This is a genomic window from Arcanobacterium hippocoleae, from assembly GCF_040360365.1.
GTDB lineage: Bacteria > Actinomycetota > Actinomycetes > Actinomycetales > Actinomycetaceae > Arcanobacterium_A > Arcanobacterium_A hippocoleae_A.
On the sequence record NZ_CP136412.1, the window covers coordinates 2074293 to 2189635 of the forward strand.

The 115343-nt window shown below is 48.4% G+C and carries 97 protein-coding genes, 4 tRNA genes and 9 pseudogenes (2 of these 110 cut by a window edge); 74 read left to right on the forward strand and 36 right to left on the reverse strand.

The features are described from left to right. The 7 genes from RQN30_RS10720 to RQN30_RS10750 form a co-directional block, all read left to right on the forward strand. On the forward strand, positions 1–742 hold the 3' portion of the coding sequence (locus RQN30_RS10720) for a hypothetical protein (RefSeq protein ID WP_353060470.1). Its footprint begins 86 nt before the window's first position; the window shows 742 of its 828 coding nt (coding positions 87–828); the start codon falls outside the window, past its left edge; it ends in the stop codon at positions 740–742. 152 nt (positions 743–894) lie between these two features. After that, complete coding sequence (locus RQN30_RS10725; RefSeq protein WP_353060471.1) at positions 895–1512, forward strand: hypothetical protein; 618 nt, start codon at positions 895–897, stop codon at positions 1510–1512. 19 nt (positions 1513–1531) lie between these two features. Next, positions 1532–2059, forward strand: coding sequence for a hypothetical protein (locus RQN30_RS10730; RefSeq protein WP_353060472.1), 528 nt, complete (start codon positions 1532–1534; stop codon positions 2057–2059). 28 nt (positions 2060–2087) lie between these two features. Further along, complete coding sequence (locus RQN30_RS10735) at positions 2088–2396, forward strand: N-acetylmuramoyl-L-alanine amidase (protein ID WP_353060473.1); 309 nt, start codon at positions 2088–2090, stop codon at positions 2394–2396. Between the two features lie 131 nt (positions 2397–2527). Then, positions 2528–2836, forward strand: a complete 309-nt coding sequence (locus RQN30_RS10740) for a hypothetical protein (RefSeq protein WP_353061843.1) — start codon at positions 2528–2530, stop codon at positions 2834–2836. A 71-nt stretch (positions 2837–2907) separates the two neighbouring features. Continuing rightward, positions 2908–3141 (forward strand): hypothetical protein, encoded by a 234-nt coding sequence (locus tag RQN30_RS10745; RefSeq protein ID WP_353060474.1) that lies wholly within the window; start codon positions 2908–2910, stop codon positions 3139–3141. A 13-nt stretch (positions 3142–3154) separates the two neighbouring features. Next, positions 3155–3433 carry a hypothetical protein gene (locus RQN30_RS10750; RefSeq protein ID WP_353060475.1) on the forward strand — a complete coding sequence of 93 codons (279 nt, stop codon included), beginning with the start codon at positions 3155–3157 and terminating at the stop codon, positions 3431–3433. A gap of 473 nt (positions 3434–3906) precedes the next feature. On the opposite strand, the gene RQN30_RS10755 is transcribed toward RQN30_RS10750, so the two are convergent. Next, positions 3907–4584 carry a tyrosine-type recombinase/integrase gene (locus tag RQN30_RS10755; RefSeq protein ID WP_353060476.1) on the reverse strand — a complete coding sequence of 226 codons (678 nt, stop codon included), beginning with the start codon at positions 4582–4584 and terminating at the stop codon, positions 3907–3909. Between the two features lie 1181 nt (positions 4585–5765). Between RQN30_RS10755 and RQN30_RS10760 the strand changes: the two genes are divergently transcribed. From RQN30_RS10760 to RQN30_RS10815, 12 genes and pseudogenes are all read left to right on the forward strand, one after another. After that, a complete protein-coding gene (locus RQN30_RS10760) occupies positions 5766–7022 on the forward strand; it encodes a dihydroorotase (RefSeq protein ID WP_353060477.1) in 1257 nt (418 codons plus the stop codon). A gap of 117 nt (positions 7023–7139) precedes the next feature. Then, positions 7140–9077, forward strand: coding sequence for a carbamoyl-phosphate synthase large subunit (carB, locus tag RQN30_RS10765; protein WP_353060478.1), 1938 nt, complete (start codon positions 7140–7142; stop codon positions 9075–9077). Continuing rightward, positions 9074–10342, forward strand: a complete 1269-nt coding sequence (locus RQN30_RS10770) for an ATP-binding protein (protein WP_353060479.1) — start codon at positions 9074–9076, stop codon at positions 10340–10342. Before carB ends, RQN30_RS10770 begins: the two co-directional genes overlap by 4 nt. 106 nt (positions 10343–10448) lie before the next feature. Next, the gene (locus RQN30_RS10775) at positions 10449–11330 is read left to right on the forward strand and encodes a dihydroorotate dehydrogenase electron transfer subunit (protein ID WP_353060480.1); all 882 of its coding nucleotides are present in this window, start codon (positions 10449–10451) and stop codon (positions 11328–11330) included. After that, on the forward strand, positions 11327–12277 hold the full coding sequence (locus RQN30_RS10780; protein ID WP_353060481.1) for a dihydroorotate dehydrogenase: 951 nt from the start codon (positions 11327–11329) through the stop codon (positions 12275–12277). Before RQN30_RS10775 ends, RQN30_RS10780 begins: the two co-directional genes overlap by 4 nt. A 63-nt stretch (positions 12278–12340) precedes the next feature. Next, positions 12341–13059 (forward strand): annotated as a pseudogene (gene pyrF / locus RQN30_RS10785) (orotidine-5'-phosphate decarboxylase). Between the two features lie 190 nt (positions 13060–13249). Then, the gene (gene pyrE, locus RQN30_RS10790; protein WP_353060482.1) at positions 13250–13903 is read left to right on the forward strand and encodes an orotate phosphoribosyltransferase; all 654 of its coding nucleotides are present in this window, start codon (positions 13250–13252) and stop codon (positions 13901–13903) included. Between the two features lie 92 nt (positions 13904–13995). Beyond that, complete coding sequence (pyrB, locus tag RQN30_RS10795; RefSeq protein ID WP_353060483.1) at positions 13996–15087, forward strand: aspartate carbamoyltransferase; 1092 nt, start codon at positions 13996–13998, stop codon at positions 15085–15087. A gap of 568 nt (positions 15088–15655) precedes the next feature. Continuing rightward, entirely contained in the window at positions 15656–16066 is a 411-nt protein-coding gene (locus tag RQN30_RS10800; RefSeq protein WP_353060484.1) for an ABC transporter ATP-binding protein, read from the forward strand. Between the two features lie 89 nt (positions 16067–16155). Then, positions 16156–16410 carry a hypothetical protein gene (locus RQN30_RS10805; RefSeq protein ID WP_353060485.1) on the forward strand — a complete coding sequence of 85 codons (255 nt, stop codon included), beginning with the start codon at positions 16156–16158 and terminating at the stop codon, positions 16408–16410. A 14-nt stretch (positions 16411–16424) separates the two neighbouring features. Further along, positions 16425–17441 (forward strand): ABC transporter permease, encoded by a 1017-nt coding sequence (locus tag RQN30_RS10810; RefSeq protein ID WP_353060486.1) that lies wholly within the window; start codon positions 16425–16427, stop codon positions 17439–17441. After that, the gene (locus tag RQN30_RS10815) at positions 17353–18960 is read left to right on the forward strand and encodes an FtsX-like permease family protein (protein WP_353060487.1); all 1608 of its coding nucleotides are present in this window, start codon (positions 17353–17355) and stop codon (positions 18958–18960) included. Before RQN30_RS10810 ends, RQN30_RS10815 begins: the two co-directional genes overlap by 89 nt. 37 nt (positions 18961–18997) lie before the next feature. Here the strand turns inward: RQN30_RS10815 and RQN30_RS10820 are convergent, their stop codons facing one another. From RQN30_RS10820 to RQN30_RS10830, 3 genes are all read right to left on the reverse strand, one after another. Next, positions 18998–19744: a hypothetical protein gene (locus RQN30_RS10820; RefSeq protein WP_353060488.1), complete on the reverse strand. Its 747-nt coding sequence runs from the start codon at positions 19742–19744 to the stop codon at positions 18998–19000. Between the two features lie 35 nt (positions 19745–19779). After that, positions 19780–20772, reverse strand: coding sequence for a choice-of-anchor M domain-containing protein (locus RQN30_RS10825; RefSeq protein ID WP_353060489.1), 993 nt, complete (start codon positions 20770–20772; stop codon positions 19780–19782). A gap of 125 nt (positions 20773–20897) precedes the next feature. Then, on the reverse strand, positions 20898–21860 hold the full coding sequence (locus tag RQN30_RS10830) for a choice-of-anchor M domain-containing protein (RefSeq protein ID WP_353060490.1): 963 nt from the start codon (positions 21858–21860) through the stop codon (positions 20898–20900). Between the two features lie 512 nt (positions 21861–22372). On the opposite strand from RQN30_RS10830, the gene RQN30_RS10835 reads away from it, so the two are divergent. Continuing rightward, complete coding sequence (locus RQN30_RS10835; RefSeq protein ID WP_353060491.1) at positions 22373–23137, forward strand: ABC transporter permease; 765 nt, start codon at positions 22373–22375, stop codon at positions 23135–23137. A gap of 24 nt (positions 23138–23161) precedes the next feature. On the opposite strand, the gene RQN30_RS10840 is transcribed toward RQN30_RS10835, so the two are convergent. The 4 genes from RQN30_RS10840 to RQN30_RS10855 all read right to left on the reverse strand — a co-directional run bounded on the left by RQN30_RS10840 (position 23162) and on the right by RQN30_RS10855 (position 25971). Next, a complete protein-coding gene (locus RQN30_RS10840; RefSeq protein ID WP_353060492.1) occupies positions 23162–24418 on the reverse strand; it encodes a nucleoside hydrolase in 1257 nt (418 codons plus the stop codon). A gap of 65 nt (positions 24419–24483) precedes the next feature. Next, positions 24484–24882 (reverse strand): substrate-binding domain-containing protein, encoded by a 399-nt coding sequence (locus tag RQN30_RS10845; RefSeq protein ID WP_353060493.1) that lies wholly within the window; start codon positions 24880–24882, stop codon positions 24484–24486. Beyond that, entirely contained in the window at positions 24879–25475 is a 597-nt protein-coding gene (locus RQN30_RS10850) for an ABC transporter substrate-binding protein (RefSeq protein ID WP_353060494.1), read from the reverse strand. The genes RQN30_RS10845 and RQN30_RS10850 overlap by 4 nt, the downstream gene beginning before the upstream one ends. A gap of 423 nt (positions 25476–25898) precedes the next feature. Further along, positions 25899–25971 (reverse strand) — tRNA-Arg (locus RQN30_RS10855). Between the two features lie 484 nt (positions 25972–26455). Between RQN30_RS10855 and RQN30_RS10860 the strand changes: the two genes are divergently transcribed. The 5 genes and pseudogenes from RQN30_RS10860 to RQN30_RS10880 all read left to right on the forward strand — a co-directional run bounded on the left by RQN30_RS10860 (position 26456) and on the right by RQN30_RS10880 (position 32831). Further along, a complete protein-coding gene (locus RQN30_RS10860; RefSeq protein WP_353060495.1) occupies positions 26456–28015 on the forward strand; it encodes a GTPase in 1560 nt (519 codons plus the stop codon). 109 nt (positions 28016–28124) lie between these two features. Next, positions 28125–29591 (forward strand): GTPase, encoded by a 1467-nt coding sequence (locus RQN30_RS10865; protein ID WP_353060496.1) that lies wholly within the window; start codon positions 28125–28127, stop codon positions 29589–29591. A gap of 248 nt (positions 29592–29839) precedes the next feature. Then, positions 29840–30475 (forward strand): single-stranded DNA-binding protein, encoded by a 636-nt coding sequence (locus RQN30_RS10870; protein ID WP_353060497.1) that lies wholly within the window; start codon positions 29840–29842, stop codon positions 30473–30475. A gap of 315 nt (positions 30476–30790) precedes the next feature. After that, positions 30791–32472: pseudogene (gene ettA, locus RQN30_RS10875) on the forward strand (energy-dependent translational throttle protein EttA). A 137-nt stretch (positions 32473–32609) separates the two neighbouring features. Further along, positions 32610–32831: a hypothetical protein gene (locus RQN30_RS10880; protein ID WP_353060498.1), complete on the forward strand. Its 222-nt coding sequence runs from the start codon at positions 32610–32612 to the stop codon at positions 32829–32831. A gap of 112 nt (positions 32832–32943) precedes the next feature. Here RQN30_RS10880 and RQN30_RS10885 read toward each other — a convergent pair whose 3' ends face one another. Together RQN30_RS10885 and RQN30_RS10890 are read right to left on the reverse strand one after the other, a co-directional pair. Next, positions 32944–33528, reverse strand: coding sequence for a YagU family protein (locus RQN30_RS10885; protein ID WP_353060499.1), 585 nt, complete (start codon positions 33526–33528; stop codon positions 32944–32946). 195 nt (positions 33529–33723) lie between these two features. After that, on the reverse strand, positions 33724–34632 hold the full coding sequence (locus RQN30_RS10890) for an acyl-CoA thioesterase (protein WP_353060500.1): 909 nt from the start codon (positions 34630–34632) through the stop codon (positions 33724–33726). Between the two features lie 392 nt (positions 34633–35024). Here RQN30_RS10890 and malQ point away from each other — a divergent pair. Together malQ and RQN30_RS10905 are read left to right on the forward strand one after the other, a co-directional pair. Then, positions 35025–37164, forward strand: a pseudogene (gene malQ / locus RQN30_RS12630) (4-alpha-glucanotransferase). Positions 37165–37279: 115 nt separating this feature from the next. Continuing rightward, positions 37280–37561 (forward strand): PTS sugar transporter subunit IIB, encoded by a 282-nt coding sequence (locus tag RQN30_RS10905; RefSeq protein ID WP_353060502.1) that lies wholly within the window; start codon positions 37280–37282, stop codon positions 37559–37561. A gap of 212 nt (positions 37562–37773) precedes the next feature. Here the strand turns inward: RQN30_RS10905 and pepN are convergent, their stop codons facing one another. Together pepN and RQN30_RS10915 are read right to left on the reverse strand one after the other, a co-directional pair. Then, a complete protein-coding gene (gene pepN / locus RQN30_RS10910; RefSeq protein WP_353060503.1) occupies positions 37774–40338 on the reverse strand; it encodes an aminopeptidase N in 2565 nt (854 codons plus the stop codon). 197 nt (positions 40339–40535) lie between these two features. Next, positions 40536–42578, reverse strand: coding sequence for a M13 family metallopeptidase (locus RQN30_RS10915; RefSeq protein WP_353060504.1), 2043 nt, complete (start codon positions 42576–42578; stop codon positions 40536–40538). Between the two features lie 63 nt (positions 42579–42641). Between RQN30_RS10915 and RQN30_RS10920 the strand changes: the two genes are divergently transcribed. The 3 genes from RQN30_RS10920 to RQN30_RS10930 all read left to right on the forward strand — a co-directional run bounded on the left by RQN30_RS10920 (position 42642) and on the right by RQN30_RS10930 (position 48380). Next, positions 42642–43094 carry a ribose-5-phosphate isomerase gene (locus tag RQN30_RS10920; RefSeq protein WP_353061845.1) on the forward strand — a complete coding sequence of 151 codons (453 nt, stop codon included), beginning with the start codon at positions 42642–42644 and terminating at the stop codon, positions 43092–43094. A 166-nt stretch (positions 43095–43260) separates the two neighbouring features. Then, complete coding sequence (locus tag RQN30_RS10925) at positions 43261–43443, forward strand: hypothetical protein (RefSeq protein WP_353060505.1); 183 nt, start codon at positions 43261–43263, stop codon at positions 43441–43443. A 698-nt stretch (positions 43444–44141) separates the two neighbouring features. Beyond that, positions 44142–48380, forward strand: a complete 4239-nt coding sequence (locus RQN30_RS10930) for an LPXTG cell wall anchor domain-containing protein (protein WP_353060506.1) — start codon at positions 44142–44144, stop codon at positions 48378–48380. Positions 48381–48762: 382 nt separating this feature from the next. Here RQN30_RS10930 and epsC read toward each other — a convergent pair. Beyond that, positions 48763–49324 (reverse strand): annotated as a pseudogene (epsC, locus tag RQN30_RS10935) (serine O-acetyltransferase EpsC). On the opposite strand from epsC, the gene RQN30_RS10940 reads away from it, so the two are divergent. Then, complete coding sequence (locus tag RQN30_RS10940; protein ID WP_353061862.1) at positions 49240–49422, forward strand: hypothetical protein; 183 nt, start codon at positions 49240–49242, stop codon at positions 49420–49422. The pseudogene epsC and the gene RQN30_RS10940 sit on opposite strands and share 85 nt — an antisense overlap. Positions 49423–49664: 242 nt before the next feature. Here RQN30_RS10940 and cysK read toward each other — a convergent pair. Together cysK and RQN30_RS10950 are read right to left on the reverse strand one after the other, a co-directional pair. Continuing rightward, positions 49665–50599 (reverse strand): annotated as a pseudogene (gene cysK, locus RQN30_RS10945) (cysteine synthase A). Positions 50600–51314: 715 nt separating this feature from the next. After that, a complete protein-coding gene (locus RQN30_RS10950) occupies positions 51315–51962 on the reverse strand; it encodes a YigZ family protein (protein WP_353060507.1) in 648 nt (215 codons plus the stop codon). 417 nt (positions 51963–52379) lie between these two features. Between RQN30_RS10950 and RQN30_RS10955 the strand changes: the two genes are divergently transcribed. Then, on the forward strand, positions 52380–52688 hold the full coding sequence (locus tag RQN30_RS10955) for a hypothetical protein (protein WP_353060508.1): 309 nt from the start codon (positions 52380–52382) through the stop codon (positions 52686–52688). A 426-nt stretch (positions 52689–53114) separates the two neighbouring features. After that, on the forward strand, positions 53115–53276 hold the full coding sequence (rpmF, locus tag RQN30_RS10960) for a 50S ribosomal protein L32 (protein ID WP_353060509.1): 162 nt from the start codon (positions 53115–53117) through the stop codon (positions 53274–53276). A 698-nt stretch (positions 53277–53974) separates the two neighbouring features. On the opposite strand, the gene RQN30_RS10965 is transcribed toward rpmF, so the two are convergent. The 4 genes from RQN30_RS10965 to RQN30_RS10980 all read right to left on the reverse strand — a co-directional run bounded on the left by RQN30_RS10965 (position 53975) and on the right by RQN30_RS10980 (position 57567). Beyond that, positions 53975–55618, reverse strand: coding sequence for an amino acid ABC transporter ATP-binding/permease protein (locus RQN30_RS10965; protein ID WP_353060510.1), 1644 nt, complete (start codon positions 55616–55618; stop codon positions 53975–53977). A gap of 112 nt (positions 55619–55730) precedes the next feature. Then, the gene (locus RQN30_RS10970) at positions 55731–56354 is read right to left on the reverse strand and encodes an ATP-binding cassette domain-containing protein (protein WP_353061846.1); all 624 of its coding nucleotides are present in this window, start codon (positions 56352–56354) and stop codon (positions 55731–55733) included. Then, entirely contained in the window at positions 56288–56482 is a 195-nt protein-coding gene (locus RQN30_RS10975; protein ID WP_353060511.1) for a hypothetical protein, read from the reverse strand. The genes RQN30_RS10970 and RQN30_RS10975 overlap by 67 nt, the downstream gene beginning before the upstream one ends. Beyond that, the gene (locus tag RQN30_RS10980; protein ID WP_353060512.1) at positions 56470–57567 is read right to left on the reverse strand and encodes an ABC transporter transmembrane domain-containing protein; all 1098 of its coding nucleotides are present in this window, start codon (positions 57565–57567) and stop codon (positions 56470–56472) included. The genes RQN30_RS10975 and RQN30_RS10980 overlap by 13 nt, the downstream gene beginning before the upstream one ends. A 270-nt stretch (positions 57568–57837) precedes the next feature. Between RQN30_RS10980 and putP the strand changes: the two are divergent. Further along, positions 57838–59408: pseudogene (putP, locus tag RQN30_RS10985) on the forward strand (sodium/proline symporter PutP). A 386-nt stretch (positions 59409–59794) separates the two neighbouring features. Further along, complete coding sequence (locus tag RQN30_RS10990) at positions 59795–63274, forward strand: proline dehydrogenase family protein (RefSeq protein WP_353060513.1); 3480 nt, start codon at positions 59795–59797, stop codon at positions 63272–63274. A 77-nt stretch (positions 63275–63351) separates the two neighbouring features. Here the strand turns inward: RQN30_RS10990 and RQN30_RS10995 are convergent, their stop codons facing one another. The 5 genes from RQN30_RS10995 to RQN30_RS11015 form a co-directional block, all read right to left on the reverse strand. Beyond that, positions 63352–64365 carry an aspartate-semialdehyde dehydrogenase gene (locus RQN30_RS10995; RefSeq protein ID WP_353060514.1) on the reverse strand — a complete coding sequence of 338 codons (1014 nt, stop codon included), beginning with the start codon at positions 64363–64365 and terminating at the stop codon, positions 63352–63354. A gap of 145 nt (positions 64366–64510) precedes the next feature. Then, positions 64511–64702 carry an ACT domain-containing protein gene (locus RQN30_RS11000; protein WP_491608674.1) on the reverse strand — a complete coding sequence of 64 codons (192 nt, stop codon included), beginning with the start codon at positions 64700–64702 and terminating at the stop codon, positions 64511–64513. Positions 64703–64725: 23 nt separating this feature from the next. After that, on the reverse strand, positions 64726–65820 hold the full coding sequence (locus tag RQN30_RS11005) for an aspartate kinase (protein WP_353060516.1): 1095 nt from the start codon (positions 65818–65820) through the stop codon (positions 64726–64728). A gap of 121 nt (positions 65821–65941) precedes the next feature. Next, positions 65942–66829 carry a homoserine dehydrogenase gene (locus tag RQN30_RS11010; RefSeq protein ID WP_353060517.1) on the reverse strand — a complete coding sequence of 296 codons (888 nt, stop codon included), beginning with the start codon at positions 66827–66829 and terminating at the stop codon, positions 65942–65944. 29 nt (positions 66830–66858) lie between these two features. Next, positions 66859–67077, reverse strand: coding sequence for a hypothetical protein (locus tag RQN30_RS11015; protein WP_353060518.1), 219 nt, complete (start codon positions 67075–67077; stop codon positions 66859–66861). A 260-nt stretch (positions 67078–67337) separates the two neighbouring features. Here RQN30_RS11015 and RQN30_RS11020 point away from each other — a divergent pair, with 260 nt between their 5' ends. The 6 genes from RQN30_RS11020 to RQN30_RS11045 all read left to right on the forward strand — a co-directional run bounded on the left by RQN30_RS11020 (position 67338) and on the right by RQN30_RS11045 (position 74046). After that, a complete protein-coding gene (locus tag RQN30_RS11020; protein WP_353060519.1) occupies positions 67338–67904 on the forward strand; it encodes a PALP domain-containing protein in 567 nt (188 codons plus the stop codon). Then, positions 67898–68926 carry a PALP domain-containing protein gene (locus RQN30_RS11025; RefSeq protein ID WP_353060520.1) on the forward strand — a complete coding sequence of 343 codons (1029 nt, stop codon included), beginning with the start codon at positions 67898–67900 and terminating at the stop codon, positions 68924–68926. Before RQN30_RS11020 ends, RQN30_RS11025 begins: the two co-directional genes overlap by 7 nt. Before the next feature lie 23 nt (positions 68927–68949). Continuing rightward, the gene (gene thrB / locus RQN30_RS11030; protein WP_353060521.1) at positions 68950–69873 is read left to right on the forward strand and encodes a homoserine kinase; all 924 of its coding nucleotides are present in this window, start codon (positions 68950–68952) and stop codon (positions 69871–69873) included. An 870-nt stretch (positions 69874–70743) separates the two neighbouring features. Next, the gene (locus RQN30_RS11035) at positions 70744–73152 is read left to right on the forward strand and encodes a hypothetical protein (protein WP_353060522.1); all 2409 of its coding nucleotides are present in this window, start codon (positions 70744–70746) and stop codon (positions 73150–73152) included. A 260-nt stretch (positions 73153–73412) separates the two neighbouring features. Continuing rightward, positions 73413–73541, forward strand: coding sequence for a hypothetical protein (locus RQN30_RS11040; protein ID WP_353060523.1), 129 nt, complete (start codon positions 73413–73415; stop codon positions 73539–73541). Between the two features lie 94 nt (positions 73542–73635). Then, positions 73636–74046, forward strand: a complete 411-nt coding sequence (locus RQN30_RS11045) for a hypothetical protein (protein ID WP_353060524.1) — start codon at positions 73636–73638, stop codon at positions 74044–74046. Positions 74047–74150: 104 nt separating this feature from the next. On the opposite strand, the gene RQN30_RS11050 is transcribed toward RQN30_RS11045, so the two are convergent. Together RQN30_RS11050 and RQN30_RS11055 are read right to left on the reverse strand one after the other, a co-directional pair. Continuing rightward, positions 74151–74411: a Txe/YoeB family addiction module toxin gene (locus RQN30_RS11050; RefSeq protein WP_353060525.1), complete on the reverse strand. Its 261-nt coding sequence runs from the start codon at positions 74409–74411 to the stop codon at positions 74151–74153. 3 nt (positions 74412–74414) lie between these two features. After that, positions 74415–74669, reverse strand: a complete 255-nt coding sequence (locus RQN30_RS11055) for a type II toxin-antitoxin system Phd/YefM family antitoxin (protein ID WP_353060526.1) — start codon at positions 74667–74669, stop codon at positions 74415–74417. A 510-nt stretch (positions 74670–75179) separates the two neighbouring features. Here RQN30_RS11055 and RQN30_RS11060 point away from each other — a divergent pair. The 6 genes from RQN30_RS11060 (at position 75180) to RQN30_RS11085 (ending at position 80385) form a co-directional block, all read left to right on the forward strand. Then, entirely contained in the window at positions 75180–75656 is a 477-nt protein-coding gene (locus RQN30_RS11060) for a DUF2975 domain-containing protein (RefSeq protein WP_353060527.1), read from the forward strand. A gap of 5 nt (positions 75657–75661) precedes the next feature. Further along, positions 75662–75871 carry a helix-turn-helix domain-containing protein gene (locus RQN30_RS11065; protein WP_434533521.1) on the forward strand — a complete coding sequence of 70 codons (210 nt, stop codon included), beginning with the start codon at positions 75662–75664 and terminating at the stop codon, positions 75869–75871. Positions 75872–76168: 297 nt separating this feature from the next. Beyond that, positions 76169–76537: a hypothetical protein gene (locus RQN30_RS11070; protein WP_353060529.1), complete on the forward strand. Its 369-nt coding sequence runs from the start codon at positions 76169–76171 to the stop codon at positions 76535–76537. A 42-nt stretch (positions 76538–76579) separates the two neighbouring features. Continuing rightward, entirely contained in the window at positions 76580–76954 is a 375-nt protein-coding gene (locus RQN30_RS11075; RefSeq protein WP_353060530.1) for a hypothetical protein, read from the forward strand. A gap of 340 nt (positions 76955–77294) precedes the next feature. Next, entirely contained in the window at positions 77295–78269 is a 975-nt protein-coding gene (locus RQN30_RS11080; RefSeq protein WP_309954713.1) for a lactate/malate family dehydrogenase, read from the forward strand. A gap of 373 nt (positions 78270–78642) precedes the next feature. Next, a complete protein-coding gene (locus tag RQN30_RS11085) occupies positions 78643–80385 on the forward strand; it encodes a hypothetical protein (protein ID WP_353060531.1) in 1743 nt (580 codons plus the stop codon). 120 nt (positions 80386–80505) lie between these two features. Here the strand turns inward: RQN30_RS11085 and RQN30_RS11090 are convergent, their stop codons facing one another. The 3 genes from RQN30_RS11090 to RQN30_RS11100 all read right to left on the reverse strand — a co-directional run bounded on the left by RQN30_RS11090 (position 80506) and on the right by RQN30_RS11100 (position 83483). Continuing rightward, positions 80506–81630 (reverse strand): ABC transporter permease, encoded by a 1125-nt coding sequence (locus tag RQN30_RS11090; protein WP_353060532.1) that lies wholly within the window; start codon positions 81628–81630, stop codon positions 80506–80508. 148 nt (positions 81631–81778) lie between these two features. Then, entirely contained in the window at positions 81779–82705 is a 927-nt protein-coding gene (locus RQN30_RS11095) for an ABC transporter permease (RefSeq protein WP_353060533.1), read from the reverse strand. A gap of 10 nt (positions 82706–82715) precedes the next feature. Continuing rightward, entirely contained in the window at positions 82716–83483 is a 768-nt protein-coding gene (locus tag RQN30_RS11100) for an ABC transporter ATP-binding protein (protein ID WP_353060534.1), read from the reverse strand. 103 nt (positions 83484–83586) lie between these two features. Here RQN30_RS11100 and RQN30_RS11105 point away from each other — a divergent pair, with 103 nt between their 5' ends. Continuing rightward, the gene (locus tag RQN30_RS11105) at positions 83587–84162 is read left to right on the forward strand and encodes a TetR/AcrR family transcriptional regulator (protein WP_353060535.1); all 576 of its coding nucleotides are present in this window, start codon (positions 83587–83589) and stop codon (positions 84160–84162) included. Between the two features lie 455 nt (positions 84163–84617). Here RQN30_RS11105 and RQN30_RS11110 read toward each other — a convergent pair whose 3' ends face one another. The 3 genes from RQN30_RS11110 to RQN30_RS11120 are packed head-to-tail and all read right to left on the reverse strand — an operon-like array spanning position 84618 to position 85799. Then, positions 84618–85034, reverse strand: a complete 417-nt coding sequence (locus tag RQN30_RS11110; RefSeq protein WP_353060536.1) for a hypothetical protein — start codon at positions 85032–85034, stop codon at positions 84618–84620. Then, positions 85021–85350, reverse strand: a complete 330-nt coding sequence (locus RQN30_RS11115; RefSeq protein ID WP_353060537.1) for an amidase domain-containing protein — start codon at positions 85348–85350, stop codon at positions 85021–85023. Before RQN30_RS11115 ends, RQN30_RS11110 begins: the two co-directional genes overlap by 14 nt. Beyond that, positions 85278–85799, reverse strand: coding sequence for a hypothetical protein (locus tag RQN30_RS11120; RefSeq protein WP_353060538.1), 522 nt, complete (start codon positions 85797–85799; stop codon positions 85278–85280). The genes RQN30_RS11115 and RQN30_RS11120 overlap by 73 nt, the downstream gene beginning before the upstream one ends. Positions 85800–85874: 75 nt before the next feature. Between RQN30_RS11120 and RQN30_RS11125 the strand changes: the two genes are divergently transcribed. Continuing rightward, positions 85875–86138, forward strand: coding sequence for a hypothetical protein (locus tag RQN30_RS11125; protein WP_353060539.1), 264 nt, complete (start codon positions 85875–85877; stop codon positions 86136–86138). Between the two features lie 2135 nt (positions 86139–88273). On the opposite strand, the gene RQN30_RS11130 is transcribed toward RQN30_RS11125, so the two are convergent. Next, positions 88274–89626, reverse strand: coding sequence for an amidase (locus RQN30_RS11130; protein ID WP_353060540.1), 1353 nt, complete (start codon positions 89624–89626; stop codon positions 88274–88276). Between the two features lie 251 nt (positions 89627–89877). Between RQN30_RS11130 and RQN30_RS11135 the strand changes: the two genes are divergently transcribed. From RQN30_RS11135 to RQN30_RS11160, 6 genes and pseudogenes are all read left to right on the forward strand, one after another. Beyond that, the gene (locus tag RQN30_RS11135) at positions 89878–90903 is read left to right on the forward strand and encodes an ABC transporter ATP-binding protein (RefSeq protein ID WP_353060541.1); all 1026 of its coding nucleotides are present in this window, start codon (positions 89878–89880) and stop codon (positions 90901–90903) included. Between the two features lie 14 nt (positions 90904–90917). Then, the gene (locus tag RQN30_RS11140; protein WP_353061847.1) at positions 90918–91664 is read left to right on the forward strand and encodes an ABC transporter permease; all 747 of its coding nucleotides are present in this window, start codon (positions 90918–90920) and stop codon (positions 91662–91664) included. A 1-nt stretch (position 91665) separates the two neighbouring features. Then, positions 91666–92457: an ABC transporter gene (locus RQN30_RS11145; RefSeq protein WP_353060542.1), complete on the forward strand. Its 792-nt coding sequence runs from the start codon at positions 91666–91668 to the stop codon at positions 92455–92457. Positions 92458–92836: 379 nt separating this feature from the next. Further along, the gene (phoA, locus tag RQN30_RS11150; RefSeq protein WP_353060543.1) at positions 92837–95869 is read left to right on the forward strand and encodes an alkaline phosphatase; all 3033 of its coding nucleotides are present in this window, start codon (positions 92837–92839) and stop codon (positions 95867–95869) included. 105 nt (positions 95870–95974) lie between these two features. After that, a complete protein-coding gene (locus RQN30_RS11155) occupies positions 95975–96781 on the forward strand; it encodes a TIGR03943 family putative permease subunit (RefSeq protein ID WP_353060544.1) in 807 nt (268 codons plus the stop codon). 152 nt (positions 96782–96933) lie between these two features. Continuing rightward, a pseudogene (locus RQN30_RS11160) lies at positions 96934–97807 on the forward strand (permease). A gap of 110 nt (positions 97808–97917) precedes the next feature. Here the strand turns inward: RQN30_RS11160 and RQN30_RS11165 are convergent. After that, positions 97918–97990, reverse strand: a tRNA-Val gene (locus RQN30_RS11165). A gap of 311 nt (positions 97991–98301) precedes the next feature. Here RQN30_RS11165 and RQN30_RS11170 point away from each other — a divergent pair. The 3 genes and pseudogenes from RQN30_RS11170 to RQN30_RS11180 form a co-directional block, all read left to right on the forward strand. Further along, positions 98302–98811, forward strand: a complete 510-nt coding sequence (locus RQN30_RS11170; RefSeq protein ID WP_353060545.1) for a hypothetical protein — start codon at positions 98302–98304, stop codon at positions 98809–98811. Between the two features lie 424 nt (positions 98812–99235). Continuing rightward, on the forward strand, positions 99236–99508 hold the full coding sequence (locus RQN30_RS11175; protein WP_353060546.1) for a type II toxin-antitoxin system RelB/DinJ family antitoxin: 273 nt from the start codon (positions 99236–99238) through the stop codon (positions 99506–99508). A 191-nt stretch (positions 99509–99699) separates the two neighbouring features. Then, a pseudogene (locus RQN30_RS11180) lies at positions 99700–99810 on the forward strand (type II toxin-antitoxin system YafQ family toxin); the annotation flags it as partial. A gap of 94 nt (positions 99811–99904) precedes the next feature. Here the strand turns inward: RQN30_RS11180 and RQN30_RS11185 are convergent. Beyond that, positions 99905–100246, reverse strand: a complete 342-nt coding sequence (locus RQN30_RS11185; protein WP_353060547.1) for a hypothetical protein — start codon at positions 100244–100246, stop codon at positions 99905–99907. Between the two features lie 81 nt (positions 100247–100327). Here RQN30_RS11185 and RQN30_RS11190 point away from each other — a divergent pair, with 81 nt between their 5' ends. The 4 genes from RQN30_RS11190 to RQN30_RS11205 all read left to right on the forward strand — a co-directional run bounded on the left by RQN30_RS11190 (position 100328) and on the right by RQN30_RS11205 (position 103322). Next, entirely contained in the window at positions 100328–100546 is a 219-nt protein-coding gene (locus RQN30_RS11190; protein ID WP_353060548.1) for a hypothetical protein, read from the forward strand. 132 nt (positions 100547–100678) lie between these two features. Next, the gene (locus tag RQN30_RS11195) at positions 100679–100927 is read left to right on the forward strand and encodes a CopG family transcriptional regulator (RefSeq protein WP_353060549.1); all 249 of its coding nucleotides are present in this window, start codon (positions 100679–100681) and stop codon (positions 100925–100927) included. 150 nt (positions 100928–101077) lie between these two features. Beyond that, positions 101078–101479, forward strand: coding sequence for a hypothetical protein (locus tag RQN30_RS11200; protein WP_353060550.1), 402 nt, complete (start codon positions 101078–101080; stop codon positions 101477–101479). 118 nt (positions 101480–101597) lie between these two features. Then, a complete protein-coding gene (locus RQN30_RS11205; RefSeq protein ID WP_353060551.1) occupies positions 101598–103322 on the forward strand; it encodes an AAA family ATPase in 1725 nt (574 codons plus the stop codon). Between the two features lie 305 nt (positions 103323–103627). On the opposite strand, the gene RQN30_RS11210 is transcribed toward RQN30_RS11205, so the two are convergent. Beyond that, positions 103628–103701, reverse strand: a tRNA-Gly gene (locus RQN30_RS11210). A gap of 178 nt (positions 103702–103879) precedes the next feature. Here RQN30_RS11210 and RQN30_RS11215 point away from each other — a divergent pair. The 12 genes and pseudogenes from RQN30_RS11215 to RQN30_RS11260 all read left to right on the forward strand — a co-directional run. Then, positions 103880–103953: transfer RNA gene (locus tag RQN30_RS11215), tRNA-Pro, on the forward strand. A gap of 541 nt (positions 103954–104494) precedes the next feature. After that, positions 104495–105126 (forward strand): annotated as a pseudogene (locus RQN30_RS12635) (phosphoenolpyruvate carboxykinase (GTP)); the annotation flags it as partial. 93 nt (positions 105127–105219) lie between these two features. Continuing rightward, complete coding sequence (locus tag RQN30_RS12640; protein ID WP_491608731.1) at positions 105220–105588, forward strand: phosphoenolpyruvate carboxykinase domain-containing protein; 369 nt, start codon at positions 105220–105222, stop codon at positions 105586–105588. Further along, a complete protein-coding gene (locus tag RQN30_RS12645) occupies positions 105552–106337 on the forward strand; it encodes a phosphoenolpyruvate carboxykinase domain-containing protein (RefSeq protein ID WP_491608675.1) in 786 nt (261 codons plus the stop codon). Before RQN30_RS12640 ends, RQN30_RS12645 begins: the two co-directional genes overlap by 37 nt. Before the next feature lie 66 nt (positions 106338–106403). Next, positions 106404–106571, forward strand: coding sequence for a hypothetical protein (locus tag RQN30_RS11225; protein ID WP_353060552.1), 168 nt, complete (start codon positions 106404–106406; stop codon positions 106569–106571). A gap of 248 nt (positions 106572–106819) precedes the next feature. Beyond that, a complete protein-coding gene (locus RQN30_RS11230; protein ID WP_353060553.1) occupies positions 106820–107758 on the forward strand; it encodes a metal ABC transporter substrate-binding protein in 939 nt (312 codons plus the stop codon). A gap of 150 nt (positions 107759–107908) precedes the next feature. Continuing rightward, positions 107909–108385: an ATP-binding cassette domain-containing protein gene (locus RQN30_RS11235; RefSeq protein WP_353060554.1), complete on the forward strand. Its 477-nt coding sequence runs from the start codon at positions 107909–107911 to the stop codon at positions 108383–108385. After that, on the forward strand, positions 108292–108654 hold the full coding sequence (locus RQN30_RS11240) for a metal ABC transporter ATP-binding protein (RefSeq protein ID WP_353060555.1): 363 nt from the start codon (positions 108292–108294) through the stop codon (positions 108652–108654). Before RQN30_RS11235 ends, RQN30_RS11240 begins: the two co-directional genes overlap by 94 nt. Further along, positions 108651–109019 (forward strand): metal ABC transporter permease, encoded by a 369-nt coding sequence (locus RQN30_RS11245; RefSeq protein ID WP_353060556.1) that lies wholly within the window; start codon positions 108651–108653, stop codon positions 109017–109019. The genes RQN30_RS11240 and RQN30_RS11245 overlap by 4 nt, the downstream gene beginning before the upstream one ends. Next, positions 109019–109684: a metal ABC transporter permease gene (locus tag RQN30_RS11250; RefSeq protein ID WP_353060557.1), complete on the forward strand. Its 666-nt coding sequence runs from the start codon at positions 109019–109021 to the stop codon at positions 109682–109684. The genes RQN30_RS11245 and RQN30_RS11250 overlap by 1 nt, the downstream gene beginning before the upstream one ends. Then, positions 109684–110565, forward strand: coding sequence for a metal ABC transporter permease (locus RQN30_RS11255; protein ID WP_353060558.1), 882 nt, complete (start codon positions 109684–109686; stop codon positions 110563–110565). The genes RQN30_RS11250 and RQN30_RS11255 overlap by 1 nt, the downstream gene beginning before the upstream one ends. 573 nt (positions 110566–111138) lie before the next feature. Then, positions 111139–115343: the 5' portion of an endo-alpha-N-acetylgalactosaminidase family protein gene (locus RQN30_RS11260; RefSeq protein WP_353060559.1), read on the forward strand. Its footprint extends 1036 nt past the window's final position; 4205 of the gene's 5241 nt are visible here — the first part of the coding sequence; it begins with the start codon at positions 111139–111141; its stop codon lies beyond the right edge, outside the window.

Here is a 115343-nt window from a genome sequence, read left to right on the forward strand (position 1 = left end):
ATTCCCATACTCTAGCCAAACCCGCATCGCGCTAGAGATACAAAACCTTGATCCTGCACGTGAATATGAGATAGAAATCAGCTTTACCCAAGCACGATACGCTTCAAGTGGGAAAGCGTATATTCGGGTACAAAACCAGCTTTATAATTTCGGGTATGGTCAAACCCTAGCAGGAACATCCCGCCGTTTCACGCTAGACTTAGCAGCGCCTTTAACAGTCGAAATCCAAAGCGAGACGGATTACTCAAGCCGGTGTGGCGCACGAATATTTCTCTACTCTACAGGGTCTATGCAAGGAACAAACCGGGTATGCTTACTTGCACACACCCCGCGCCCTGAATACGGGCAAGCCGTGCTTGGCAAAGCAGTCCTTGGAGCTTTCAACCTGCCAGACCAAACCCGCACAAGTGAATGGTTCACTCTTGGGCAAACCCGGCTCGGGTATGGGATTCTATCTGAGAAGAAGAGTTTAAATACGTGGAAAAATATTTCCAATCCTGCAACGGATATTGAATACACCCGCGGGGTAGCCTTTAACGGATTTACCTGCCAAGGACAAATCGGCACACTCACCGCCCGTATCTACAACGCGCTAGACCCGCGCGCATCAAACCTAATCCACGGCACCCCAATAAAACTTATTGACAGCGCTACAAGGCGCACGCTTTTCACAGGCAAAATTTCAAAAACAATCTCGACACAAGAAAAAACGGCACCTATAGCATTGAGATTACCGCGCTAGACCGCGTAAACGAGCTATCTAGCGTCCGCAAATACCAGACCACACGCCTAACCCAAACACATTATAGTCTTGCGCTTGAGGAAATACTTAAAGGCTACCCGCTAAATATCACACCAGAAACCGGCAACGGGACACACCTGGTTATCGGTTCAATGGTAAAAGAAGCCTCACTCACCGAATATTTAGACATTCTCTGTGCTACTGCAAACCTTGACTGGTTTATTAGCGCGGATGGAATAATCACGATCTTACCCCAGCGCCAGACAAGCCCGAAAGCACATTTGACTACTGAAAAACACGCCCGTGCAGTGAAAATAGCGTTAATGGAAGCAGAAGCAGTAATTGATACCTCAACATTTATTACCACGCTAGAAGCAACCAATCATGAAGCCCAGCGTGGACAAGACGGGAAAATGACAGATACCACACAGACCGTGCGAGCCGAAAACCAAACGCTCGCCATCTCTTATGGGCAAAGCGTGACAAGTATCGATACTTGCGCATACTCTCCAGAAGCGCTTAAAGACCTGCTAGAACAGCGGATTAAAACATATGAGCCAAAACAGCTAATTAGAAAATGTGCGATTACGCCTTGGAATCATAGGGAAAACATCCATGATGACCAAACATTAAGCAACCTACTATCACTAGAAATTCTCGACCCCGTACTAACCACATACCGGGCATATACAGACACAAACAACATAGGCATAATCCATCACCAAATCACGCCTGATTCTTGGCGTATCGAGCTAGAACTAATCTACTAAAAAAAGGGGACAAATAATAATGCATGTATTTAAAGACGGTGAAACCCTCACCGCTCAAAACCTGAACACCGCTTTACAAGAAGCCGATGACGAAATAAGTAAAATCGTAGCACCTCTCCGCTCGGGAACCGCAGGAGTTTTTGGCTCATTTAAACGCAGCAATGAAATATCAGGATTCTACACTAGCAGCTGGTATCAAACTAGCGGGCTTTCACCAGTATCTTCCCTTACTGGTGTTTCGCTTAATCAAGGGCGTAATATCCGCATCCAGAAAACTGGCTGGTACCGCGTGAGCGCTAGCGGGAAATTCTATAACTCTTATAAAAATCAGGGTATCGGCATATCCCTTTATATCAATAATTCCCAGCGTACAGATTACGAAATCACGGGCGCCCAAACATGGGACTACGTCACATTGCAAGGGTCTTGGTACCTACAACTCGAAGCAGGACAAGAACTAGGACTCGGGTATATGGCGCAATCCTCAAACACCCGCGTAGTCGGCTCGATAACTCTCACTATAGAAGGCATCACCCAATTCTCATAAAACACACATAGGAAAGGAAAAAATTAGGATGAGCTATGCATATATTACAAAACATTCTTCACCGAATTTTTGGAAAGGACGCCCCCAAGGAGCGCCTAATCACATCACCATACATCATTGGGGAGACCCTGCAGCCGGTGCCACATTCCAAGGCGTAATCAACTATCTCTGCCGGGAAAACGGCAGCACCAGCGCACACTACGTTGCAGAATCCGGACGTGTAGCGTGCATCGTAGACCCCGACAACCGCGCATGGCACGCCCGGAATCTTTCTAATCCGCGTGGTATCGGAATCGAATGTAACCCCGCTGTAGCATCCAAGACCGCGAAACCGTAGCGGAACTAATCGCAGATTTACGTAAAACCTACGGTAATCTGCCCTTATACCCTCACAAAAAATTCGTTAATACTTCCTGCCCGGGAATATGGGAGAGATATCTTACATGGCTAGACACCCGCGCAAACCAAATCCTAAACGGCACCGCACCCGCACCCGCGCCCGCTGCTTTCGATGTAGAGCAGGCAGCCCGCGCCGTTATCGCCGGGAAATACGGCAACGGGGAGCAGCGTAAAGCCGTGCTCGGAGCGAATTACGCAGCCGTGCAAGCCCGCGTGAATCAAATCCTAAACGGCAGCGCGCCCGCTGCTTTCGATATTGAGCAGGCAGCCCGCGCCGTTATCGCCGGGAAATACGGCAACGGGCAGGCACGTAAATCCGCGCTCGGGGCGAATTACGCAGCCGTGCAAGCCCGCGTGAATCAAATCCTAGGAGCATAAATGGCAATGTGGGACACCCTCACTAAAGCAGCCGTAATCCTAGGACTAGTCACCCTAGCCAAAAATTCGGTGTGCGTGGACACTGGAGCCAGCTCTTAGCAGTCATTCTCGGCATATTTATCGAGATTCTTGAGCTATATGCAACCTACGCCACATATGATGCCCTCACCCCGCAGCTCTTAATCAGCACCAGCTGGCAAGGGCTAATCGCAGGACTCACCGCAGCCGGTCTATGGGACATAACCGGACGCGCAACCAGCAGTGCGCCTACAAGACGCGGCAGACACCACGAACCAGAAGAATAAAGGAGGAAAATAAATGCAGATAATCGAAGCCCTACGTGCACTAGGAGGATTCGCAGGAATCGCAGCACTACTAGCGGTCTTACCACAGCTAGCGAGTATCAAGCGCAATACCGCGAAAACCGCCGTGCAAGTAGAAAATCACGAAAGCGGACTGAAAAGCCAAATCAGTAGGCTAGAAGCCAATATCGACAGCGACCGTGAATCAGCCATCATGCTCAGAAAAGAAGTCATCAAACGCTTAGACGGACACGACCGAGAATTTAGAGACATCAAAGACATACTCAAAAACTAGAATTCCTCACGTAAAAAGTGATATACCCCTCAAAAATACACTAACCATACTACACCGTAACGGTGTAGTATGGTTAGTGTCGAAAGGGTGAAACCAATCGACAAAAATTGAATAGAGAGGAGGTGCAAAAAATGGTTTTAACACTAGACCCAAACTTAACAATAATTCTAGTAATTATTGCCATTAGCTACTTTAAAAGTAAAAGCTAAGTAGCTGCACGGTTTCCTTAAGTTCCAGCTTAGGGAAACCCTCTCTAATTAACTTAATATAACACGCGGAGGAAACAATGACAACCACTTACCTATCTCGCAAAGACTTCGCGCAAAGAATCGGAGTGAATGAGGGGACTCTTTCGCGCTATAATCTCCCTGAGCCGGATGTCGTAATCGGGACTAGTGCCCGCCCGGTAAGAGGGTGGACTGCTGAAACCATAGATAAATGGAATGAATCCCGTCCCGGCTCAGGTAACCGAACTAAGCGACAGCATTAACAGCTTCCCTTAGCCGATTCTGCTCAATAGCCACATAAAGCTGCGTAGTAGACGGCGACGAATGCCCTAGCAGCTTTTGAGTAAGCAACAAATCACCCGTAGCGTTATGTACACGTGTGGCGAAGCGGTGGCGCAAAGAGTGCATCGACACGCCCTCAGGAAGTAGGTTAGAAATCCTTTTTCCAACATAAGCTGCAGATAAATGCCCGTCGTCATTGCCGGGAAATAAATATTCTTTACCGCGTGCCCAGTATTTTACGCTTGTACCTAGGTGTGCAGAAAGCGGAATTATCCGCTCTTTATCGCCTTTCCCGTGTACTATCAGTGAAAGTCCGGTCAAATCTTCGACGATATCGCGGGAATGAATTCTGCACACTTCTCCGCGTCTCAAACCGGCTTCAGCAGCAAGGCGTAGCATTAGCCTTTCGCGTTCTGGGGCTGATTTCAAAGCCATATAATACGGGATGTCTGGGCATGGGTGTGGTAAAGGTGGCTTCGGCTTGATTTTCAAAAGCGTTTCAGCAGGATTGTCTTTTCTGATACCTTTTGCGTACAGCCAGCTGTACCAGCCTCGCAGCGTGGAGCGTAAAGACCGCTTATATTCGCGTGAAAGCTCCACTCGCCCAATATATTTCTCGAGGTCTGCAGTGGTGGCAGTCAATAAATTAAATTTTCCTTGCATCCTGATAAGGTGTGCCCGCCGCATTTTCACAGTCTCGCTACTATGCCCACCAGCTCGCAAATGTGTCAAATAGTCGTGAATTAAATTAGATATATACATTAAGCTATGCTACTTTTTCGCGGCTGAAAATATCCACCACTTCACACGGCTCAGCATTTTCTTCGACGCTTTGACCTGCGAAAACATTTAACCAGAGGGTTCTGGGTTCGAGTCCCAGGCGGTGTACAGAATCGGGAACGGCACTCGGCTTCGGCTGGGTGTCGTTTCTTGTATCCAGTCTAGACGATGTAACCGGTGCGGGCTAGGCGCCAAAATGTGGGGGCTAATACCCAAAAGTGTTGCTTATGACGGCGTGTCGTTAATATTCGATCCATCCGTTTCTGGAAATGCGCTTGGGTTAATCGACATCCGGTCCATCCGTTTCTGGAAAATGTGGGAGAGAACATATTTGATCGCAGTGGGTGTGCGTTGTTTTCAGTAATAATAATACATTTCACCGCGTCTCACTATCTGAATCTATTGTCTCCAGAATATGGTGCAGGGTTGGCGGGATCTCCATAATGCTGCTAGAGTTGCTTCAGCTCAAAACGGAAATCGAAAGTGTGAAGCATAAATCCAGTTAAATCTGTGGGCGGTTGTGTTTTCACACCGTCTTAAAAGTTTGAACACAAAGGAGAGATGAGATGCGAAACATCCGCAGCCGCTGTGATGTTCCGGTGCTGTTTCATCATTGCTTATTCTCCGATTTTTCATTTCAGGATTTTTCTTACCGGACACAGAGCTTTGAATCAAATCTTTTTCCTGCCGCTTTTCTCTTTGCTGGCGGATCATGGATTCCGGAGAGCTCTTGGAAGCTTGATTTTATCTGTGATTCCATTTTTAATCACACTGCTTTTTCTCAGATAACGGCAGATTATTATTCCGATCCTTTCCGAATTTATTTTGGGATTGGCGAAGTTCTTAATCTTCATATTTTTATTTCAGCCTTGGTTTTTCAGACCAAGGCTTTTTTGTACCTGAAATCTGTACTATTGCAGCCTGAATTCTTGCAATTTAATCTTTCACAGCTAGATTTTTTGCAATTTAATCTTCCGCGGTTAAGTCTTCCGCAGCTTAATCAGCCTAATCGTCGCAGTATAAATTGGAAGGAAGTGGCATAATTGGCGCTAATTCAAAATCTCACTCAATTCTCGCATTGCGTGGAAGCCGGAACCAATCCCGAAATTAAAAAGCTTCTGACGGAGATTCGCTCTGCCCAGGAAACCGGCAAAATCTCGCAAAATGTCGCAGTGTTTCCAGGTTTTTGTGATGTACACGTACATTTGCGTGAACCGGGGCAAACCTATAAAGAAACAATTGCGACGGGCACAGCAGCCTGTGCTCGTGGCGGTTTTACTACTGTCGGAGCTATGCCGAACTTAGATCCAGTGCCTGATTCGCTTGAAACACTTGCATTAGAACAAGCAGCAATTAAAGCAAACGCGCTGATTGAAACAATTCCATACGCTGCAGTCACGAAGAAAGAGGAAGGGGCAGAGCTTTCAGATATTACGGCTCTTGCTCCATACGTGATTGGTTTTTCTGACGACGGGCATGGAGTGGATCGGGGCGCGCTGATGCGCCAGGCTTTACGGCTTCTTGCCGATGAAGAAAGTATTGTGGCAGTGCATGCTGAAGATGGTGCGGTACGCCCGGAAAATTCGTGTATTAATGCCGGCCCGTTCGCGAAAAAACACGGTTTAATCGGGATTCCGAAAGCTGCAGAATTCCGCCAAATTGCGCGTGATATACAAATGCTGCGTGAACTAAAAGCTGATGGGATCACCCCGAAATATCATGTTTGCCATATTTCCTGCGGAGAATCCGCGCAGCTGATTCGGCAGGCGCGTGCTGAAGGGTTAAACGTAACCTGTGAAACGGCAATGCATTATCTGCTCGTCGATGAATCAATGTTGGAAGACGACGGACGTTTCAAGATGAATCCTCCGCTGCGTGAACCGGAAGACCGGGCAGCGTTAATTGCAGCATTGATTGACGGTACTATCGACATGATTGCAACTGATCATGCGCCGCATTCGGCTGAAGAAAAAACCCGCGGACTGCAGGACTCGGCGTTTGGAGTTGTCGGCGTTGAAATCTCGTTTCCGCTATTTTATACGTATTTTGTGAAGCCTGGGAAGATCAGTCTTGAGCGTGCAATCGAACTTTTCGCTAGTGCCGGCCGCAATCGTTTTCACGTGCCCGCCCGCGAAAACGATTTTACGATTTGGGATCTTGATGCGGAATATGAAATAGATCCAGCGCAGTTTCTCTCACTTGGGAAAGCAACTCCGTTTGCAGGCTGGGAGGTTTCCGCGAAATGTCTTGCCACAATTTACGACGGAAATCTGGTCTACAAATCTGTCGGCGACGTTTAATGGGCTGCCGTCGGCGAAAAATGAAACCAGCACAATGTAAAAATCATGAATAACTAAACGATATAAGTAAACACAACAACAAATAAAACAAAAAAATAAACAATACGAGGAGTGAAAATGCCGAAAAATACAGCGGTTAAGACAGTGCTAATTATTGGGTCAGGTCCAATCGTGATTGGTCAGGCAGCTGAATTTGATTATGCCGGCACGCAAGCGTGCCTGGCGTTGAAAGAAGAAGGCTACCGGGTAATCCTCGTAAACTCAAATCCGGCAACGATTATGACTGACTCAGAGATTGCAGACCGGGTCTATATGGAACCGCTTACGCTCGAATATGTTGCGAAGATTATCCGGATGGAACGCCCGGATGCAATCGTCCCTGGTATCGGCGGACAAACTGGTTTAAATCTTGCAATGCAGCTGGAAAAGAAAGGGATTCTCGCTGAATGCGGTGTAAAACTGCTGGGTACGCCGCCGCAGTCAATCGAACGTGCAGAAGACCGTGAAGAGTTTAAACGTTTGTGTGAGTCTATCGGCGAGCCGGTAATTGCTTCCGAGATTGCTTATTCGGTCGAAGAAGCAGTGGCTGCAGCGCAGCGTATCGGCTACCCGGTAGTGCTCCGCCCGGCATTCACGCTCGGCGGTACCGGCGGCGGTTTTGCGTATACGCAAGCAGAACTTGAAGAAATGATGGTGAATGCACTGCAGCTTTCTCCAGTACATCAAGTGTTAGTTGAAAAGTCGATTCTTGGTTACAAAGAAATCGAGTTTGAAGTAATGCGTGATTCTGCCGATCACACTATCTGCATTTGCTCGATGGAAAATGTGGATCCGGTCGGTGTGCATACCGGCGATTCAGTGGTGGTTGCGCCGGCACTTTCGCTCAATGACGACGACCTGAATATGCTGAAAAATGCGGCATTTAAACTGATTCGTGCGCTGAAAATTGAGGGCGGATGTAATGTGCAATTCGCGCTGAATCCGAGCTCCTCAGAATATTTCCTGATTGAAGTAAATCCGCGTGTTTCACGTTCCTCGGCGCTTGCTTCAAAAGCGTCAGGTTATCCAATCGCGCGGGTAACTGCAAAGGTCGCAATGGGGATGGAATTAAATGAAATCCCAGTTGCAGGTACGAATGCCGGAAAAGATCCAGAGCTTGACTATTTGGTAGCAAAGTTTCCGCGTTTCCCGTTCGATAAATTTACTGACGCGCCAAATCTGCTTGGCACTCAAATGAAAGCGACCGGGGAAGTAATGGGAATCGGCTCGAATCTTGAAGAGTGTTTCCTAAAGTCTGTGCGTTCCCTCGAAATCGGTGTAGATCATCTTGAAATGGCAAAATTTACTGAGATGAGCGACGAACACCTCTGGGAATACGTGCAGGATTTCCGATCCGATACGATTTTTGCTGTTACCGAGATAATTCGCCGCGGCGGATCGCTGCCAAAACTGCATGAAGTAACAATGATTACCGAATATTTCCTTGAGTCTTTCGCCAAAGTCGTGGCAATGGAAGAAAAACTTGCTGCAAATAAGGGCGACGGCGCATTACTTGCCGCGGCAAAGAAAATGGGCTTTGCGGATAGTGTGATTGCCCGCCTTTGGGATACTAATGAAATCGCAGTCTATGAGCAGCGCAAGGCTGCTGGGCTCACACCGGTATTCCGGATGGTGGATACGCTCAAATCTGGTGCTTATGTGCCATACTTCTACTCTTCATTCAGCGGGAAGAATGATTCGATTCTTACCGATCGGAAGAAAGTTATTGTGCTGGGTGCTGGTCCAATCCGAATCGGGCAGGGTGTGGAATTCGATTATTCTTCAGTGCATGCGATTAAGACGATTCGTGAAGCCGGATATGAAGCAATCATTATTAACGATAATCCGGAAACTGTTTCTACTGATTACACTACTGCCGATAAACTCTATTTTGAGCCGCTCACTCCCGAAGATGTGATGGCAATCGTTGATTTTGAACAGCCAATCGGGGTGATTACTTCGCTCGGCGGGCAAACCGCGATCAATCTTGCCGGCCCGCTGGCAGCTGCGGTGTGAAGTTGCTGGGCACCTCGCTGGAAGCAATCAATCGGGCAGAAGACCGTGATGAATTTGAACATCTCCTGCGCAAGCTGGATATTCCGCAGGCTCCCGGCAAGGCAGTAACTAATGTGGAAGACGGCGTAGCAATTGCAAATGAAGTCGGCTATCCGGTGCTGGTGCGTCCGTCGTTCGTTCTCGGCGGGCGGGCAATGCGGGTAGTCGGAGATGATGAACAGCTGCGCCGTTATCTCCATGAAGGTTTGGAAATTGACGAAGACCGCCCAGTGCTCGTCGATAAATATATTGCGGGTAAAGAACTTGAAGTTGACGCGATTTGCGACGGACACGACGTATTTGTTGCCGGCATTATGGAACTGGTTGAGCATACTGGCGTACATTCTGGTGATTCAATCTCGGTCTATCCAAGCTTCTCAGTTTCAGGCAATGTGAAAGGGCAGATTCTGAAATATGCGAAAGCGCTCGGTTTAGCAATCGGCATTGAAGGACTGTTTAATGTGCAGTTTATCGTGGATGAAGCCGAACGCGTTTATATTATTGAAGTAAACCCGCGTTCTTCACGGACCGTGCCATTCCTTTCGAAAGTGACCGGATACGGCCTGCCGGCAATCGCCACCCGCGTAATTCTCGGTGAATCTTTAAAAGAGCAGGGTCTGTTTGAGCTTTACCCGGCAGAACGCGACCGCGTATTCGTAAAAGCGCCGGTGTTCTCCTTTAATAAGATTAAGGGCTTAGACGCATATCTTTCCCCGGAAATGAAGTCTACTGGTGAAGCTATCGGCTACGATGATGATTTGAATCGGGCACTCTACAAGGCGCTGCAGGCTGCAGGGATGAAGCTGCAAAATTACGGTACCGTACTTGCCACAATTGCGGATCAAGATAAGGAACGCAGCCTTGATTTGATCCGCCGCTTCTACGATCTTGGCTTCAATATTGCGGCAACATCCGGCACTGCTGATTTCCTGAAAGAAAACGGAATCCGCACACGCAAGCTGGAAAAGATTTCCGACGGTTCGAATGAAATTATTGCTGAAATTGAACGCGGACATCTTGCATACATTGTAAACACCCAAGATATTAAGGAATCAAGCAAAGTAACCGACGGCGCCCAGATTCGGGCGAAAGCGTCGGAATTCTCGGTCACTCTGCTCACTTCGCTCGATACTGTGAAAGTGCTGCTTGATGTGCTTGAGGAAATCACGCTCACAGCATCGACAATCGACGCACCGCGCGGCGGCATAATGCAGAGCTTGGCGTAAACCGGTTCGCGATTTTATATTTGCGCACTTGATGCATTTCGGTGCGGATTAATCGCCTGCGGAAAAAGATTAGAAAAGCGAAAAGGGCGGCGAAGGAAGGAATGAAGTGACAAATTCAGTAAATGTAAGCAAAGCTAACATAGCGGCGCAGAATCAGGTGCAAGAGATTCGTGCTCGCGGAAAAGTGCTCGAAATCTGCAATCTGACGGACATGATCTATTTGCTGCGTTTACACTGCGAGAGTTTTGCTCCCGCACGTGCAGGGCAATTTGTGAACTTGTCAATCCCTGGTTTCTTTCTTCGGCGCCCGCTCGCAATCGCTGATTTACATCGTTACGTCGACGGGTCGGCAGATTTAACTGTTATTGTGGCGCGTGTTGGCGGAGGCACCCGCGCGCTTGGGGGACTTCCCGTCGGCACAGAAATTTCGGTGCTTGGACCGTTGGGAAATGGATTTGATTTAAATGGATTTGATTTAACCGGTGCGGATGCTGATTTTGCTGCACAGCCGGTATTAATCGGCGGCGGTTCGGGAATTCCGCCGCTTTATTATCTGGCAAAAGAATTCGTGAAAATCGGAGCAGCACCGCAGGTGTATCTTGGTTTTCGCAATATGGAAGCGGTTTATTTCGAAAAAGAATTTGGCGAGATTGGGTGTGCAGTAACAATCGCGACTGAAGACGGAAGTTACGGGAGGCCTGGTTTTGTAACTTCTGCCCTGCCTGGCGAAGTGCGCAATGTTTACGCCTGCGGTCCGGGCGGAATGCTTCAGGCAGTGAAATCTTGGGCAGCTTTGCAGAAAAATGGTGATTTTGAAAATGGGAAACCGCAGATTCAGCTGAGCTTAGAAGCACATATGGGATGTGGTTTTGGTGCTTGTCTGGGCTGCACTGTGCGTACTGTGCGCGGTCTTGAACGGGTTTGTTTGGAAGGTCCGGTATTTAATTGCGAAGACGTAATCTTCGCAGACGGGGAGGCGGCAGCATGAGCGAATCCGTCGTTCAGAAAAATGAAATTAATGCTCGCGATAATCGTCTTGCGGTGAATCTTTGCGGAATAGAATTGGAAAATCCGATAATTCCCGCTTCGGGGACTTTCGGATTCGGTGCGGAGTTTGCGCGGCTGTGGGATATCAATGAACTTGGCACTTTTTCTTTCAAAGGTACGACGGCGGCTCCGCGTGACGGGAATGCGCAGCCGCGGGTGGCGGACGCGCCAGGGGGAATGCTGAACGCGATCGGCTTGGCAAACCCTGGTGTCGATACCGTTGTTGCGCAGACACTGCCGAAGATGGCGCAATACTTCCGCAAACCGGTAATAAGCAATGTCGCAGGTTTCTCGATTGCGGAATTCTGCGAGGTGGCAAGCAAACTTGATGCGGTAGAACAAGTAGGATGGCATGAAATCAATATTTCTTGTCCGAATGTGCATGAGGGCGGAAAAAATTTTGCTGACGATCCGCACTCTGCCGCCAAAGTGTGCCGTGCGGTAAAAGAAGTTACCGCAAAACCGGTGATTATGAAACTTGCGCCGAATGCGGGGAATACCGTCGAGACGGCACTCGCCTGCCAGGAAGCCGGTGCCGACGGATTAAGCTTGATTAATACTTTCGTGGGGATGCGGTTAAATTTACGGACGGGAAAGCCGATTCTCGCAAACCGTACCGGCGGAGTTTCAGGGCCGGGTATCCTGCCGATGGCTTTGCGGATGGTTTGGGATGTGAGCCGCGCCGTCGAGATTCCAGTAGTCGGGATTGGCGGGGTGAGCTGCAGCGAAGACGTAATTGAAATGCTGCACGCTGGCGCAGCTGCGGTGCAGATCGGCACGGCAAACCTGCGTGATCCGTATGTATGCCGTGATATTATCCGCGAATTGCCGTCGGTAATGGATCGGCTCGGAATTAGACGGCTAACCGATTTGCGCGGCAGCCGGTGATAACTGTGAAACAAAAATATTCGTAACCAGAAAATAGTGATTGAAAAATAAAGGGGGAAGCTGATGGACCGTGATGTGATTATCGCCTGTGATTTTGCTTCGCAGGCAGCTTTGATTGAATTCCTTGAGAAATTTAACAATGCAGAACGCAAGCCGTTCTTAAAGGTCGGAATGGAGCTGTTTTACAGCGCTGGTCCGCAAATCGTACGTGAAATTAAGGCGCGCGGGCACAAAATTTTTCTTGACTTGAAACTGCATGATATTCCGCAAACTGTGAAAAAACGATGCGGGTACTTTCGCAGCTTGATGTGGATTTAACGAATCTGCATTGCGGCGGCGGAATTGCGATGATGCGTGCTGCGCTTGCGGGGTTAACGCGTGAAGACGGCACACGGCCGCTATTAATCGGCGTTACTCAGCTGACTTCCACTGCTCAGGAAACACTTGAAAATGAGCTGCTGATTGCGCGTTCAATGGAAGAAGTGGTCACAGCATATGCGGCGAATGCAAAAGAAGCCGGACTAGATGGTGTGGTTTGCTCGCCGCTTGAGGCTGCTTCGGTACACGAAAGGCTTGGCGCAGAGTTCCTCACTGTTACACCAGGTATCCGTTTTGCAGATTCTGCTGCAGATGATCAACACCGCGTAACCACTCCGGAAAAAGCGCGGAAAATCGGTGCAGATTTCATTGTAGTCGGCCGGCCAATCACTCAGGCTGCTGATCCGGCGGCTGCCTATGAACGCTGTATCACAGAGTTCGTTGGTTGCAGTGCAGATAACTGATATGCGCTGTAATCATGCCGGATCAGTGTTTAAGCGGTGAAAAACCACGAACAAGAAACCGAAAAATACCGAAATTAAAAGTCGGCAGTTACCAAAGCTAATAATCAGTACGAAGTAATTGCGGAAGCAAAAACACAGATACTGCCGGGAAATATCGGAAACCAAAAAAATAAGGAATGAGAGCGCGGAAATGAGCACAGAAATAAACACCGAAATATCGCAAAAGACGGCAGCTGCATTACTCGAAATTAAGGCCGTATTTCTCCGTCCCGACGAGCCGTTCACGTGGGCTTCTGGGATTAAAAGCCCGATTTATACCGATAATCGCCTGATACTTACTGCGCCTTTACAGCGTGATTTGATTGAATCCGCTTTAGCGGCGCGGATTCGTGAAGTCTATCCGGATGCAGAAGTGCTGATGGGTACGGCGACAGCTGGAATTGCGCACGCTGCTCTGGCTGCTGACCGGCTCGGCTTACCGATGGGGTATGTGCGTTCCGCTGCAAAAGATCATGGGCGTACGAACCGGATTGAAGGCCGGCTTGAAGCTGGGCAAAAAGTAGTGGTAGTGGAAGATTTGGTTTCTACTGGCGGTTCAGTGATTGAGGCGGTAAACGCACTGCGTGAAGCTGGAGCGCAAGTACTTGGTATTATTGCGCTTTTCACTTATGGGATGGCTGCTGCCGATACGGCGATGGCGGAAGCTGGCGTAAAACTTACCGCACTCACACGCTTTGATGATGTGGTGCGCACAGCTGCGGAAACTGGGATGATTCGTGAAGCTGATATGGATCGTTTATTTAAATTCCGTGATAATCCGCGTGATGAATCTTGGATGCAGTAACAGGTTTGCGGCGGAATATGCGAAATTTTGTTGTTAGCTGCAGGTATCAGTCGGGCGGAAAGAAATTAGAATTGGAAGAATCAGGGAAGCATATGCGCAGTATTATTGATATTACCGATTTGGAAGTTGCTGAAGTTGGGCAGCTGTTAGAAACCGCGCACGAAATAATTGCGGATCCGCGCAAGTATCAGCAGGCGGCTGGCGGTAAAATTCTTGCCACACTATTCTATGAGCCGTCTACGCGTACACGGCTGAGTTTCGAATCGGCGATGTACAGCCTTGGCGGAAACGTAATTTCGGTGCCGTCGGCAAGTAATTCTTCAGCGGCGAAAGGCGAGACGATTTCGGATACGCTGAAAGTGGTGTCGAATTACGCTGATATTGTGGCGATTCGGCATCCGAACGACGGTGCTGCATTGGCGGCATGTGAGGCTGCTGGTGTGCCGGTAATTAATGCCGGCGACGGCGGGCACTTTCATCCAACACAAACACTTGCTGATTTGCTGACAATCGAGCGGCATTTTGGAAAGCTCGAAGGTTTAACTATCGTCTGTGTCGGAGACTTACTTTACGGACGTACGGTACATTCGCTGCTGCATGCAATGATTCGGTATCCAAAAAATAGATTCGTGATGGTTAGTCCGGATGAGCTGCGGCTGCCGGCGGAATTTTCGCACCGGATTCGTGAAGCGGGAGGCGAATTGGCGGAAACTTCTGTGCTTGCGGAAGCGCTTGCGGAAGCGGATGTTATTTATATGACTCGTGTGCAGCAAGAGCGTTTCGCAGATCGGGAACAGTATGAGCGGTTAAAGGATGCTTTTATTCTTGACTCACAGATGATGGAAGCAGCTTCTGAAGCGGCGATTGTGCTGCATCCGCTGCCGCGGGTAAATGAGATTTCTGTTGATTTTGATAATGATCCGCGTGCGAAGTATTTTGAGCAGACTTTCAACGGAAAGATTATGCGGGCGGCGCTGATAAAGTTTTTACTTGCGGATGCGGTGAGAAATCCGCAGAAAGTACAGCGTGATGAAATTGCCGCCGCGGAACTCATTGCTGCGAGCACCAATTCGGCTTTGAGCTGTACTAATTCTCGCTGTGTGACACATATTGAGCGGGGAATCAGACTCCGTGCGCATTTAGAACACAGGACGTGTGTATACTGCGGCTTCGTAATGGGATAAAAATCTATATTTCATAAATTTTACGGCGTTGTGCTGCAGTTTTGTTTCGGTTCCGGCTTTCTGTGATACTGCTTCGTGCTCGGTTTCCGGCGCAGCTTCCCACTACGTAACTGGTGGCGGGAAGCAGGAAATTTTACGTAAGTGGTGGCAAGAACGCAGGCTGTAGTTTCCGTCGGCAAACACAATCGCATTTCCGCAGATCAAAGGCTCGCGATAACGACGGCTCTCCCGTCGTTAATCAAAACCATCCATTTTGCCATCAGTTACGTTGAAAAATGCCGATTTTGCCGCTAGTTACGTAACCTTGGATAGATCTTGCTGCTGCTTGCGTGTGCCCGCAGGGATTTTGCGGGCATTTTGCCGCCGCTTACGTTAGCCGGAGCAAATCCTGCTGCCGGTTACGTAAACCGATATCCACGGTGCAAACAAGAATGTGAAGAGCCTTTTATTGCAGCTGTTATGAAGCTTTTCCACAAAGTTTACTGTGATTTTACTTGGCAGTTGCAGCTTTCGGGTAAAGTTTGTGACAAGAAATCTGTTCCTATTTATTAGTTTCTCGGAGGATCTTATGAGCTCGTTTTCAAATGTATTGACACCAGTGAATAATCCGGTGGTGAAGATTGATAATCTGGTGAAAGTCTTCGGTACGGGCGAAAATGAGGTGCGCGCTGTGGATGGGGTTTCTGCAGATATTGAGCGCGGGAAACTCACGGCAGTAATGGGACCCTCCGGATCTGGAAAATCTACTTTAATGCACTGTGTAGTTGGGTTGGAAACAGCTACAAGCGGATCTGTGCTGCTGGATGGAAAAGAAGTTACGGCGATGAAAGAGCGTCAGCTTACCGCGCTGCGGCGAGATGATATTGGGTTTATTTTCCAGTCTTTCAATCTTGTCCCAAATTTGAATGCTCGTGAAAATATTGAGCTTCCAGCGGTGATTGCTGGAAGGAAGCTGGACCAGGATTTTTTGACCGCGTAGTCGGAGCTCTTGGGCTTACAGAGCGGTTAACGCACCGGCCCGCAGAGCTCTCCGGCGGGCAGCAGCAGCGTGTAGCCTGTGCCAGAGCAATGGTTGGGAAGCCGGCAATCGTGCTTGCGGATGAGCCGACAGGAAATCTGGATTCAAAAGCAACTGAGCAGGTATTGCAGTTTCTGCGTTCTTCCGTCGATAATGATCAGCAAACCGTTGTGATGGTAACTCATGAAGCGGATGCGGCAGCGATTGCCGATCGGGTACTTTTCCTTTCCGACGGGAAAATTATCGGTGAAATCTTGTATCCTACGCGGGATTCAATTCTTGATGTCCTAAAAAGCTTTGAATAAGGCGGTGATTCTAAATGTGGAAGATGGCTCTGCGTGATATCCGGACAAATTTCAAACGTTTTTTAATGACGATTTTCGCGGTGGCGATTGGTGTCGCATTCTTGACTGGGACGCTCGCATTCCGTGATTTACTTTCCGCAACTTTCTCAAATTTAACAACTGCGGTGGTAGATGCGGAGGGGATACAGGTTAGCGGACCGGCGAATAATGCTGCAGCAGATGCGGGAATGTATGCTGGAAGCGGCAATATTGATCCGGCAGCAGCTGCGAAAATTGCAGCGCTCGACGGTGTGAAATCGGTGCAGCCGCAGCGGATGGAACTTGTGCAAACATTTACTGAAAGCGGGGCAGCAACGAATCTTTTCGGTGCTCCGGCAATGGTTTTCGGTACTGATTTTGAACTTGAAAAAGCGAAAATTGTATCCGGGAATATTGCCGAATCTGGTGAGATTTTAATTGAAGAATCAACCGCGGCAAGAAACGGGTTAAAAGCCGGTGACAATATCATCGTTTATGCTGATAAACCGCTAAAAAAGCGAATCAGCGGAATTGTGAAATTCGGTTCTGCGATGGCGGGAGCTTCGGTTGTATTTATACCGGAAAAAGATTTTATCGAGCTATTTGGTGCGGAGTATCAATCCGCATTTGTGAACCTGGAAGATGGTTTTGAAAAAGCGTCCATCAAAGCGAAAATTGCCCGAATAGTTCCAGATAGTTATCAGGTGCAAACCGATACGGAAGTAATTGCGGAAACACAAGAGCAGATTGAACAGATCCTCACAATTATTAACACATTTCTCCTCACGTTTGTGGTCCTCGCACTTGGAATTTCAACTTTTATTATTACGAATACTTTCACTATTTTGATTCGCCAACGGCAGCGGCGGTTGCGCTGCTGCGTGCAATTGGGGCTTCTGGGAAACAAGTTTTTGGACACTGGTTTTGCAGGCAATCGCGGTCGGGATTATCGGCTCGCTGATTGGTTTGCTCTTTGGTCAGGGACTGCTTGTTTTGATTCGGAACGGACTTGACCGGTTTGGAATGCCGATGTCTGGTTCGCAATTCGTTGAATTTCCGACGGCATTGCTCGCGGTATGTATCGGTACGCTGATTACAATTCTTGCCACTTTACTTCCATCACGCCGTGCCGCAAAAATTGCACCGATTGAAGCGATGCGTGATGTGGGCGGTCAGCATGAGAAACCTTTGAAAGTGCGGGGGATTATTTTTGCAGTGCTTTCTGTGATTGCTTATACGATGCTTGGCGGAGGAGCTGTTAAGGGAAACGGCTGGCTTTTTGGAATTGGTGCAGGTTTAGCAGTTATTTCATTGATTGGTTTAATGCCGGTATTAGTGCATCCGGTTGTGGCGATTCTTGGCTGGCCGGTTCGGAAGCTTTCACGTGGGATTGGTGAGATTGCATCCCGTTCGCTCACATCTTTGCCGCGGAAAACGGCAACCACTTCTGTTGCGCTTGCAATTGGAATCATGCTGGTAACAGCTGGATCTACAATCGCAGTTTCGCTTCAGAAACAGATTGAAGGGGAAATTGACAGCAAAATTTCTGCCGATTTAATTGTTATCTCGAATGGTCCGATTTCTGATATTTCCCATTCGGCTGCGTTATTAGAAAAAATTACTGGAATAGCGAAAGTTGATTCTTCGCTTCGCTATGGAATGTCCCAGCTGGTCGAAGTTGACGGAAAACAAATTGATCCGGTAACGCGGTTTGCAGGTACGCTTTCTGCTGATGTGGTGAATGAAATTGGAATTAGAATCGTCGCTGGAGATGCGCGAAAAGCACTCGAAGCTGGGGAAGCGATTTATGTTAAAACAGCTCAGGATGCTGCAAAGGTAAATATTGGTTCGGAAATAACCGTGCTTGGCAATTCTGCTCCGGTGCAGGCGCGTGTGGGGGCGATTGCTGAGTTCGGAACGCTGCGTTTAGCATTATTAGATTTGATTCTTCCGCAGACTCTTGCCGATAGACTGCAGCCGTTTGAAGAAACAACGCCGTTGATGTTTATTGATGCAGATGATTCAGTGCCGATTTCTGATGTGAAAACGAAAGTACAAAATGCGTTGAAAGAACAATACATTTGGCAGGTGCTTGACAATTCTGATGTAAAACAAATTACTTCCGGGCAAGTTTCCAGCGTGCTGACAGTTCTTTATGCACTGCTTGCGCTTTCGGTGGTGATTGCAGTGCTTGGTGTTGTCAACACACTGACTTTGTCAGTGATGGACCGCAAGAGCGAGATTGGTTTGCTGCGGGCGGTGGGAATGCGGCGCGGAGGTATTCGAAAAATGGTGCTTTACGAGTCGGTCCTTTCAACACTGCTGGGCGCTGTTACCGGAATCGCGGCGGGAATCGCGATTGGGCTTGCGTTAGTTCGCTATATTGGAGCTGAAGATGCGGTGTACTTAATCCCGTGGAATGCGCTCATTGTGGTTTTTGCGGGAGCTTTTGCTGTCGGGATTTTCGCTTCGCTGCTTCCAGCACGCAAGGCTGCACGCACAAACGTGCTGGAAGCTATCGCAGATGAATAATCTGAAATGGTGTTAGCGAAACGGGTTCATCTCGGTTTCAGGGAGTCTTCTTTGCGTTCCGCGTTCTTCGAAGCTCAATTCCTGCAGCGCAGAAAGCGGCAATACTAAATCCGAGCAGCAGCCATTCCCACCAGGGAATCGCAGATATTGCCGATGGCGGGATGGCGGTGCTGTTTTCCAACTGCTTAATTTGCGTTGCCGGAAGCGGATGGGATGCTCCAGATTCCGCTCCAAGTGAATTTTGCTGGCGGCTCCCATCTGCAAGATTTGCTGCACCCAAATTGCTTTCAGTGCCGGATGCGGCTGATTCTGGTGTTAATCCGCGGCTTTGCTGCTGAGTTTGATTGAAGTTCGCAAGAATTTTTGCCGCCGCGCCGACACCGTGCTTGTTGGCTGGACTTGTTTTTTCTTCAGATTTTACAGTAGGAATTGTGCTGAAATGGCTGTTATTTTCTGGATTTAACTTTTGCTTTTCTTCATCTTGAGACGGGTTTAGGGTGTTCTCGATTTGGCGGATTTCATCTTCTTTCGGATTTAGCGTTTTCCCAGCTGTGATTGCTGTATCTCCTACGAAAAATGTTACTTTTAGCGGTTTTTGAATTACGGATCCATTTATTAAATGCAGCGTGTAAACGAAATCAAACGTATATGTTCCGGCTTGATTAAAATACATTGCCTGATGGCTGTGGGTGGGCAGAAGGAAGCTGAGCAGCATATTTGGTTTCGTTGAGTCGAGATTGGCGGCAAATCCGCCTTGGAATACTTTAAACTGTCCAATCCACATTCTTCCCGGGCCATTGTAGTTCGCAATTGAAATACTTACACCTTTTTCGGATCTAATAATGAGTAATCTACACGTTGGGTAGAGAATCCAACCCAAGGTAAATCCTGCTGCTGTGTTTCGGGAAGCGCCCATACTCCCTGCGGTGAAGCTGCTCTTATTTCGGAGAATCCTTCCGCGTCTGCAGGAATCAGCGTATGTGCAGAATTTGGTACCGCATATGCGAAAGTATTGGAAGGCCGAAGTATTGGATTGCGCGGGTCGGCTGTGTCATCTGCAAAAACTTTTGCTGTACTGCCGTCGTATGAAAGTGCCTGATCAATATGGCCGGAGCGAATTAAATGGAGCTTTTTACTTGAATCTTCTGCGGTATTTGCGCCGGGCAGATCTGCGGAAGATTCTGTTTCAATGTCGGTGACAGCTGGTTCTGCAGGCGAGTCTTGGGCGGTATCCGGCAGGTCTGGTAAATCTGCGCGTAATTTTCCGTTCTCTGCCGCAATTAACCGTAGCTGCTTAATAGTTTCATTTCCGACGGCAAAATATATTTTCTTTCCCGAGTAGGAAAAATTTCCGTTCTTATCGGAAGTTTCAACGTTAAAATCTAAAGCGTATAGCCCCGGTTTAGTGAATATGTGGGTGAGGGGAATCTGTTTAGCTTCATCGGTATAGGTAGAAATTGGATTTTTGGCAGAGTCTAATAATGCTTTGAATACTCCGGCTGCAGTATTTCCGGCACGGTATCTGCCGCCGTCGGGTCCGGAGAATACGTCTATCGAATAGACGATTGGTTGGGAGCGTTTTTGCGGATCTAAACCAGTGAAGTCAAAACTTAAACTTGGCTCTTTTTCTGACGCAGGCAAAATCCATTCTTTCCCATCTGCTGTGTCTTGTAGAAAGTTATCGGGTATTTCTATTGCCGGTTTGCTAACTTCTTCTTGATTTGAATCGAGTGCTTTTAAAGAAACTGCATCAATTACGGTTTCGCGCTTTTCTGCTGCAAAATCTGCTTTTAACAGTAGATTTGTTGGCAAGATTGGGGCGGGAGCAAATTTGGAATTGCGTACGACCTTAATTATTTGCTTCCGAGCTTCTTCGGGAGAGATAGTTTGATTGGGAAGATTGTCTTCCGGAGCTGCCGGATTTGCTGCGGGAGCTTCTATTTTTCTGTGTCGCTCGGCGGAGCAGCCGGATTGGGAGAATCTGCCGGATTGGGAATTGTCTCAGAAGCGGCAGTCGGTGTCTTAATGGTGTTTAGTGCTGTTGTTGTTCCCGCAGGTAATCCAACTTCGGTATCTGATCCAACAAGCCAGGTCACATATGATGGTACGGAAGTAACGGTTTTTTCTGCTGGGTCAGCTTTTACAAGTTCATATCCGGCTTGGAAGCCAAGACGATAAACTCCTGATTCGGAGAAAGACCAGTTCCAATGCCCGTGCGAGCCAAGGTCCAGCAGCAGCGGTTCGAGATCTCCTTGTGAGGTGAGACCGCGGACGATACCGCCGAATCCTTCAGTGCGCCAAACGTTCACATCTCCTGGACCGGTATTTGAAATCATTTTTAGCCATACTCGATTTAAGAGCACATTTTCGGGGAGCGAAATTTCGTGAGCGGTGTCAAATGCTCCCACCCCGGCCCAGACCGGACGCCAGTTGTCAATTTGTTCTTGCGGTGCATTCCACACTGCTGTTCCTGGTTTTCCCAGAAAACTATAAAGAGAGTTATTCGGTACTTTTATCCGCGAAACTTCGTTACCTGCAGCGTTGTCAGCGTCTGGTGCGAGGCGTACGCAAATACTGTTCGGATCTTCTGTAACATGCTGTCCGTCTACGACGGTGACGGCCAGTTTTCCTTGCAGATTCGTAACGTATGCGGCGTCGACATGAGAGTGGTGCAGAAGTTTCTTTCCTGCGCAGATATGCGGCACGTTGCCGGCAGCGTCTGGCTGTGCGTTTGGATTTGCTCCAACGCTTCCTGCCGGAACTCGTAAATTAGCAGGCACGATATCGCCGTATCCGGCTTTCCCGGGACGGTGGCTGGCTGTGTCTGCGAAAGCGGCTGGTGTTCCGGCTAAGCAGCTAATTAAAGCGAAAGCGCTGATTGCTGTACCTAGTTTCCGCATTAATAACCCTTTCTTATATTGATAATCATTATCGATAATAGTTGATGCTTTGCGGAAAAGAAATTTAATCCGGCAAATCATTGCATAAAAATGCGGGATTGTGTTTCAAGTTTCAAGTTTCAAGTTGATGTTCACCGTGTGCAAATAAAGATTCCGGTGATATTGCGCGAAAAAACGGTGCCATTGGCATTCAGATTTGAAAGATATTGGTTCCCTGATTTGATACTGGTAGAGTGTTAACCCGTGAAGCCGGCAATGAAAATCAGCACAGCGTGCTGATTCGGATTTTAGCTGCAGGATGTTTAGGTGTTTCGGAAGTTTAGCTGCACTGCCTGTCCGTCTGAATACCGAAACAAAATTTTCTAAATTCTCGCTTCTATCCCAAGCAAATATGTTTGCAATAACTTCCGACTCGAACTGATTCACAAGAATATATCGTGAGATCCCTAAACCCGGGAAAGAAAAGTTTGCAAAGAAGTAAAACCGAAACAAAAAGATCCAAGCGGAGAGAAATGATTAAAAATCGGATTCCCACAATCGCAGCGATTCTAGTATTGCTCACGGCATGGGAACTATGGGTTCTATCCGGTACAGTAGCAAAATCACTTATCGCTGCGCCAAGTGAGATTTTTACTGCCATCGGTGAAACTTGGCAAACTCTTGGTCCGGCAACCGCAATCACTGCAATCGAAGGTTTTACCGGTTTCGCTCTCGCCGCGGTATTTGGTGTGCTAATCGGAATTGCGCTCTATTCCTCGCCGCTGCTTAATTCAGCGCTATTCCCGCTAATTTCCGCAGCTCAAACCATGCCGCTGATTTCGATTGCACCAATTTTCCTGATTTGGTTCGGATTCAATATCTCAGGAAAGATCGCAATCGTTACAATATTCGGACTTTTCCCGATTACAGTGCAAACAATCCGCGGTTTAAAAGGGGTGCCCCAATTTTACTCTGATGTTGCACTCACCTGCGGTGCTACTCCAACATGGACACTCTGGCATGTAAAACTAAGAGTGGCAGCTCGCCAGATTTTTGGCGGAATGCGCGTCTCAGGAGCCTATATTTTTGCAACCGCAGCTACTGCAGAGTATCTTGGCGCTCGCGGCGGTTTAGGTATCTGGCTCCAGCAAGCATACAATTCATTCCGGACACCGCTAATCTTTGCGGCAACATTTGTAATCATCGCGCTCACCGCAATCTTGATGTTAATAATTCACGCGGCTGAACGGGCGACAATCGGCGATCCGGCTGCGGATGATTTAGCTGGAAATAATTAGAAAAAATAGATTATCGGAAGTTAATTAGCTGCTGTGCCGATTTTGGTGTGCAAAATTTCGGAAAAATTCGAGTCTTTGCGCGAAATCTTCCACAAAAAGTGCAGAATTAACATCTATAGCAACTTTCACGCGCGGAGCGGATAAATGGTGCATTTTTCCTTGATCGATAACGCAGCGCCCGCGGATACTCTGGCACGCAACTGTTTCGGTTTGCACAGTAAGCGGCAGTTCAATCGTCGTAATTAATTCTGGATTGAGCGCAGCAGCGGCAGCTAATGGGTCATGCAGCGGCATTCCGGATGAAAATTTCGGTGCAGCATTCGCATTCGCACTAATCGAAAATGCGGCAAGATTAGTAAGAAATGCTCCAGGGCGGTATCCGGTTGCGGGAGCATTATCGCTCCAGCGTTCCGCTTTTTCGCGCGGCAATAAACATCTCTCAGTCACATCCAGACCGACAAGCGTAACATCAGCTCCGCTGGCAAAAACCCGCGCTGCCGCTTCCGGATCTTGAATAATATTAGTTTCACTCACTGCATCGTAACAATTTCCGGCAGTCATGAGTGCCCCGCCCATACATACCACCCGGAGTTTTCCGGCAATATCCGGAGCCAGCTGCAATGCTCGGTCAATATCGGTCAATGGTCCGGTTACAGCAATCACTAGATTCTGCCCGTATTTGCGAACTGCTTCGATAATCGCTGTAACTCCGGCGGGAGCTGTGATCTCGCCGTGCTTCCCGTCTTGATTCTGATTCTGCTGTGTTTGCAGGCTGATTTCAGAGAACGAATGTGTTCCGCCGGAATTAGTTTGTGTTATGACCTCAAATTCGGCTGCGGGAGTTTGTGTATTAACGGCTGGTTTGGCGTGTGAATCTGCAGGGACGTACCCGCCGATAGAAAGTTTCGGGTCTTTATAATGCAGCGCAGCCATTGAAGCTGTTAACGACGGTGAAATAATTGGAGAAATCGTGTCAATATTCGAACCATAGTCTTGGGCATTCAAATTTGCGAATCCGTTTGCGCCGTGGAAGCATGCACATCCTGCGTCTGGGATAAAACCATTTGCCCAAGATGGCGATTCTGAACCGGCCCATACGGGGATTTGTGTCTGCGGTGCAAGTATTTCCAGCGCAGCTAATGTATTTCGCAGCGCTGTTTGCATCTCCACGTTCCCGTAGCTTGCTGCAATCCCCAAAAGTTCGGTTTCCGCAGATGCAAGGAGGTATGCCAACGCGAGTATGTCGTCGACACCAGTATCTGCATTCAGAATTACCTGCACTTCGTGATTCTCCTCATCTCTGTATTCTGTGCAAAGATATCCGTCGTTAATTTACAAAAATCCCGTTATGATTCCGATGTTTGTGAATAAATAGTTTTGCGGATAACCGCGGAAGTTTTCCCGGCACTACTTTTTAAGAACTCGTTTGTGGCAAGTTCCGATGCGGTCGGGGCGGTGCGGGTAACTTTATCATTTTCATCAGTGTATGAGCCGGACTGGGCAATGAAATTGTAATAGTCTTGCGCGCCGGAGATATCTGCCGTTCCGAACGTAAAATCGCCATTAACAATTAAATTCGGGTCGCCCCAGTATTTATTATCGACGATGAACTTCATAGATGCTTTTACAAAATCTAGATCAAGATTCGCATCTTGTGCTTCTTTCACAAGAATTTTGGCGGCTTCTTGCGGATTTTGGTAAGCCCATTCATATCCGCGCTGTGCTGCCTGCACGAAAGATTTCACAAATTTCGGATCGTCGATACGGGTCGATTTTTTGTAATTATGCCGATTTGGTTCGGGTTTCCCGGTACTCCGAAGTCTTCGCCTTTGAAACAGTTCAGCTTTGGCCCGTGAAGAGCAGCTTGTACGCCTTCCCAAGTATCATAGAATCCGCCGAAGTCGGCTTTATTGGCTTCCAGAACCTGGAATGTAGATGTACCGACGGTGACGGAATCGAAATCGCCTTTTCCGCCATCTTCTTGAATCATTTGTTTCACGATAGCAGAATCTTCGTTCGCCCCGAAAGTGGCGAAGATTTTTCCATCAAAATCTTTTGGCGATTCAATTTCCTTGTTTGCAGCAAGCGCACACCAGATTGCGCTCGGCTTCTGCTGTACTTGGAGAACTTGTGTAAGATTAATATCTTTTAATGAAAGCGCTCCGACGTTTGCCATGTTTGAGAGCGCGAAATCGGCTAATCCGGAATGTACCGCCTGTTCGGCGCCTGCCTGCGCAACACCGATAATATTCACATCTAATCCGGCCTGAGCAAACCAGCCTTTGTTTTTTGCAACATAGACACCAATATGATTAGTATCCGGAGCCCATGACAGCATGAACGTGGTTTTGCGCAGTTCTTTGCCGGAAACGGAAGCTTCGCCGGCGGAATCAAATTTGCGCAGCTGCTGAGAAAAATCGTGCCTGCACTAAGCGCTGCGATAAAAAATGTGCGGAAAAGTTTTCTTAACATGCCGACTCCCTACGCCGAAACTTACGATCTCTGGGCAATATTTGCGGTAGAACGGCAGAGATTCGCAAGGTCCGTGTCTACGTGTATGTATCATAGGGCCGTGATCCGGATGATGCAAATATGCGGTTAATTATTTTTTATTTGGTTTGGTTTTGTGCTGTTTGCGGCGGTGTTCGTGAAATATCGTTTTATTTTCAGTATATTTAAGCGTGATCTTTCATAATCGATTTTCGAGATTGAACCGTATCAGATTTTAGATAAGTATACTGTGCCGATTACGCGGGTGAAGTGCCCCCAGCCCGACTCGAACGGGCAACCTACGGATTAGAAGGCCGTTGCTCTATCCATTGAGCTATGGAGGCGTGTTTCGGCGCCGATTTTAAATTTGCGCCTGAACTAACTTTACATATTGACGGGCAAAAGCAAAAACTCAAAGAGTTAACAACTTTAAAAATCTGCCAAAAAGTATTTTGAAAATTTTAAATATGATGCTGCCGTGCGAGGTTTAGTTATGTGCCGAAAATTTACTTCGGCAGCTAAAAGGTTTGCGATGATTGCAAAATAGTTATGGCAGTAAGAAATCGAGCCGGCAGTGCTGAAGAATACCCGCAGTACTGCAAAGAGCGGGGAGAGCTGGATTCTGTGAATGCGGCAAAATACAATAAGTTGGTTAGAATAAGAATGGTTTTGACATTCTCATTCGAGAATAATTTACTGTGATATTGAACGCTGAAAAATATTCGGTGTGCCGGCGGTTAACACATTTTTCCGCACTTTATTTTGTTCTAACAATTTTTCGCAATCCTCCGAGGATAGACACTTCTAAAGGTCAGGTGAGTTAATCAAGTGAAATACAAAAATCGGGCACTTGCCGAGCTCACATCTGCCACTATTGCGACGTTGAAAGAAGTTGATTTCCCGCTTGTAATGCCAGGTTCGCGGGAACTTTTAGAATCGCAGAAAACACTCTTAACACAATTGCAAACGCGGATACTCCCGCAATTCGCAGCACAGGAGTTTCCCGCTATCGTTGTATTCGGCGGCTCATCAGGGACGGGAAAATCTACATTAGTGAATTCGCTGCTTGGTGAAGAAATCACAGCAGCTTCAGTTATTCGTCCGACAACTACACGCCCGATTCTCGCTGTGCATCCGCAAGATCAAAATACGATTATGCATCACCCATTGGCAAAGTTTGCTGATGTTGTTCTGTCTGAAAATGCAGTTGCTGGGATTGCGCTGGTAGATGCGCCCGATTTTGACACAGTAAACGAAGATAATCAAGAGATTTCACGGCGGTTGCTTGAATCTGCAGATCTCTGGATTTTTACTACTACAGCTTCACGATATGGTGATGCAAAAGCATGGCAGACTCTTGAACTTGCAAATCAGCGCGGTCTTACTTGTGCCGTCGTATTGAATCGGCTCCCGCAGCGTGCAAATCTTGCAGTTCGCGAAGACATCCGCAAACGCTTAATTACTGTGAATCTTGCCGGGACACCTCTTTTCTTAGTTCCAGATCATTCTCCGATGCGCGGTTTGCTCCCCGATGGGTCCGTCGCTGAATTAAAAAATTGGTTAGCATTGCTTGCGCAAACCAAATTGAGCGAGCTTGTTGCTGAACGGACAACTGACGCATTAATTCCGGCTTTGCGAAATGAACTGACAATTATTGCCGACGGGATTGAAGCCCAAGCAAACGCACTCACTGATTTAAAAGATAAAGCTATTGAGGCTAGCGTCTCCCCGCTTGAAAAACTTACCGGGAATGTGCGTGCGGGGCGTTTCGGGCAAGGCGCTCCGGCAGCTTCGTGGCTCGCGTTAGCATCTACCGGCGGAACGCTGGCGCAAATGGCTGCAGCTGCAGGGAAAAATCCGAATCTCTTTCAGAGTTCGCAAAATAAACGTAAACTCCGCGACAATGCGTTTGTGACGCTGTTTGACTCCGTAGCTGCCGGGGTGCAGTCGGCACTGCTTCAGGCGCTGATCAGTACGCGGACTCGAATTGAAGCTGAATGGGAAAATGACGTTGTGACAACAGAAAAGTTTGTAAAAGAAGCTCACGAAAGAGTTAATCCCGATTCGCTTTCGAAACAGGCGCTCAAACGTTGGAAAACAGCCGTGTATAGTCTTGCTTTGAGCTGCAAACAAAATAAGTGGCTTTCACCGGCAGGAACCGCAGCGTTCATTGGCGCAGCAGCCGGCGGAGTTGCCGGTGTTTCAAAACTGGCGGTGCAATTTGGTTTAGAAAGTGATGTGCGGCAGGCGCGGAAGATTCTTGCCGCAAGCGCAAAACAGGCAGTTGAAATGTTGGTAGGGGAGTATCTTGCAACTCTCGATCAGGTGCATATTCCAGATACGACAGCTTTAAAGCTTCGTGCGGCAGAATTTACAAACAGAGTTTAAATATTGCGGCAGCAAATAAAACTGCGGTTATTTAAGGTGCAGGAAGCTGCTGCAGGGAATAGAAGCGGGGATAAGGATTATATAAGAGCTGGATAAGCGGGGTGATGAGATGTATAAACTTTTAGAATCCGAAGATAAACTGAGTCCGCGCAGACTCTATAAACGCATTGGGAGTTTACGCGAATTTATGCAAATTTCCGAAGGTGCTGTTGATGAGCATCTTCTTACGCAGGTATCTGCTGATTTGGATCGAGTGGAGGAGCGTGCGCAGCTTGGCGCCGAGTTTACTGTTGCGGCACTAGTGGGAGGCACTGGGTCGGGAAAATCTACGCTTTTCAATGCGCTTACGAATCTCGATTTTGCCGACGCCGGTGAAATCCGCCCGACTACTGAGCGTGCTGCCGCCTGTACTTGGTGTGCAGATGCCGACGGGCTGCTGAACTATCTTGATATTGATACAAATCGTCGAATTGTGCATAGTTCGATTCTCACACCTGCATCTGCGGAATTAACAGGCCTGATACTTCTCGATTTACCGGATTATGATTCAGTGAAATTTACGAATTCACTTACTGTTGCACGATTGATGCCAATGCTGGATGTGCTGATCTGGGTGGTTGATCCGCAAAAGTATGCTGATTATTTGCTGCATCGTGATTATCTGGAGAATATGCAGGGCCGTTCGCGGCAGATGATTGCGGTAATGAATCATATCGATACGGTGCTGCCTGAGCAGGTGCCGGCGTTGATGGATGATTTCCGGAGGCTGCTCGCATTAGATGGGCTTGGTGAAGTTCCGGTCTATCCAATTTCGGCACTGGAACGCAGCGGGCTGGATCCGCTGCGGAAGCATTTACGGGCAGCGGTGCAGACTCCTTCAACGAATTTGCTCACTGCCGCTTCACAAGTAGATCGGGCTTCAGGTTTGCTGCAAACCGCTGTCGAATCAGATTTGATTCCGCTGGATCGGATTGTGCAGGGTAAGTCTGATGTTGCTGCGCAAATAATGCGTGCTTCCGGTGTGCCGGTGGTTCTTGAGCAGATCGCACATGCCGGTAATTCATTTTCCCCGACGGCGCTCTGTGCTCCAATGCAGCCAGCTGCAACACTTTCGGCAGCGATTCATGATGCTTGGACGGAGCGTGTTACTGCGGAATTGCCAAAACGTTGGGCCGATTTTGTGTTGGAATCGATTCCGGGTGCTGATCAGATTCGCCGTCGTATTGGGGAAGTTTATGCTGCTGCTGCGCTTCCAAGTATTTCACGGAAACCATTTTGGTTTGGGGTGCTGCTGGCTGGGGTGCTGGCAGTTTTCGGCGTTTTGAGTGCGGTAATTGGGGTGCCATTCGCTTCGGTAATTGGTCGGGCTGCTGCGGTCGGGATTGCGGTTGCGTTTAGTGTGATTATTTGTCTGTGCGGGCATTTCCGGGTGCGGAAAGCTGCGAAAATAGCGGCGAATAAATATGAGCAGGAATTGCAGCGCGAGATTGATCGTATTGTACAAGAGCAGCTGATTGATATTCCGTGTGAAGTTATTTGCCGTTATAACCGCGCTGTTAATTTATTAAATCGTTAAGCCGCAGATTTTTATCCCGACGGATTGCGGGATTAGCGGACTTGCATGACTGGTGTTTTGATTGTCTGCGGGGACGTGAGATTTATTTTCAGTTTGTTGATATTCGTAAAAGAAATATTTCTTTTAGTTTTGTCCACAGTGAAAGAAAGTGTCAGGCTAATCCACAGATATTTCTGTATTTTCAGTGAAAATTTGCAATTTTGTCAGAATATCGTTGTAGAAAAACCGTCGGCAACAAGGGGAAAATCATGGCGATTAACGACACAATAGTAACTATTCGCGGTTGGGTTGGAGCAGATCCAACCATCTACCGCAATGGATCTAGCGACACTGAAAGTGCAAATAACACCAGCAACAGCAATAATATCTCAGCAGTATTGAATGTTGGTGTAACTCCGCGAAGCTACAGCAGAAAAACTGGTCAGTATAAAGATGGCGAAACAGCATGGTATTCGGTACGTGCTTTTGGGAGATTGGCGGAGAATATTTCTTCGTGCGTGAAGAAAGGGACGCCGCTGCTTGTTCGGGGAAAACTAACCTCTCGAACTTTCCTCACGAAAGAAAAAGAAACACGCACAAGTCAAGTTATTTTGGCAGATGCTGTTGGCATTGAAATTAGTATCGGAGTGGCGAACTATATGCGCGGCGGAAGTGTACATCCAAACCCGCCTGACATCCAAAATGCAGGAATCGAAACCGGCAAGATTAATCCGCTTACCGGTGAGATTGATATTCCGAATACAAGTCCGCTCCTTGCGGATACTGAAATTCATGACCCGTGGGCGAGTGAAAATATACCAGCTGCAGAAGAACCGGAATCGGATTTGCAATTTGAATCTGAAGTCAAACCGGCACCGGAAGAAAAACAGCCTGTTAGTGTATAACGCAATCAGAATTACTGTGCAAAAATATTAGCTAAGCCGATTGCAGCTGCCAAATCCGGGAATGGAGAATTATGTTAATTGGTTAGTGGATTTTCCTGTGCCGTGTGCGGACACGATAAGTGACTGATTTGGGAAAGTTTTAGCTTTGAAAGCTCTGCTTTTCTGGTTAGGCTTGTATATGGAGATGCGTTCTGCGCGAGCTTATTTTTCTGAGATTTTTCTCAGGATATATCGTGATTTTTCGCGAAAATTATTGAAATTTCGAAAAATCCGCGTAGAACCGTGAAATTTAACAGCTATGAGAATCGGAGAAACGTGGCCGAATACATTTATTCTATGGTGCGTGCGCGCAAAACTGTTGGCGATAAAGTTATCCTCAACGATGTAACGATGGCGTTTTTACCTGGTGCAAAAATCGGTATGGTGGGTCCGAATGGTGCAGGTAAGTCTACTATTTTGAAGATTATGGCAGGTCTTGACGAAGCTTCAAACGGTGAAGCACGGCTTACCCCGGGTACTCTGTCGGCATTCTATTGCAGGAACCGCCGCTCAGCGAAGACAAGACAGTACTTGAAAACGTTCAGGAAGCGGCTGGCGATATGTTCGCGAAAATTGAACGCTTCAATGAAATTGGTGTATTAATGGCGGATCCAGATGCGGATTTCGATGCGCTGATGGATGAAATGGGCAAGCTGCAAACAGAAATCGACACTGCAAATGCATGGGATCTCGATTCGCAGCTGCATCAGGCAATGGATGCGTTACGCTGTCCGCCTCCGGAAACACCGGTGAATGTACTCTCCGGCGGTGAACGGCGCCGAGTAGCGTTGTGCAAACTCTTGCTGGAAGCTCCGGATTTGCTGCTTCTCGACGAGCCGACCAACCACTTGGACGCTGAATCTGTTGAATGGCTCGAACAGCATTTGGCAAAATATCCTGGTGCTGTAATTGCTGTGACTCACGATCGGTACTTCCTTGATCACGTGGCGCAGTGGATTGCGGAAGTCGATCGCGGCCAGCTCTATCCATATGAAGGAAACTATTCTACCTATCTGCAGAAGAAACAGGAACGTTTGCAGGTTCAGGGAAAGAAAGACGAAAAGCTGAAGAAGCGCCTGAAAGAAGAACTTGAATGGGTGCGGACTTCTGCTAAAGGGCGCCAAGCGAAGTCGAAAGCTCGTTTGCAGCGGTATGAAGAGATGGCAGCGGAGGCGGAGCGGACACGGAAGCTCGATTTTGAAGAAATTCAGATTCCGCCCGGGCCGCGTTTAGGAAATCTGGTGCTTGAAGCTACAAATCTTGAAAAAGGTTTCGGAGAGCGCACACTGATTAAAAATCTTTCTTTCTCCCTGCCGCGTAACGGCATCGTCGGGATTATCGGTCCGAACGGCGTAGGGAAAACTACTCTTTTCAAAACAATCGTCGGGCTTGAACCGCTCAACGGCGGCGATTTGAAGATTGGCGAGACGGTGAAGCTCTCGTATGTGGATCAAAACCGCGCCGGAATCGACCCAAATAAGAACGTTTGGGAAGTTGTATCTGACGGGCTTGACTATATCCAGGTTGGTAATGTCGAAATGCCGTCCCGCGCATATGTTTCTGCATTCGGTTTCAAAGGTGCTGATCAGCAAAAACCTTCGGGAGTGCTTTCGGGAGGGGAACGCAACCGGTTAAATCTTGCACTTACGCTCAAACAAGGCGGAAATTTGATCCTCCTTGATGAACCGACGAATGATCTTGATGTGGAAACACTCAGTTCCTTAGAAAATGCGTTATTGCAATTCCCGGGCTGTGCTGTGGTAATTACCCACGACCGCTGGTTCCTGGATCGAGTAGCTACACATATCCTTGCCTGGGAAGGTACCGAAGCAGAACCTTACAACTGGTACTGGTTTGAAGGTAACTTCGAATCCTATGAAAAGAACAAAATTGAGCGTTTGGGCGCTGAGGCGGCGCGTCCGTCATCGATGGCATACCGAAAACTCACTCGAGATTAAAACGGAACAGGTAAAAATCGAGCACTAAAAACGGTACTCGATTCAATCCGGTAAAATTCTGTGAATAATAGACGCTGCAGTTTCTGGATTTAAAATCTTGGATAACTGCAGCTCCATCTGAACGATAGAAGCTGAAAATGACCATCATCTATTACATTGCAGTAGCCATTTTGGCGCTTGCGGGGATAATTTTTGTCGGAGCTGCAGGGTTAGCGATTACACATATTATTCGCCACCCAAATGACCGCTCTGTGCAAGATCTTGAAGGGCCGCTGCGAGAATACCTGTTGAATAGCGATGAACGAGCTGCAGCAGAAGCCGCTGTTGCGAATACGGCTGCGAAGCTGGACGGAAAATAATTTTTATCAGCTGACTTTCTATCAGCTGATAAATTAAAGTGCGGGTGTGCCAGAATCTGATAACGGCACACCCGCACTTTACTGCAATCCGCAGAATCCGCAGATTTAAAAATCAAACTGCGCGGGAAGCGGAAACCTCCAAGGAAACTTCCGGATCTGGTTCTTTGGTAATCCGGTTACGCAAATCACGCCGAATAATCTCAATAGACCACATCCAAATAATATGCCCAAACAGTTCAGAGAAATGTTCTGCCCAAGTTTGACCTCCTGCAACCCAGGGGAATGGAGATGGAACCCATCCAAGTATCGGCATCAAAAACAGGTGGGCGCCAATCCAGACGAGAATTCCGAAAACAGCTCCTTGCCAAAGTTTTATTCCAGCCCAATATTCGGCAATCAGGCAATAAATCAGTGCAACAGCAATCGCAAAAGCAAAATGCACCATAAAGGAATAGATTGGGCCGTCGTTGCCGTTAAAAGTGACCGTAGTGTGCGACTGCTCTGCGCTCATCCCAAACCATTCAAGCATCGTCTGCGGAGGATTTGTCGCATTGCGTTCCGGGGTACGGGGCGGAAATGGAACCTCCCATCCGAACTTCACGATTGCTGAAACAATACCAGCAATTACCCCAACTAATGCAGCTGTACCGAGACGGCGGCGTGCCGGATCTGTGATTTTTTCGAAGAGTAAGCTCATGCTTTTTCCTTTACGTTTTTACTATTACTCGGATTTACTCGTTTACTTGTAGTTTCCAGTTTTGAAACATTACTCTTGCTGACCGCTATTAGTAAAATAGAAAAACGATTTGAATCAGACAGTATTTTCGAACTGATCTGCAAATAATGCAGCAGCTGGAACACAGCACTAATCATGCTGCATTTCTAACCGGAATCAATCACGGCAGCGAATCATGCCCTCTTGCGCCATTGTGGCGATATGTGCTCCTTTTTGGAAAAACTTCGCTACGCTCAAGCCGCGCCCGCCCTGTGCAGATGGAGAAGATAGCTCAGCAAGAATCCATTCAGACATATCCACATCTCGATGCCACCAAATCGCGTGATCAAGTGTTGCTAACGATAGCTTTGGGTTCATCCAATATTGACCGTGTGCGCGTAAAATCGGTTCAAGCATGAACTGGTCTGTGGCGTATGCAAGTATTGCACGATGCAAAGTTTGTGTGGAACCGAGCGCCATCGGGGAGCGAAGTTTAAACCAGATTTTTGTTTCCGCAGACAGATTTGACTGTGGTTTGACCCAAATCGGTCCGTCCGCATGGCGCATATCTATCGCATTGTATCTGTGGAGATGTTTTGCGGCAGGAAAATCTACCGAAGCAAAGAAATCTGCTGAAGATTCGAGCGTTTGCGGGTCGGGAGCGTCCGGCATTTTGCTTGCATGCTCCATCCCGTTTTGATTTTCCTGGAAAGAAGCCCGGGCAGAGAATATCGTTTTTCCATTTTGAAAAGCATACACTCTTCGTGTTGAAAAAGAATTCCCATCAAGTACATCTTCAACATCGATTTGAATCGGGGCGGTAACTGCTCCGGGACGCAGAAATGCGGCAGTGATTGAGTGTATTTGGCGCGGCGCATCCAGGGTTTCTTTGCTTCCGATTTCGAGTGTGTCTGCTGCGGCGATAACTGCCTGTGCGAATACTTGACCGCCGTACACGCGATCAGAGATATGGCGTAAATTCGATCCGCGATACTGTCTCGCACCGACTTTTACTAGGCGAAGTGTGTTCAGAACCGAAGCTAATGGCTCGGTATAGTACTTAGGTATTGCACTAATTTCTTGCATAATTTTTTCACCAGTCCTTTTCTGCACATCAGTGTTTTTCGCTATTCAATTGATTTACTTCAAAATATCAGCCGATATTCTTTGTAATCACGCGGAAAGTAACTGTTTCGCAGGCAGCAGATATTCCAAATATTGACTCGCCATATATAGAATAAATGAGTGCTCTGCCATAAAATTCTTACAGAGATATATCTCGAACTACCAAGATATTGCAAAATTCACTAACATTATGGGCAGTTAGAGGAGTTATTTTTTGGCTGTTTCGACGTGTTGAAAATATTTCTTAATCTGTTGAAGTTGGATCTCTTCAAGCGGTGCTTGAACTTTTATCAATATTTTAAGATTTGTTTTCGTGCTATGGAAATTATTAATCAGCAAAGGAGCTTGCAGCGGTGGCTATTTCGAATATTGCAGGATTGCGGCGGCTTGCACATGCTTACGGTGTGGCGACAGAATTTTGGGGATTTGACGGATGTGAAAAAACTGTTCCGGCTGAAACTCTGATTAAAGTGCTTGGTGCAATGGGAGTGGAAAATATTTCTGATGCAACAATCGAATCAGCAATTGAATATCGTGAAATGCGTCATTGGTATCGTGTGCTGCCGGCCGTAGTTATTGCACGCAATTCTCAAGAGACTCGGGTACAAGTCCACCTGCCGCACGGATCCGCAGTGCGCCTTGCCGCAGAGCTTGAAGACGGAGGATGGATTGGCCTGCAGCAGTGCGAAGATTTCACATTGCCGCGCGAAATTGACGGTACGCTTATCGGCCAGGCTTCTTTTGTAATTCCTCCCGGTTTAGCTTTGGGATATCACAAACTGCACGCATACATAAATGAAGGCACGGATAACGGGACACATCATACGGCAACACTTATTGGCGTCCCGAACAGACTTCCGGCAATAGACATGCTCTATCATTCGGGAAAAAATCGCATCTGGGGGATGATGGAACAACTTTACTCGGTACGTTCACGTGAATCGTGGGGAATCGGGGACTTGCGGGATCTAACGGAAACTTGTGCAATTTTCGGCGATATGAAAGCAGATTTTGTGTTAATCAATCCGCTGCATGCCGCGGAACCGACCGGCGTGATGACCCCTCGCCTTACTTGCCGGTTACTCGTCGTTTTTTCAACCCAATCTACATTCGGCCAGAAGATATTCCCGAAGCAGCTTATCTTCCTGCCGCTGAACGGGCGCTAGTGGACTGGGCTGGAGAGAAAGTAAAACTTTTTCGCTGCAAAATAAACTAATTGACCGTGATGCGTCATGGAAAGCAAAGCGGGAAGCGCTCGAAGTTATTTTCCGTGCACCGCGTTCGTATTCTCGGCAGCGGCAATTTACGAAATTCAAACAGCTCGAAGGGGCAGGACTGGAAAATTTCGCACTTTGGTGTGCCATTTATGAAAAATACGACGGTATGATTCCGGAAAAGTTTTGCGATATTAACTCGCTTGCGGTCAACCAGATTCGACGTGAGCTTGCACCGCGGACAGAATTTTGGGCGTGGCTGCAGTGGATTATGGATCAGCAGCTTGCCGCAGCCCAGGAGCATGCAAAAGATGCAGGGATGCGCTACGGAATTTGCCACGATTTAGCCGTTGGGGTACATCCAGAAGGTGCAGATACTTGGAGTATCCCGCAGGCGTTTGCCAAAGGAATCGGTGTGGGGGCGCCGCCGGATATGTATAACCAGCAGGGGCAGAACTGGAGTCAGCCGCCATGGAACCCTGCTGCTTTAGAGGAAATGAGTTACACTCCGTTACGCGATATGGTCCGCACTGTGCTGCGTCACGCCGGTGCACTTCGGGTAGATCACGTGATGGGTCTGTTCCGGCTATGGTGGATTCCAGACGGAAATTCTGCAAAAGACGGAGCCTATGTTAATTTCGACCATGAAGCAATGGTTGGCATAATGTTACTTGAGGCGCACCGTGCAGGTGCTGTCCTGATAGGTGAAGATTTAGGCACTGTTGAGCCGTGGGTTCGCGGCTATCTGAATGAGCGTGGAATCCTTGGCACATCAGTATTTTGGTTTGAAAAAGCTGCTGACGGTTCACCGCTGCACGCCGATCAGTACCGGCAGGGCGTGTTTGCGACTGTCGATACACATGATCTCCCGCCAGCAGCCGGATATTTGGCGCAAGAACATGTGGATTTGCGTGCTAAGCTCGGATTACTTGAACTCTCGGAAGAAGAGACACGTGCAGATGCTGAACGCGAGCGGGAGCAAGTAATTGCACGGCTGCAAGAATACGGGTTGATTGCAGATTCAGCTTCCGAACGGGAAATCATTGAGGCGATGCATTCATATATTGCACGCACGCCATCGCTCCTCCTTGGGGTTTCGTTAACAGATGCCGTCGGAGAGCGGCGCGCCCAAAACCAGCCGGGAACAGATCAGGAATATCCGAACTGGAAAGTACCGCTTGCCGACGGAACAGAGAAAGTGGTACTCGTCGAAGACTTACCGATAAATCCGCGATTAGTATCACTTGTGAGCCGGTTCAACGATGATTTGAAAAACTGAAAATCCATTGAGACAGCGGAACGTTCGGACTGCCATGATGAAAGATTACGAGGTTATAGGATAGACTCGCTGCAGATTACCAATTTCGAAAATCAATTAAGAGACTGCTGAATTCATGTTTGAATATGCTGACGAAAACCAGATCGCGCAGCTCGTGCGCGGTATTTTGCGTGCTTGCGGCGGGTATGCAAACATTTGCGGGATTGATTCTGAAATCTCACGGCTTGAAGTGCAAGTTGTTTCTAACGCGGAAATAGATGTGCAAATGCTGCGTAATCTTGGTGCAGCAGCGGTTGTGCTGCAAAAGAAAATGGTGCAGATTATTATCGGAGAAGTTGCTGAATCTTTGCACTATTTACTTGCGGAAAAACTTGAAATTGTGCCGGAAGGATACTAATTCCGGCTGCAGAAGACAGGCGTTGTTTAAAAGATTCCGATACATATTTGCATACTGTGAAATAGTGAATATGAAATCCGAATTCGATAATTTACAGGTATCGGCAGGATCTATTCTAATTTCGGCGTATGGAGTATCTGCCAAATTATATAATATTGGGCTGTTGACGATGTTTACCGCCAACAGCCCAATCACTTTGGAAATACTTCAGACTACTTCGAAGCTACATGTGTTTTATCGCATTCTTGCGCACGTACCGCACGTTTCGCTCCATCGATTTCTTCTGACACGAGACGGCGCAATGCAGGGGCTGCCGCTGCGTTTTCATCCAACCATTTATTACCGGCTGCCACAAGATCTACACCTAAATCGGTACGTCCTGCAAGCTTGGCCGGGAAAGAATAGCTAATCATATTTTCAGCAATTTCTTTCGTGCGATTCTCCCACTGTGCTTCCACTGCAGCGAAATACTTATCGACGTATGGAATGAGCAGTTCAGATTTGCCTTTCGCAAAACCTAAGCAAAGAGAACGCTGAACAGCATTTGTGACTTTATCGCCAGTCAAATCTGCCCATGCGTTTGCTTTGGCTGCTGCATCAGAAATCGCTGCGCGTGCCTGGGCGGCACTCGCAGCCCCAGAAGCGGTGTTATCGCGTTCAGAACGTTCAGCTTCTATCTCGGCTGCAGTGATCTTTCCAGCGACGGCAAGACGTTCAATTACTGCCCAACGCATTGAATTATCCATTGTTAAACCAGCAGGTACATCTTCATCGTGCAGCCACTTTGCGTAGGCCGGAACTTGTGCGTCAGCAGCACCGGCAATAGCTGCAAGCGCAATCTGAAGCTGACGATCAGATCCCGGCTCACATGTTTCTAAAATCTTTGCCAGAGAATCACCGACATGAGCTTGGAGGGATTCACGCTTACTTGGGTCGCTGTAGAGGTTTACGGCTGTCGCAAGCTGGCGCAGCAGTGTGCGCAGCACAGTTCCATGGTCTTCAGTTTCAAGTGCGCGCAATGTTAAATCTGCAAAATCGTGTGCCGGCATTTCACCGTCACGGCACATATCCCAGGCTGAGAAAAGAACTAGCGTCCGTGTAAGGCGGTCATCGAATGCGTTGATATTTTCAATTGCATGAGCCATTGAAGCGCTATCGAGACGAACCTTTGCATACGCCCAGTCTCCGTCGTTAATCAAAAGCAGATCCGGACGCTTTATCCCGGCAAACTCAGGTACTGCGGTAAGTTCGCCGTCAATATCGAGTTCAGCACGTGCAACTTGCTGATAACGCGTATCAAGCAAAGAATATCCTGCTACTGCAATCCGGTGCGGCCGCAAAGAAGCCCGGCCGTCGGATTCTTGCCGGATTGCAAAGCTTGTGATTGAATCACCATTCATCTCGATTTCCGGACGAAGAATGTTGATTCCAGACTCTTCAAGCCAGAGTTTCGACCATTGTTTCAAATCGCGGCCTGATGCTGTTTCAAGCTCCACCAGCAAATCTTGCAAAGTGGCATTGCCCCATGCTTTCTTTGCAAGATATTTTGCCACGCCGCCAACGAATGCTTCCCAACCAACATAGGCTACAAGCTGCTGGAACACGGAAGCACCTTTGCCGTAGGTAATCCCGTCAAAATTTACCAGCGTATCTTCAATATCGCGAATGTCTGCAGCAATTGGATGAGTTGACGGAAGCTGATCTTGCGCCTGCGCCCAGCTCTTTTCTGAAGCATTAAATGTAACCCAGGCGTCTTTCCAGCGGGTAGTTTCTGCTGCAGCCACGTGACTCATATATTCAGCGAAGGATTCATTCAGCCATAAATCGTCCCACCACTTCATTGTGACAAAATCACCAAACCACATGTGCGCAAGTTCGTGCAGAATGGTGACGGCACGGCGTTCAACCAGCGCTTGAGTTGGGCGGTTCCGGAAGACGTAGTCATCGAGAATTGTCACGCAGCCTGGATGTTCCATTGCGCCGGCATTATATTCCGGAACAAAAATTTGATCATACTTGCGGAATGGATAAGGCTGCTGGTACTGCTCTTCGTAGAACGGCATCCCCTGTTTCGTAATTTCAATTACTTCTTCGCCGTCTAGATATTGCGCAAGCGAACGGCGGGCATACACGCCCATTGGAATTTCACGGCCGTCTACCGAAGTGTACGAGCCGGTAACGCCTTCGTAGGGGCCGGCGACTAAACAAGTGAGGTAGGAAGAAATCCGCTCTGTTGGGGTGAATTCCCAGCGTGCTTTGCCTCCGCCAAGAAGGTTCTTTTCCGGAGTCGGAGCTACTGAGAAAACCTGCCAGTGCTCGGGAGCTGTTACTGCAAAAGTGAATTCAGCTTTCAAGTCCGGCTGTTCAAACACTGCATACATTCGCCGTGAATCTGCTACTTCAAACTGTGAATACAGGTAGACTTCTCCGTCGGCGGGGTCGGTTACCCGGTGTAAGCCCTCACCGGTATGCGAATACTCGCATAGTGCCCGGACAATGAGTTCGTTCTCTGCCTGCAGATTCGGCAGCGGAATGCGTGAATCTGCGTAGGATTCAACTGGGAGCGGCTTGCCGTTAAGCGTAATCTCGGAAACGGATTGCGCGATTAAATCAATAAAGCTATCTGCTCCCGGATTATTACAGGTAAAACGCACTGTAGCGACGGATTCAAAAGTCTGCGCAGAACCGGTGAGGTCCAGTGCTACATGATAGGTGCTGGTCTGGAGCAGCTTGGCACGTTCAGCTGCTTCAATTCTGGTTAAATTCTGCCCTGGCAAAATATTTTCCTTTCAAATAATTAATATATTTTCACAACACGTAATACTGCTGATACTGCTAATACTGCACGGAATAAATATGCAGCAGCATTTTTTGATACCGCAAGGATCTGCAAGCTGAACATCGGATTCCCGAAAACTTCCCAGACCTTTTGGAAAACTGCACATTCTGCAACTGCATATTATTCAGTGGAAAATTACCAAATTCGTACGCGTTCTTCAGGTGCGAGATACAGTCCGTCGCCTTCCTGCAGGCCGAATTCTTCAGCGAATGCGTCAATATTCTTCACCACGCCGTTGCAGCGGAACTCCACGGGAGAATGCGGATCAACTGCAAGAAGCTGAATTGCAGTTTCGTCACGGTACTTTCCCTGCCAAATGTGTGCATAGGAAAGAATCACACGCTGCAGTCCAGTTAGACCGCCAATCTCCGGAGCGCCTTTCGCGCCGTCGGCATATCCGGCCCTCTTCATTGCGATATCGTAAGCCTTAAGCGCAATCGACAGGCCGCCAAGATCGCCGATATTCTCACCGAGTGTAAGTGCGCCCTGTACGTGATACGGAGAATCTGCCGGTAACTGGGAAGGCGTGTAAGAATCGTATTGTCCGATTAATGCTGCTGTGCGTTTCTCAAATTCGGCGCGGTCAGTATCTGTCCACCAGTTATTCAAACGGCCAGTACCGTCGTACTTCGATCCTTGATCATCGAAACCGTGACCGATTTCATGGCCAATCACGGCGCCGATACCGCCATAATTCCAGGCAATATCTGCATTCGGGTCAAAGAAAGGCGGCTGTAAAATAGCTGCTGGGAAAACGATTTCGTTCGCCACCGGATTGTAGTATGCATTCACTGTTTGCGGATACATATGCCACTCGGAGCGATCCATCGGCTTGCCGAGCTTTTGAACCTCGCAATCCCAAGCAAAGGAAGCTGCTGCGCGGATATTGCCGACTAAATCATTTGGCTTTATCGCGAGTGCAGAATAATCTTTCCATTTCGTTGGATACCCGATTTTGGTGACAAAACTGGAAAGCTTCTCTAAAGCTCTGGTCTTAGTTTCGTCTGTCATCCAATCAAGTTCCGTAATTGAAACTTCATATGCCGCCAATAAGTCATCGACAAGCTGCTGCATTTGTTCTTTGTATTCGGGCGGAAAATGACGAGAAACATATTCCTTGCCGACGGCTTCACCCATCACGCCATCAACTAGTGCAACCCCGCGCTTCCAGCGATCACGCATTTCTTCACGCCCGGTAAGTGTACGGCCGTAGAAGTTGAAATGTGCCTGTACTATTGGTTCCGAAAGATACGAAGCACGGGAAAGAATCGTGTGCCAAATCAAGTAATAACGCAGATCCTCAAGGTTTGTCCGCCCCCAGAGCTGAGCAAATTCGGTTAATGGGGCCGCAGTATAAACAAGCAGCTGCGGAGCGTTTTCAGAATTTAAACCGAGAGCTTCAAGGCAAGGTGCCCAGTTAAAACCGGGTGCACCTTTTATGAATTCATCAAAAGTGAGCACAGTGTTTGTCGCTTCAGCGTCGCGCAGTTTTACGACGTCAAAGTGGGTTGCGGCAAGTTTTGTCTCGAAATCGAAAATGCGCTCAGCCGCATTCTTAGCTTCGTCGGAATCTACTTCGCATGCAAGCGCGTAAAGTGTTGGAATGAATTCTTGGTAAGCTGCGCGAATTTCCGCATATGATTCTTCACGGTAGTAAGCTTCATCCGGCAGCCCGAGACCAGACTGTGAAATCCAGGTGATATATTCTTCCGGATTGTTGCGATCTGCATTAATATCGAGACTGAAAGGTCCGCCAACGCCTGTTTTGAGTAACTTTCCGAGCACTACGGCAAGATGTTCCCGTTCATGGACGTTCAGAATTTCGTTTAAGTCTTCCTGCAATGCGCTGACGCCTTGTGCGTTAACTTCAGCTTCGCTCATAAAAGACGTGTACAAGTCGGCAATTTTTTGCTGCTCTGCGGAAAGCGCTGCAGTTTCTGTTTCTGTATCGGCGGTTGTTTCTGCAGCGATTGCGGTGAGCTCTTCAACAATCTCACGTACACGATCTTCAGACTCGTTCCGCAACTCCTGGAAAGAACCTGTTCCTGCCTGATCTGCGGGAATCTCAGTTTCGGCAAACCACTTTCCGTTCACATAACGGAAAAGATCATCTTGCGGCCGGACTTGCGGATCCACTTGTGCTAATAATTTTTCTGTAGCCTTATCTATTTTGCTCATGAGAACTATTCTACCTGCTGCAGTAAGTTCCGCTAAGTGCGGAAGATACGTTATGCTGTGAGCATGCGTGTACATATTGCTACAGACCATGCAGGTTTTGAGTTAAAGAATGAATTGGTGTCTTATCTTTCAGCTAAAGGTATGGAAGTGAAAGATCACGGCTACCACGAATATGATCGTTTCGATGCATACCCTCCGGTTTGTTTCGCTTGCGCCGAAGCTGTGGTGCAAGATCCAGGTTCGCTCGGGATTGTGATTGGCGGATCTGGTAACGGCGAGCAAATGTCGGCGAATAAGGTGAACGGTGTGCGTGCAGCGCTGGTATGGAATGAAGAAATTGCATTGCTTGCCCGTGAACATAATAATGCGAACGTGATGTCGGTTGGTGCGCGTCAGCATACCGTAGAAGAAGTTAAACGTTTTGTGGATATATTCCTGGGCACGAATTTTGATCCGGATTCGCGGCACCGTTCGCGGGTTGAGATGCTTTCCGAATATGAAGTGAAGCGCGGTTGATTATAAAGTAATTAACGCGGTTGTTTATGAAATAATTAACGCGGTTGATTAAAAGAATTAGACAGAATTCGAAGCAAAGCGCGGCCGCTAAATAGTGATTAACAGAATTTTGCTTAAACAAAACAAGTAATAAAGATAATGGCGACGGGAATATACGTGTGTTTGTATGTTCCCGTCGTCATTCGTCTGTCTCGGACCTGCGATATCGACGGCTGGGTGTCTGCGGAAAGTTTCTTTGATGCGCTGGGTTGTGCGGCTGGCGGCATGGTCTGCTTTAGCTAACGTGAGCGGTGGTGTGATGCGTGCGGGGTTACGTAAGTGGCGGCGTAATTTCCGTGAGCATACGTAACTGGTGGCAAAATGCCCTGTATGGTGACGTAACTGGTGGCAAAACGGGTGGTCTTAAGGTAACGACGGGAGTGTCGTCGTTTCTGTAAGTCTGTGACCTGCGCAAATATAATCGTTTCCGACGGCGAAAACCGCAGCCCGAGTTCTTGCCACTAGTTACGTGATGGAAATGAGTTCCCGCCACCAGTTACGTAAAGTTTTCTACGTTTTTCCACCAGTTACGTGATGAAACTGAGTTCTTGCCACTAGTTACGTAAAAAGGAAGCCGAGTTTCCGGTTGGATGTGTGGTGCTGGCGTGTCCGTCGTTAATTTACGTGATGAAAATGAGTTCCCGCTACTAGTTATGTAAAGAATCTGAGTTTTGTCACTGGCTATGTGATGAAACTGAGTTCTTACTGCTGGTTGCGTGGAGGGAAGAGTTGGGTCTTGCTGTTGGTTGCGGGTTTGCTGGTTTCTGTTTTCTTTATGCTGTGTGGTGTTTGTCATGTTTTGTGTGGTGTGGGGTGTGGTGGGTGTTGGTGTTTGTGCTGGTGGTGGTTGTATTTTCAATTATTTTTGGTTGGTTTTGTGTCGTGTTTTTGGGTGGAAAACGTGCGGGGGGGTAGTAGATTGATGTTTGCGTGCCTTGGATACCCGCTTGTCTTTTGTGGTGAGGGGTTTGGGCGTGAGTAAGCATTAATACTTAGGAGTTGTTTTTCATGTTTGGTAAGAGTGGTGGGGATGCGTATCGAGCGCGTCATAAGGTTGTAGTTGGTCCGAAGTATTCAAAGTTTGGGATCAAGTCTGCAATGGTTAGCAGCTTGTTTGCTTTGGGGATACCGGCAGGTTCGGCTAACGCGGTTGATGATTCTAATTCAGTGCTGACAGAAGAATCAATCAACATCGTTGCAAACTCGCTCGAAAACACACCAAACACCACCACTACTGTTGCTGCTGATACTGGTGTTACACCGAAATCTGATAGCACCACACCGAAAAAACGTGCAAAAAGACAAACAGATTCCAGTACTCCAGCGAGTGAAGAGCTTCCGCCATCACGAAACGATAAAAATAGATACGTTAATATTGATGATTACACTTTAGTGTGGGACGAAAATATTACTCTTAACGGTCAACCTGTAGGTAAAATTCCTGGTAGGGAGAGTGATCCTGGGTTTAAGAAAATAAATGATACTACCTATGTGTATTACTACGATTTTGATAAACCGTTTAATTTTGATTACAAGGAAATGGTGAAACGGATTAAAGCCGTCCCGAAAGATAATAGCAGTGGTAAACCTACCTATTATGGTCGTGATTATTTCAAAGTAAGAAAGCAATCCACAAATTATCCCCTTAGTAGTCGTAGTTGGAGTGTTAAAGAATTCCAAAACGGTAGTGGAGAACCTGTAGATGTTGTTTACGTTGAAACGCAAGGGTTTACGAATAAGGTAAACATGAATACGGTTGGAACTACTACTGGGAGTTATGATTCAATCGTTAAACAGCAAACCGAAAACGGTGAAACGATTAATGCTGTTAGAAATGCTGTTTATAACGGGAGCATTGTTATTCGTCCGTATGAGATGATTTCTCAATTAGTTTCAGCTGCAAAAAACTGGAAATTCCAATTAATTGGCGCAGATGTCCGTAATCCTGTGATTGATCAAGGAAAAACCACGAATAGTTTGAAACTTTCTGACCTTCATATCGCGACGAGCAATTCACTAGATGAATTATTTGTTGGGAAGAATGTGTCGGTGACGGATAATGTTACTCCGACTAATAAATTACAAACTAAGACTGTGTTTGAGTTTTTCTCGGAAGGTCAATGGAAAAACTTATCACAAGTTAAAAAAGAGGCTGCTTCTGGCGGATTGAAAGAATATAAAGTTAAAGTAAAGGTAATGGATGATGCTGCATATGAAGCGTCGTATGTGTTTGAGCATCCATTGGTAGTGGTTCCGAATTTACAGATACCAGAAAAAGTTGTGGTTATGGATGATCCAACTGGTGAGCTAAGTGACCGTGACAAAGAGCGCATCATTGATGCCATTAAAAAAGCCAATTCTGAGAATCCGCTATTAAATAAAAAGACCATTACTTTTGATAATAACGGCGGTATTTCCATTACCTATCCGAATGGGAATAATGTTGCACCAGAAATAACTTCTGTAGCTGATGTTGCTACGGAGCAAAAGAAAGAGCAAGGTCAGCCGGTAGCGACTCCGCTTGAAGGTGGTGTTGATGGTGTTCAGTATTCACGGTTTGATGGTGGTTTGGATTATAAGCCTGTTCCGTTGGTGAAAGATTTTGGGACGGAGCCGAATCGTGATGTGAAAGTTGATGGTGGTCAGCCGGTAGCGACTCCGCTTGAAGGTGGTGTTGATGGTGTTCAGTATTCACGGTTTGATGGTGGTTTGGATTATAAGCCTGTTCCGTTGGTGAAAGATTTTGGGACGGAGCCGAATCGTGATGTGAAAGTTGATGGTGGTCAGCCGGTAGCGACTCCGCTTGAAGGTGGTGTTGATGGTGTTCAGTATTCACGGTTTGATGGTGGTTTGGATTATAAGCCTGTTCCGTTGGTGAAAGATTTTGGGACGGAGCCGAATCGTGATGTGAAAGTTGATGGTGGTCAGCCGGTAGCGACTCCGCTTGAAGGTGGTGTTGATGGTGTTCAGTATTCACGGTTTGATGGTGGTTTGGATTATAAGCCTGTTCCGTTGGTGAAAGATTTTGGGACGGAGCCGAATCGTGATGTGAAAGTTGATGGTGGTCAGCCGGTAGCGACTCCGCTTGAAGGTGGTGTTGATGGTGTTCAGTATTCACGGTTTGATGGTGGTTTGGATTATAAGCCTGTTCCGTTGGTGAAAGATTTTGGGACGGAGCCGAATCGTGATGTGAAAGTTGATGGTGGTCAGCCGGTAGCGACTCCGCTTGAAGGTGGTGTTGATGGTGTTCAGTATTCACGGTTTGATGGTGGTTTGGATTATAAGCCTGTTCCGTTGGTGAAAGATTTTGGGACGGAGCCGAATCGTGATGTGAAAGTTGATGGTGGTCAGCCGGTAGCGACTCCGCTTGAAGGTGGTGTTGATGGTGTTCAGTATTCACGGTTTGATGGTGGTTTGGATTATAAGCCTGTTCCGTTGGTGAAAGATTTTGGGACGGAGCCGAATCGTGATGTGAAAGTTGATGGTGGTCAGCCGGTAGCGACTCCGCTTGAAGGTGGTGTTGATGGTGTTCAGTATTCACGGTTTGATGGTGGTTTGGATTATAAGCCTGTTCCGTTGGTGAAAGATTTTGGGACGGAGCCGAATCGTGATGTGAAAGTTGATGGTGGTCAGCCGGTAGCGACTCCGCTTGAAGGTGGTGTTGATGGTGTTCAGTATTCACGGTTTGATGGTGGTTTGGATTATAAGCCTGTTCCGTTGGTGAAAGATTTTGGGACGGAGCCGAATCGTGATGTGAAAGTTGATGGTGGTCAGCCGGTAGCGACTCCGCTTGAAGGTGGTGTTGATGGTGTTCAGTATTCACGGTTTGATGGTGGTTTGGATTATAAGCCTGTTCCGTTGGTGAAAGATTTTGGGACGGAGCCGAATCGTGATGTGAAAGTTGATGGTGGTCAGCCGGTAGCGACTCCGCTTGAAGGTGGTGTTGATGGTGTTCAGTATTCACGGTTTGATGGTGGTTTGGATTATAAGCCTGTTCCGTTGGTGAAAGATTTTGGGACGGAGCCGAATCGTGATGTGAAAGTTGATGGTGGTCAGCCGGTAGCGACTCCGCTTGAAGGTGGTGTTGATGGTGTTCAGTATTCACGGTTTGATGGTGGTTTGGATTATAAGCCTGTTCCGTTGGTGAAAGATTTTGGGACGGAGCCGAATCGTGATGTGAAAGTTGATGGTGGTCAGCCGGTAGCGACTCCGCTTGAAGGTGGTGTTGATGGTGTTCAGTATTCACGGTTTGATGGTGGTTTGGATTATAAGCCTGTTCCGTTGGTGAAAGATTTTGGGACGGAGCCGAATCGTGATGTGAAAGTTGATGGTGGTCAGCCGGTAGCGACTCCGCTTGAAGGTGGTGTTGATGGTGTTCAGTATTCACGGTTTGATGGTGGTTTGGATTATAAGCCTGTTCCGTTGGTGAAAGATTTTGGGACGGAGCCGAATCGTGATGTGAAAGTTGATGGTGGTCAGCCGGTAGCGACTCCGCTTGAAGGTGGTGTTGATGGTGTTCAGTATTCACGGTTTGATGGTGGTTTGGATTATAAGCCTGTTCCGTTGGTGAAAGATTTTGGGACGGAGCCGAATCGTGATGTGAAAGTTGATGGTGGTCAGCCGGTAGCGACTCCGCTTGAAGGTGGTGTTGATGGTGTTCAGTATTCACGGTTTGATGGTGGTTTGGATTATAAGCCTGTTCCGTTGGTGAAAGATTTTGGGACGGAGCCGAATCGTGATGTGAAAGTTGATGGTGGTCAGCCGGTAGCGACTCCGCTTGAAGGTGGTGTTGATGGTGTTCAGTATTCACGGTTTGATGGTGGTTTGGATTATAAGCCTGTTCCGGAGCTTGCTGGTTATGGCGCAATCGGTGCTGATGTGAATACTGCTGATACTACTGATAAGCCGGGTAGCGCGTCTGTGCTTCCAGGAGCTGATTCAGGTTCATCGTTCACAGGTGTGCTTGAGTATCCGGAGATTGCGGGTGTGAGAGATTTTGGTCTTTCCGCTGATAGTGCTGATAGTGCTGATAGTGCTGATAGTGCTGATGGCACTGATGGTGCGGATACCGTGGGTCTGGGTCAGCCGATTGTGCCGGTGCTTGATAATGGTGGTGTTTCTTCGGCTGGGGTTGAGAAGTTGCCGCAAACTGGTGCGGATTCGCGGGCTGGTTTGCTTGGTGCGGCTGGTCTTGGTTTGGCTGGTGTGCTCTCAGTTTTCGGCGCACGCAAACGCCGCGAAGACTAAACGCTGGGAAGCCTAATCCCTTGCGAAGACTAGAAACACTGAGAACACCAGGAACGCTGGGAAACTAATAGTCTCGTAAATCCTTTTAAAATGGCTGGGAACACTGCAAAAGTGTTCCCAGCCGCTTTTATCTTGAAAAATGCAGTACAGGTGCTGCGGATATCGGCGATACTAATCTATTAACAACAAGAAATCGCTGCACATATGAACGCAGATTCGGGCACAAACATCTAGTCAATATCAAGGTTTCCGTGCTCAGACCTTTTCACAGCCTTTTAATCTCACAATCTTTTAATCTCTGATGCAAGCGCAGACGCGGAGATCATTAAAATTGCCGAATCAGTATTGGCTTCAAATCATAATTACTGGATTATTGTTAGCTTCAAATCATAATTGCCGGATCAATATTGGCTTCGAGTTCTCCTGCCAGACGGTTCTTTGCCGGAATCCCAACAGCGATATACCCTGCAGGGACATCCTTTACAACTACGGCGTTAGCACCAATTTTTGCATCATCGCCAACATAAATCGGGCCGAGTACTTTTGCGCCTGATCCGATCGTGACACGGTTCCCAACAGTCGGATGGCGTTTGCCCTTTTCATTGAGGTGCCGCCGAGAGTGGTGCCGTGAAAAATCAGCACATCTTCTCCTACTTCGGCAGTTTCTCCGATAACTACACCCATTCCATGATCGATAAATAGCCGTCGGCCAAGAACCGCTCCTGGATGTATTTCAATTCCAGTTAATGACCGCGTAATCTGTGAAATAAGCCGTGCCGGAAAGCGGAGGAAGATACTTTTTTCCACATTAGATGCGCTAAACGGTATGTCCAGACAGCGTGCACTCCTGGATAGAGCAATGCAACTTCAAATGCTGAGCGGGCAGCCGGATCATGATTTACCGCAGCATTTAGGTCTTCGATTAGCTGCTGCCGGAAAGAAATGTTATTGGTCAATTTATCACCTGTTTATCTGCGGAATACTTTATCTGCTGAATCCGGAAAGGCACTATGCGGAAATTCCGGAAGAAAACCACGAGTAAATCCGAAAAGAAAGCCGCAAGCAAATCCGGGAATACAGCCGCGAATTTGTGAGTTGTGAGCTTTTGTAACTTGTAAGCTTTAATCGGAATTTGTGATATGCTTCGGAACTAAAATAATGTGCTCAGATTAGCAATAAATGTCAAAAATAGTGCTGTATTAAGGATATGAGAAAAGCGGCGGGAATTTCATCAGAATATCACGCGCCGCTTTTCGTTTTATTTCACTTTTCTTATGGATACGTTTACTCAGCGAGACCTTCGAAAAGCGGGGTGGAAACGTAGCGTTCGCCAAAGTCCGGCAAAATCACTACAATATTCTTTCCGGCATTTTCTGCACGCTGTGCAAGCTGGATTCCTGCCCAAAGCGCTGCGCCACCGCTCAAACCTGCCAGCACACCTTCCTGATGTGCAGCTGCGCGGGCAGTTTGGAGTGCGTCTTCAAATTCTACCGCAATCACTTCGTCATAGATTTGTGTATCAAGCACGTCCGGGACAAAGTTTGCACCAATTCCCTGAATCTTGTGCGGACCTGCCTTACCTTCTGAAAGCAAGGGAGAATCAGCTGGTTCAACTGCCACAATCTGTACATTTGGGTTTTGCTTGCGAAGATAATGCCCGACTCCGGTAATTGTACCGCCTGTGCCGATACCCGCAACGAAAATATCCACTTTCCCTTCGGTATCTTCCCAAATTTCCGGGCCGGTTGTTTCTTCGTGCTTGGCTGGATTTGCTGTATTCGCGAACTGTGAAGCAAGAATTGCGTTATCTTCGTTTTCAACGATTTCTTTTGCCTTATCGACGGCTCCCTGCATCCCTTTGCTGGCTCAGTGAGTACGAGTTGTGCACCAAAACCGCGGAGCAGTGCACGGCGTTCCTTTGACATTGAAGCCGGCATGGTGAGAATTACCTTATATCCGCGTGCAGCTCCGACCCAAGCTAACGCAATGCCGGTATTACCTGAAGTAGCTTCCACAATCGTTCCGCCTGGCTGGAGTTTTCCGGATTTCTCAGCTGCATCCACGATGGCGACCCCAATCCGGTCTTTCACTGAGTTTGCCGGGTTGTAGAATTCAAGCTTTGCCAAGATTGTGCCTTTAGCGTTTTCGCCGCCGATTCGGTTCATGCGCAGCAGCGGGGTTTTGCCGATGAGTTCAGTAATCGAATTGTGGATTGGCATTTTAAAATCTCTCTCTTAATTAGTTCGTTTTGGGTATTATTTTTTTGAATTTTGCGATATGAATTTCGTATTTGAATCATTCTGATACTTCAGCTGCTTTAGCGGCGAGAATTTTCATTTCTGCCAGGATCTATACCTTTGCACGGTACGACGGCTGCAGCTTTTTTATTTTGATTTAATTTCCGACTTCGATTATTTGATTACATAATCGTTTTGTGAAAGTACTTCTGAATGATTTACAAATATGAACAAATATGATTCGTAAATTGTTGACGCAATAACACCTGATTGTGGGAAGTTATTGGCTGAGCGCCGAGCATGCATAACCGAAATTCTACTTTTATCAATCTTTTCGGATGCACAAATTTGAGCCAGGCGCTCTACTTACAGAGCTGACAACAGCTATAGCAATAGTGAAAAACGGTACGGAATGCGACTGGGGATTCGGGAAGAATCTGCATTTTCGCCTCCAAACCTCTGTGATAATTTCGTCGTGAATAAGTGTGCTAAAAGATGTTGAGTGTGAACAAGCCGAATCTGCATTATTGAGGATAATCCGTGCTTATTATTGAATCCAACTATTTTCATCCCTGCTAGTGCAGAATCTTTGTTCGTTCTCAACGCTCCGATAATCGCATGATGCAGTGTTTTGCCGCAAGTTGAATTATCAAGTTTCGCTGAGTGTGAAGTTGAATCCGGTATTTTTGAAAGGTCTTTACGCAAGTTTTTGTGCCGGAATCTCGCGGATTACAAGCCCGTCTTCAATGGCGCTGCATTGTCCGGATGTGATTTGTGCCAGTGCAGCAGAAAATGCGTTTTTATCGTTAATCGCGAGTTGGAAAACTACTTTGGTTGTTTCATAGCTTACGTTGAGGAGGTCGTATCCGCGCCCGCGCAGTTCAGCTTCCAGCCTGCCGGCAATATCGTGGCGTGCAGTCACGTAGATTCGTGTTAATTCCAATGGTGTGAAAGTTTGCGTGCCAAGCAGACACTCGCGCACTGAGCTTGAATATGCGCGCACTAACCCGCCGGTGCCGAGCAGCGTGCCGCCAAAATATCTCACAACGACGGCTGCGGCATTTGTGAGTTCGAATCCGGAGAGCACATCAAGTATTGGTTTTCCGGCAGTGCCGGCAGGTTCGCCGTCGTCAGATGAATGTTGGAGCGGTTGAGCGCCGGGCATGGTGATGATGTATGCGCTGCAGTGGTGGCGTGCGTCGGGAAATTCTGCACGTACTTCGTTAATAAAGGCGCGAGCTGTTTCTTGGGAATCGGTACGGCGAATCAGTGTAATAAACTGTGAACGTTTTATTTCAATCGTGTTTCGCAGTTCAGTGCCGGGGGCTAGCAGGAGAGTGGGCATAGGGAAATTCTAGCGCTGATATCGAAGTTATCCGGCATGCAGGAGTTTATGTAACACAGGTTGTTAAATCGGTCATAAAATATGTGTTAAATCAATCATGAAATATTGAATTAGTTAGACCGGTCACGTCAGCCTACTTTTACTGAAACAAAGGAGTTTCGAGAATTTCTCCAAAAAGTTTCATAGCTGTGTCTGCAGCTGCGCGGGGCTTTCTTTTGCAGCTGTATTAGGGAGTGCGTCAATGAAATCAATTATGAAATCCGTGTTTGCAAAATATGCGGTGATATATGCTTTCGTATTTATGGTATGGCTGTACGGCAAGGATCATAATGGGATTAGTTCTAATTCTGTCTATGTGCTTGTTTTCTTAATCCTTGGGATTTGTGCTTGTCTTGCGGCATCGAAGAAAGTAAGTTTTTGGAGAAAATCGATACTTTCGGTGCAAAAGTGTCGATTCAGATTCTGACTATAGTTTTCACGATATTGTGGATGTTCTGCTTTTACCGCTGTACAGAGCTGCTTGGTGCTTATGATATAGCAAAATATCCGTGGGTATATCGCTGGCAAACACTTCCTGGGCTTTTGTATTTAATGGTCGGGGTTACTTCTGCAGCTTTATACGGATACTTTATTCCGCAATCGTGGAAAAGTGTCTTTTCGAAAATTTTTTCAAATAAAGAAGCTGAAGAAAGTGCAGGTAGGAAAGAGTATGCACGTAAGATTTAAGCTGTCTTTTTCAGTTTTCTGGTTTTCTGGTTTTCTAGTTTTCAGCCGGTTGTTTTCTGTAAAACCGTGTAAAAACTTGTAAAGCCTTGTAACTTGCAAGCCGTGTAAAAGGATATTGCGCGCAATGAACAAAATCTTTACCCGATGCGAAATCTGCAGAATCCGGAGGGATATGGGCAGAATTGGCTGTGCAATCCGGAGCAGAGTAAAGCTGTGACTTTGAAAGAACGTGTTATTTTGGTGGTGCTGCGCACAATGTATTGCCGGAGAATAGCCGAAGTCATAGCTAATACGCTAGAATATTCACTTGTGTGTTCTGTTTGCTGATTTCGTGTCGGCTGATTCGAAATCACACGGAATGAAAATCAAGTACTTGAAACTTGGAAATTCGGGCACGGATTTCCGCTAATTGAAAGGAGCGGTGGAATGGCAGTTCCAAAGCGCAAGATGTCACGCAGCAACACCCGCTCTCGTCGCTCCCAGTGGAAGGCTGAGCTTACTGAGCTACAGACTGTTCGCATTGGCGGCCGCGAGTTGCGTCTCCCACGTCGCCTGGCAAAAGCTGCACAGAAAGGCTTGATTGACTAATCAGGCTCTGCGGCTGAAACCGTGAAAACTAAATTCGTTTAGAAGAACCCTGGATTTTTTCAGGGTTCTTCTGCTTTCGATGCAGTTTTAATCCAACTTGTAAATGCTGAACAAAACGGCTGCTTATTTTGGTGTGCTGCGGTTAGTTTGCGGGACCCATCCTGCATTTGGGTTCTGCACATTTTGTTTGGGTTAACGCGATGAAGCCGGTGTTTGTTCGGGCGGAAAGCGGTGTTTTTGTATAGCTCAAGCTTGACCGCTGTGCAAAAACACCGCTTGGAACCAGCCAAACTGGATCGAACTAAATTGGGACTGGCTAAAAACACCGCTTGGAACCAGCCAAACTGGATCGAACTAAATTGGAACCGGCTAAATCGGACTCAACTAAAAGGTGCTGCATACTCTGGTTTGCTTCGGGGTGCTGCGTACTTGTAGTTGGCTTTTGGGGAGGTGCTGCAAGTGCGTCAAGTTTGGGATACTGTATTGCAACAGAAATGCCGTCGGTAAAAATTTCCGCAGAAATGCCGACGGCAAAGACTTTCGTCTCGCCGTCGGCACTTCATTTTTTGGGATTGCGATACTGGCTTAACTTAGCTTTAGTGTATCTGTTTCACGAGCCATCAGACGGGCGAGCGAAGCTGAAGTGCGCACTTGTTCAAGGGTGCCGCATGCCTGAATTTTTCCATTGTCAAGCACAATCACCTGATCGGCTTGTGTAAGGCTTGCGGGGAATGCGTTGATTCCACAATAGTGAGTTCCGGCAGCTCGCGGCGAAGATTTTCACGTACTCTATTAGCCGTCTCATTATCAAGATGTGATGTGTATTCGTCAAGCAAAAGTACGTCTGGGCGGAGCAAAATTGCACGTGCTAATGCGAGACGTTGGCGCTGACCGCCGGAAAGTAAATTTCCGCTTTCGCCAACTTCTAAGGAAAGCCCGCCTCGCGGTTCAATTTCTTCGCGCAATTCCACAAGCTCAAGTGCGTGAAGTAATTCTGCTTCGCTTGCATCAGGAACTGCAAGGCGAAGATTGCCTTCGATGCTCGTGTTAAACAGGGTAGCTGTTTGTTCAACAAGCAATACGCGGCGGCGAAGGCGGTCTAACTGCAAATCTTTTGCGGATGTGCCGTTAAATAATACGGAACCGTCGCTCGGATCAAAATGACGTGCAATCAGCTTCAGGATTGTGGATTTACCGCAGCCGGAGAGCCCGATCAAACAAGTATGACTTCCTGCAGGTACTGTAAATGACACGTCCTGTACTGCTGGGGCTGCACCCGTTCCTTTATTCGGATAGCGGTAATTTACTGAATCGAATTCGACGTTCAGCGCACCATCGGATAGCTCGTAAGGATTTTCTGGAGAAGTGACTGCAGCCGCCGTGTGCGCAACATCGTAGACGCGCTCTGCAGCGGCGAGTGAGTTGTCTAAATCGGCAGCGAAGTCGCGGACACCGGAAGTTACACTAAAGAGTCCCCAAACGAGAATCGTGAAAATGGATAAGTTAATCGGCGGTACTCCCAGTGCGCTGCCGGCACCGGCGACGGCAAGCACGGTTCCCAGTGACGTAATGACTGTCAGTCCGTTCCGAATTGCGGTCCAAATCCTGCGCGGCCGCTGCTCGATCCCCAGAAGTGCATCGAGTTGACGCATCTGCTCCAGGCGTTCATGTGTTCTGCCGTATCCGGTAACCTCAGCCATACCTTGGATTGAATCCGTGACGTGCTGTGCAAGGTTTGCGCGGGCAATGCTTGCAGTTGCGGCGCTTTCAAAAGATTGCTTTATCCCAAGCGCAGGTACGGCGAAGATGCTTAACGCAAGTCCGCAAACCGCAATTAGCGATGGCGCCCAGCCGACGAACGGGCCGGCTGCAAGCAGCGAAATTAGCGGAATTGTGACTGCGGTGACGGCAGGTGCAAAAGTGTGTGCGAAGAAAACTTCGATTCGATCAATATCTTTTGTTGCGCGCAGCAGTAAATCTCCGGACTTACGTGAGTTTTCGGTAGCAATTGGAATCATGGCGCGGTAAAACTCGACACGCAGAATCTCAAGTGCTTTGAAAGCGACGAGGTGTCCTAAGAAATGCTCGAAGTAGTTAAAGATTGCTTTGAGCAGTGTGAGGATAACGAGAATTGTAATCCCGATCCAAAGCGGCCAGGGGAAACGGCCGGCTGCGGTTTCCGGGAGCATTAATGAAGCAACCATCCATATCCCGAGCGTGAGAATCGTCAGATGCGCGAAAAAGTATAGGTGGCGGAAGATTGTGGAGAGCGCGAGCGGCCGCAAAACGGATTTAGTGACGCGGATGAGCCATTTACTGATTCGGGAAATACGCTGAATCATTATTTTTCCTCCATTTCGCTGCGTACTGATTTTTCGCTGCAGTAATTTTGTGTCGCGGTATCGGCATTTGCGTGCTGTTTAATATGGTGTGCGCTGATAGTTCCGTCGGAAATCAAATATTGTGCGCCAAGGGAAGCGAGCGCCAGGCGGTGTGTTGCAAGGATGAGAGTTTTTCGGATGCGAGTTCTGCCAAGACTTTTTCAATTACTGCTTCAGATTCGAGATCTACCTGTGATGTTGGTTCGTCAAAAATCATCAGTTCGCGTTCTGAGAGGATTGCCCGTGCAATTGAGATTCGCTGTGCTTGCCCGCCTGAGACACTTGATCCGCGTTCTCCAAGGTCGGTGTCAATCCCTTGCGGAAGTGAGCGGACCCAATCGCCGAGCGCTACCCGTTCAAGTGCTGCATGCATTTGTTCCGGGGAAGCGTTTGGATTTGCGATACGCAGATTTTCGGCAAGTGTGCCCGCAAAGAGCCAGGTTTGCTGGTGTACGGCGGCGCTTTTGGCGCGGATGCCGTCTTGAGTTGTCGGTGAAAGCTCATTCTGGGCGACTTTAATATTTCCGCTGTCCGGCACTAAATCTCCGCTGATTAACGAGAGGAGTGTGGACTTTCCGCCGCCGGAAGTGCCGAGCAGGACGACGGTTTCGCCAGTGGGTACTGTGAGGTTTATGTCTTTAAGTACTTGTGTTTTTGGTTCGTATCCGAAGCTGGCGTTTTTACTTGTACGAAAGATCTGCCAGTTTCTGCTGCGGGCAGTGCAGAGTTAGTTGCTGCTGCGGAATCGGCGGTAGCGGAATCAGCGGTATTGGCGGATGCCTGCCAATTCGTTTCGCGATTTAAGAACCGGTTCATTGCACGCATTCCAGCTCGTCCCCGAGACCGATATAGAAGAAACCGCCGACCTCATTAATCGGCGTGGTGAGGAGCGGGGTGATTAGTGTGAGCGCGATTGCGCCGCCAATGGAGATGGCGCCGGATTCAAGTCGGGTGTAGGCAAGGATGATTGCTACTGTCACTAAAAATAGTGAGAATACTGATTCCATCACGAATAGGAGCAGCTGATTTCGGGCAAGCAGCCGCATTGTTGCTACACGGTTTTCTTCACCGGTATTTGCAAGGCGGTCGCCGGTTCGTTTTGCGGCCCCAATACCGACAAGTGTGGGCAGTGCCTGAATCGCTTCCAGAAATTGACCGGCAAGCTTTGCGCGCATTTCGCGGGAAGCGTTCGAATCTTTACGGAAAAGCCGCTGGAAAGATCCGATTGCCAGCGGGACAAGCGGAATGCAGATAAGCAGGATTAATGCACTAAACCAGTCGATAAAATAGGCGATACCGGCGAGTGCTAAGAATGGGGTGAGTACTGCTCCGAAAAGTTGCCCGATATATCCTTGACGGTATTCGGTTACGCGTTCGACGGAGTCTGTCATTACAGATACCAGCCGTCCGGTCTCGGTTCCGGTGAATCGTGCCGGCCCGAGCTTGAAAGCGTGTTTCACTAATCCTTGCCGGAGTCTTACGGATTCACGTTGGATGCTTGTGCGCTGTGCGAGTCCTAAGAGGAAATGGGCTAATGCGGCAGCGGAAATCCAGGTGATCCCGGCAATTATCCATGTGGGCAGTAATGCTTCTTGGGATTTTGTGAAAAATAGTAAGCCGAGGATTTCTCCGATGGTGTATAGCGAAATGGTGCTGGCGGCCGCTTGAATCGAAATTAGCAGTACTTGCAGCCAAATGGCAGAATTTCCGGGCTTGAAAAAGTGTGCTTTTGGTCCGGTGATTTTTTTGCATTTTTTTGTTTTTGCTGGTGTTTTTCTGACTTCAAACTCTGATTTGTTTTTGTTTGTGCTTTCGCCAATGTAGTTCTTTCTGAGCCGAATATGTTTTATCGGGGATAATCCCGATTCAGGTTTGTTTGTTAGGTGAACCTTATTGTTACGAGTTTTCATTATATTCACTCTCGTTATTTCCGGCGATAGGTGAATATCACATGTGTTATTTTGATTAGTGGATTTGGCGGAACTGCTGCAGGTAAAACTCTTTGGATCTTGGAATAATCAACAAATTCCGCAAGAAATATCTCAATATTGAGATATTTTCGCAAAACGCTTGTGTGACTCAAGTGACATAGTTTATTGTGTAAAAACGAGACCATAAAAACGAAACCGACAAAACCGATAAAGATGAATGAACGAAAGTGAAAGCGAAGGAGAAACATAATGAGCCAGGTTACAGGGCAGGCAATTGCGATGATCATCTACTTTGTTGCAATGATCATTATTGGCCTTTGGGCATACACGCGCACAAAAATCTCGACGACTATATGCTCGGCGGGCGTGATTTAGGACCGGCAGTTGCTGCACTGTCAGCCGGAGCTTCCGACATGTCCGGATGGCTGCTGATGGGACTGCCCGGCGCGCTCTACCTCAGCGGTATTGTCGAAGCCTGGATTGCGGTCGGATTAACTGTCGGTTCCTGGATTTCGTGGAAAGTGGTTGCACCGCGCCTGCGTTCATATACGCAGGTAGCAGGGAACTCGATTACAGTGCCGTCTTTCTTAGGAAATCGTCTGCGTGATCATACACGCTCAGTACGTGTGGTTGCCGGGATTATTATTTTCATCTTTTTCACTTTCTATGTTTCTTCCGGTATGGTCGCCGGCGGAACTTTCTTCGAATCAGCATTTGGAATGGACTACCACCTGGGAATGGTGATTGTGGCAGCCGTCGTAGTGCTCTACACTCTGGTTGGCGGCTTTCTCGCTGTGTCATGGACAGACATGGTTCAGGGGCTGATGATGCTCGTCGCACTCCTGGCCGTCCCGATTGCCGGAGTTATTGCACTCGGAGGTTTCGGGGCGGTAGCAGAAGGAGTTACGGCTGCAAATCCGCATTTTCTTTCGCCTTTTGGCGGTGCGACGGCAATCGGTGTAATTTCCTCGCTTTCCTGGGGATTAGGATACTTTGGGCAGCCGCATATCATTGTGCGGTATATGGCGCTGCGCTCCCCGGCAGAAGCGAAACAGGCGCGCCGAATCGGGATTGGCTGGATGGCGCTTTCCGTAATCGGTGCAGGCGGAACGGCAATCGTCGGAATCGCCCTGAACAATGCCGGAATTATTAATATTGGTGAAGGGCAGCAAGAATCTGTATTCATTATTACTGGTCAGCAGCTTTTTCCAGCGCTTGTTGCCGGTTTCATGCTTGCAGCGATTCTTGCGGCAATTATGTCGACAATTTCCTCACAGCTGCTTGTTACATCGTCAGCCGTGGTTGAAGATATTATTAACGCAAAAGGTAATCGGCGGCGAGATGCTGCAAACGCAGTATTAATCGGGCGAATCACAGTACTTCTGGTCTCAGTGCTTGCGGCGGTATTTGCCTGGTATAAAACAGATTCGATTTTAAACCTTGTTGCTTTTGCCTGGGCCGGTTTCGGTGCGGCATTCGGACCAATCGTACTGCTTGCACTGTACTATCGGAAACTCACCTGGCAAGGTGCGCTCTCGGGAATGATTACCGGTGCGGCAGTGGTTGGCTTATGGGGTACTTACAAGTGGTTTGGTCTTTATGAAATCCTTCCCGGATTCCTGCTCGGCTTAATTGCTGCGTACCTAGTCTCGCGAGCAACATTCCAAGAAAACAAAGATATTTCTGCAGAATTTGATACTGCGGTACGGTTATCGAATGCAGACTCAAACGTAATCGACCGTGAATTTTCCGGAGCTCACAAACTTACTTCTCCAGCACTTGATTTGACGGGAAATATTAGCCGCGAGAATCTGGACTGACCGCGTATTCATCGCAGGATGCTTTATGCCGATTACAGATTTGAGTTTTAAAAAGAGTTTTAAAAAAGAGTTTTAAAAAAGAGTTTTAAAAAGCAGGAAAAGCAGCAGTTTGCTGCACGTTGTAATTAAATAAAATTCGAACATTTCGTCGATTGTTTGAATAATTCATAGGTAGAATATTTATGCAGATTTCGAATAGGCTCTCCAGTAATTACATTTTCCAGTAATTTGGAAAATTCGAAATTTGCATAGTTCTGCTCTGCAATCTAAATCAGGAAAAATCTGAATCAAGAAGAGCGAAACAGCGCAGTCAGATATGATGAAATACAATCAAAGACGAGAATACTTTCAGGAATTAGTTCGAATTTAACAAAGGATGAATCTTAATGAGTCAAAAACCGGAAAAATTTGATGCCATTATAAAGCGGGCAGTGAAGCGCGCGAAGTACTGGCTCGAAGAATCAAAACAGTATCCGAACGATCGGGCCGCACAGCTGCTTGCAAAGACGCTAAAGGATCCAAGCGGTCTTGATTTTACAGTCGAATTTGTCGACGGCGTTATTCGGCCCGAAGACAAATCTGTGAGCGCAGACAAGATTGCGAAATTGGCAGACCAGAAACCCGCATTCCTGCCGGCCTACCTGCGTAATCCGCTGAAATTTGGCGGTAAAATTGCGCCGATGCTCCCGAATACAGTCGTGCCGGCGGCAGAAAAAGTGTTCCAGCAGCTCGTCGGAGACCTTGTGCTCGACGCGAAAGGGAAAGGACTGACGAAGTCAATTGCACGGCTCAAAGCACAGGGAGCCCGCCTGAATATGAACCTGCTCGGGGAAGCTGTGCTCGGAGACAAAGAAGCCGAAAAACGCATGGCAGACACAATCAAGCTGCTTGAAAGAGACGATGTTGATTATGTCTCGATGAAAGTTTCAGCAGTGATTGGCCCGCACAACCCGTGGGCATATGAAGAAGCAGTGAATAATGCCGTCGAAGCGCTCCTCCCGCTCTACTCCCGTGCAAATTCGTATTCTCCGAAGAAGTTCATCAACCTGGATATGGAAGAATACCATGACCTGCATATGACGATTGACGTGTTTAAACGGATTCTGGAACGCCCAGAGTTTCAGAAGCTTCGTGCAGGGATTGTGCTCCAGGCATATTTGCCCGACGCACTTCCAGCGATGGAAAATTTGCAAAAATGGGCAGCAGCGCGAGTATCCGCCGGCGGTGCGCCGATTAAAGTACGCGTAGTTAAGGGAGCAAACCTTTCAATGGAACGGGTACAGGCGGCAACTCACGGTTGGGAGCTAGTCACAGAGCCGTCGAAAGAACATACGGACGCAAACTATATCCGCGTGCTTGAATACGCACTCCGCCCGGAACATATCCAGAACGTAAATATTGGTATTGCCGGAATGAATCTGTTTACTGCCGGATATGCTTTCGAATTAGCGGAAGAACGCGGCTTACTGAACGGTTCAAACCAAGTCGAGTTTGAAATGCTTGCGGGGATGGCTGCGCCGCAGGCACAGGCAATTCAAAAAGATACCGGCCATTTGCTTTTCTATGTTCCGATTGTGAATCCGGAAGAATACGATGTGGCAATTGCTTATCTGGTGCGCCGTCTTGAGGAAAATGCGCTTCCGGCGAACTTCATGTCGTCAATTTTTGATATTGCTGACAGTCAAACTCTGCTGCAGCGGGAAGAAGACCGCTTCCTTGCTGCCTGCTCGCACGCATTCACCGATCCAACTGGGCCGAACCGGAAGCAGAACCGGCAAACTGAAACCGAAGATGAAATCCGCTCCTTTGTAACAAATAAATATGGCGATTGGGAGTTTAACAACACTCCGGATTCTGATCCGTCGCTGCCGGAAAATCTTGAATGGGCGCGCAAAATTGCCGGAAGAATGAAAGATTCACAGCTTGGAATGGCGGAGATTACTGCAGCGCATGTCGGTTCGAAAGAACAGCTTGCGCAGATTATCGACGGCGCAGCCGAAGCAGCGAAAGAATGGGCAGCCCGTCCGGCTGCTGAGCGGGCTGAGATTATCCATCAAGTTGGTATTGAGCTGGCAAAACATCGCGGAGAATTAATCGAAGTTGCTGGTTCTGAAGCTGGAAAAGCGATTGATCAAGGCGATGTGGAAGTATCGGAAGCTTGCGATTTTGCACATTATTATGCAGAGCAGGCGAAAGAGCTGGAAAAGCTCGAAGGGGCCGTCTATCGGCCGTCGCGCGTAATCGCAGTTACTCCGCCATGGAACTTCCCAATGGCAATTCCGGCTGGCGGTGTGCTTGCCGCACTTGCTTCGGGCGCATCAGTAATCTTCAAACCAGCTTCCATCGCCGCACGCACCGGTGCATATTTAGCGAAGTTAATGTGGGATGCCGGGGTGCCGCGCGAAGTACTGCGGCTCGTGGCGCTTGATGAACGTTCTCTCGGTGAAGAACTAATCCGTAATCCGCAAGTTGATCGCGTGATTCTTACCGGATCAATTGATACGGCAAAACTCTTTAAGGGGTGGCGGCCGGAACTTGGCGTACTTGCAGAAACATCCGGTAAAGATTCGATTATCGTTACGCCGCACGCTGATCTTGATTTAGCTGCAAAGGATGTCATAAATTCTGCATTTGGGCACGCTGGTCAGAAGTGTTCGGCATGTTCGACAGTGATTCTCGTGGGATCCGTCGCGAAATCAAAGCGTTTCCGGAACCAGCTGCTCGATGGGGTGAAATCGCTGCATGTCGGATACCCGTGGGATCTCGAAACTCAAATGGGGCCGCTTGTAGAACCGGCGAAAGGGAAGCTGCTGCGCGGGCTAACCACGCTCGGCGAAGGAGAAATCTGGGCGCTCAAACCGCGCCAGCTTGATGCATCCGGAAAACTTTGGAGTCCGGGCGTGCGTGCCGGCGTGAAACCAGGCAGCGAATATCACCTCACTGAATACTTTGGTCCGATTCTTGGCGTGATGACGGCTGAGACGCTCGAAGAAGCAGTAGAGCTGCAAAATGCGACCGAGTTCGGACTGACAGCAGGTATTCATTCGCTTGACGCCGATGAGATAAATTATTGGCTTGAAAATGCTGCAGCCGGTAATGCTTATATTAACCGTGGAATTACGGGGGCAATCGTGCGCCGTCAGCCATTTGGCGGCTGGAAGCGTTCGGCAGTAGGCGCCGGCACGAAAGCCGGAGGGCCGTCGTATCTATATGGTCTTGGAACTTTCGAACGTGACGAAAATATTACGACCCTGCCGATTCCGCTTACTTCCCGCAAACTGGCGCAGGCAGGAAAGCTTGCCGGAAAACTTGTGAATGGAAAATTCTTAACTGATTTCCTTTCCTCAGCGCAGCATGCAATCGACACCGAGTTTTCAATCGGGCATGATCCGTCGCAGCTTGGTGTTGAACGGAATGTGCTGCGCTACAAGCCGGTTCCAGTGCTGGTCCGCCTTGCCGACGGAGAAGAAGCATGGCAGCTGGCTGCGCTTGTTTCTGCTGCGCTTGAGCTTGGATCGCAAGTAAAAGTATCGGCCCGGGCAAATCTTGAAGATGAAGTGCTTTCATATCTTCGAGATAGCGGTGTAAGCGTAACTCTTGAAACAGATGCTGGTTTTAATGATTCTGTAGCCGGATGGGCGCGCAGTGCCGGATATGATGGGCGGATTCGGCTTATCGGCGGCGATTATCCGGCGCTTGCAGCTGCGATTCCAAACGATTACGTGGCTGATATTGCAATCTGGCACGGTGCAGTAACGCTGAATGCACGTGTAGATTTGATCCCATTTGTACGTGAGCAGGCGGTATCTTTCACAAATCACCGTTTCGGTAATCCAACTCCGCTTGGAAATCTTGTGGAAATCTAAGTTGAGTTTCGGATGAAATAAAATTACGGCGGCTAACTCGCAGGAATGAGTTAGCCGCCGTAATTATTTCTGGTTATTTAATCTGCAGTCTGCTTAACCAGCAGTTCGGCAATCTGCACGGCGTTTGTGGCTGCGCCTTTACGCACCTGATCTCCGCAGCACCACAGGCATAGGCCTTTCTCGTTCGTTAAATCGGGACGAATTCTGCCGACATATACCAAATCCTGCCCGGAAGTTTCTAACGGCATTGGATATTCGTGATTCGAAAGATCATCTACAAGCTTGCATCCGGGTGCTGCAGCGATTACTTTACGTGCGGCTTCCACTGTCACTTCTTGATCAAATGTGCAGGTAACAGAAATTGAGTGACTGCGAACCACCGGCACACGCACGCATGTACAGGAAACTTTCAGCTCAGGCAGGTGCATAATCTTCCGGCCTTCATTTTGCATTTTCATTTCTTCTGAAGTGTATCCGGCGAACTGTTCGCCGCCGATTTGCGGAATCAGATTATATGCAATCTGGTGGGTGAACACTTGCGGTTCGTAGCTGCCGCCTTGTTCAAGTGCCGTAATTTCGCCGGCAAGTTCGAGCGGTCCGCCGGCGCCGGCGCCGGATACCGCCTGATAGGTGGAAGCGGTCATTGTTTTGATTGGGGAAAGTGAATTCAGCGCATTCACTGCCGTCACTGTGATAATTGTGGAACAATTCGGATTTGCGATAATCCCCTTATGGTTTGCGGCATCTGCTGCATTCACTTCCGGCACAATTAGCGGGACATCCGGATCGAGCCGGAAAGCCGAGGAGTTATCAACGAATACTGCGCCGGCAGCTGCAATTGCCGGAGCAAAGCGTTTTGCAATATCATTTTCGGCTGCTCCCAGTACGATATCTACATTTTCGAATGCGGACTCGGCAGCTTCTTGAATCGTTACTTCTTCTCCGCGGAAAGGAAGTGTTTTTCCGGCAGAGCGGGAGCTTGCAAGCGGGATAAGTTTGCCGACCGGGAAGCTGCGTTCTTCAAGAATCTGCAGCATTTCCTGGCCGACGGCGCCAGTTGCGCCAAGGATTGCAACTGTGTATTCTTTCATGTTTCCTCATTCTCGGGGAGATTTTCGTTTTGCTGTTTTATCTATGGTTTATGTTTTGAAACGTACCGCAAAACTGGGTAATAGTTTGCTGAACTTGTTATTTTCTGTTGGGAAAGTCAATACGTTACTGCTGAAAATCCGGTTACTAGTTGATAAAGCTCGAATAGAGCAGTGAAATCGCGGATTTGAAATCACGGTTGTCAACGCCGAAGATAATATTCATTTCATCTGGTCCTTGGGTAATCATCCGCACGTTAATCCCGGCTTTGCCCAGCGCAGCAAACAGCTGCCCGGATACGCCTGGCTGCGAAGCCATATTTCTTCCGACGGCTCCCACTATCGCAATACGTTCATAAACATTTAGCGTGTCGGGGAGATAGCTTTGCGAATATCGTTTGTTACGACGTAAAGGTTCTTTGCGATTGCTTCCGATCGGATTGCGAAAGAAACCGAGTCAATGCCGTTGGTTATATATTCGACGGAAATATTGTGCTCTTCGAACACTGAGAGGATTCGGCGGAACACTCCGACTTCACTGCTCATTCCGTGCTTTTCAACTGATACGATTGTGAAATCCTGCTTCCCGGTTATCCCGGTTAAGAAAAGCTGATTCTTTTTGAAATCAAAATCGTTTTGAATCATTGTGCCTGGATGTTCCGGATCATTCGTATTGCGAATATTGATCGGAATATTTTTCTCGCGTACCGGAAAAATTGTGTGCTCATGAAGTACCTGTGCGCCGAAGAAGGAAAGTTGGCGCAGCTCAGCATAAGTAATGAACGGGATTGTACGCGGATTTTCAATGATCCGCGGATCGGCTATTAAAATGCCGGAAACATCAGTCCAGTTTTCATAAACTTCCGCTTCCAGCGCCGCAGCAGCGAGCGCTCCGGTAATATCTGATCCGCCTCGGGAAAAAGCTTTAATCCGTCCGTCGGGCATTGTGCCGTAGAAGCCGGGGATTACTATGCCTGGAAGCTGCAGCTGATCTTTGATTGCTGCATATGTGGATTGCGCATGTATTTTTCCGTCGAACTTGAACCGAACCCATTTTGCAGCGTCAAGGAATGCGTATCCGAGATATGCGGCCATTAGTTTTGCGGAGAAGTATTCACCGCGCGAGACGATTTCGTCTTCGGAAAGATTCTTTGCTTCAAGATCTGCTTTTAATTGTGCAAATTCTGTTTCCAGCGGCAGGTCAATACCCAAATCGTCACGAATTGTGATGAACCTGTCGGTAATCGTCTGGAAAATTTGGGAGCAATCGACTCCGTATTTCACGTGTGCATTGCACAGGTAAAGCAAGTCAGTGACTTTATGGTCGTCCGGGAATCGCTTCCCGGGAGCAGAGACAACTACTACTTGCCGGGAAGGGTCTGCTTCGACAATCTTTTTTATTTTGCGGTATTGCGCTGCGTCAGCCATTGAGCTTCCGCCAAATTTCAGGACTTTCATTTAATTCTTCGTTTCGTTAAATTTGTGTTCCAGAGTCAGACTCGTTTTTCTGTTTTTCATATCGCGGCTGAGCGGATTTCTGCCTGCCGGTTTCGGGAGAATCAGTGTTTTTATTTCACAGTTATTCGCGGATCGCTGCCGCAAACGCGGTTGGATGTGCGGAAATCCATGCATGGACGTGAGATATTGGAAGTGCTGCGGTGAGAATTCCGTCGCCCCATTGCTGAGCAGCCTGTGCTGCAGGGAACTGGGCTAACTCGTTTTGGGTGCCGCGGATGTAGTACCGCATTGCGGTATGATTTTCCGCAAATGTCTGTGTGTGTGGAAATATGCTGGTGTGAAAATCTTTTCCATCCTGTAAATCACATAAATCCTGCAGGACGTTATAAGCGGTTGGGTAGCGGCCTGCGCCTTGTCCGGAAAAACTTTGGATTCCAGTTGCAGCTCCTTCGAACACGGCAAGATTATAGTTTGCGGTGACTGCAGCTTCGGATGCGCTGCTGCGGACGAGGGTCGGCTGGACGTAAGCTTCAATTCTGCCGTCGATATAACCCGCATTGCCGAAAAGCTTGCAAACATATCCGTGTTCTTTGAAAACAGCGATATCTCCGGCTGTAATATTGCGGATTCCGGCAACTGGTACCGATTCGTGATTCAGTGAAATTCCAAAAGCAATATTGGCTGAAATAACCAGTTTTGCGGCAGTGTCTAAGCCGTCGACGTCGGCTGACGGATCAGCTTCTGCATATCCGAGCTCCTGGGCTTTCGCAAGTACCTCAGTGTAAGGAAGACCGCGGCAGGTCATTTGGTCAAGAATATAGTTGCAGGTGCCGTTGAATATGCCGTGAATCTGGCTGATTTGCTGTACGCGGACCGCCCGTTCAAGATTCGCCAGCCAGCCAATCGAACCGCCCACTGCGGCGGAAGCGCGGATTTTGACATGATGTTCTGCCGCAAGTGCGCGGAGGTCATCATACTGGGATGCAAGCAGGGCTTTATTTGCTGTCACTACATTTTTCCCTTTGCGCAGTGCAGCTTTCACATACTCGTCTGCGGGGAGATACCGCCGATTACTTCCACGATTGTATCGATTTCCGGATTAGAGAGGATTTCGTCGATATTGGCGGTAACAATACATCCTGGGATTTTCGTAGTTTGACGGCGAAATACGGCAGCTACTTCCATCCCCGGCTGATTCGCGACTAAATCGTATACGCCTTCACCGACGGTGCCGAAACCGAGTAATCCAATCTTCATCCAGTTTTCTCCTATCTGGTTATCGCGAACTGAGAAATGTTCTGCAAATCTGACGATATATCTGTTCTTGAACAAATATATGGATTCGAGCTTTCAGTGTTTAAACGTGTTCAAAATAGTATGGATAGCAGTGCTGACAGTGAACGGTTCAAATACTTTCTAGGCTACGATATTTATATCGTAACCAAAATCTAAAAAGTGCTCGATGTCCTCCCGGAATGTAGACGCTTCTGGCGCTGTCTCGGATAACGGTTTAAGCTGTGGCTAAACTTTTCAAAATTCGGCAGGTGCAGGAAAGGGAAAAAATGTTCTATCACTCCACGCGAAACCGCGATTTGCAAGTAAAAGACACTGCTGCAATCATCGAAGGGCTTGCCAGTGACGGCGGGCTTTTCGTACCTGTGCAAATTCCGGAATTTGACTGGCGTGCTTGCCTGGAACTTTCGAGTATCGAGATTTCTGCAAAATTACTTGGCGCCTTTTTCCCGAATTTACCGAATATTGGTTCGCTTGTGCAAAAGGCTTATGCCGGCAAATTTGAAAATGAAAATTTAACCCCGACGGCAGCAGCTGGAGATTTTCAGGTGTTAGAGCTTTTCCGCGGCCCAACATCAGCATTCAAAGACGTAGCGCTTTCAGTATTGCCGCATTTGCTTGTGGCGGCAAAAGCGGCGGAAGGGGAGCAGAATGAAACTCGGGTGCTTACCGCTACTTCTGGCGATACGGGGAAAGCAGCGATGGAAGGATTTGCTGATGTGCCCGGTACAAGCATTTGTGTTTTTATCCCGACGGCGGTGTCTCGCAAATCCAGCGTGCGCAAATGGTAAGTCAAGAAGGCGGAAATGTGCGTGTGTATGGAATTGACGGAAACTTTGACGATGCGCAAAGCGGAGTGAAACAGATTTTCGCTTCGCGGGTTCGGGAGCAATCTGTTCAAGATAATTGTGAGAATAGCAGTACTGATTTGCCGTTCAAGCTTTCCTCTGCAAATTCGATTAACATTGGCCGCCTTGTACCGCAGATTATGTACTATTTCACGGCGTATCGGGATTTGCTGCGGGCAGGAAAAATTGTTCTTGGCGATATCGTCGATTTTTCCGTACCAACTGGCAACTTCGGTGATATTCTTGCCGGTTATCTCGCAAAACGTCTCGGCTTGCCGGTTGGGAAACTGATTTGTGCTTCGAATGCCAATAACGTGCTTACTGATTTCCTGCGCACTGGTATTTATGACCGTCGCCGTCGGCTGCATAAGACGATTTCACCATCGATGGATATTCTTGTTTCTTCAAATCTTGAACGTATGCTTTATTTCCTCTGCGAAGATTCAACGCAGGTGCGCAAGTGGATGGAAGAATTGCAAAACGACGGAAAATATGAGCTGCCGGCTGATTTGCTGGCACGGCTGCAAGAGCATTTTTGGGCAGGATACTGCACTGATGAAGCTGCGCAGGAAACGATTGCACGGGTCTGGAAAGAAACCGGCTACCTTTGCGACCCGCATACGGCTGCCGGGTGGAAAGCAGCAGTTGATTATACTCGCGAAACCGCTGGTGATCGCGAATATACTGGAACTGATAGTGTGCAAAAGAGCGCGGATAGCGCACAAGATGGCCGGAAGCGCGTAATGGTGGTGCTTTCTACAGCTTCGCCCTATAAATTCCCGCGTGCGGTGCTGACAGCGCTTGGGGCTGCCCCGATTGGGGATGATTTTGCGCTCCTTGCGCAGCTTGAAGCACTTACTGGTGTGCCGGTGCCGAAAAATCTTTCTGCACTTGCCGGGAAAACGGAATTGCATCCAGATGTGATTGCGAAAGAACAAATGCGTGAAGCAGCACTTATGCCTTGAATATTGGAACTTGGAGCGGACTTATGGGAAAAGTAGAAAAAGCCGGAAAAGAGCAAAAAACGGAAGTGTTGGGGACGGCGCGGAAAGTGCGGGTGCGGGTGCCCGCAACCACGGCAAATCTCGGTCCTGGTTTTGATAGTTTTGGCTGTGCTTTAAGTTTGTATAATACGGTCGAATTTGCTCCGGTTTCGAACGGGTTGGAATGGGCGGATTATCCGGCGGCTTTTGCAAATAAAGAGAATCTGATTTACCAAGGATTTTCTGCTGTTTTCGAATATCTGGGAATGCCGGTGCCCGGCGTGCGGATTGCTGCCGATGAACAGATTCCATTCTCGCGCGGGCTGGGATCATCTGCAGTAATGCTGACAGCAGGGGCGCTGGGGGCAAATGCGCTCGCGGGAAATCCGCTCAGCCGAGAGCAGCTTCTTGTGATTACAAACAAAATTGAGGGACATCCGGATAATCTTGCTCCGGCATTTTTCGGCGGGATGACAGTTTCTGCTGTCGATAATGCCGGTGTGCCGATTACCCGAATTTTTCCAGTGCATCCGGATTGGAAGTTTTTAGTTTTCATCCCAGATTTCCCGCTTCCTACGGCGCAGGCCCGCGCAGTGCTTCCGGCGCAGGTAAGCCGAGCTGACGCAATTTTTAATATCTCGCACGCGGCTCTTTTGCTGAAGGCTTTTGAAAGCGGGGATTTGGATTTGCTGCGCTTTGCGCTTGATGACCGGCTGCATCAGCCTTACCGCCGGCATTTGATTCCGGGAATTGCTGAGATTGATGATCAAGTGAATCAGTTCGGCGGAAAGCTGTGCATTAGCGGTGCCGGGCCGACTTTGCTGTGTATTACGAAAGGCAGTGCCGCAGGGCGAATTGATATCCCCGACGGCTGGAAAGCGATTTATCTTGATGTTGATGTAAATGGTGCGGGAATAGAGACTGTCTGATTGGGTAGAGACTGTCTGTTATGTGTCTTATATTCTGTAAATTTTATGCGGAAGAATTATCCGTAGATGCAGATTTATCAACTTTAGGCTCACTAGCTAGATGTGCGGGTTTATTGAGAAACGTATTGCGAAAAGTTCTTGTGAATGCGGGATAGAACTGATGCCCAAGTTGTGAATGAAGCGTAGCGGAAGATGGAACAATGCGGAAGGCGGAACAAATCGAAGATGGAAGGCGGAGGACGGAAGACGGGAGTAAAAATAATTGAAAATGTGACTTCTGAAATAGTCAGTGCGGTAATGTAAGTATTCGGTTATTCTATGTGTGGAAGCACTGGTTTTCGGATAAGGATAGATTTGCAGATTCAACCTACTTTCACTGTGGAGTCTCCCCATTCTGGGGGGGGCTGTAACTGCGTCATATAAATTTCTTTTTCAACACTCTTCTGTATGCGAGCACGCTTATAATGGGTCAGCTTTTTCTAAATGGCTGTGTGCTCGCTGTCGTTTTCATTCGCGGCATCTAGTAAAGATGTCGCGAATTTTTGCTTTGCAATACGCAAAAGCTGAATCGGTGCTCATCAGGCTGCGAAGCTAAGATTTGTTTTGCAGCGGAATGGAGATTGATTGCGGAAAAGGATGTGCGGGAATGGCAGCTTATATGTGAGCTGTTATGCGTCTTGACTTCTTTTCTCTTTGCACTGGTTTCACACACTGGCATGTGTGCGGTCGTGCAGCTCTCATCATGAAGGTTCTCGATAGCAAGGCAATTGCGGGTTACGGATTTGCTTCTTAAACGCTTTTTATTGTTCAGCTTCCGTCGTGAACTTCATTTTTATTAAAAACACACGAAAAATAAGGAGATGATTCGTTATGAAACGAATCCGGTTTGCCGGCGCCCTCGCGCTTAGCTTCCTACTTGCTTTGCCGATGGGAGGGACAGCGTTTGCTAAAGAACCTGAGGGAAAGATTACTAGTGATGAACACGGGAATTGGCTTTGGCCTGCTGGGAACGATATTTGGGTTTACCGGGGCATTGGATACTCGAATGTTAAGAATCCGATTGTGCTTACTTCCGCAGTAGATAAGCCAATCAGCGACGTCGCTGTGTCAGCTGTAGGTTCCGCATCCGAAAACAAAATTATAAATTTCAATAATCAACGTGGGAGTAAAGTTACAGCTTTTCAAGGTCTGAACTTTAATCCAGAAAAAGTTGATTCAACTGGTGGAAATAAAAACAATGCCAAGCTTACTATTACTGGAAAAGCTGAGCAGTATAGCAACTATAAAGATAAGGAAGCAGCTTTTTCAGCATACTTCGTATATAAATCAAATAGTGATGACTGGACTCCGAATTATCCGACTTATAACACAGGCGAGAAATTCCCTGCATCGTTCTTTAAGCTGCATATTGCTCCGCAAAACGCATTGTTTAAGCCAGTGCTGCGGGATGTTGAGCTTGAGCAAGGGAATGTGAATGAAGAAGCAATAAAGTCTGCAGTCACAGTCACGCTTGATGAGAATGCTCAGTATGATCCGCAGTCTGTTGAATTTAATGACATTGTAAAGGCTAGGGAAGCTATTAAGGTTGCAGTAAAGAATGCTTCCCAGCTTCCGGGCAATGCACAGGAACCTCAGGAAAACAGTGAACAGCATAATGTGTCTGTCACAATTACCTATGCTGACAAATCTGTCGAAGACGCAATTGTGAAACTCACCGTTGATCCGCGCGACTCAGATGATGACGGCTATACAGACTACGTTGAGGGGCTAGCGAAAACAAATCCCCAGAGTGCGGATAGCGTCCCTGCAGCTCCGAAGGTCCATGCACCTACTGCAGGCGAAACACTTATTGTGGGTGAAGGGATCCCAACCACCCAGGTTACGGTAATCCTTCCTGATGGGCAAAGGAAAGCCGTCAAAGTTAACGGCGGCGGATACTGGTCGTACAAACTCCCTGCCGGCACAGCGCTTGAGCTTGGTCAGCAAGTGACTGTAAGCGATGTTTCAGGCCGTCAAACTTCTGCAGTCGTTGGTAAACCAACGAGTGTGAATCCTCCGGTCGAAGGAGAAGATGCAGTAACTGGTACAGGGCAGCCTGGCACTCATTTACGAGTGACAGTTGGCGACAAGAATACTAAAGAAGCTAAGAAGACAGTCGATACTATTGTTGGTGATGATGGGAACTGGTCTGCTCTTATTGGGCGGGGTTTGGAGATTGGGGAAACTGTAATTGTTTCTCAGTCATACAAGGTAGACATTGCGAAAGATGTTAAGGCTAAGGAATCGCAGAATGTGACTGTGTCTGTTGTTTATAATCAGCTGCGTGCTGATGGTGGTTTTGAGCAGATTCCTGGTACTGGTCGGACGGCTGTATTGTCTCAGCCGTCACTATCTGCTGATGGTTCTAATCTGAAGGTTGATTTGTCTGGTTTTGAGAAGGTGACTGTTAAAGGTTTGCCGTGGAAGTTAACTGAAGTGAAGTTCCCTGCCGGCATCACAGCTGTTGGCGGTTCTTCACATGTGGGTGAGGTTGATCGTCATCTTGAAGGTGATGTGGTTGTTCATCTTTTGTATGAGAAAGCCTATGCTTCTGGTGATCCGTTGACTCAGCCGGAGAAGCCTGTGCTTGATCCGAGTGAGTTGCGTCAGAAGGTGAATGTTTTTGTTGAGTATGACGTGCTGCGTGCTGATGGTGGTTTTGAGCAGATTCCTGGTACTGGTCGGACGGCTGTATTGTCTCAGCCAGCGTTGGATTCCAATGGTTCTAATCTGAAGGTTGATTTGTCTGGTTTTGAGAAGGTGACTGTTAAAGGTTTGCCGTGGAAGTTAACTGAAGTGAAGTTCCCTGCCGGCATCACAGCTGTTGATGGTTCTTCACGTATGGGTGAGGTTGATCGTCATCTTGAAGGTGATGTGGTTATTCATCTTTTGTATGAGAAAGCCTATGCTTCTGGTAAGCCGTTGACCCAGCCGGAAAAGCCGAAGGGTGAGATTAGTGTTCCTGGTGATCCGTTGATCCAGCCGGAGAAGCCGAAGGGTGAGATTAGTGTTCCTGGTGATCCGTTGATCCAGCCGGAGAAGCCGAAGGGTGAGATTAGTGTTCCTGGTGATCCGTTGATTCAGCCGGAGAAGCCGGTGTTGGATCCGGATATGGTGAAAACAGCAAAGGCTCCGGAGCTGAGTAAGACGGGTGCTGCTGTTGAGGGTGTATTAGCTGGTTCCCTAGCCCTTATTATTCTAGGCGGTGCAGCCCTCACAGCCCGCCGCAGAATGAACTGAAGCTCTATGTGCCGATAGTTTCTATTGCTCGTAGCGAATAAGAGCTAGCGTCTTGGATGAAAATCCGCGACGCTAGCTCTTTTCTTTGCAAGCTGATCTTTTTGCGTTGTGAAGCTTAAGTCCAGATAATGAATGTTGTGCAGCGGGTAAAGCAAGCATCCTCTTGCCTTATAGAAGCCGCTACGTTAGTTGCGTTTGGTCCTGCAAAAATCGCTACGGTATCCGCCAAATTGTACAAGATACTGAAAGCCGGAAAGGCAATGAAACTCCGTGCTGCTTTGGCAAACTGGAACTATCGCGGGAAAACAAATAGTGCACGTTTTTCTGTGCTCGTAAAGCGCGTGAAGAATTTCGCTGGGAGCATTGTTTCTACCAAGGGCTTCGCTTGACTCTCAGGCAGAGGAAGCAGTTTTTCAGCAGATAAATGACGAAGCATCACGAGCTACAAAGATCCTCATTTCTCACCGCTTTTCAACAGTGCGCATGGCGGACGAGATTTTGATTATCGGTGAGGGTCGGCTTCTAGAGAGTGGAACACATGATGCCTTAGTGGTTGTCGCCCTCAATGAAGACGTTCTGGGTGGTATCCCAGTCGACCGAGTTCTCCTTGTCCGGCATCAAGGTCGCGGTGGTCGGTGTCTGTGCGGCGCGGATAGCTTGCGTCTTGCCGGGCCAGGTGAGACCGAAACGTTCACGGGCATCTTCGACGTCAATGTCGAGAATCGTCTTGAGAGTTTCGAGGTTGATTTTGCCGTCGGTAACGACTTCGGGGAAGAGGTCTGCGATCTTGGCTGCTGCGTCGGTGGTGAAGTTCGGGGTAGTGCGGGGACCGAATTGAAAGTTTCAGTCATTGCTTGCTCCATTCGATTCGCGGTTGATGTCTCTGGTTTCTAGAATAGTGATGAAATGCTCTGGGTTAGCTTCCTAGACGTTATCCTAGTTTTTATTTTCTCTGATTATTGGAAATATGCCAATGCTGGAAAATGCAAAAGCTGCAATCAACGGCTGTAATGGTAGCGGCATGCGGCAATGCGAATCTCTTCGTCTACGATCTTATATACTAGGCGGTGTTCATCGGTGATTCGCCTCGACCAGTAACCAGACATCCCATGTTTGAGAGCTTCGGGTTTGCCGATGCCCTCATTTCCGTTGCGGGCAATGTCTTTAATAAGTTGATTGATACGCTTTAGTGTTTTGCGGTCTTCGGTCTGCCACCAGAGATAGTCTTCCCATGCTCTCTCGTCCCAAACGAAAATCACGGATCAATCCTCGATGAGGTCATGCTGGGCGCTGCGGCCGCGCTCTAGATTTTCGATAGATTCAAGGAGACGGCGAGCGTTAGCTGGGGAACGCAGAAGGTAAGCGGTTTCTCTCAGGGACTCATAGTCGGCGAGTGAAACAATCACGACTGGTTCGTGACCAGCGCGTGTAATAATCATTTCCTCACGATTATTGACCACATCGTTAAGCATTTGGGCGTAGTTCGCGCGAGACTCGCTATAGCTCATGGTCTTCATAACACACCTCCTGTACAAAAAACTGTACGTTGCGAGTGGAGCGGTGTCAAGAAGTTTCCGGCGTTTAACCATTTCTTCAGTCGTTTTCTTTTCTACTTGGCGCAATATTTTCGGCGCTGGCGGAGAAAAGCTATTGAGCGTGTTCTGGTTTTTCGCTTGGTGGCAGGAAAAGTTGCGGCGAAAACCGGTTTTATACTGATGGATATCGGATCGAGCAAAAACGCTGCCCGAACTGCGGTGTTAACGCGGTGAGAATCGGAAAGACGAGTGCGGACATCAATGCTGCATCTGCCGCTCGCGCCTCAAGGAAACAACCTTTCTCTGGTAATCGATCTCATTGTGCGCACAGATTTTGAAAAATATGCTCGGGTTAAAATTGTATGTCAGAGACGTAAAAATAGGGCTGACTACTTTATATTTGCTGTTTGGATTTAACTTTTTGCCAAAATATTGGAAATGAGACTGTTAAAACCTATTGACAATCGATAGCTAGCTATCGATAATCGATGTATGGCTAATGTTGTTAAGCGGACGTTAATCGCCGCAATTATATTGTTCTTTCTTGTTCTTATGCTTGGTCAAGTTCTGATGCCAATTGTTGCTCAAGACGTGGCGCACGAATACCCCGAGGTGTCTAATCTCGTCACTCCATATTTAGTTCTTGGTATCGTCACCCTAGCTTGTTTCCAAATAGCCGCGATTATTCTATGTATCATCCTGGCACGTAGCGGGAAGTCAGTGTTTTTCACTAGTGCAACTCGTGTACTGCTGCTTTCCATGTGCATGTTATGCGTCGTGGGTTCTATAATTCCGGCAGGGGCGGCAACCCATCTTCTAGTGGCAATGAATGCGGGTGGTTTCCCAGTGATACTCAGTCTGACGGTGTCGATTGTGGCGGCTATCGGATTTGCCTGTATTGCCTATATCGCTGCGCGTACATTTGATAAAGCCCGTGCGGATCATGAGGAATTGGAGGCAGTGATTTGATTAAGGTGAAGCTCAACGTGCTGCTCGCCCAGCGCGGCATCAGTGTCACTGATTTCGCTGAAGCGGTAGGCATCACGCCAGCGAATATAGCTGTATTGAAAAACGGTAGAGCCAAAGCTATCCGTTTTACAACTCTCGAACGCATCTGCAAAGTGCTTGATTGCTCTGTGGGCGAGGTGCTCGAATACATCGAGGACGGCAAATCGCCCGAATAATAATGCTGAATTGAGAACTTTGCTAGAAAGATGTTGATCTTCGTGGCTAAGACAAATAGGCGCTTTATCCTGTAGCTAGAATTTCCAGGTTGTATTCTGTTGGCGCGTGGATTGTAGACGTTAGATTGATTACTGAGTGGTTGGTATCGCTCGATGACAATTCGCGTGCCTAAGTTGTGGCGGCTGAATCGCTGATTATCTTCGTTGGCCGCAGAGTGCCGTCGGCAGATGCTACAAAGATGAAGAAACTGGGTGAAAGATTGTGTAGCGTATCTGAGTTGTGGTTAAACTTTCTGTATGAGTAGCACAGATGATATTTGGAACCGTGCCGTCGATGGCGAAGGTGACGGGGTTGGTGACAAGATGCTCGGCGCAGTGCTTCTGCTGGATGGAATGATTCAAAATGGCGGGATGGCAAATGCGCTCGACGATCTGCTTGAAGATGGCGAGATACTCGCCGGTGTTGCGGGGTTTCGCTATTTTGGCTTGAATGTCGTTGCGGACTTGGTACTCGAAATTTACCAAGCAATTTCAGACGGTGCCAACGTTGAAGAACTCGAAGAAACCCGTGACGGCGAGTACTACGAAATTTGTGATGCAGATGCTATCACAGCGGTATTTCGGAAAAAACTGGCAGAAGATCCCACAGCATTCTCACCGCTCTGATAGATACCAACGAATGTTTTGACACGTGATGAGGGAGGTTTGATGCGCCCACTGACTAGCAGCGAAAGTGACGTTATTCGCCATATTTGTATGCGTGGTTGGGTAGATGCGGATGTTTCCCTTGATCGCGCAAAGCTTGCAGCTCAGATTGAGTATCTTACTGCAGAGCCTGGAGGATGCGGGGTTGAAAATTGTCCATGCCTTGACTTTTCTTACCGCGGACGAAACGAGTGGGAAAACGAGTTCTTTGCGGAAAGCGCCGCCGATGAAAGTCAGATTTGCTTGGTGGTGGACATTAAGGATTCTGATTGGCAAGCCAATCTATTCGTCATTTCGGGAATTATCAGCTGGCTTGAATTCTCCAGTTTCACAGAAGAGTACCCGTCGAAGCTGCCTGCAATCAGTCAGTTGTGCTGAGAACTGGCATTATGAGGGCGTCTGAGAAGAAAATCCTGCCGAGCGCCTCAGGCGCATAGCAATGCAAAATGCGTATCCGGATTTGTTTGCGAAGAGCTTGCACTAGTTGCGGAGGTTCGCGCGGCGGGTATTGCTTTTGCGCTACCGGTAACTCGAAAGCTACCAGCAACTCGAAACTAGGCAAAACCAGCTCGAACAATAACAGCAATAAATCAGCGCACAGCTAGATGATCTGCGCCGTCGCTGAGCCGCTGCCGATAGCGGCACCAGAAAGTTTTGGTAGAATACACATGGAGCAGATATATATCGACGTGGTTCCCGATAGTCTCAAGGAGTACGCATGCATAAGCCGCACAAATTAGTGGTTACTGGTGTAGGTCATGTTGGATCTTATGTTTTGGCAGATGCCATGAAAATGAACCTATTCGGAGAAATTGCCACGATTGATATCCTCAATGACGTTTCTTTAGGAGAAGCTCTTGATCAGCATCATGCAACAGGCGCGTTAACGATTAGCAATGTCGATGTATATCCCGGTACAGCTGCGGACTACGCCGACGCCGACGTCATCATCATTGCTGCAGGGCCCTCGATGCTGAAAGACCCAGAGAATCCTCACGCCAAACCAGATCGCGCAATTCTTGCAGTAGAAAATGCCAAGCATATTCGCCAGATAATGCGCGATATTTCGGCGCACACACAAGAAGCCGTCGTCATTCTCATTACCAACCCGCTCGACACTATGGTGTGGATTGCGCAAAATGAATTCAACTACCCCGAAAACCTGATCTGGGGCACTGGCACATCGCTAGATTCAGCACGTGTGCGCCGGATTGTGGCAGATAGAGCTGGCGTAGCGCCGAGCGCAGTATATGGATTCATGATGGGTGAACACGGAATGGCAGCATTCCCCGTGCTCAGTCATCTCACCGTGGGAGGAATCCCCGCCGACAACTTGTCAGATGTTTATCAGATGGAGCCGCTCGATCCGGAAAAGCTTGCGCAAGAAGTTGTTGACTCGGCTTACAATGTGCTCAACGGTAAAGGCTGGACGAACGCCGGGGTCGCCCAAACTGCACTTGCGATGGCTCGCGCTGTATTGCTTGATGAAAAAGCGGTGTTCCCAGCATCAACCACATTACGCGGAGAGTTTGGCCATGATGGAGATGTGGCGCTTTCACAACCATGTGTGATCGGAGCAGCTGGTTTGGAAACAAAACTTGTGTATGAACTTAACACGTGGGAAAAAGAAGCTTTAGAACGATCAGTTTCAGCAATTCAGGCTGCGATGCGGGACGCAGGATGTGAATTCTAAGAATTCTAATCGGGTATATGTACTTAACAGAAGCTAAAGCGTAACCGTTATTTTCCAGCTTCGCAGGAGCGCCCGTCGAAGCTGCTTCCAATCTGTCAGCTGCACTGAAAACTGGCATATGAGCGTTCTCAGAAAAAGCCCCCACCCGAGCAGAAGTAGACCTTTGCAAAATTTGATCAGCTCATGCCATTAATCTACAAACTCGCAAAACTTGCGCATAATCCAAGCTAAAACGTATCTTCGCCAAGATAATCGGAGACTTCAATCTCACATGGATCTAGCCCAGAATTGCAAATAACCCAATAAATCCTTAACATATCTTAAGGTTAGGTAAGGCTTACCTAATAATGTTTCTTCGTTTAGGAGTTAAGATATGAAAAAGGTAGCTGCTCTGCTGGGAGCATTTGTGATAGCTGCAGGAGGAGGGGTCTGGGTGCAAAGCCCAGCTCAAGCAGCTGTTGGACATCCAATTACTTTGACCAAGAGTGGTTCTGGGGCACAGACTGTTTTGCAGTGGTCTATGCCTGATTGTAAATCTCCATACACGCCTGAATTTACCTTGAAGCGTGATGGGCAGCCGGTGTTGAAAAAGACTAAAGACACCTCTTACGCAACTAATGGGCAAGGTGGTACCTACCAAGTGGAAGGTAAATGTAATAGAGGCGAATGGTTAGCGCCAGATCCTGGTAAGCCGTCTGATCCGCTAGTGATTACTACTGAGGATCCCCAAGAAAACGAAATGACGATTAAGACTTTCGCTTTCTCTGAAATTCCGACGAAACGTTTCTTGAGCTGGGATGTTACCGGATGCTCGGTACGAAACAAAAAGACCGTAAAAGTGGAATTGTATCTCGGCGACAAGCAAGTATCGCTGAAAAATACCCAGAATGGCCGTAAGGCTGCGATTAATTCTTCTACTTGGCCGACCGGGAATTACACTTTGAAAGCAAAGTTCGTGAGCCTAGATGGCAAAAAGAAATTCAACGAAGTGTCGGCTACTACTAAACTGACGCGCGCAAATTTGGAATTGGATTTCTTCGGCGATAAATTAGATACGCATTTGCCAAAGCCAGGTGATCGGGTCAAATTAGATAGCCGACCAAGCCACAACGGGATTAGCCTGGTAGATAAGTCAGTTCCGGATGCATTTGAACCGGGAGAAAAGGTTGAAATAAAGGTGCTCGCTGACGGTCAGCCTGTCGGTACTCCGCTTACGGTAGCGGCCAATAATGGGGGACGGCTATTAGCGGATCTTTGGCTGCCAATTACAGCTAAAGACACCTATTCCGTGATTGCGGTCGGCAAGAATCACGGCTACCAGCTGGACGCAGTATATGAAGTACAAGCGCCTCGTTCAACACAGATTAATGTGACTAGTGACGAAGAGACGCTGCGGATCGTTTCAACCAATACTGACCCGCTATCTGCCGACAAACTGTTCAAGCCAAATTCTGAAGTGGCTCTGCGAGTATTAGACCCGGCAGGTAAAGAAATTGCTGCCCCAAAGGTGATGGCCGGAGCTGACGGTAATCTAAACGCCCCACTGGAATTACCGAAAAGTCTAGCAGATGGACGTTACACGGTATTGGCGCCAGGCGGGATTGGTTCCCTTGGTGCCAGGGCGGCTTATTTCTATGTGCTAAATGGTGTGGCATATAAAGGCTGGGGTGTACCAGACGTCACTTCGAGACTTCAACTAACTCCAGCAGTTAGCAAGACTTCCGGTGAACCGTTGATTCAGCCGGAGAAGAAGCCGGTTGAGAGTATTAAAGGTTCGCCGTTGATTCAGCCGGAGAAGAAGCAGGTTGAGAGTATTAAAGGTTCGCCGTTGATTCAGCCGGAGAAGAAGCCGGTTGAGAGTATTAAAGGTTCGCCGTTGATCCAGCCAGAGAAGAAGCAGATTAAGAGTATTACTGGTCCGGTGTTGCTGCAGCCGGCTAAGGCTGAGATCCAAAAGATCGAAAAGATTCAAAAGATTAAAGGCTCTCCTCTGGCACATCCTGCTAAGGAAGTAGCGGAACTAGCTAAGACCGGCTCGTCTCTGTTGACTTTGATTGCGGCTTTGGTGCTGCTAAGCGCCGGAGGCGCCGCGTTGCTTGCCTATCGCAGACGGTAGTTACTGAGAAAACCTCAAGGGTGATTTAGCGAATTGCTAGATCACCCTTTTGGTTTAATATTCTCCGTTTCTTTCTGTATCTGGTGTTGCGTCGTACGGATCCAGCATGATTTCCAGGATTTAGCTTGCGGCGCTGAGCTTTCGTCGATAGACACCATAGGCAGTGATCGTAAGGATGAGTGCGTAGGCAGTCATGACGAGCCAGCCTTTTTCAATGTTTAGCAGACCGCCTGCACTTTGGTCTACGTTGAATATAATGGCGCGGATTTGCGCTAGACCATAGCTTGAGGGGAGTGCAAGTGCAATGTTTAGGAGTGCTCCACTAGCGTAGGTGACGGAGGTAGTAGCTCCGGAGAGGAACCAGATTACGACGGCACTAATCATGGCGAGCATTGCAGCGCCGCTAAATTTATTGACAAGCATTGAGATCAGTACTGCGTAGGAGATGAAAGCCAGGCCGAGTATGAAAAGTATCGGCAGTAGGCGCAGGGCGTGATCTGCTAGATTTACACTGGTTAATAGCCACAGGAGCGCAGCGTTAACTGCGGCTGTAGTGAGGCCCGCGGCCAGCGCTACTGTAAGTCGGGCAAGGAACGTGGCTAGTAATGGTTTCGGTGAGAGCCGGTATTGGGTGAGGGTGGCGTATTGGCGTTCCTTGTTGAATAGGTAGAGAAAGTTGAACATTGCTCCCATTAGAAAGGCGAGTAGGAAAATTCCGACTGCGATAATGGTAAACCAGTCTAACTGAGTTGGTGCTTTCATCTCTGTGTTGATGTGCAGATTCATGCCGGGCAAGTGTCGAGTGTAGAAGTCGTAGATGCCCTCGTCGAGATAGAGCCGCAGGTTTTTCGCCATGTCGGTATTTGAGTTGTTGAATTCGTATCCGATACGGGCAGGTATGTGAGAGCTGAGTTCGTCGCTGAAATCGCTTGGAATAGTGAGAATCCCGTTAATGGCTCCAGATTCATATAGCTGGGTAGCCTCAGGTAGTGTGGTCGGAACTGCTTCAAAGTAAGGTTTGCCCGTTAAAGGTGAGGTTTGGGTGAACACGGACGAGGTGAGTTCATTGCCCATCGGGCCGGTGTCGTTGTTAACGACTGCGATTTTTAACGCAGCGAAGTTACCGAACGTGAGTGCAAAAATTATCAAGATCACTGTTGGGGCGATAATTCCTGCCGCGAGTGATTTCGGATCTGAACGGGTCAAAGCGGCCAGTTTTCGTGTCTCTTGGAGAAAAAGTTTCATGATACCACCTGCTCGCTGTGCATCCATTTCGAAAACACGATGACCGTGATGGATGCGACGATAATTGTGCCTGAAGCCAGGAGTGGGAGTGTGATTGGTTGTAGTGTGCCGCCGAAGTATGCGTACCGGGCAGCGTTGAGTCCGTATGCTACAGGGTTAAGCATGCCGATTGTTTGTGTAAGGGAACCGAAATAGGATAAATCTCGAAACCGCCGCCAGCGACCCATAGGCTCAGTGAAATCACGAGTGAGACAAGGAATGCCGTCATGGTGGAGCGAACGATAATCCCGAGAACCAATCCTAAACAAGCAAAGGTCGCTGCTAACAGGGTTGCTGCACCGACTAAATGCCATGGGTGATTTATCGGTAGTGAGAACATAAACGCTATTACGGTAACAAGTACTGCCATAGCGGCGGCTGATTTGATTAATGCCGCGATTATTTTGCCTCCTGCAATCATGGATGCGGGTTTGGGTGAGAGGGCAAGCAGTTTCGTGGTGCTGTTCTCCCATTCGTTGGTCATCGAAAGTTGCCCAAAGAGGAAGCCTGCGAGTATGGCGCCGAAGATTATCGTGTTGACTGCGAAACTTGTATCCCAGCCGATATCTGCTTGATATCTAGTTTGTTCTGCAATCTCAACCGTACCGGCGTCTAGGTGTTGATTGATGTAGCTGACGGCGGCTCCGGTTAGCCGGTTCGCGTAATTCTTGGTCATATTGGCGTTGACATCGGTTACTACATGCGTCACTGACCCTGAAATTCCTGCGGCGTTCACTTGCGGCTCGTCGGTGACGGTATAACCATCGATGTTTCTTACTTGTGTCATGCCGGGTTTCGAGGAGGATTCCAGTTGCAAATAAGGTGTGCCGTCGGGTGCCTGGAAAGCGGCGGCAGACTGTAGAAATTGTGATTGGCTTTGGTTTGGCTGCGTCTCAGCGGGAAGTGTGATGCCGCCAGAGACCATGGCCGTGAATGCGAGCAGAAACAACAAGGGAGAGATAATCGTAGCTACGTTGAACGCTGGATTTTCTTTGATGCTGTGTATTTCTTTAACGATGATGGCGGGAATATGCATGGTCTTGCTCCTAGTCGCGGAGGTTTCTGCCGGTGAGGTTTAAGAACACGTCATCCAAGGTTGGTGTGGTGACGACGCGGGTCACACTTTGGCCGACTGTTGCTTTGAGTTTTTGAGGTGTGCCGAAGGCAATCAATTTGCCCTGGTCGAGTAGTAAGATTTCATCTGCCAGGCGCTCGGCTTCGGTCATTACGTTCGTGGAGACCACTACGGTGCGGCCTTCTGTCTTAAAGCGTTCGATGTAATCCCAGATCCGATGGGCTCCCTGCACATCAACACCCAATGTTGGTTCATCGAGCAGTAGAAGTTTCGGATCACTCAGCAATGCTCGTCCAATCGCTAGGCGGCGTTTCATTCCGCCCGAATATGTACGAACCGGCTCTTTTGCGCGATCGGTGAGTTCGACAAGTTCAAGGATCTTAGAGATTCGTTGAGCTGCATGTTGAGTTTTGGTGACGTAGAGGGCGGCGTGGAACTGCAAATTCTCAATAGCGGATAACTCTGGGTAGAGCGCGGTATCTTGTGGAACCAAGCCAACCATGCGGCGCACCTGCTTGGCGTCTTTGATTGGATCCAGCCCGAATACGCGCACTATTCCACTCGTCGGACGATACAGGCCGGTGATTAGATTCATCAGGGTGCTCTTCCCGGCACCGTTCGGTCCGAGCAGTGCGTACACCCGCCCAGGATTAAGCTGAATATTGAGACCGTCGATACGGGGTTTCTTCCCGAGAACTTTCGTTATGCTTTCGCAAAATACAACATTTTCGTCACTCATCTGTACTCCAATCAAAAAACCCGATACTTGTTGTATAATTTTATTGTTTCAGGAATTTTGAACAGATAAAACCAGCAATCAAGCAGTAAATGTTGGGTAGGGGATGATGGCCAGGCCAAGAAAAGATGAAAGTATTCCCTCCGGGGATGCGCGCATGGTGACGGCTTTCTGGAAACAGCTCGCGAAAGGCTCTTACAAATCCATTACTGTGGCCTCCATCGTGCGGGAAGCGGGGCTCAACCGGGCGACTTTCTACTATTACTTCGATTCAATCGATGACCTCGCCAGGCGCGCAGTCGCGGCGTCAATCCCGGTAAACCTCATCGACCTTGTCGAAGGATTTCTGACCGGAGCGCATACCAGTCTGCAACTCGATTCTGCAACTAGGAAATCTATCGCAAGGCTATCGCTGGTGGCTGGCGATGCCAGCGCCAACGTCCTGATAATGCAATTTAAACAAGTATTGCAAGAAATATGGATCCAGCGCTTCCATGTGGATATCAGCAGGAGTGATGTGCAAGCTATCATCACCTTCATGGCATCTGGAGTTAGCGGTATCCTCGGTGCCTGGATACGCAAACCCATAGACGAAAAATTCGATGCCTATCTGCAAAGTATCAGCCAGGTATTTTCTAAATCCGTTCTGGAATTCGTTGCGGCTTACAAATCGGCAGAATGAGCCGAAGTCTAACCGTCTCCGAAACCGGATAAAAACACGCTGTCCGGATGATTTGAGTTAGAAAACATAATGCAATTAGGCGAAATAGCGTGGAGGCCTGCTGTGGGTGAAGCCTTTGGATGGCGTTATATGTGCATTGACGCGTATAGTGAAAATCATGTTATCCATTCTTGACGGCAATACCATTCTATCCGTATTTATTGTCATTGCCTTGGGCGCGCTCAAGCACACAGGCAGAGCTGCTTGGTAGGTACCGGCAAGTATGAACACAAAGTTGGTTGCAGAGTTTTTTCGTCTAGATTCTAGTTTCCGGCGGGTCGGAAGAGCTGCGGTGAGCTTCTGTTGTTTGGAAGATGTGTACTGCGGCTCGGTTTGAGTAGGGTAGATATCGGCGCAATTTACTTAAGCTAAAGTGAATTGCGCCGATATCTTATTTTATTTACGAAGTTGCTGAGTTAGGGTTTGTGGGTTGTGCAGCTTTTTGGGTAGAAAGCTAAAGCTGTTACGCCAATAGCTGCGATACATGCGCTAGTTCCATCTATTATGGGACCCGGATATAGGTTATATGTAATTCCTACAATGCCAAGATCGGTTGTAATATGGTTTCCATGATCTAAGACTAGTCCTGCGGCAATAAAAATTACAGCGTCAAGGAATGTGATTAGGAATTTATTCCGGTGTTTTGAAAAAAGCAACGTAGCTATCGTTTGCATGAATGTGGCAAAAATGCCGCAGAAGATAAGAGCTATCCTTGCCGCAGCATATTCTAAATACGCCTCATCGATCCAGAGACGATAGCACAATATGCCAATCCCCACTGAGACTAAAAGCAGCGGAAGTGCTTGCCTGCCAATTCTTTCAGCGACGGACACGGTAGTAAGTTCCTTTCCCGCTAGAGTTTGGCCAATTACGGTTCCAGTCAAGATAATTGTCGGTGTGCTGAGCTATTCGCAGCTTGTTACCGCTCTTAGTATGGACGAATCCGATGTGGTCCACGCTCCCATCGTTACTGTAGTCTACAGCGATAAAATCACCGTTACGGACATTCGCAACTAAACTGCTCCAATACTTGGTTTTATAACCAGAGCCCATATAGTTTTTGAAAGTATTAGCATTCACCCAAGAGACGGAATGGCTATCTTCAGCCTTCCACCACCATCCTTTGAGTTCATCATTGTAGGTATCCATACCCACTCCGCCAGCGTACAAGATTTGGGAAGCAAAATTTGTACAGTCAACAGATCCACGCCACCAACTTCTTTTTCTCCGTATTTTGGATTAATCCTCGTAGCCCATCTCTCGGCGTAGGCACGAGCTTTAGCCAAGTTTATACCAGAGTTACGAGTACTATAGACGTATTCATTGCCGTTTTCCGGCTTTGTTGGCAGCAGCATACGCGCAAATGCTACAGCTTCAGCCCGCGTTATCTCGTTGTTGGTAACTTGAGTGTTTAACCGATCAAGTTGATTGACAATCTGCGCATTTTCGGCAGGATTTTCATATAAGTCAAGGAATTCAACCAATGGTCTTAAATTGGTAGCTCCATTCATAAGCTGCGCAATAGCAACCTGTTTATACGCGGCAGCAGAGTTAGAATCAAGAGACGGCAGAGATTCCTGGAACTGGGCCTGCTGCAATTCTTTTGAGTAATGCGAAGTGTAGAAAGCTCGGGCATTATCGGGGAGGTATAGGTGTCTAAAAGTAGGTAGTCATTGTCTTGGAAAGCAACTTTATTAATTGTCGTATCAAAAGTGGGAGCGGATGGATCTGCAGATAGCGGTACTGCGGTAGCTGTTCCTACGGCTGTAAATGATAGCGCAAGCGTGCAAATACTTGCTGCTGCCATGCGGGTAATTTTACGCAGCTTCATTGCTTTGTTTTCCTTTCACACTGTATTTCTATCTTCTTTGATAGTAAATTTCACTTCCGTGAAAGAAGCGGTGCTTTGGTTAAGCACAAAGCTATTCTATTATTAGGTAACCCTAATCTGCAATGGGTTTTGCGAAATTTCAAATGAAAATATACCCGCTCGTCATATATCGATTCCGCGTTCTTGCTGCTCCTAATTGCTTCATAGTCAGTCCGGTGATTTCTTCTATATTTTCTATATTTTCAGAGGTTTTGTTTGCTGAGTTTGATGTTGTCTGCAGTACCTTTCCTGAATGGCATTACCGTAGACTTTAGTCTTTCGAGCTTAAAATCAAGATACTGCTATAGGATTAGCTGTGTCTTATTTAGGTAAAGTGTTAACTAAATAAATCTTCATTGCTTAGTTGGTTGCAGAGTTTTTTCGTCTAGATTCTAGCTTTCAGCGGGTCGGAAGAGCTGCGGTGAGCTTCTGTTGTTTGGAAGATGTGTACTGCGGCTCGGTTTGAGTAGGGTAGATATCGGCGCAATTTACTTAAGCTAAAGTGAATTGCGCCGATATCTTATTTTATTTACGAAGTTGCTGAGCTAGGGTTTGTAGGTTGTGCAGCCTTTGGATAGAAAGCTAAAGCTATTACGGCAGCTGCTGCTACAAGTGCGCTAACTAAGTCGATCACAGGCCCTGGATAGTAGAGTACTTTTGTATTGAAATTTCGAGAAGATCTCTTGCTATATATTCTCCGAACTTCACGATCATAACTGCGGAAATAAGAATCACAATATCAATTAGTGCGATTAGGAACTTATACCGGTGTTTTGAAAAAGCAACGTAGCTATCATTTGCATACCCGCAGCAAAAACGCCGCAGAAGATGAGTGCTATCCTTTGCCCGTAAGATGATGGGCTGACCAACAGAGTGTAGCCAACTGCGCCAAAGCCTTCTACGATTAAAAAATCGGAAGTATCTGCCTGCCAATTCTTTCAACGATGGACACGGTAGTAAGTTCCTTTCCTATTCGATTCTGGCCATCTTTTGATTTTCATTTTTACCTCGCTGATAACGCTCCGGCAACGATATTGGAAATGGTTGATTATGTTGTGGAATCTGAAAGTACTCCGGTACTAAGACTGCCGGTATCTTAATTGGTTTTAGCGGCTGCTGATTCAGAAGCCGCAGGTAATGCAGTTTTATCTGGCCAGAATGCCAAAAATATTACGCCGACAGCTGCGATACATGCGCTAGTGTTATTTATAAGATTTCCCGGATATAGTGCATATTTCATAGCCGGAATATGAAGCAAATCGCACACGATATAATTTCCAAAAAACAGGACTACTACTGCGGCAATAAGAATCGTAGTATCAAGAAATATAATCAGGAACTTATGCCGGTGTTTTGAAAAAGCAAAGTAGCTATCATTTGCATACCTGCAGCAAAAACACCGCAGAAGAGAAGAGCTAGAATTCCTCCATATGGGTATGACTGTAAAAACTGTAGAACAGTATACTGAAACCCAGTAAGACTAAAAGTAGCGGAAGTTCCTGTCTGCCAGCTCTTTCAGCGACGGACATGGTAGCAGCTGCTGATTCAGAAGCCGCAGGTAATGCAGCTTTATCTGGCCAGAATGCCAAAAATATTACGCCAACAGCTGCGATACATGCGCCAGTTCCATCTATTATAGGGCCCGGATAGAATCTATATCCAATTTTTACAATGTCAAGCTCGTTTGCAACATCGTCTCCAAAACTTAAGACTAGTACCGCGGCAGTAAAAATTACAGCATCAAGGAATGCGATTAGGAACTTATGCCGGTGTTTTGAAAAAGCAAAGTAGCTATCATTTGAATGCCCGTAGCAAAAACACCGCAGAATGTATGGGCTTTCATTGCTGCAAAATGGTCTGAAGTATTAATCCAAAAACTGTAACACACTATGACAAAACCTACGAAGACTAAAAGCAGCGGAAGTTCCTTTCTGCCAATTCTTTCAGCGACGGACACGGTAGTAAGTTCCTTTCCTGAAAGTAGCTGCTCCTACGGCTGTAAATGATAGCGCAAGCGTGCAAATACTTGCTGCTGCCATGCGGGTAATTTTACGCAGCTTCATTGCTTTATTTTCCTTTCACACTGTATTTCTATCTTCTTTGATAGTAGATTTTACTTCCGTGAAAGAAGCGGTGCTTCGGCTCAGCACAAAGCTATTCTATTATTAGGTACCCCTAACCTGCAATGGGTTTTACAACAATTTAAAATCCGAGACTTGCTGTGAATGAGAGGAGATCAGCCTCGTCACCGTGGAAAGTTGAGACTTGGATTCCAATGGGTGTTCCGTCAGGCGCACTGCCGGCTGGAATCGATATCGCGGGCATTCCTGTGACATTTGCTAACGCTGTGAATGCAATCATTGGCATGGATCGAAGTAGTGCAGATAATGAGCCAACTCCGTCCAACTGCCCAAGCAAGGGCAGCACACACGCCAGCGTGGGGCTGATAATCAGATCAAAATTTTTGTAACGTTCAGCCAGACGGTCAGCCAGTTTATTGTTCTGTGCAGCACGAAGAATCTTTGCGGGAATTCGTCTGCCCACCTTTGCAGTCTGCTCCGAGCGTCTTTCAACACGGTCAGGGAATTCTACACTATCGACTTCTTCTGCCAGAGCAGCAAAGAATTGCACCTCGAAAAATGGTGATGCTGAAGGGAATCTTCCGATATGAGTCACTTGGTGTCCAAGGGTTTTCAGCCGATTCACAAAGTTTCGCGTAGCTGCAATTACCTCTGGCTGGACTTTGGCACTCCCGAGAGCACTCTGATCTGTCCAGCCGATACGCAACGGCTTCTTCGGTTCGTTTACGGCAGCTTGTAATGACCGGCTTAACTGCGGGGCGTGCCAGCGATCTTTGCTGGTAGTCCCAGAGATTACAGCGTAAATCAGTGCGGAATCCTCGACAGTGCGAGTCAGCGGGCCGATTGTACCGAGCTTTCCCCACAAGGCTGCGTTTGGTGCGGTAGAAACACGGCCGCGCATCGGTTTTAGACCCACCAGCCCGCATGCAGCAGCAGGAATCTGAATTGATCCGCCGCCATCTCCTCCGATGCCTGCCGGGACGATTCCTGATGCAACCGCCGATGCTGTACCTCCAGAACTTCCACCGGGTGTACGTTTGGGAGCCCGCGGATTTTTCACCATACCATAGCGTGCGCTTTCAGAAAACGGGAATTGACCAAATTCTGGCATATTGGTGACGCCGATGATCACTGCGCCAGCATCCCGCAGTCTCCGCACCACTTCACTGTCATGAGCTGCGGGTGTCCTTTGAGATCGTCCGCCAAAAGTGGTGGGGATACCCTTAATATCGTTCTCTGCTTTGATCACCATCGGAACGCCGGCAAGCGGAAGCGATTCTCGGCGTGCAAGCGGCAAAGCGTCAATATCGGCTGCTGCCTGAAGTGCGGAATCTTTGCACAACTGTTGGAAAGCATTATATTCATCTGCTGCGGCACGATTGAGCGCTTCAGTGCACAGCTCGGTAGCGCTGAGCGTTCCTTTGCGGACTCGAAAAGCTATTTCGGTAACGGTAAGCCGCTCGTAGTTCTCCATAGCCAGAGTATATCGATACTCTTGAGCGGCGTGCAGACACTTTTCAGATATCAAGAATTATTTTTCAGATAGTAAATAACTGCTGGAAAACGATTTATCTTGGCGTTGATATAAATCGTACTATATGCTGTTAGTGCCAATAGCCCAATGTTTTAGATAGGGATGAATGTAAAAATATCAATTTCGTAAAATCAGATCAGTTAGGGCCTACCTTGCCAGATTTTACTGAAGTTGTGTTTTGAGATACTCTTATGCTTACTTTGACCAACGTTTCCCGTGTTTTTGGGAGAAAAGAAAAGTTCACTGCCGTCGCCGATATTTCATTGCAAGTAACGCCGGGAAAGATTCATGCCCTGCTGGGACCGAACGGAGCGGGGAAAACAACGACAGTGCGGATGTGCGCCACTTTGCTTCGCCCAACTTCCGGAAGTATTGAGATTGCCGGAATCGACGCAGTAAAACACCCCGAACTGGCGCGGCAAAATTTCGGGCTGGTCTTAGGCGGAGATTTAGGATTTTATCCGCGTGCCAGCTGCATCGATAATCTGCTCTATTTTGTCGATTTACAAGGAGTTCCAGGTAATCTTCGCCGCTCGCGAGTTGCGCTGGCGTTGGAACGTGTTGGGCTGGTGGAAGAAGCGCAAAAGCAGACGCAAGCACTTTCCCGCGGGCTAAAGCAGCGTTTGCATCTTGCCCGCGCATTACTTTCTGAACCGAAGATTTTACTTTTAGATGAGCCCACCAACGGGCTGGATCCCGATGTTTCACTGCGGATTCGTGATCTTGTGCGCGAAATTGCAGACAGCGGGACGGGAGTTTTACTTACCTCGCATCTAATGCCGGAAGTGGAAGAACTCGCAGACGAAATCTCACTAATTGGCGCGGGAAAAATTGCGGCGCACGGCGGCGTAAATGATATTTCGCGTTTTGCCGGAATCGGGTTAGTTTCTACTTTCAGTGTGCCGGGAATTGAATCCGACTTCGGCACCCGTCTGCAGCGGCACCTGATCCCGCAAGCAGCCGGCGTCGAAGTTACCCAGCGCGCCCAATCGGCAAAATGGATTATTCAGATTTATTGGCCGGCCCGGATTAACGCCGAAAATGCGGGGCATTATCTGGCAAAAGCGCTTGCAGATATTGCTGCTGAATCCCGCCAAATAAATGCGGAGAAAATCGCTGAAAACAGCTCTGCGTTTAATCCGGAAGCAGATTTAATCACCCGCCCAGCAAGTTTAGAGCAGGCATATCTTGCGCTTGCGCAAAGGCTGGCGCGTTAATGCGGTGGCTGCGGATGATCAGATTCCAGATACGGCAATTTATTTCAGTGCCGTATTTTATTCAGCTGATGGTAATTTCCACGCTGACTGCGTTAATCGTGCAATGGCTTGCATGGCAAGCGTGGGGTGCGGTGCGCCCTGCTGATGCGTGGACACGCGCGGGAATGATTGGCTTGTGGACTACCTGTACAGCTGCAGCCGGAATTATCGGTTTTGAACGTTTCAAAGGTACGCTCGTACATCTAGTGATTTCACCAGTTGGCGCGCTGCGCAGCTGCGGGTGTGTGGTTATTTCGGCTGCTACTTTCGGGCTTGCCGCATTTGTGATTGCCTGGAGCGCTTGGGCCGTGCTCACCTGGTCTTTCGACTTTGATTTCTTCACATTTGCACGTTTTGGGGAGGTGGCGCTGGGCGTAATCACTTTCTGGATTGGTGCCGTCGCGATGTGCCTGCTGATTGCCGCGATTTTTGTGCTTACCCCGAATGCGATTACTTATGAAGGATTACTTGCTGCCCCGATTTTCCTCTTTTCCGGGTTAATGTTCACTGATTCGCCAGCGCCTTTCTGGATTTCGATTATTTCAAAATTCTTGCCGCTATCGCTGCCGATAGATTCACTCTTTTCACGCCCGGACGCGCTCTCATGGATAAATCTTGGCCAATGGCTGGTTTGTGTTTGCACCTGGTTTGTACTTGCTGCTTTAGCAGGCAGAGCTGCTTTGCGGAAAGCAACCGAAAAAGGGACTTTGGAGGTGCTGTAAAATGGCTTTGCACCGGACTAGTAGTTGGTATCGTTTTACTTCAAATGTAAAAATCTCGTGGATATCTTCGACGGCTTTTGCTACCGTCGGCACTGCCGTCGTGACATTAATTGCGCTGCCGGTGTTGAATGTAGTTTTTGATATTTTGCTTGGGGCAGACCTCGCTGCTCCGGAGCTGGCACGTACTGGTTACAGCGCGGCTTTGGTGGCGATGATTGCTGCAGTATGCGGCGGGGTCGTCTCGGCGGTGGCAGCAGATCGGAATCTTGGCATTTTCGAGCAGGTGCATCTGCAGCGTCGTTTCGATTTTGCTTATTGGCTTGCCAAAGCGGTGATGCCGGCAGTGCTTTCATGTATTACTTCTTTTGTGCTTTTTGCGCTAGTTACGCTCAGTGCAATAACTATGGGGGTTAACGACGGTACCCAGTGGATCTTGCTTGGAAAAACGATACTGCTTACGCCTCCAGCGCTTTTAATTGGGATCTTTCTTGGAATTGGAGCTGCCGGGCTGGGGGTGAATTTTTCTGATCCGTACATGGGCGGAAATATTTTCGCAGCTTTCTTACCGCTTGCGGCAGGGGTGATTGTGCCAACGCAATATTATCCCAACTGGCTTTTGCCTTTAACTTCTGTTTTGCCAGGTTCCGGACTGCTTTCATACTTCGTTTCCAGCTCGGTTCTGGGGATTTTCCGAGATTTATTTTTCGGAGTTTGCTGGGCAGTAATTGGGGTGCTTTTGGCGCGGTATGCGCTTTCTCGTTTGCGTACCGGAATGCGCCGTGAATCGCTTTAGATGCACGGACTTACGCGAGATATTGTGAATAGAATCCGTCAACGAAGCCTGATTCTTAAATATCTGGTTAACACTTTCTTACTGGTATCTAGTTTGAATTTAATGTCTGTAAAACAGGGAATTTTAAGCTTATTTTCCGATTCGCGGTGGTGGTAAAGTCGCCATCGGCAGGCAATAAACGCGGCGTTTATTGAGCCACATTGTTGCAATAGGAGTACATATGTTTTCCAAGAAAAAGTCAGTGGGGGTGTTGACTGCAGGTCTGACGGTCGCGGCTCTTTCTATAGTCCCACAGAGCGTCAGCTTTGCGGAAGGTGAGAGCACCTTCCAAAAGTACAATGGTCCAGAGTCCTGCATCGCAGTAGATTCCTCCGGCAAAGTGAAGGCTCCTGGGCCAGGAGATTGCGCCCAGTTCGGTAAAGAAGGCCAGCAGTACACTAATGCGCGGGCGAAGAACGTGATCTTACTGATTGGGGATGGCTTCGGTCAGCAAGAAATCACCGCTGCACGCAACTATCTGAAAGGTGCAGGCGGACGTTTTGAAGGAATCGACGCCTTCCCGATGACTGGCTTTTACACGCATCATTCCATCAATCGCAAAGACGGGAAAATTAACTACGTCACCGATTCTGCGGCATCTGCGACGGCATGGACCACAGGGGTAAAGACCTATAACGGTGCCATCGGGGTGGCGCTGGACGGTAAGCCGGTGGAGAACATTTTGGAGATGGCCAAGAAGCATGGGATGCGCACTGGTAACGTCACCACTTCGGAAATTCAGGACGCCACACCTGCTGCTCTCAGCGCACACGCCTTGAACCGGAAATGCTATTCCCCGGAAGAAAACAGCGACTCTTGTACGGGTGAGGCTTTCGATAAACAGTGGCGGCAAAATGGGGGATTAGGCTCAATCTCTGAGCAAATCCTTGACCTGAGAGCTGATGTTACCTTGGGCGGAGGATCTAAGTACTTCAACCAGAAAGTCCAGGCTGACGGTGAGGGACGTAACCCTTACGTGGAAAATACGATGAAGTGGGCCAAAGACAAATCGGTGTTGGACAACGCGAAAGATAACGGATTCCAGGTCGTCACCAACGCTGACGAATTATCCAAAATTACCGCAGCGAACCAAGATAAACCACTACTGGGACTGTTCCATGAAAAGAATATGACCACTCGGAACGCCCCGTCCAAAGCTAAACGCGGCGCGGGACTAGCTGCCCCTGCTTCATGTACGAAACAGGATACAAAGGGCGAACCAGAGCTGTTGGCGATGACTGAAAAGGCGCTGGAACTATTGGACGACCCGAAATCTGAAAAGGGCTTCTTCTTGCAGGTAGAGTCTGCTTCTATCGACAAGCGGGCACATGCTGCAGACGCTTGCGGCATGATTGGCGAAGTAGAGCGATTTGACGAGGTTGCCAAGGCTGCGCTGGACTTTGCTGCAAAAGACGGCGAGACTCTAGTGATCATGACCGCTGACCATTCCCATTCCAGCCAGATTATTTACGATAACTCTGAGTCGGTTTCCCCGGTTACGCGCCTGAAGACTGCCGATGGTTCGTCGATGTCCGTGGCTTATGGCACCATTCCTGCTGACGTGATTGAAAACGATCCAAAGTCCTCCACACAGCACACGGGTGCGCAGCTGCGAGTGGCTGCCTATGGGCCGGGTGCAGAGAATGTGATCGGTCAGATTGACCAGACTGATGTGCACTTCGTGATGACTAATGCTTTGGGAATCACCAAGGGTGGGGATCAGCACAAAGCTGTGCTTGGTGAGTTAGCCAAGGGTGCGCAGGCCAAGGACGTCCCAGCGACTTGCTATGAGATTTCGGCTGACGGCAGCGTGGTGCCAGGGGCTGGCGACTGCGCCCAGTTCGGCAAGGAGGGTCAAGGCCGGGATAAGTCCAAGGCGAAGAATGTTGTATTGTTCATCGGGGACGGTACAGGAGATTCGGAGCTTACCAGCGGGCGTAACTACCTGTATGGGGCTTCTGGGCGTCTGCCGGGAATTGATAACCTGCCTTTCACTGGCAGCTACACGACCTATGCGCTGAACAAGAAAACTGGGGTGCCAGACTTAGTAACGGATTCGGCCGCTTCGGCTACAGGATGGTCTGCTGGCGTTAAGACCTACAATGGGGCATTATCGGTAAACCTGAAAGGCGAGCCGGTGCCGACACTCTTAGAGCTGGCGAAGAAGCAAGGCCTGAAAACCGGAAACATCACCACCGCAGAGATTCAAGATGCCACCCCGGCCGCTTTCGCTACCCATGCCTTGAATCGCAAGTGTTACGGACCAGATGAGAAAGAAAACTCTAAGAGCTGTCAGGGAGAAGACTTCAAGGGACAGTATCGGGAAAACGGCGGTCTTGGGTCTATCTCCGAACAGTTGGTAGACAGCCGTGCAGACATTACGATGGGCGGCGGATCCAAAGCTTTCGGACAGAGTGTTAAGAAAGGCGGCACCTGGGGCGGACATAAGTGGACAGAAGGTCAGAGCGTTTTGGATAATGCCAAAGCGCAAGGCTTCCAGGTGGTCACCACTGCTGAAGAATTCGATAAGATTACTGAAGCCAACCAGGATAAACCAGTGCTCGGGTTGTTCGCGGAAGGTAACTTCCCGCGTAATTACACCCAGACCATTCCCGAGGTAGACGGACCCAAAGCTCCGCCCGTGACCTGCACCAATAACGCTGAACGTCCCGCCGCTATTCCATCCTTGGCTGCGATGACCACCAAGTCGATGGATTTGCTGAAGAACGACAAGGGTTTCTTGCTGCAGGTAGAAGGCGCGTCGATTGATAAGGCTGACCATGATGCTGATATTTGCGGGCAGATTGGCGAGTTGAACGAACTGGATTTGGCAGTGCAGGCAGCCCGTGAGTGGGTGAAGCAGAATAACGAGCCAACCTTGCTGATTATGACTGCTGACCATGCTCATACTTCACAGATTGTTGCACCGGGGATGCTGACATCGGGCCGGGCGACCACCTTGAACACGGTCGAGGGGTCGAAAATGACCGTCAACTATGCTACTGCTGCATCTAATGACGATAAGGAAGCGCTGGGCGGTCAGACTCATACTGGTGCACAGCTGCGGGTCGCGGCTGAGGGGCCGGGCGCAGGTAATGTGGTTGGGCAGATTGACCAGACCGATGTGCATTTCGTGGTGGCAAACGCGCTAGGGCTCTACGGAGGGGATACGAAAATTGACCTTACCCCGCAGTGGGATAAGCCTAGCCAGTACCCGCAGTCTGGCGTAGGTTCTGGCAACATCATGATTTGGGTGCTAGTAGGCGGGATCGTTGTGGCGCTCGTAGCGGCTTTGGCAATCGTGGGATCACGGCGTAAAGCTGGGGTTACGCAAGGTGCTGCTGGAGTGACAGCGAATAACGACGAAGAATAGTTTCTAGATTAGCGTGCCTTGCCGAAAGGATGGAAGTGTCCTCTTGGCAAGGCATTGCAAAAATCTGTGCAAGAAGGACCGGGAGAATCCCGAAGGATGAGCAAAATGACAACAGATGCGGAGTTTCACTCGCTGCGGATGGACACTAGCCGGGCGAATTTCGCGGGGTGCGCGATTCTTGCGGTAATTGGGGCAGTGCTGATTGCCTTGGTATTTACTAACGGTCTCTCAAACTATCTGCAGCCTGTGTTTAAGCCGTGGATTGCCTTGACTGGTGCGTCCCTAATGGCTTTGGGGCTGTGGACTTCGCTGTGTTTATCGTCCCATGCTGCGCATCAGATTCACGAAGCTCATGCGGAATCGGCAGGGCATGAACATCGCCTGCATCGTACGGTCTACCTGCTGCTAGTGCCGCTGCTGCTGGTGTTGGTGGCTTTGCCCGCACCACTGGGATCGTCCCTGGTGAACTCTGCTGCAGTAGGCGGCGGGCAGGGGACGGCGCCTACTGCTCCGTCGCAATCTGCCGTGCAGCGGGTGCAGCGTAATTCCGATGGTACGTTAGCTTACCCGGTGCTGAACGAGGGAGTGAACGAGTTAGATTTGGAGGAGCTAAACAGCCGCTATTCTTTTGGCTCCAAATCACAATTGGCTGGGAAACAGGTGAAACTGGTCGGTTTTGTGGCGCCAGACCCCAATAACAGTGCGGTGTGGCGAGTTAGTCGTTTCAAGATTTACTGTTGCGCTGCTGATGCAGTGCCTTATGTGGCTACCGTCCTTGGGGCAGCCATGCCGCCAGCAGATTCCTGGGTAGAAGTCACTGGAACTGTGGAAGTGTCACAGTCTGACGGGATTGTGGCACTGAGCGGGGTGCAAGTGAATCCGGTGAAGCAACCGGATTCACCGTATCTGTGAGCGATGGGTGAAAGAAGAGGATGAGTCTGATGATTAAGAATCCGGTTTTAGCCAGATTGCGTGCAGCTCACCAATTTTGGGTGCTGGTGTTGTTATCGGCGGCGGCAGTGATGCTGGTGGCGCTAACTGCGATTACCGGGCCGGTATGGAAAATGCCGGGAACGCTCGAATCCTGGGCGGCTATCACCATCGCTATTGTCTTCCAGGCCCTGCCATTTCTAGTGTTGGGGATTTTGGTTTCTGCCGTTATTTCCGCCATTGTTCCTGAGGATTTGCTGCGTCGTTTTACCCCACGTAACGAGGTGGCTGCGGTGCCGGTGGTCTGTTCGACAGGTTTACTGCTGCCGGGATGCGAGTGTGCCTCGGTGCCGGTGTCTAACGCGCTCATGCGCCGGGGGATTCCCCGGCTGCTGCGTTGGCGTTCCTGCTGGCTAGTCCGGCTATTAACCCGGTAGTTCTGATTTCCACGGCCGTTGCCTATACCGGGCGTCCGGAGATGGCTTGGGCGCGGCTGGCGGCTTCGCTGGTGGCTGCGGTGTTGGTGGGTTGGCTGTGGATTGCTTTTGGCAGTGATACGTCGATAAAGCGAAGTGAAGTGCACGGAGAGGTGACGGTTTCCAAATTGGAGGCGTTTCGCACGGCTGCTTTCCATGACCTGCTCAATACTGGGGGATTCTTGGTTTTGGGGCGATGGCAGCAGCGGCCGTGAAAGTGCTGGTGCCGCGCTACTGGTTTCAAGCTTTGGAGCAGGTGCCTTTTGCGACTATCTTGGCAGTAGTGGTGCTGGCAGTGCTGTTGTCTTTGTGTTCAGAGGCTGACGCTTTCATTGCGGCATCGCTGACGCACACCTCGTTGACTGCACAACTTGTGTTCCTGGTGGTTGGGCCGATGGTGGATCTGAAACTGATCGCGATGCAGACCGGCACCTGGGGCGGGCGTTTCGCGCGGCGTTTCGTACCACTCACCTTGCTAGTGGCGATAGCTGCAGGTTGTTTTATCGGCTTCCTGTTCTTTGGCTCGCTGTAATTGCGCTGCGGTTCTTTCCCGTAGTGCTGCTTTTGCGTGGCGGTCGGCAGCTTATTTCCTTTTTCGCAGATGCAAAAATGCCGCTCTTATGAAAGAGCGGCATTTAGCGGTGGACCCTACCGGACTCGAACCGATGACAACCTGGGTGTAAACCAGGTGCTCTACCAACTGAGCTAAGAGTCCGTAAACGAATTTACGGACTCTTTACGGATTTGTAAAATCCAATTACTAAAAATCTATCGGCCACGATTGGCTGTTTTCGGTGAAGCACCGCTAAAAACAAGGCGTCTCTATTTGTTTTCCGCCGGCAAAGCTGGCAAATACTGTAGGATGAAAAAATCCTTAGTCTCTACTTTGAGATTATCTGCTGCATAGTCAGCAATACGTTGCAAGTTGGTTGAGGGATTCCGCGTACTAGCAGTTCGCAACCATAACTAGCCGATAACTGGTAACGATGCCGCTATTCCAATAAGCGTTTCGTAATACTAACGGGAGTGATTATGGTGAAATTTTCATTTAAAAAACTCTCCGCATCTTTGTTGGTGTTAGGTGCAATTTTTGTTCTTTCGGGGTGTACGCAGCTGCCGCGCGACGAGGAACATAATGATGAGGCTTCCAGTCTTTCACCAACTGCCCTTAAGCAATATGTTGCGGAACAGTGGGATGTTACCCAGTTTTTAGCGCAAGCCTCATTTCGTGCGGACAAGCATTTAGATCTTAAACCGGGTAAAGAAAAATCTTTTTACCGTCAGATAGCATTTGCTTGTGCACAAGATTCTCCCAGTCCGGTCTCGATTTGGCTGCGTCACGGCAGTGAAATGCGCAGACTGATGGAGTTAGAAGCCTGCGGTTCGGCAAATTCAATCCAGACAGTGGGGTTGTCGTCGACGCTTTTTCCGCAGGCTGAACAGGCTGTGTTCATCGCCAAAGATGATACCCGCATAACCACTATTATTTTTGAAACTACCCAGGAGAAACCATTTGGCTGTGTCAAGTTTTGTTGACGGGTAAACCTGTATTTTCGGTTTCGGCTGTTTGTGCGCACTATTGAACAGAATTATGACACATCACTATTTGTTTTTTGAGAGGATTGGAATGTGCTGCCATACCATGCATTCAATAGCAAGGGCATGGCTTCTCTTTTACGTAACTGGCGGCAAGAAGAAGGAAACTTTACGTAAGTGGTGGCAAGAACTCAGTCCGAAATTTCCGCTCACCGCCACCCCTTGCATTTTCGCAGTTCACAAGCTTACGAAAACGACGGAGAGCACCGTCGTGAAATAAATCCAAACATTTCGCCACCAGTTACGTAACCATACAAGGCATTACGCCACCAGTTACGTTAAAAAACGATGTCGCCGCATTTCCACTAGCACTGCACATACGTTTCCGATATTATGTATGTGCAAGTGTTTAGTAGGAGGGGTTATGCCATCAAGCAGTCTGACAGTACGGATTGACAGCCAGCTCAAAGAAGAAACCGCAAGAGTGGTGGAACATTACGGGCTTGACCTATCGTCGGTCATTCGGGCTTTCTTCACCGAGATAGTGAACACCAACATGATTCCCTTGTCTTTTGATTACGGCAGGCCTAACGTGCAAAGCCTCGCGGCTCTCAAGGAGACGGAACAAATGATTACCTCAGGCGGCGGGCAAGCCTATTCCACTGGTCGTGATTTACTCGAAGCCGCTTTGCAATGAGTAGACGTCTGAGTGCTAAGTTTACATCTGCTTTTGGTAGGGATCTGAAGAAGAAAGCGGGAAAACGAAACTGGGATCTAGGTCAGCTAGAAACAGTCATCGACCTCATCTTGGAAAATTCGGTGGAATCACTAAATCTCCTGAAGCAGCGCCATAAAATGCATAAGCTTTCTGGGTAATGGGGTGGCAGCAGCGAATGTCATGTGGCGAATGCCGGTGACTGGCTGGTTGTCTGGAGGGTCTGTAGTGGTATTGCCTATTTTCAGCGCACAGGTTCACATGAGGAATTGTTCAGTAGGTAACTGCTGGACTTTGAGATGTAGGTGAACGGACGTAAGGCTCCGAGTGGATGTGTTTAACGTATAATCTCGCCAAAGATGCGCCCGCGTCTCGGTTTCAGACCCACGTGAAGGTGTTTATGACTTCGCGGATGCCGACGTTGGCGAGAGTGCAGTGCTTGCCGGTGAAACTATGCCAGAACCATTCGGTTACTTGTTGGAAGTGTAGCGAGATGGCAGACTGTTCAAATTCTTCATCTCCCACCGCTTTATGAAAACCAGGGGTCTGGTACGCAGCTTGGAGAAAGACCGCAGTATTACTAGTGGTCACGGCCTTACGGCCTGCAGTGTTATCTTGAAGTGAATGGCGGGAATCGTACGTTTCTCGTTTTGTGAAATCCGCACAGCTTGCAGCATAGCTGCTGTGCGTCTGCCGTCGGTAAACAACGGCCACACCCACCGGCGATTAGCCACAAGCTGAAACCACATGATTCCTCCCGAGTCTTTTCCGTCTAATTGTACGTTTCTCCTACGCAAAGGAATGCAGACCTATGACAAGGTCAAGAACCTTCAGGCGCAGATTACAGAGCGCCAAGCAAAACATCATGCACTACTCACCGCCTACGACCAACTAGTCCGCCAACCGATCAGTGAGTTTCAGCCCACCCAGTGGACAGCCTTGATCGATTACGCCATTGTTGGCATCGAGAATATCGAGTTTTTCTTCCGTGACGGACGCACAATCAGCATCGACCTATAGATCCAACCGGACGTCGAGAATGATAAATCGGCGGCCACGCGAAGCTTTGCAAGCATCCCCGCACCCATTGAGACACAAAACGGCTGTGCTTCTATAGTTGCGAAAACCATTTTATCGTAATACGATATTGATATGCCTGAAACAATCAACGGCGCACCTGTCACCGAGGATCAGATTACTGCATGGGCTGACGAGGCCGAGCGTGGCTATGACGTCGAAATCTTACGCAAACGCGGCCGTGGTCGTCCTGGTCGCGCGGCGCAGCCGAGTCGTGTAGTAGCGGTGCGTTTTACCGACGACGAGTTAGCTTATATTGATGCCAAGGCGGCGAGATTGGATAAGACTCGTTCAGAGTTGTTGCGTGAATCGGCGCTGGCATGAGTATCTCTATCCATGACTCAGCTCGCAAGCATGGAATAGCAGATCAAGATTCCTTGCAGGCAGCTTTCCGGTACGATGTGAACGGGAACCAGTCGCCGTTGCGGCTAATCGCTCCAAGGAGTTCATGCAAGCCAGTTAGGACGATTTAACATGATCCAGGTCGAGGCCAATGAATCTTTGCGGAATGTTGCAAAGAACTCATTAGTTGGAATAAAGCTACTGAATGATTCAGTCTTCTTCGGAATCAACGGCGCTGGAAAGACGACGGTGTGTGAGGTGCTCAGTCGAGCCGCAACATTGAAAGATGATCGGGAAGATAATAGTGAGCCAGTTCGCGTCTACGCTTTCGATGATCAATGGCGAAAAAACAAGGTTGGTGACTTTGTTGAAGGCGGTTCAGCTGAAGGTGTGACCACCGTCAGGCTCAGCGAAGGAGCGCGCGACCTAGAAGAAGCGATCCGAGTGGCGCAAGCAGAGCTGGAATCAGCCAGAATCGATCTCACGGAAAAGGACAAGAGAAAAAAGCTGCTGAAAAGAGTTTGGATGAAGTAGTCGAAAGTGTTTTCAGCGGTCTGCGTAAAGCTCTTGAGAAGAACTGCTCAAAATTAGGCGGGAGACAATTTAATAGAAGAGTGATACGCGAGATGCTAGAGGAGGGGCGGGCACATTATTGACTTCCAAAGAAGTTGAGGACTGCATCCGCATCGCAAATTCCCAAAAGGCTGGTTTTCTTCCTACTCTGCCCCACCTTCCGGTTGGCTGGTCCTTTTCCGATGAACTTTGGCAGCAAACCACCGAAGAACCGCCAATAGTTCAAACGGTGGTCGCGACCTTATCCGACTGGGTCCGTGAAGGCCTAGCAACCCACAAAGCTGGAGACTCATGCCAGTTTTGCGGTGGAACAGTCTCAGCGCAACGACTAAAGGATATTGAAAATGCAATTCGCCAGGCTGAGGTAGAAGCTCCTGCTCTCGTTAAGCAACAGCTAGGGGAATGCAGGAGCGCTAGGTCAGCACTGAGAGATTTCAAGACAAAACTCGATGGGGTCGACCTGTCCAGCTCAATTTACAGTGAAGACTTGCCCGCAAAGAAAGCGGAGGTCTTGCTAGAAACGCAAAGTGTCCTGAGTCAACTTGAGGTCTCGGAGGATGTGCTTAATAAGCGAGTAAAGAATCCTCTTTCTCCAGTTCACAGCGACAAGCCAAACGTTGATTTTTCTGCACTTCAAGAGAAATTCAAGGCTCTCGAAGATGCGCACTCCGAAGCGCATGAACACATAGATCAGCACGAGAGAAACAAAGAAAGAGCAGTCGATCGATTGAAGAGACACTGCTGCGCAACAGACGGGTCAGGTTGGGATTCGGCTGAAAAAGCACTTAAGGTGGCTACTCAGGCGAAAAATGTGGCGATCAACGCAGAACATGCTGCCAAAACATGCCTAGAGAACCTCAAACGGCAAGTCTCAACCACCGCTTACACTGCTGAGTTCCTCGACAAGAGCCTGAGCTTGATCTTATGGGATAGGACCTTGCGGGTTTCCGAAGGCAATACCGGCGAAGGGTATAGAATCACCCGCCATGATGAGAAGGCTGAGGGCATGTCGGAAGGCGAGAAGCAACTAGTCTCACTCCTCTACTTCTGCGCCGAGTTTTTGACGGAGGATCGGAAGCAATCACTGAAAAACAGTGTGGTTATATTCGACGACTTGGGATCACAACTAGATGATGCTCGACTTCTTGCGGTAGATAGATTCATCTCCAATCACTTTCAGAATCCAAAGCCTGCCGCGCTGGTGTACTTCACGCACAGCCACAATTATCTAAAAATCTTACAATCTCGTCTCGCAGACAAGGCTGTGCCTAGGCGCAATCAAGAGCCTCGAAAAGCAATCTTTTATGAGGTTTACAAGGACGGTTTCAACAGTCTGGGACAATCTACTCGTTGGCGTCAGTGGGATGACACAGCTGTAGGACTGACTAACGACTACTGGCTTTCGTTTTATATGGTTCTGAGAGCTTTCGAGGAGTTACAGAACGGCAATCCGCCAGAGTTAGGAACTGGGAACTTCTGTCGCAAGGTGCTCGAGGGGTTCACAGAATTCCGTGCACCTAGCAGTGATAATTTTGGCTCTCGTATGGACGCCATCCTCGCCCAGGGTGAATTCAAGTTGTCTCCAGCGTTGTCAAGAATCGTGAATAACTTATCGCATACCGACTTGAACCGATCTGGTGGTGTTTTGTCGAGGAATGAAATTGAGGTTGCCGTGATTCATACACTTAATTTTCTGCGAATCGTTGACACCAAGCATTTCAACGGCCTACTGGTTAGATTTAGGAGCAAGGAGAGAGCAAGAGCGCTTGAGGCAGATTTAGTAAAGCGTACGGGAGGATTGTAGACTTGCGGACAACCCAATGGACAGCATTAATCGACCACGCCATTGTTAGCACCGAGAGCATAGAGTTCGCCTTCCGCGACGGACGCCGGGTCACCATCAGCTTGTAGACCTAATTCATCGTCGCCATGCCCGCCTCACTTGAGGGCGGGTTTTCTTATGCCCAAAAACTTTGCTACCAGGAAAACACGAACCCGCCAACGCTTAGACCAGGCAAAACGTGAACCCGCCAACGCTCGCCGATTTTTAGCCCCCCCAAGGGCATACTCGCCAACGCAACCCCAGCCTTATCAAATGCGAGGTGATAGTGGAGCGAATGACGGGAATCGAACCCGCGTAATCTGCTTGGAAGGCAGAGGCTCTACCATTGAGCTACATTCGCATTTTGTTAATCTGTGAAAACTCATCAACAACTAACTCGATAAGTTTAGCAGGAAATGGTTTTAGAAAGAAATGCGAAAGCGGAATGTGGTTCAAGTAATAAAAATGGATTGGGATTTTTAGTGAAAGTCGATTAACATTTATTGAGCGTGCTAATATCGGCGCAGAAAAATTAATAACGGGGTATGGCGCAGTTTGGTAGCGCGTCCGCTTTGGGAGCGGAAGGCCGTGGGTTCAAATCCCGCTACCCCGACTGTGTGATGTCCCGCGACATAGGTCCGCCTGTGTCGCGGGATTTTCTTTGTTTTTGCGCTGGGGTGTCTCGCGTCATGTGTCCGTTTTTGAGGGTTGTTTTGTTTGGTAGTTGCGGGGCGGGTGAATACTTAACCCCTGAAGCTCGATTTTCGGCTTTTAATCGCGCGGAATCGTTGATTTTGCATAAATATTGTTTTGGTTAACTCCTTTTTGCGGCGGAAATACGCAAGTTAGTTGGGGGTTTCCAGGTGCACTGCTTTGCTGTTGGTTTAAGTTTTATCAATTGTGCAGTGCCCGCTTTTTATGCGGATTATGCAGATTATGCGGATGGCAGACGCCGGTTGCTTGGCGTATTCCTGTGCCGTTAGCTGCGGAATATGAATGCAAATATGAATGCAAAATAGTGAGCTAGTACTTTTGGCACTGCTTCGAAAACTTATCGTAGGTTATCCTTATACCGGACACTAAAAGTTCGGCTAACCGAACTTTTAGTAATCTGGGTTATGTTCCATATTTGAATAGATAATGGAGGAATTCTGATGGAAAATATCTCCCAACTCCTCAGCGAGGCTGGTCTGCACAATGAAGCTGTAGCTAGCTACGTAAGTCATTGGGCTGGAATCACCCAGCCTGCAAAAATTGAAGTTATTTCTGCCAAAGATGATGACCGGCTCATCGCCGAAGGTCTCGCGAGCGGAGAAATTGCGCCAGCCGGAGACGGTCTCTACTATTCCCGCTCTTATCACAAAGATACGGCGCGCAGTGAAGAACGTACGGTAGTTGCCACGCATAACCCGGATGATGCAGGGGTTTACAATAACTGGAAAGATGCTGCTCAAATCACGGAAACCCAAGTTGCGCATATGCGGGGCGCATCAAAGGGAAAACAATGTATGTGGTTCCATATTTAATGGCTCCGCCAAAATCTCCGCTGGAAAAGTGGGCGCGCGGTGTAGAGTTAACCGATAATCTCACAGTAGTGCTCCATATGATTCGGATGGCGCGCGTCGGTGTTGATTATTTAAATAATCTTGATAATCCCGATGAGTTCGTGAAAGCTGTCCATGTGACCGGAGATTTAGAAAATCTTGGGCAGGGAACTGCAGAAGATAAGCGGCTTTTCGCTACGGTAGCTGATGACCGCACAATTTTGCATTTTGGTTCTTCTTATGGCGGGAATGCGCTGCTTGGGAAAATTGCGCATGGTTTGCGTCAGGCTGCGTATGACGGCTGGGCTTCGAAGGAATTCCTCTCTGAACAGTTTATGCTGATTGGGATTAAAGATAAGCAGGAGAATCGGACCTACTACGTATGCGGCGGCTTCCCGTCGGCATCTGGAAAAACTAATCTCGCAATGATGCTTGCCCCGGATGCTTTGGGGGATCGTTACGAAGTGAATTTCTATGGTGATGATATTGTCTGGCTCCGTGTTGGCAGCGACGGCCGAATTTACGGGATGAATCCAGAATACGGTGCTTTTGGTGTTGCGAAAGATACCAATTGGGAATCTAATCCAACTGCGATGGAGGCGATTAAAGCCGGGACAAAAACCCTGTTCACTAATGTTGCGTACAATCCGCAAACAGAAGAAGTCTGGTGGGAGGGAAGACCCCGGATTATCCGGAGGATGTAACCGGCTGGCTCGATTGGAAAGGTAATAAAATTTCCGACCGTCCGGTAGAAAAGCAGCGTTCGAAAGCGAAAGGAGACGAGTGGGCGCACCCGAATTCCCGCTTTACTGCGTCCCTGGCAAATGTTCCGAATGTCGCTCCGGATTATGAAGATCCGCGCGGAGTGCCGATTGATGCAATTATTTTCGGCGGTCGTGTAAAAGATCGTGAACCTTTGATTCGTGCAATTACAGATTTAGCTGAGGGAGTGTACGACGGCTTAACTTTGGGTGCGGAAGCAACCGCGGCTGCAGAGGGTAAAGAGGGTGTACTGCGTTATGATCCGATGTCAATGCGCCCATTTATGTCTTATCCTGAGGGTGAGTATGCGCGTCATTGGCTGAATATAATTGGGCAAGCCGAGCATCAGCCGATTTTTGCACACGTGAATTGGTTCCAGAAAGATCCTGCAGACGGGCATTTCCGCTGGCCGGGTTATCGTGATAATTTGCGGGCATTGCTGTGGCTGTTGGATTTGAAAGAGGGCCGTGTAACGGGTGAGAAGACGCCAGTGGGAATCGTTCCGAAACGTGAAGAGCTGAATCTCGCCGGTTTTGCTGGGGATTTGGCAGATTTGGATGCTTTGCTCACTGTGGATCCGGAACTTTGGAAGCGGGAGATTGGCTACCGTGAAGAGCATTTGCAGCAGTTTGCGAATTTGCCGGAAGAAATTTGGGAAGCGCATCGCAAAGTTGCTGCAGCATTGCAATAAGTTGCAGCAGTGTGACTTCCGCTGCTGCGGATTATGAAAATCTGCGGCTGGTAACGGTTCCTGGCTGTGGAAGTATTAGTGCAAAGAAATACTTCCGCAGCCGGTGCTGTTTTGTTAATGCGCGCTGCAGGCATGATGGATTGGCGTGGTTTCGCAAAATTCGGGTCTGATTCAAAAAATTTTCAGATGCTGGTTTTCCGCTGTTGTTTTATTTTAGTTCATGCTGAATTGTGATGTTGATCTGAAATTTGTGCAAATAACAGCAGATTTATTGCTTTGGATTTCGCTTAATCCGCGATATTTCGCGGCTTGCTCTAGAGCGGTATTTCGTGTTCGTAGTTTCGATAGTATTTCCAATCACATTCTTGTTGGGACTTATGTCTATTTCGTTTTGCACTAGTTTGCGTTAGTTTATTTCTTAGGTTAGCCTAATAAGAGAAATGATGTTCGGCTTTACGAACAAAACTGAATGATGAGGAAAAATGAAATTTAAATCCGTTATCGCCGGTATCGCAGCAATCGCACTTGCTGGATCGATTGGTGCATGCTCTACCGATTCAAAGGATGGAAAGTCTGCGAAGAGCGACGATAAGTTAAAGATTGTCGCTACTACCGGATATCTGGCAGACGCCGTGAAAAACATTGCTCCGGATAGTGAAATCACAACACTTGTTGCGCCGGGCGGCGATCCGCATACGCAAGAGCTGACCACGAAAGATACTGAGAAGATTCAGCAGGCTGATTTGGTAGTTTGGACCAGCCATGACATGGAACATAAAATGATGGACCAGTTCGACGGGCTCGGCGATAAGTCGCTTCCGGCTGCGGAATCGATTCCACGGGATATGCTGCTTGATTGGGAAGAAGACGGGAAGATTGAAGGGCATGATCCTCACGTTTGGAACGATCCGATTGGTTGGCAGTACGCGGTAACAGCAGCAGCGGAAAAGATTGCCAAGATTGATAAAGACAATGCGGATAAGTATATTGCGAACGGCAAAGCTTACAATGAGAAAATTCAAGCAATGCACGAAAAAGCAAAGGAACAATTCGACAAGATTCCAGCTGATCGCCGGACTTTAGTTACCGGTCATGATGCTTTCAATTATCTTGGCCGCACTTACGGATTGCAGATTTTTGCTACAGACATGGTCTCCTCTGAATCTGAAATTTCCGCTGTTCAGCTTGAAGAACTGGCTACCATGATTGCCGAAAAGAAAGTACCGGTAATTTTCTATGACAATCTGAAGAGTCCGGAAGTAGTAAAGCATCTCCAGGAGATTGTGAAATCTAAAGGCTGGGATGTGAAACTTTCCGACACAGAACTATATGCAGATACGCTTGGCGAGTCGGCACCAACCGACACCTATTTGGGCGCATTCGAGCATAACGTAAAAGCTATTGTGAAAGCACTCTCTTAATGCGTGTTGTGTGAGTGCGACGGCGGACGCCAGGGGCAGCTGTTTCCTCTTCTCTTGGCGTCCGTCGTCTTTATCTTTTAATATACCGTTGCTGCGCTGGCGGTTGAAAATCTGAATTCAGTTAAAAGCTTGGAAAATTCACGGACAAAAGTGAAAGTAAAGGTTTACCTTATGCAAACACCTTGTGTGGTAAATAATCTCAGTGCCGCCTACCGAGACCGTTTAGCTCTTTCGAATGTAAGTTTCGAAGTTCCAAAGGGTGAAATTGTGGCGATTCTTGGCCCAAACGGTGCCGGAAAGTCTACCCTGATTAAAGCGATGCTCGAACTGATTCCGCGTGTATCGGGTGAAGCAAAATTCTTTGGAAGTGCGATTGGGAAAGTCCGCAAGCGTGTTGCCTATATGCCGCAGTCCGCTTCAATAGACTGGGATTTTCCAGCTCGGGTGAAAGATGTCGTTCTGATGGGTACTTATGCGCGGCTCGGATGGCTGCGCCGCCCCAAAAATCAGACTATGATATTGCGCGTACAGCGATGGAGCAGCTTGAAATTGCTGATTTGGCAAATCGGCAAATATCGGAGCTTTCCGGCGGGCAAAAACAGCGTACTTTTGTGGCTCGCGCGTTAGCATCCCACGCAGATTTACTCGTCATGGATGAACCTTTTGCGGGAGTCGACATTAAATCGGAACAAACGATTCTCCAGGCAATGCGGCTGCTTGCAGATTCTGGAAAAACCGTGCTGCTGGTACATCATGATTTGGCAACAGTACGTGATTTCTGCTCAAGTGTGGTCTTGCTGCGTGAGGGAAGTTTAGTGGCGGCTGGTCCGCTTTCGCAGGCTTTCACTTCGGACAATATTTCGCGCGCCTATGGGATTGACGGGGTAGTTGGATGATGCTTGCTTTTTCACTGATTCCGCTTAGTGATTTTTGGGCCACCTACAGTTTTCGGGTAATGACTGCGGGCGCGCTCCTTGTGGGATTGTTTGCTGGTGCGCTCGGATCAATTTTATATGTCCGGAAGCAATCATTAGTTTCCGACGTGGTTGGGCACAGCTCAATCGCAGGAATCGTCGGCGGTTTTGTGATTGCGTCAATTCTGGGCGGCGACGGACAGTCGATTCTGATTCTCACAATCGGTGCGACGATTTCCGGACTGCTTGCCGTCGTTACTACTAATAAAATTGCAGAAAAATCGAAAGTTGGAATCGAAGCGGCAATGGCTATTTCGCTTGCGATTTTCTACGGCGGGGAATGGTAGTGCTGCGTCTATTGTCATTTTCTTCGTTCTCCGGGCGTTCCGGCATCTCGCAGTATCTTTTCGGAAATGCTGCTACGATGCGGCAAATCGATGTGATTACTGTTGGTGTGCTTGGAATGCTTGCACTGGCTGCGGTGATTCTTGCTTGGAAAGAAATCGCGCTTTTTGCTTTTGATCCGATAGGTGCACGGGCAGCAGGTTTTTCACCTGTTGTTCTCAATGCGGTAATTACCATGTGCACCACGATTGGGATTGTTATCGGGGTGAAATCTGTGGGTGTGGTGCTGATGGTTGCTTTTGCGATTATCCCGGCAGCTACAGCACGGCAATGGACTGATAATTTACGTTTACTTGTGATAATTGCAGGTGTTATCGGGGCTTTAGCTGGCGGAATTGGTTCATATTTAGCGGTTTCAATTGGGAAAGTTCCAACCGGTCCGGTGATTGTGATTTTGCTGTCTCTCGCGCTTGGAGTTTCTTTAATATTTTCTCCGCATCGGTCTCTGCTTGCTTATCGTTATCGGCGGCAGCAGCATCTTTCGCGTCTTTCGGCAGGTGCGCAGCCGGCAGCTGACAATTTTTCATCAAGTCTTCCAATAAAACCGGAATCAGGAACTTCAGCGGTACTCGAAACGCAAAATGATTCAGTAAAAGTAGGTGTGTGATGAGTTTTCTTTTTGCGGCTGCACTGCTTGCAGTAACGACTTCGCTTACTTGTGCGCTGCCGGGAACGTTTTTGGTATTACGGCGGCAGGCAATGCTGGTAGATGCTATGAGTCACGCTGTGCTTCCGGGGATTGTGCTTGGGGCATTGCTGGCAGGTTCGACATACTCTCCGATAATGGTTTTCTGTGCTGCAGCTTTCGGGCTCGTCGTGGTGCTTGGGGCGAACTATCTCCAGTCCACCGGGCTGCTTTCAAAAGATGCGAGCCAGGGTGTAATTTTTCCGTTGCTGTTTTCCGCCGGTGTAATCATGCTTTCCACAGTTCTTGCGAATGTACATATTTGCGAAGATACAGTGCTTACCGGTGATTTGAATCTGCTTGCGCTTGATACTGAGCGGCTAATTCTTGCCGGCCGCGATTTCGGACCGCGCGCAATGTGGATGATGCTGCTAATTTTGGCTGCCAATACGGTTTTTCTTGCACTCACATACAAGGTAATGCAGCTTGTGACGTTCGATCGGGAATCAGCGCAAGCGATTGGATTCCCAATTCGGATTGTTGAAACAGGATTCATGATTCTCGTGGCGCTCACGATTGTGGTTGCATTTTCGACGGCAGGGGCGATTCTCGTGATTGCACTGATGGTCACCCCGGCAGCCACCGCAATACTTTTGACGAATTCTTTACCGCGGGTAATTGCTTTGACGCTTGTTATTTCTGTTGTGAGTGCAATAGTCGGTTTCGTTTTAGCGTGGCATTTTAATCTTGCCACCTCGGCAATGATGGCATTTACCGATGGAATAATCTTTCTTGCGGTTATGTTTGCAGAACGCTGCTGGTTGAATCGCAGCACAAAGGCAGCATCTAAAGCAAAGCTGTGATTAAGAATCGGCAATATTTACAAGCGTTTAATAATTAGTGCTTGTTTTTGGTCTGGTTTTGCAATCCGCAGCTGTTTTGCGGTTTTCGCTTTCTCAGGGCTTGGTTCAGATTTTTACTTAATCTGATTGCAGCTGTTTTGCGGTGCATTTTATCGCCGGCGATACACTGCAAAGACCTTTCTAACTTGTCAGCGGTTCTATCGGCGGTGCGGGCTTATCTGCGGGTGCTGCTGGTTGGGAATCTTTGGTGTGAGCAGGCTTTTTCATTGAAATAAGACCTAAGACTCAGATTGCAGAATTAATTTAAAGTTAACCGCTGTTTAACGCAGATAGCGGAAGTGATATTCGATTATTGGCTGTACGGGAGCGGTGCAATTGCGGTAAGTTGTGCTGTAACGTCTTGAATGGCGCAGCTGGTGAATTTTTGAGTTCGGCAAAGAAGCTGTCTGGAATACTGAGTTTTAACCGCAGCAGTTTTTGCCGGATCAAGTGTTTGAAAGCGGTTTTACGCTTACGATTAAAATTCTTCAGCAGTTATGGATATAGATAATCGCAACCATAAAAGGAGCAAAGATGCGTCCGAGAAAATGGAGTGGTGCGGTGGCTGCGTGCACAATGATTGCACTAGCAGGGATTGTGCCAGCCGCCCGCGGTGCAGCTGCTTATGAGTACACGCCGATTGAACAGGCGGGTATGAAAGCGGTAGCGGCCGACTCGACTGCAACCTCAGGTGAAGGGACAAATGGTCCAATCGCATTAGTTATTGATGGGAAGACGGATACATACTGGCATACTGAATATGCAAGTGAGACTGCACCGCTTCCGCACTGGTTTGTAATCGACCTGGGTGCGGAAACTGAAAATGTGGGGCGGGTAACGCTTCTGCCGCGGCAGTCCTCGAACGGTTCGGGCCGTGTTGGAGAGTATCAGGTAGAGCTGTCTACTGATGAAAAATGCGCTGCTGCGGATACTGCAGAAACCGCGCAATACACACTCGCGAAAGCAGGATCGGTACCAGCTGCTCCAGAAGCTGGAAAACTGGCGGCAGTAAATATTGATTTCACTCCGGCGGCAGCACGCTGTGTGAAAGTTACCTATAAGAGTTCGTGGGGCGGTAACGATTCAAGTGAAAACGTTGCTTCACTTGCTGAGTTCGGTGCGGCAACTGCTGCAGCCGCTTCCGCTCCTGATCTCCCAACAGGGAATGGTCCGGAAATCGTTGTGCCGGAAAACGCGCTTGAAATTACCGACGGAACCCTTACCGTGCGCACGCATCCAAACTTTCCGCAGGTAGTCGATTACCGCCTTGGAGACAAACAGCTTGCGGGCAAGTACGGCGAAGCTTTGCAGCAGATTACGCTGAACGGATCTGCTGTAGCCGTTACCGTCGGCACTCCTGAAGTTTCATCTGATAAGTCCGCGGTTACATATCCGCTTACTGCCGCTGCGCCGAGTAAAATTTCGCTGCAGGCAGTGTTGTCTGTACAGGATGGCGTACTTAACTATGAACTGCGTGATATCAAGGATCCGGATGGTACGCTGCGGACTATCGCAATCCCGGGCCTTGATCTTGTGTCGCTAAATGGCAAAGATGCTTCTGCGCAAATTTATGCTGCGCGGATCTCGGTAGACCGCGCAGTATCTGGTGACCGCATGATTAATGTGCGGGAATCTGGTGCTGCTTCCGGTAACGCTTTTATGATTACTGCAGCAAACTCTGAACTTGCGGCAGGTTTTGAAACTAATGCGATTGGCGCCGACGGCGGGAGCTTAGCTGCAACCGACAGCCGTTTCAGTTATGCGGTGTCGGCGATGTCCGGGCAGAATGTCGGGAAGATTTCACCAGCTTCCTGGGTTTATCGTTCCGCGGAAGTTGCGCAATATGATCAGGGCAGCGGCATCGGTGTTGATCCAAACCCGATGGTAAAGGTGAAAATCGTCGCTGATGCAAACAATGATCAGAAAATTGATTGGCAAGACGGTGCGACAGCTGTCCGTGACGTGCTGACTCCAGCTAACGGACGTGACGATATCAAGAACTATGTCGTGATGCGGATCCCGTTTAATATTGTTTCGCAGGCTACCCATCCATTTCTGCGGACTCTCGATGATACGAAGCGTATCTCGCTGGCAACAGATAATCTGGGACAAGAAGTTCTTTTGAAAGGATACCAGGCTGAAGGCCACGATTCGGCACAAGGTGATTATGGCGGCAACTATAACGAACGCGCCGGCGGGCTGAAAGATTTGCAGACACTCGTCGCTGAAGGTAAGAACTGGAATGCTGCTTTTGGAATACACGTAAACGCTACCGAAACTTACTCGGAAGCAAATTGTTTTGCCGATGCAAATAATCCCAGTGCAGAAAGTGCGGCCGCGCCTTGCGAGGTTAATCTTCCGCCGGGAAAAGCTTGGGGCTGGATGAACCAAGCGTACTATATGAATGAAAAGAAAGATCTTGCAACCGGTAATGTCCTGAAACGTCTCCAACAGCTGCGTGCGGATTTCCCAGCTGATTCGAATCTGAATTGGCTGTATTGGGATGTTTACTACAAGCACGGCTGGCAGGCGCAGCGTTTCGCCTATGAAATGCAGCGTCAAGGATGGCGTCTTGGTTCCGAATGGGCATACTCAATGCCGCAATATTCTACATGGTCGCATTGGGCAACTGATGAAAAGTACGGCGGTCAGAATCAAAAGGGGATTAACTCGAAGCTGATTCGCTATGTCGAGAATTCATACCGTGATACCTTTAATCCGGATCCAATGCTGGGGAATGCAAATATTATCGACTTTGAAGGCTGGACCGGACACGTGAACTACAATGAGTTCATCAAGAATGTTTGGGAACGTAATCTGCCGGTAAAGTTCTTACAGCAGTCGCATATTCGAACTTGGAAAGACGGAGAAATCACTTTCGAAAACGGTACTGTAGTCACATCGGCACAATCCGCTATTGGCGGCGGAGTAGCTCCAGTGAACCGCACCATCAACTATGACGGTGCAACCGTCTTTAAGAATGGCGGATCTTATCTGCTTCCGTGGAAGAATGGGGGCACGGATCGGCTTTATTACTGGAATCCAGGCAACAGTGCCCAAACATGGCAGCTTACTAACCAGTTCAAGAATCAGCGCTCGCTTACGCTTTTCAAACTTACCGATACTGGACGGGAAAAGGTTGCAGATCTTGCAGTTTCCGGCGGTACAGTAAATATTCCGGCAACTGCAGAAAATACTGCCTATGCGCTCTATCCAACTAGTGCGGTACCGGCTGTGAAAGATCCAAATTGGGGTCAAGGATCAGGAATTACAGATCCGGGTTTCTTCTCCGAAAATCTCGATGCTTACAAGACCACTGGCAGAGTAACAATTGAGAAATCTGATCGGAATAATGCGTTTGCGCAGCTTGGCGCAGGTGCTGCTTCGCTTTCACAAAATGTAAAGCTCAATCCTGGTACTTATTCAGCTTGGGCCTGGATCGAAATCCAGCCGGGAAAGAAGCGGAAAGTTGCTGTCTCGGTAAGCGGCGACGGTGTACAGCCAGCGCCTGCACAGGCAGGAAAATCTGGTGAAGCAGTTACTGTAATTCATTCTTCGTCAGCAATGAATGCGACGGCATCTGATGAAAAGCTGCGCACATATTATCAGCGGGTGCCAGTCCATTTCACTACTACCGGAACCGCAGTGACCTTCAAAGTTGCTGCTGCTGATAGCGATGCGGTAGTTGGTGTGGATGATTTGCGGATTACTGCACGTCCGACTCCGGCAGCAGAAGGCGCCGTCGAAAATACGATTGCCTTTGAAGATTTTGAAAATGTTGATACCGGATACTATCCATTCGTAACCGGCAGCTCTAATGCAGGCGGTGACGCTCGTACTCAGTTAGCGAAACTCCATGCGCCGTTCTCGCAATCTGGGTGGTATGGTGTGATAAATGATCCTGCTACCGGGAAAGAGACAACAGCGGGTGTTAAAGGGCAGAAATATCTCGATAACGTGCTCGACGGCAGCTGGTCTTTGCTGGCGCATCAAGAAAACGGCGGCAAGATTCTGCGTACTACCGAAGCAACAGTGCCATTGCAATACGGGCATTCTTACAAGGTTATATTCGACTATCAGGCAGCTTTTGACGGCGACTATGCAGTAATCATTGGTCATGATGAAGCTAATGATAATGGCTGGACTGAGGTTGCGGATCAAAGTTGGGGCATAAAGGCAGCTCGCGGAACTGGCTGGGTGAATGGAAATGAGAAAGGTGCAGGAACAGCAACTTTCACGAAGAGATTCGCAGTGACCGCAGATGCCCCGGCATTTATTGGTATTACCAAGAATGGCGGAAAAGCTCAGGGCGACTTGGTGATTGACAACTTCCGAGTGGTCGATCTTGGAATTCAGCCGATAGTTTCGCTCACCGGCCATCCGCAGATAGTTGATGATTCCGATACAGCAGCGATGATCCTCACAACCGCGGTAACTCTTCCGGAAGGCAAAGTGACCGATGTTCGCCATGCGGTTGATGTTCCAAAAGATTGGACACTCACTCCGCTCACTGCTGCCGGCGATGTGGTAAGCGGGTCGAAACAGGGTGCTGTCTCATCCGTCGCCACTTGGAAACTGACCATGCCGCGAACTGCAAATGCTTCAGAAATCACCTTTACGGCAACCTGGAAAGATACTGCAGGGAAAACTGGTGCAGCATCAGATATCCTCACTGTGAATCCGGCGGCATTCCCGGTTCATAATCTTTTCAAGGGTCAAGAGCAACTTGAGGTAGTTTT

Coding starts and splice junctions, on each gene's coding strand:
- RQN30_RS10890 (WP_353060500.1), bottom strand. CDS start 34,632: ATGCAAGAAATTAGTGCAATACCTAAGTACTATACCGAGCCATTAGCT.
- RQN30_RS11080 (WP_309954713.1), top strand. CDS start 77,295: ATGCATAAGCCGCACAAATTAGTGGTTACTGGTGTAGGTCATGTTGGA.
- RQN30_RS10835 (WP_353060491.1), top strand. CDS start 22,373: ATGATTAAAAATCGGATTCCCACAATCGCAGCGATTCTAGTATTGCTC.
- RQN30_RS10950 (WP_353060507.1), bottom strand. CDS start 51,962: ATGCCCACTCTCCTGCTAGCCCCCGGCACTGAACTGCGAAACACGATT.
- RQN30_RS10750 (WP_353060475.1), top strand. CDS start 3,155: ATGCAGATAATCGAAGCCCTACGTGCACTAGGAGGATTCGCAGGAATC.
- RQN30_RS10925 (WP_353060505.1), top strand. CDS start 43,261: ATGTTCCCGTCGTCATTCGTCTGTCTCGGACCTGCGATATCGACGGCT.
- RQN30_RS11240 (WP_353060555.1), top strand. CDS start 108,292: ATGGAGCAGCTTGAAATTGCTGATTTGGCAAATCGGCAAATATCGGAG.
- RQN30_RS10810 (WP_353060486.1), top strand. CDS start 16,425: ATGTGGAAGATGGCTCTGCGTGATATCCGGACAAATTTCAAACGTTTT.
- RQN30_RS10980 (WP_353060512.1), bottom strand. CDS start 57,567: ATGAAAACTCGTAACAATAAGGTTCACCTAACAAACAAACCTGAATCG.
- RQN30_RS11255 (WP_353060558.1), top strand. CDS start 109,684: ATGAGTTTTCTTTTTGCGGCTGCACTGCTTGCAGTAACGACTTCGCTT.
- RQN30_RS10905 (WP_353060502.1), top strand. CDS start 37,280: ATGTTTGAATATGCTGACGAAAACCAGATCGCGCAGCTCGTGCGCGGT.
- RQN30_RS11055 (WP_353060526.1), bottom strand. CDS start 74,669: ATGAAGACCATGAGCTATAGCGAGTCTCGCGCGAACTACGCCCAAATG.
- RQN30_RS11135 (WP_353060541.1), top strand. CDS start 89,878: ATGCTTACTTTGACCAACGTTTCCCGTGTTTTTGGGAGAAAAGAAAAG.
- RQN30_RS10915 (WP_353060504.1), bottom strand. CDS start 42,578: ATGAGCAAAATAGATAAGGCTACAGAAAAATTATTAGCACAAGTGGAT.
- RQN30_RS12640 (WP_491608731.1), top strand. CDS start 105,220: ATGCTGATTGGGATTAAAGATAAGCAGGAGAATCGGACCTACTACGTA.
- rpmF (WP_353060509.1), top strand. CDS start 53,115: ATGGCAGTTCCAAAGCGCAAGATGTCACGCAGCAACACCCGCTCTCGT.
- RQN30_RS11140 (WP_353061847.1), top strand. CDS start 90,918: ATGATCAGATTCCAGATACGGCAATTTATTTCAGTGCCGTATTTTATT.
- RQN30_RS11200 (WP_353060550.1), top strand. CDS start 101,078: ATGATCCAGGTCGAGGCCAATGAATCTTTGCGGAATGTTGCAAAGAAC.
- RQN30_RS10830 (WP_353060490.1), bottom strand. CDS start 21,860: ATGCGGAAACTAGGTACAGCAATCAGCGCTTTCGCTTTAATTAGCTGC.
- RQN30_RS10805 (WP_353060485.1), top strand. CDS start 16,156: ATGGTTGGGAAGCCGGCAATCGTGCTTGCGGATGAGCCGACAGGAAAT.
- RQN30_RS10990 (WP_353060513.1), top strand. CDS start 59,795: ATGAGTCAAAAACCGGAAAAATTTGATGCCATTATAAAGCGGGCAGTG.
- RQN30_RS10850 (WP_353060494.1), bottom strand. CDS start 25,475: ATGCTGTCATGGGCTCCGGATACTAATCATATTGGTGTCTATGTTGCA.
- RQN30_RS10880 (WP_353060498.1), top strand. CDS start 32,610: ATGACCATCATCTATTACATTGCAGTAGCCATTTTGGCGCTTGCGGGG.
- carB (WP_353060478.1), top strand. CDS start 7,140: ATGCCGAAAAATACAGCGGTTAAGACAGTGCTAATTATTGGGTCAGGT.
- pyrB (WP_353060483.1), top strand. CDS start 13,996: ATGCGCAGTATTATTGATATTACCGATTTGGAAGTTGCTGAAGTTGGG.
- RQN30_RS10800 (WP_353060484.1), top strand. CDS start 15,656: ATGAGCTCGTTTTCAAATGTATTGACACCAGTGAATAATCCGGTGGTG.
- RQN30_RS11060 (WP_353060527.1), top strand. CDS start 75,180: ATGGCTAATGTTGTTAAGCGGACGTTAATCGCCGCAATTATATTGTTC.
- RQN30_RS10870 (WP_353060497.1), top strand. CDS start 29,840: ATGGCGATTAACGACACAATAGTAACTATTCGCGGTTGGGTTGGAGCA.
- RQN30_RS11175 (WP_353060546.1), top strand. CDS start 99,236: ATGCCATCAAGCAGTCTGACAGTACGGATTGACAGCCAGCTCAAAGAA.
- RQN30_RS10940 (WP_353061862.1), top strand. CDS start 49,240: ATGCAACTTCAAATGCTGAGCGGGCAGCCGGATCATGATTTACCGCAG.
- RQN30_RS11195 (WP_353060549.1), top strand. CDS start 100,679: ATGCCTGAAACAATCAACGGCGCACCTGTCACCGAGGATCAGATTACT.
- RQN30_RS11085 (WP_353060531.1), top strand. CDS start 78,643: ATGAAAAAGGTAGCTGCTCTGCTGGGAGCATTTGTGATAGCTGCAGGA.
- RQN30_RS11145 (WP_353060542.1), top strand. CDS start 91,666: ATGGCTTTGCACCGGACTAGTAGTTGGTATCGTTTTACTTCAAATGTA.
- RQN30_RS11230 (WP_353060553.1), top strand. CDS start 106,820: ATGAAATTTAAATCCGTTATCGCCGGTATCGCAGCAATCGCACTTGCT.
- RQN30_RS11190 (WP_353060548.1), top strand. CDS start 100,328: ATGCAGACCTATGACAAGGTCAAGAACCTTCAGGCGCAGATTACAGAG.
- RQN30_RS10865 (WP_353060496.1), top strand. CDS start 28,125: ATGTATAAACTTTTAGAATCCGAAGATAAACTGAGTCCGCGCAGACTC.
- RQN30_RS11040 (WP_353060523.1), top strand. CDS start 73,413: ATGAAACTCCGTGCTGCTTTGGCAAACTGGAACTATCGCGGGAAAACA.
- RQN30_RS11045 (WP_353060524.1), top strand. CDS start 73,636: ATGGCGGACGAGATTTTGATTATCGGTGAGGGTCGGCTTCTAGAGAGT.
- RQN30_RS11100 (WP_353060534.1), bottom strand. CDS start 83,483: ATGAGTGACGAAAATGTTGTATTTTGCGAAAGCATAACGAAAGTTCTC.
- RQN30_RS11105 (WP_353060535.1), top strand. CDS start 83,587: ATGATGGCCAGGCCAAGAAAAGATGAAAGTATTCCCTCCGGGGATGCG.
- RQN30_RS11035 (WP_353060522.1), top strand. CDS start 70,744: ATGAAACGAATCCGGTTTGCCGGCGCCCTCGCGCTTAGCTTCCTACTT.
- RQN30_RS11005 (WP_353060516.1), bottom strand. CDS start 65,820: ATGAAAGTCCTGAAATTTGGCGGAAGCTCAATGGCTGACGCAGCGCAA.
- RQN30_RS11130 (WP_353060540.1), bottom strand. CDS start 89,626: ATGGAGAACTACGAGCGGCTTACCGTTACCGAAATAGCTTTTCGAGTC.
- RQN30_RS10885 (WP_353060499.1), bottom strand. CDS start 33,528: ATGAGCTTACTCTTCGAAAAAATCACAGATCCGGCACGCCGCCGTCTC.
- RQN30_RS10930 (WP_353060506.1), top strand. CDS start 44,142: ATGTTTGGTAAGAGTGGTGGGGATGCGTATCGAGCGCGTCATAAGGTT.
- RQN30_RS11095 (WP_353060533.1), bottom strand. CDS start 82,705: ATGCATATTCCCGCCATCATCGTTAAAGAAATACACAGCATCAAAGAA.
- RQN30_RS10975 (WP_353060511.1), bottom strand. CDS start 56,482: ATGCGTGCAATGAACCGGTTCTTAAATCGCGAAACGAATTGGCAGGCA.
- RQN30_RS10735 (WP_353060473.1), top strand. CDS start 2,088: ATGAGCTATGCATATATTACAAAACATTCTTCACCGAATTTTTGGAAA.
- thrB (WP_353060521.1), top strand. CDS start 68,950: ATGGGAAAAGTAGAAAAAGCCGGAAAAGAGCAAAAAACGGAAGTGTTG.
- RQN30_RS10780 (WP_353060481.1), top strand. CDS start 11,327: ATGAGCGAATCCGTCGTTCAGAAAAATGAAATTAATGCTCGCGATAAT.
- RQN30_RS10965 (WP_353060510.1), bottom strand. CDS start 55,618: ATGATTCAGCGTATTTCCCGAATCAGTAAATGGCTCATCCGCGTCACT.
- RQN30_RS10730 (WP_353060472.1), top strand. CDS start 1,532: ATGCATGTATTTAAAGACGGTGAAACCCTCACCGCTCAAAACCTGAAC.
- RQN30_RS11070 (WP_353060529.1), top strand. CDS start 76,169: ATGAGTAGCACAGATGATATTTGGAACCGTGCCGTCGATGGCGAAGGT.
- RQN30_RS11015 (WP_353060518.1), bottom strand. CDS start 67,077: ATGAAGATTGGATTACTCGGTTTCGGCACCGTCGGTGAAGGCGTATAC.
- RQN30_RS10920 (WP_353061845.1), top strand. CDS start 42,642: ATGCGTGTACATATTGCTACAGACCATGCAGGTTTTGAGTTAAAGAAT.
- RQN30_RS11075 (WP_353060530.1), top strand. CDS start 76,580: ATGCGCCCACTGACTAGCAGCGAAAGTGACGTTATTCGCCATATTTGT.
- pyrE (WP_353060482.1), top strand. CDS start 13,250: ATGAGCACAGAAATAAACACCGAAATATCGCAAAAGACGGCAGCTGCA.
- RQN30_RS10995 (WP_353060514.1), bottom strand. CDS start 64,365: ATGAAAGAATACACAGTTGCAATCCTTGGCGCAACTGGCGCCGTCGGC.
- RQN30_RS11115 (WP_353060537.1), bottom strand. CDS start 85,350: ATGGATACCTACAATGATGAACTCAAAGGATGGTGGTGGAAGGCTGAA.
- RQN30_RS11245 (WP_353060556.1), top strand. CDS start 108,651: ATGATGCTTGCTTTTTCACTGATTCCGCTTAGTGATTTTTGGGCCACC.
- RQN30_RS11090 (WP_353060532.1), bottom strand. CDS start 81,630: ATGAAACTTTTTCTCCAAGAGACACGAAAACTGGCCGCTTTGACCCGT.
- RQN30_RS10820 (WP_353060488.1), bottom strand. CDS start 19,744: ATGTGGATTGGACAGTTTAAAGTATTCCAAGGCGGATTTGCCGCCAAT.
- RQN30_RS11155 (WP_353060544.1), top strand. CDS start 95,975: ATGACAACAGATGCGGAGTTTCACTCGCTGCGGATGGACACTAGCCGG.
- RQN30_RS10725 (WP_353060471.1), top strand. CDS start 895: ATGGTAAAAGAAGCCTCACTCACCGAATATTTAGACATTCTCTGTGCT.
- RQN30_RS11025 (WP_353060520.1), top strand. CDS start 67,898: ATGGTAAGTCAAGAAGGCGGAAATGTGCGTGTGTATGGAATTGACGGA.